Here is a 115,343-nt window from a genome sequence, read left to right on the forward strand (position 1 = left end):
ACAATTCAATCAACTTTTTATTAGCTATTCTTTTTTTATCTTTCGAAACAAAGGGTAACATCAATGCTAAAAATATTTTGGATACCTCTTTACGATGTTGACCAGTTTTAAAATTATATAGACAACTTTCCGAATTTAAAAACTCATTAGATGCGGCAGTATCACATAATATAAGGGAATCTAATACCTCGGGTTTACTGGTAGCATATGTTAATCCTAAAAATCCACCCGCAGAATGCCCAGCAAAAGACCATTTTGGGTATCCTAACTCAGTTCGTATGCTTTCGAGGTCCTTAACTGTCTCATTCATTGTCAGTTCATTTGAGTTTCGAGCTTTTGATGAATTTCCAGCCTGTTTTAAATTAACTAAAATAACCTTATAAAACGATGATAGGCAATCTGCAAAAATCGAACCTCTAATGGAGAATTCTTGGTATAGATGTGTTATACACAAAGGTTTTCCATTACCAGTAATAAAGATTTCAAAAGAACCTCTTTCTGTATTAATAACCTTCTGTTCATAATTTACCAATTCATTCACCTACTTTACACTATTTCCAATTCTGTATGTATTTCTAAATTTCTGATATTATTCCCCTTAACATCAACTTAAAACTCAAAACAAGCGTTCTTGTTTGAATCAAATATCAACAGTGTTCATTAACAAATCCTACTTTTAAAGAATATAGTAAATATGTAACCATATATTCGCACGCTTTCTCACAAGCTAACATCTTAAATACTTTTTGTTCTTCTATTGTTTTATCATTCGCTTGATCTGAAGCAGCTTTTAAACAAAGAAACAGTTTTTTATTCACATAACAAACATAAGAAAATGCAGCAATTTCTTGATCGACCGCAAGAGCTCCGTATACTGTCTGAAGTAATTCTCTCGTTTCTGAACTACGAATACGCTGGTCACCTGAAACAAATGTCCCGTAATGAGAGTTGTAAGCTGACTGCAACTTTTTCATTTCTTTAATCAACTGTTTAGAAGGTTGAATACTTGCTGCTCTGCCTGTATACAAATCAAACGGATCCATTCCCGTTCCTGCTCTGGTTACATCATGTTGCATAACTTTAGTAGCGACAACAATATCACCGTTTTTCACCTTGTTTGATAAACTGCCGCAAATTCCTGTCATAAATAGCTGCTCAGGTTGGAATTCACTAATAAGAAGTTGAACACAACTTGCACATTGTACTTTTCCGACTCCAGTTATGACAGAAATCAATTCAATGCCGTTCAGATTATGAAAATGAAACTCCCAAGCTGCTCGTTTTTCTTTCTGATAGCTTGGATAATATTTATGTAAATACGTAAGCTCTGGTTCCCATGCTGCTACGATAGCAATCCGCTTCATATATAAAATTCCTCTCTAAATATTTATTTTTATTAAATATAGTACATCCTCACGAATTAAAGTTAATGATAATCTAATTATGTATCCTTAAAACATAATACAAGTTTTTATTTTGTCATATATACCATCATTTACTTCGCTCTTTACAACCAATACCCTTCTTTCTCCTTTTGAACATAGTAGAGCTCATGAAAAAACGCTATTCTTTTCTTGTATTTCTACAAAAAGAATAGCGTTTTTAAATTTCTTGGGCATTCTGAAGGTAAGTACTTTATTTAATGTATCTTCAAAAGAAATCCCCATCTTTAAGCACAAAGTAAAAAGTGAAGTACACCCTAGAAGAGGTAATGTGGAGATCCATTTCAGTTAGGCACAGCTTAACTCACTTATACAAATACTCAATTGTTATTATAGTGAACATACTCTATATCCGATATTCTCACTTGTTTATAGGATTTAGACTGGATTAAAGAGCCAATTACTAAAAAATCGTCTTTAAAAATTGAACTTATGTAAATTGAGTTTACTGACAATATGGTACCATTCCAAAACACATTTTACTTATTTACTAAATATTATTGGCATATCATCAACGTATCTCTTCCAAATCATATGATCATATCCATTCCCCCAATAACCCTTCAACAAATAATCAGGATCTCCAAATTTCTTCTTCCATACCTTCTGTGCATTTGTATACCCACTATCTAAACAAAACTCTTTCATTCCCCTGCTTAACAAGGTAAGAAACATTGCATTTAAAAGTAAATTCCCTATACCACGCCTTTGGTAATTTGGATGTACAAATACCGTTCCTATTTCAAACTAACTCTTAATTCATCAAACCAGCGAGCACAAGCAATTGTCTCTTCAGGTACTCGATCATGACTTTCAAAGTACCACCATGATGAAAGGATACAGTGAGATAGCCCCCACGCTATCATTCTTTCTTTGTCTAGTTGAAGTTCCTCTGCCAATTGTTGTATGCGATTTGCTAATACCTTCTTTGGATTTGATTTATTAAATAAGTGATTTCTTAAATACGCAATTGTTTCATATTCTGCTTCGCCGATAACTCCCTTTGGATCAATCGCAAGCCATTGATCCGTCCCCATACATAAAGCGTTGTCGTGATGTAAATCACCATGAAGCAAAAGCGGTTTTGAAATTGTTTTGATTAATTGTGGAAATAAATCTTCTGCTTTATTGACAAGGTCTTTTGGTAATGGTCCTGTATCACCATCAAAATGTACTCGTAACCGCTGCAATCCTTTTGACCATTGTTCAATAGAAGGGAATGTATATAGAGTAGGAACTGGTTTCCAAAGTTTTTTCATCGTTTGTCCAATAATTGTCGTTGCTTTTTCTTCATTTTCTATATAGGCAAGTGACATACCTGGTTTGATATATTCTAATAGTAAATATCCATATTCAGAATCTGAATCAAGTAATGTCACTGTTCCTTCTCCTTGAAAATAACGAAGTGCTTCTATTTCATTCTTCAAATCATCACTAGGGACACCGAGTTTTAGCACAACATCTTGTCCATTTTCCTTTCGGGCTATACTAACATAGTTATAAGATAGATTGGAACACGGTTGAATGACTTGTAGTGATAATTTTTCTTCAATCTCTTGAATCGTACTCGGAAGCTTTTCAATCCACTGCTTTCCTTGTTCTCCGTGAACATCTTGTATGGTTGTTTTAAAAGATGAAGGTATGCATAACATTGTTTATTCCACTCCTAATTTCTCTTTTAAGTCAAAATAAGCATCCTGTAACCATAGATGAACTACTTTTAGATTCTGTTTTCGCTCCCATAAGTATGAAATGTAAGCAAAACAAGCGTGTTCTAATGACTGTTCTAACGCTTCTTGAATTTCTGTAATATATGGAGGTGTTCCACTTTGGTCCCATTTAATTTTATCTGCAACAAATAACACCATATCTAAAGGTGTCGCATTTTTTCTTAATGTTGTATGACAGCTAATTGCATTTAATATCGTTTCGTTTTCCACTTTAAAAATATCGTGTGCAATTCTTTTTGACAGTTTTTGATGAATAATCATCGGAAATATCCTTTCTTCCTGTAGCACTTCAATTTGCATCGTCTCTGCTACTTGAATACGCTGGTCATTTGGGATAATGGCACTAATATCATGGAGATAGCCAGCAATCGCTGCTGCTTCCTCATCTAATTCAAATCTCTTGGCAATTCTTTTTGCTTCATTCGCGACTCTAACAGAATGCTCGTATGTGTGAAGTTTATTATATTGTTCTAGCATTTGTTTAATATCTAGCTCCCAATCTCCTGTTAGAGAAATGGAATTTATCATTTGGTTCATTCTCTACTCCCCCTAAAAAGCTTCTAGTTTCTTAATTTTTATTCTAGAAATATACAAATAATCCTTTTTATTACGTTACATGAAATTTTAAAATGATGATTATATTAGGATACGGAACATGATTTAAACAATTATTATGTAAAAAAAACAGCAGAGTTCTTTACAATCTCTGCTGCTGTCTGTTATTTAACTGCTAGCTTAAAACAATTTTTTATTGAATACACCAACGTTACCAAACTTTCGATATGGTTAGTGAATTTTTTAAGCAAGATTTCTTTTTATATAATCTATTCTTATTTAATCGGTTTTTCTGTTTTTAAAACAAATGAACTTAATGCAGGAACCTTAACCTTATTATCATGGAAAACATAAAGCACTTTATTTCCTGCATGTTCACCATCTACTAGTACTTTCCAAGGACCTTTTGATGGAAGAGTAATTTCCACGGCTTCTCTATTCGCATTGTGAGCTACAACAAAATATTCGTTTTTATTACCATTTGCTTTTCCATCTATTGTATAAGCTACAACATTTTTTGGCGCATCAATGAACGCTAGATGTTTTTTTATTTGTTCAGCAGATGTCATGCGAAAAGCTGGATGGTTGTTACGCAACTCTATTAAGCCTTTCATATAATCTACTTCTTTACCAAATGCCGCGCGGCGCACCCAATCCATCTGGTTAATAGAATCAGGAGATTTGTAGCTATTATGATCCCCATATTTTGTACGCATGAACTCTTGACCTGCATGCAAGAATGGAATCCCTTGCGATGTTAATATGATGGAAGAAGACAACTTGTGCATTTGTTTACGTACTTCTTCACTGTCGCCAGGATTAGTCAACGCAAGCTTATCCCATAATGTATTGTTGTCGTGTGCTTCAACATATGTCAGAACTTGCTCAGGATCCTGATAAGTAGACACTTTTTTATCATAATCCATACCAGCCGTAATTCCTTTTTTCATGCGCTCTTCCATGTTTTGGTTTCCGTTCACAAAACCATTATCCTTCTCCTCAAATACACTGCCTTTCAATCCATCACGAATATCGTCATTAAAATGAGCGATTCCTTTCATTTTCTCCGCATTTTTTTGAGTTGCCTTCAACTCAGACGCAAGAGGGGTATTTAAATCCCACCCTTCTCCATGAATAATAATAGAAGGATCAATTTTATTAACGGCTTTACGTATCACATTCATTGTTTCGACGTCATGAATACCCATCAAATCAAAGCGGAATCCATCTAAATTATACTCTTTTGCCCAATACGTGACAGAATCAACCATGAATTTCCTCATCATCTTACGTTCAGAAGCCGTATCATTCCCTACGCCAGTTCCATTTGCGAGTGAACCATCCTCGTTGTAACGATAATAATAACCTGGAACTACCTTATGGAAATTGGATTCAGCCGCATTGTACATATGATTATATACCACGTCCATCACAACACGAAGATCATTGTCATGAAGTGTTTGAATCATCTGCTTTAATTCAGTAATTCGAGCAGTCGGCTCATAAGGATTAGTAGAATACGAGCCTTCTGGTACATTGTAATTTTTCGGATCATATCCCCAGTTATATTGTGGTTCATTTAACTTTTCTTCATTTACTGAAGCATAATCAAATATCGGTAAAAACTGGACATGAGTAACACCAAGATCCTTAATATGATCAAGACCTGTTTTTACGCCTTCGGGTCCTCTCGTTCCTTTTTCTGTTACACCAAGATATTTCCCTTTATGTTTAATACCACTTTCAGGTTGAATGGAAAGATCACGTACTTGCAACTCATAAATAATCGCATCTTCCGGATTTTTAAATTTTGGTTTTTTATTCCACTTCCAATTTTTCGGATTTGTTTCTTTTAAATCAACGACTGCCCCTTTATCACCATTCACAGAAGCAGCACGCACATATGGATCAACGGCCTCAGTCCATTTATCACCAATCTTCACCTTATATGTATAAAAAAGGCCTTTTTGATCACCTTTAAGCTTTGCCGTCCAAGTTCCTTTTTCACCTTGTCCCATATTTATTTCAGTACCTTTTTCATCATTCCATTTTTTGTAAGCGACCAACTTTACCTCACTCGCAGTAGGAGCCCACAAACGGAACTTTGTTTCCCATGGCGTATATACATTACCTAAATCATTACCATCATAATAAAATAAATGATCAAATTCCTCGCTACGAATTACTTTACCAATTTCAGTATTAGCCTCAATGGAATTTCCCATTTTGATTTTGTATGTTTTTTTTAAATCAAGATTCTTTTCTGTAATGATTTTGACCTTATTGGTCATATCTCCATTATTTGTATCATAAGGACTAACTTTCTCTATGTTAACGCCCTCAATTTCAATTTTTTGCTCCTTACTATTGAATGGAACATTGGTAGTTATAGTAATTTCATTGAAACTATCAATAGTGGCCTTCTGAATAGAAAGTTCAGAAGAAGGTTTAGAATTGTATACTTTATCATCGCCAGAAAGAACCCATACTTCAGCACGGCCATCCTTAATATTTTCAATCCAACGATCACCACCATCTTTTTCCCATTCATTCGTACGAACTATAAATCCTACACGATTATAGTCACCATCTATTTTCACCTTAGCATACTTACCAAACTCATCTTCCCCAGTAAATTCATAGGACCTGCCACTCGCATTTTCGGCCCACATCCAAAGATTCCAATCTTTTGTATTTCCAGACTTCTCCTTATAATGAATGATAATTTCAGTTGTTTTCGTATTTGAATCTGCTTTCGCAATCTGAAAAGAAAAACCAGATAATAGCATGACCATTACAGTAAGCAATAACATCGTCTTGTTTATTAATTTTTTTGTAATTTGCACTCCATTCACCCTTCCTTAAAATATTACGAACAATTGATTATGTTCATTTCAAAACTATGTGTTACTAACTAAGTAACACGGCTTAAGTTAATCTGAAAATCTCTTTATAACACCCCCATATTGAATGTATTCGTATTTATTTCAATAATCTTTTAATAAGAAAATCAAACATAAAAAGAAATAACAAAAATCTACGAAAACGTTTGCATTAAATCACAAAAAAAGATTTACTTATTCCTTGTTATATCGCTAAATATCAAAAGATCATAGAAAATCTTTTTAGGAAACCGTTTGTTATCGCTTTCAATTTTATAGTACTTTCTATAAAGGGGTCAATATATTATTAATTATCCGTTTTTATTTTGTGTACATATTTCAAATTCTGTTAACATTTAAAGTTGTAAATCCTTTAAGAGAAAAATCATGGATATATTTTGACTTTGAGACTTCATTTTAGCTTCAACACATAATAAAAACTCCCCTAAATACATTCACGTATTTAGGAGAGCTTGGGATTACTTTATTAAACGGTTCTACAAAAATGGAAACAACGACAGGGTTTAAGAATCTATTAAATTTGTAAAAGTGAAATATATTCATTTGTTTGTTCATCAGACTCATCACTAATGACTCTCCTTATTGGGTATGTTTTTTATCAGTACCCGAGGAACTCACAAAATGGTAATCTACATTAGCGTTCCTTAACCACTTTCTACTTAACATGCCCACTGTTTGCATTAGCTTTTTAGCTTGTACTTTTTAAATTTTCTTTCTTCATCCTCAGAATCTAGCAAAATAACATTTCAAAAGCCATTCATTTTTTAATTGATATGAATTCTATTGGAATAGAATCTGAAAGCCATACCTTTTCATTTCCTAGATAAAATTTAATTCCTTTTTTTTGAGCTTCTTCTGTATCAATTATTAAGATAACAGGAACAGAGCTTTTTCGTTTACCAACTAATTTAGCTATTTCTATATCTTCCGAAAGATGAACATATTGCCTAGACATTGGTAATAAACCAAATTCGTTAATGGACTCCATAAATTTTGGTGAAGTCCCATGATATAGTTTTCTTGGCGGTATAGCTTCCTTTTTAGTAATCTTCATTGGGACAGAATGACCATATAAAGCTCTAATTTTTCCATTTGATAATTCGTGCCGCTTTTTTTCTGATATTAAAATCATTTTTTCTATGTCTGCTTGCGTAATATTTTCCCATTCTTTTGATTGATGCAATGCAGTTAATAACTGATTAACTGGCACCCATCCTTCGTCATCTAGTTCTAATTCATACTTCCATGGGGCATGACGAAGCGCATAAGAAATTTCTTTGCTCATTTTCTGGTAATTCATACATTTTCCCTCCTACCAAAACCTCTACTTATTCAGCTATAAATACATACATTTTGCTATTTTCAAGGAAGGTTGCAAAATATATGCAAATCCCCAAAATCTAGTTCTTCTGAATCCAAATCTACAATCTTATCTAATCATTCATAATTTTCAATCCTTCAACTTAAAAACCTATAACAACAATAACCTTCCTAAGATAATGCACTTATCAATTATTCATATAAATTTTCAATCTCAGTAAACCAAAAACATCCCATTTTTCATTAAACTCCTCTGGTAAAATCATTTTTTGACCTTTCTGTTTTGTAAGTATTGTTGTTCTTTATGTAAAAAGTCATTAAAAAAACTGATTAATCTTACTATATTTTCTTCTTCAGAGTATAGCAATGGATTATAGCCGTCTCTAGGAGTTATATAATTAACAAACCTTTCCATATCTTCTGGATAATCAAAGTCAGTATATACTTCAACAATTTTATTTAATAATTCTTTAGGTTCATCTTGATACATTTCTTTTAAACATTTAAGAATACTAAACCTCCATTTTCTTTTTTCACATTTCCATATACCAGAATCCTTTAATAGGTCTTTAACATTTATCTCTTTCAATATGTTCTCTAGTATTCTCTCATATTCAATGTCATTTTTTCCCCAAGCAAGTTCTGCAATGAACTGATTATTACATTCTTGATGAGTAGATAAAAATTCCACAGCATAATTAGTTATGTCACTATTTTTAATTATACTAAGTTCTAGGCCTACATATATTGTTTGCCAGTCATATTTTATTTTGCTTTGTTTTAAAATATCTATAGAATAATCCATTATATTCACCTTTAACCTTTTGGATTTTGATTAGAAGAACCTGTAATCATGTTTAACCTGAGAACTAATAACTAGTGCTACTTTTCTTCTAATTTTCGCTTTAGATATTCAGCAATTTTTGTTTGTCCAAATTCTCTAGCATATTCATAGGCATCCATATTGTTAATCCTTTCACCAGTATATCTAATTGAAATATCTATACCCTTTTCAACTAGAAATTCGACTACTTCTTTATGTCCGCCATAAATTGCTCCAAATAATGGGTTTCTTTTTGCTAAGCTCACATCTAATTCTGTGCCAACCTCTATTAGATACTTTACTATTCCCAAATGCCCTGCTCCTGCTGCCAAATTTAATGCAGAGGCATCGAATGCACCACCTCTAGCGTCAATATCTATACCTTTTTCAATTAGATACTTAACTATTTCAAGGTGTCCTTTCTTTGCTGCTACATGCAACCACGTACCAAACGGAGTCATAGTATTCAATATTTCTGTATCATTTCCTATTAATTGTTTTACCTCATTAATATCACCAAGTTTGATTGCATTCCTTATTGCTTTGTTTATACTTTTTTTATCCAAAACAAATCCTCCTTAATTTTAATTTATCTTCTACTAGCTCATTCCCCTAATTCTTCAAGAACTTCAACAGCCTCTAATTGATTTACAACGTTTTCTAAAGAAGTAAAGCTACGTTCCTTTTTCACAGCATTGGGGTACAAGGTTTTCCTTACCAACTCTAAGAAATTATAATTCATCCCATATTATTTCAGAGCAACAACTTGATCGTTGCGTTGAGATATGGTGAGTTTGTTTCTTAGTTAATTTCTTTATTTTATATAATTCGCCAATCATATAAAATAAAGAAGACTAGCGATTTATGGATATAACCATAGTTAAAAGTAATAAAAATTAGAACCCCTTATTAAAATTTTCATAAAGAATAAGAAGAAAGGAGTAAGTTTATCAATGATTGTAGTAAAGAATGGAACATTGCAAGTGCCTGGAGCAAGCATCTACTATGAAGTACGTGGAAATGGCCCTGTACTTCTTTTGATTCATGGCGGTGGTGGTGATGCTGACAAATTCCTTAAAATTGCTGAGCATCTTGCTGATCGGTATACCGTTGTTACTTACGATCGCCGGGGCCACTCCCGCAGCAATCTCGCCAATCGAACTGAAGATTACTCCGTGGAAACACATAGTGACGATGCTCATCGCCTCATAGCCAAATTGACCGATGAACCGGCGTATGTATTCGGGAGCAGTTCCGGTGCTGTCATCGGACTTAATCTATGCATACACCATCCGGAACAAGTAAAGCTACTAATACCTCACGAACCAGTCTTATTGCAGCTTTTATTTGGTGAGGAGCAGGTCCAAGCCAGAAAATTTATGGAAGACCTTAAGAAGAATCATCGAAGTGAGGTCGTAAAGTTATTATCAAATTTGGGAGTGGACACTAACAATCCCGAGCATTCAAAGGATGTGCAAACAGAGCGTAGTTTCAGTAATTCAACGTATTTCGTTGAGTATGAAATCCCGGGAATTCTTAATCATTCGCTTGATATCGATGCTTTGAAGAATGCATTAAAATCTTCATCAATGCAGGCACTTCCAGCCGGCGGAAATGCCTCACGGGATTTTTTCGCTTACCGCTGCGCAGTCAAATTAACAGAACAACTTGGAACAGAGATCGTGGAGTTTCCCGGACATCATGGGGGATATAACACAAGTCATCATAAAGAGTTTGCTGAGAAGTTACACGAAATTTGTTCTTCACTTTTATAAGGATAAATAAAAACTAGCACATTTCATTTTGCTAGTTTTTATTTATTCCAGGACTACGATTCATCCAAATCATTCCCAAACATTAAATTATCGATTTCTTCTATGTCTTTTGCAATCCCTTCTATTGTCTCAATTAAATTTCTTACCATTGCAAGTGTAATCACTTCTTCATCTTCATAAATTTTTATACTCGCTCCAATTTCAGCAACCAATTCCTCTTTTGAATATTCTTCTGAGCCAAAATTGACTATCACTGAAGTGTTTCCGTCTCTCTTTAATCTACTGGAATGGCCTGTTGAATGAATAAATACATGAAATAAAGTGCTATAGTATCCTTCAACTTTCGGGAAATCCTTCATGGGAGGTACATTTACATGGTCCATAGCAGGCTGATAAAATGCCCCTTACTCAACCATATTACAATTACCTTCCAAACTTATACTTCTGTATAACTAAGTCTTTATCATCATATCTAGGGTCTAACTTAACTTCACCTTTATACTCAATGATTCGTACCTTGTCAGTCGGGTACACCATATCGTAAAGTTCCTGTTTCACCCATATCTTTTTCATTTTGTTATTGTCAAACAACTCTAAAGTAGGGTGTTTCAGTATGATATACTCTTCTTCAATGTGTTTCCCAAGAACCATAACCTCTTTTGCTTTGCCGTTTTTAACTAATTCATCGTTTTGATACCTCTCTATAACTGACAAGACCAAACAGAATAAGACGAAAATACCTACATACATCCAAGCTTTCTTCCTTCTCTTTTTCTTGTATGCTTCAAGTTCCATAATATACTCTTCAAGTTCATACTCTGTATACTCTTTCACAGATGAATCTAAGTAGTAGGTTTTTCCAAACTTTTTACTCGTAAACGCAATGTAGTCGTTTGAATACTCAGTGTCTTTCTCTAAGTTTATGAATTTCTTTTCACCCATAACATACCCCTTTATTTGTCTCCTATTATAACTACCCCAACTAGCAAGAAAACGATAATACTGATAATAACAAGGGTTGTTCTCTTACTTAATTGTTTATTAGAACCTTCTAATACAGCCCATATAATGATAGGAAAGAGAAGAATGCCAATGAGAATTTCCACTAACTTGTTATTCTTTTCCTCTTTTGAGTTCTCTTCTTCTATCACAGGTTCTACTTTATTTGGTACTTTCCTTAAGTTTATCGGTTTCTTCTTTTTCTTACGTCTGTGATTCATTTACCATACCCCTTACTTTGAATCGTAACTTTCAAATAGCATAGTCTTTCCTTTGTACTCAACAACCTCAATGCGAGAACCAATGTCTAAACGTTTGTATACTTTCTTACTTACGCTACCTGTGTGCGTTTCACCATCTACTTTGTACTTGATTTCATAAGTCTTAAACCCTCTAGGTGTGTACTCTTTCATGTCGACGACTTCCGCTATACTTGACTTACCATGTTGTCTGACTTGTATCTCATTGTACGTTCCTATCCCTATGAGTAGGAACGTACACACTAGAAACACTACAATACAACCAATTCTAAACCGTTTCTTTTTCAATATAATACCCCTTACTTTACATCGTAACTATCCTACATGATTGTCTTTCCTTTGTATTCTAGTACTTCTATTTTAGAGCCTTTGTCTAACTTCTTGTATAACTCTTTATCTATATTCCCTAAGTAAGTCTTATCTTTTATTTTGTACTTGATTTCATAGGAGTTACCTCGCATAGTTGAATATTCTTTCTTATCCACTACTTCTACTATTACTAGTTTACCATACTGTCTGACTTGAAACTCTTCATCCATCATAGCTTCTTTTATACATATATCTCACAGAAGGTAACATTGAACTTTCAAAAAACGAATCTTATTTTTTGAAAGTTTGGCTTTATTAAACAATGATGTTGATTTTATAAGTAAAAACAAAGATCTATTTTATAGTCCTTTTTAGATTTTATTCCCCGAAATATTCGATTGTTACATCTGAATATTCATCTTCACTTAGAACAAATCCAAAATTAAATTCCTCTAAAACAACAACCAAATCATTATGCATTTCTAACATTAATTTCATAATAATCTTTTTACATTTTATTAAGGGTATTGTTATAGCAATTGGATAATCAAGATAGAGTTGATTACTACCCCTAAAATAAAAGCCAAATGTAGAAGGGTAAAATAGAACTGTTTCTTCTTCGTATTTCTTAAAGTATTCAAAAATAAAGTCTATCTTCGATTTGAGTATTTCTTCGTTATATGGGAATTTAAAAAATTTGATTTCATCATTTTTAATACGCTCATAAACTTTTTTATGCACTTCCTCAGATATTTGATAATCAGTATATTCTTTATCCGAAATATCTATGTCGTAGTATTTCTTTAAGTCGTCTACAAGCTGTATCTTTGCTTGTTTTACTTTATTTTTCTTCAGTAACTTCTCTAACTTGCTTTTTCTATCATTAGTCATAAAATCACCCTACTACAAGAATCCATTACTTTATTTAATCGCATTATAAAGGATACGATGATAATCTGAGCTTATCATAAGTGGTATTTGTTGAGAACAAACTACTTACGGTAATATTACCATTGCGATGTTTGATAACACCCAGACATTGAAACAGTCTATTCAGCCTTTACCATCTGATTTGTTTCTATATTTTTAATACAAGTCTCAGCATATAACACATATTCTTTAAAACAATCAATAAATTTGGCGGCTAATGTGTCACAGTGATACCGAATTATGACACGACTCATATAAATTGATGCTTTTAGTAATCCTCCCATCCTTTACTCCATTTTGAAAAAAGATTGATTAAAATGAAGTCTTTTTTCAAAATGGGTATAAAAATGTTTGATTGTTTTGTTATCTGTTATTTCCCTAACGCTCCCGTTACCTTAAATACGTTTCTTCACAATCTTAGTAGTCGTAATAATTCAATCATATATTCCCCATTCAAACAAAAAGTAATGGCTATCAGATTGTCCGAATATGTAATCATAAATATACCCTTTTTGTACTTGTATTGTTTCAATATGATTTAATCTAATTAAAAGTTCTTTAACAACTGATTCTGGTGCATTCACATCAGCTAAATCCCTTTTAAATCTACTTATAAAATCGTCTTTGTTTACTAGCTCTATGCAAGCACATACTCTTGCATAATATGCATTAATCCAGATATCTTTTAGTGCCGTTATCCATTGTTCATCTGAAGGATCTGGCTCCTCACTAATATCCCATTCCTCTACATCGAACAATTCCTTTTTAAATAGTGCAGAAAATGCCTCTTGAATATTATTAAATTGACTTTTTCTAGCGAATATTAAGTCTACTTGCATTGCATATTTATTTTTAAATTCATATACATCAAATGATAAATTTAAAAATCTTACGTTTGCAATTTGTCTGGCAAATAAATTGCGATCGTCAAACAATTCTTGAATTTCTTCATTCATCATAATCCTCACCACTTCTTCCTAAAGTCTTGATATTTTGATTATTGATGTTTAACTAATCTGCGTTGTTGGTTCGATAAGAAAAACGAAGTATAAGTAATTCCAGTTAAATTTTTTTCAATACGTTTTTTCTCATATTGATGAGATTTCCGCCCATTCTTCTGTAGAGGGTGGAACAGGTGGATTAGAATCTTTGTCATTTCTTTGGTTTTTGTTGTATAACTTGATACAACAGATGTAAATGATCTTACGTCGAGAAATACATAAAAACGTTATTCTTTCTAATTCTAATTTATTTAGAAAGAATAACGTTTTTTTGTATTTAAAGGTATTAAAGGCGCTTCACACATTAGACATGAATAATATGTGAAGCGTCTTTATTTTTTGGCTCTGTTAAAGAATTATGTTCATAATCAAAAAATAAGAAAAGCGAAATTCAATCCTGTTACAGTAGTTATTATTAACTGAACACTCATTTCGCTAATAGAATATCCGTATTAAAAAATTCCGAGTAGTCTTGTAAATGATAATCAGCTACATCACATTGACTTTGAAACATGCACGTTGCAATTCCTAATTCTTTTGCAGGTAATAAATCTAATTCTCTGTCTCCAATAACTAGATCGATTCCGTGTTTTGTGTGCAAATGAATATATGCTAATGAATTAGGTTTACGAGGGAAACCATCGTCAATCGTAACCATATCCACAAAGTATTTATCCCATCCATAGTATTTTAAGATCGCTAAAACTCCGTCCCTATGCTTGTGTGTCATAATTACATTTTTATTTGCAAATTTTAAGATTTCTTCTACACCATCAAATGGTTTCATATCTTTTGGAGATAATGTTTTCTTTAATCTTTTTATCTCTTCTTCTTGATTGCTGGAAATGTTATAGTAATTAATTGCATGTGAATATGAAATTTTTAGCTTTTCATAGATTTCCAGTTTATCTACTGCTTCTCCCAACACCAAAGAGAGTATGTTTGTATATGCAGGATACGTATCAAACAATGTTCCATCAAAATCCCATAAAATGTTCAAGTAGATCACCCTTTTATAATTATATCAATATAAATTCGCTAAACTAACATAAACTCCTTCTTTTATAAAACTACCTAGGTTTACTCAAAATCAATATTTTTATTTCACAGATCCTATTTCTTAAATGGGGCCCCGCCAACCAAATGACATAAAACCCACTAACAGCAGTCACAGCAGATCATTTTTTAGTACAATTAAATTAATCAAGGTCTGTGTTAGTAGGATTGTATCCGAGGTGACGAGCCATTGATACGATTTGTCCTTTATGATGAAACTCATGTGTCTCGGTATGAGTTAAAAGCCATAGCGGAGTCGTACTCCATGGTTCTTTTTGCCATTTCACTTCATTTGCTATATTTTCGAACCAGCAACCATTGAATTCATCCAAAAAGCGTTGTACAATCTCATCTACCAACTCAAATCTGGCACGAACTTTCTCGATATCTAAATGCTCAACTTCATAATCAGTTGTAAACGAAAAATCTGCTCTTTTTTTGTTAAATGCGAATGATCCAAGCCAGTATCGATAGCAATCGGCTACATGAATATGGGTCCGTATAATACTTCCGCTTCCAAAATTCGGAACTTCACTGTGCAACTTTTGCAGTGGTATCCCTTCCAAAAACGCAAATAATATTTCTCTGGTAGAACTAATAAAGCTGTATTGTTGCTTTAAAACATCTAACATTCAATATCACTCCTCTTTTATTTCCCATAATCACTGCTACCAGTGGTAATTTAATTCATATTGCTTATCTGCTTTTTAATTTCATCTTTACCAATTTGATAGCCTGAAATTGCCCGAAATATCAATAAGAAAAAGGCATCCCAATCAGATTTACCTGTAAAAAGATTAAATACTAAAGAACATACAAATGCCCTAGGGTAAACAATATTTTTAATATAAAGGAGCCAATATGAAGTTCTCCTTCCTTTTTAATTAAATAATCTACTGATTTTGATGTAGTTTTAACTCTACTAGGCTGAGCAGAACGATTTAATTTCGAATTAGTGAGCCACTTCGCTTCTTTTTAATGTATATAAACAGGAATACTCCACTTGTTTCTAACTTCATCTACTGCCCCAATATGATCAAAGTGGACATGAGTTAAAAGAATAGCCTGGGGTTTTATATCTTGGTCTTTTATGTATTGATTGATTTTGTTTGCTTCGCCATCCGGTTCAAATTTCAAGCAGGTTTTATTTTCGTTAGAGATGATATTTCTCCTGCTAATTCAGGTCAATGCTGGTATAGTACTACCTCAAAATACGCCCTACTCATCTATTAAATATAATTGGCACATCATCAACACATCTCTTTTAAATCATATGATCAAACCCATCAACCCCAATAATTCTTCAGCAAATAATCAGGTTCTCCAAATTTCTTCTTCCATACCTTCTGTGCATTTGTATATCCACTGTCTAAACAGAATTCTTTAATGCCCTACTTAACAAGATAAGAAACATTGCATTTAAAAGTAAATTCCCTATACCGCGCCTTTGATAATTAGGATGTACAAACACAGTTCCTATCTCAGGTAAATCTTTTAATGCACTATTTGTGCAACCGTTAATCAGTTCACTAGCTGAGCCATATTCAATTGTTTCAATAACTTTGCTACAATTTGCATCTACAGCTACCAAAAAGTATCGATTTTCTCCATTGTTATCGAAATCACATTTCAAATACTCTTTTTTATTTTCAATTTCATTTTCGATATCATCAAGTAGTTCCGCTAAACCTTCTCTATATCTTCTAAGTAATCGAATCTAGGTGGTGAGTCAAAGCTGCTAAAAGCGCGGACATTTACACTTTATGAAACTCTGATTCTTTATAATGTTTTTCCACTCTATTTAAAACAACATCACGCTCTTTGTCCCATACCGAATGCCACTCAAATGTTCCCGATTCAAAAAATAGTGGAAACCTTTTTCTAAACCAATCTTGCATCGGTAAATTTAGCACATCTTTTATATCCACCCACACTAACTCTCCTTCAGGCGGCTCATCAAGTAGCTTGCCTTCAAAAGATGTGGCCAAATAATTAAATACCATATATCGTAACTTTGTATTTGGCTCACAAAACTCAGTGATTCCTTTAAAGATAATATCTTTTACGATTAAACCTGTTTCTTCACGTACTTCTCGAATCGCTCCGTCTACAATACTTTCCGGAAAGTCGACTTTTCCACCAGGAGCAATGTACCCCGGAAAACCTAAACGATCCGGACGATTCATAAGGAGAACTTTGTCTCCATCTTGCACCATACACATCGTTAACATTTTGCATTCAAAATTACTCATCAAACATTTCCTCCCTTATGTAGATTCGTTGCTGAAAACTGTATTGTAAGAAATCTCTTATCATTTTTTTCTCGCTAAATACAACGCAACAAATTGTGGTTTTTCAATTTTCCCGCCATGTTTTTCAATTACGTTATGAATGCTATGGAACAATTTTTCTTTTACCTCTTGTGAAAGCAAACGATGGGCAGATTGGGTATGTAATAATGCAATGTAATCATCACTTGTATATGTATCAGTCCATTTATAGATTTTAACAACTAAATTTTGAAACAAATTATACTGCATTGTTAGATTTGTTCGTTCTTCAATTAATTCTTCTGGAGTTGGTAACTGATTAGGATGTAAATGCAGAGCATACTTTTCATAACAAGCTCCAATCTCTTGAAAAACATCTGTATCAGGTTGTAAATGATATGTCCAAAAGAAGGCCATTGTCCCATGTTTGTGCAGTAAATTCACTACTTTCTGATAGCCAATTTCAGGATTTATAAAATGAAACGCTGTTGCTGAAACAGCAAGCGAATATAAATCACCCTGCCGTTCCCAGCTTTCAAAATCCCCTTGATACACGTGTATACCATTCTCATTTCGAAATTTAGAAGCGGTAAATTGTGCTAATTGTTCCCCTAGCTCAATACAATCAATCTGCTTATATCCTAACTGGGCGAGTCCTTCCGTTGCTTTACCTGTACCACAACCAATTTCAAGAATTCGATCTTCCTTTTCAATATTTGCATACGTGAACAAATCTTGAAAAAGTTCCTTTGGATATGTCGGTCTTATTTTCTCATATTCTTCGGCAATATCATCAAAAGTATATTTTCTTTCTTCAAAATTTACATCCATTCTTTTCTTTCACCTCTTCCTAAAAAACTGCTACTTCACTTATCATTTCATCCATAACAATTGAGATGTCTTTCTTTTCTTGTTTCGCTTGCACTAGCTTATTTGACTCATACCATTTTCGACCTATCGCAATACCAATCGGACAATCTTGCTCCCATGTTTGTAATAATCGGTCTACATCATGTCCTCTCCGCAATACAAAATCTGTCTTCAGAACAAATTGGACAATTTCAAGTTCTCTATGAGGACCTGAAACTTTCATATTCTTCCCTTGTAAATAAGCATTTCCGTCTTTCAAATTTGTTGCTCCGACCATCTTATCTCTTGCTGCATAATGTATGTTTCTAATCCCAGACATAACAATAGCACCAAAACATAAAGGGCATGGTTCCATCGTAGAATACAGTTCATATTCCTTACGCGTTTCATTTGTTTCTAAATTGTTTATTTTTAAAATCGCATTTATTTCTGCATGAGCAATTTTGTTATTACAAATTTCATTTGGCATCACTTCCGTCTCGTAAACTGTATTTCTGCCCTTTGAAATGATATTCCCACTTCCATCTACTATAACAGCACCAATGGGAAATGAACCGTTACAATACGATAACCAAGCTTGATTGAAACATTCTTTCCATGGTTCGGACAATGTTTGCCACATATTACATTCCATCCTCCCTCTATGAATTTTTAGTATATTTGTTTCAAATTCTAATAAAATCTATATTATTTCATCTCAAATAAAAAAAGCACTTGCTTATATAAATCATCTTTCTCACCTTCAGGTATTCCTCCTATTAATCTTGCCGCCATATTTCTCTTTCTTCTTACAAATAGACCTCTGCTGTATTTCCTTCTCCAATTTTTTCTTTCTTAGTTAGTCCTACTTTCATCAATCTTTTATACACCTTCTATAATTATTTCCTTTCCATAGGCTCCTTTCCCTTCTTTATTCGACAAAATTCAAGAGAGATATTGTTGTAGAAAATAGTTAATTCAAAATCAATGTATAGGATTTGAGACAATAAAAAACAGCTGTCGAAATTTTTCCGGTAGCTGTTTTTATCGAGAAAACATGTAAGCAATTAATACTCTATTAAGCGGGATAATGGAATCTCTTGTTCGTTATTTAGATCATTAAGAGGATAGATTCTCGTTGTTTCATTATTTTCATCTACATTTTGAATATAGATTTGAACCCCGTTATAATAACAGATGAAGCGACAGTCTTTTTTGCACGTTGTGTCTTCATGATTATAACCTCTTTTTCTAATTATAATGTGAACTTCACTCCCACAAATTATTCTGTAATGAATCGATGGGCTTTGGAATTACATCAAGACTTTTTTGTCGATGATTGAACTTTTATCCATGATGATTCGAAAACTTAAGGAAACAAAAAAGTAAAAAAACAACTAATTTATAGTGAGGTATGTAAAATTAAGCGTAAAGATTAAACACAAAAACCTGCCGAATTCGATTCACGACAGGTTTATATATACGTTTATTCTTGATCAGAAACAAATATTCTATGTGACGCAAAGAAATTTGCCAAATCTCTTCCGGTTGATTTCTCCATAATTTGAATAAAATCTTTTGTCGTACTCACACCAAACTTCTTTTCATTAAAGTAATCTTTCATCGCTTTGTAAAAGACTTCATCGCCAAGTTCAAGACGAAGATCATTAACTGTTCTTGAACCGTAACCATAAATCATTTTATAATATGCCTCAATCCCGCCTTCTGCAGCACGTTCAGCAAATGTTGAAACAGGATACGAAAGATGATAGTCTCCAACAGGTTCTGCCTTTAGTTGATCAAGCTCTTTACTGTAGAGCGCAGCTGCAAAACTAGCAAATGATTCGTCAAGCCACGCTTCATCGTGCTCATTATTTCCAATAATGCCGTAAAACCATTGATGTCCAATCTCATGCGCAGTAACATTTTTAACCCATTCTTGAGAAGGATTTTTAGCGATACTTATCATCGTTAATTGTGGATACTCCATTCCACCAAACCAGCCTTCCATGCCAACGATATCTAGTTCTGGCCATGGATATTCTCCAAAACGGTCACTGAACAGCTTGATGCTCTCAATCCCTGCCTCAAGCATAGAATCAGCATATTTTGCTTGTTCATCTGTATAATACACATTAACATTCACATTATTTACCTTCTTTTGTTTTACTTTGTAAGCTGGATCCATTTCTATTGCAAAATCACGAACTTGTTCGGCTTTATAATGATGCGTTGCTAAATTTCCTGAAATATGTGGTTGTCCCGTTTCCGTTCCTGTCGTTGCAATGACCTGGTCTTTCTCAGTCATAAGTGTTACATCAAAATCTCCAGTTAAAGAATAAAAAGATTCTCCATATGGAAAATAAGCATCTACATTCCAGCCCTCTTTATCGTATACTGCTAGAATTGGGAACCAGTTTCCAAGCGAAGCTGTGTTTTTGTTCCAACCAAAACGATCTTGTCGTTCCGGTACACGAACTACAAAATCCATCGATACAGTAGATTTTTGATTATTAGGAATTTGAACGGATGAAATATGCAGTGCAGTACTATCCACAGCAAATTTTGCTGTTTTCCCATTTACTTTTACATTAGAAACAGACATAATTCCGCCATTTTCTTTAGATGTTTCTTCGTTTCCCCACAAGTTAAAATAAAGTTCGTTCAGCTGCGTACGAGTATTGTTCGTAAAAGTGACTGTCATTTTTCCTTGAATAGTGTGATTGATAGAATCATAGTAAACGCTCATTTTATAGTTTGGATTTGCTGGACCAAATATATCTTGTCCTTGCTTGTTCATAAATTGCGACTGAAATGGTGTCTCCAGGTGAACAGGAGATGTAACTGCTGGATGGTATGCTCCTTTTACAGGGTAATCCTTTTCTGAAGCACTTATAGTAAGTCCAGAAGGAAATAATATACCAGCCATAAATGTCGAAGCTGTTACCCATTTTGCAGTCTGTTTTACAAACTTTTTCATAAAAACTCCCCCTTTTCCATTTTTCACCACATAAATTCGCCATAAACTGTAAAAATCCCTTGGAATTTTATTTGAAATTACTTGAGAAAGTTATAGAGGAAATCTTAAATATTTTACTTTAAATTCTAATAAAAAATTTTTTATTTCATCTCAACTAAAAGAAAGCACTTGTTTATATAAATCATCTTTTTCACTTTCAGGTATTCCTTCTATTAATCTAGCTGCCATAATAACTAGAAGTTACTTCACTTCCATTTCAACCATTTTAATAATTAACTCTATATGATCTAGTTCCATTATTGTACGTAACTCACGAGGAAAGCCCCCTTTCTTTCCAATTGACACTCTATATAGTTCATCATTCTTTATCTAAGAAGTATTTACTAAAAAAAGTAACCTCTCAATTTTTTTGAGAGGTTCTTTATAATTAACAGAGTCAGCCCTAATGACAGTAGAATCCTGTCAACATTCCACGTTGTTGACAGGATTCCACTTATCAGCCGCACGAAAAAAACAGTCTCTGACTCTCGTAAGAAATCTGCCTTCTTCTCATTCTATTACTTTACACTATTGCACTTTCTTTACCTTTTTCAACATAACTCATATCACCAACAGATTCGATTGTATACTCTCCATCTTTATAGAGAATTTTAGTTACACTTGCATTTTCTAACCCAAGTTTTATTTTACTATTATCAATCATATCTACTAATGCTGTGATGGTAATTCCATGAGATACGATTAAAACGTTACCTCCACCATTTTGGGTAGTCTCTTCACTAATTTTATCAAGTTCTCTTTTTATACGGGTGGAAAAGGTTTTCCAATCCTCAGCTTGCTTCGTATCGTCTGCCGCTGCAATGGAATTTACAATTTTTTCAAGCGACAACCCCATTAGTTCATCTGCTGATTTCACACCAGCAACAACCCCAATCATTTTTTGCATATTTTCATTCTTATCGCCTTCAAAAATTCCGAAATTTAATTCACGTATGTCTTTCCTTTGTACAAGTTTTAACTTTGATTGCTCACTATATTTTAATACTAAGTTAGCAGTTTCAATAGCACGACCACTATCACTACTGCATGCAGCAACAAAATGAATATCTTTTAAGCCATTTCCTAAATGTTTAGCTACTTCAACACCCGTTTCTACTAATGGAGAGTCCGCCCAACCTTGCACACGCCCACTAGCATTTAACATTGTTTTACCGTGTCTAGTAATATATAACGTTACGATATTATCTAATGTATTATTACTCTTTTCCATCTTATTCATTACTTTCTCTCCTTTTAGGCTATAATCTATCTGTGTAAATTACTGAGTAAAAAAATTGAAATTTAGCTTAATCCTCTATTTCTTGAGGAGTTTTATAATCAGTACTAGCTTGTTTTACAATTATAGCATCCATAGAGTTAGACTTTCCATTTTGTACGCTAACACGATATAAGTGTTAACATCCAGAGATTTTCTATTGCATTAACTCAGTTATCTTCTTATAACAATAAAAAGAGTGAAATCCCGCATTATTAATACAGAATTTCACTCTTTTTATAAAAAAATCAGATTTAATTCTACAGCTACGGCTACAAATTTTTTTATTTAATGCTCAATTAAGCTAGATACAGAAACCTCTTGTTCATTATTCGGTTCGCTTAGAGGATAAATTCTTGCCATTTCGTTCGTTTCATTTACATTTTGAATGTAGATTTGCTCCCCATTGTAGGTTACATTCGCCATAACTGGTGAAGCAGCAATCTCTTGGGCACGTTGTTTGTTTATCATTATAAACCTCCTTTTTCGTTTAACAATTATAATATTGACTTTCACTCCCTCAAATATTCCGGTGAATCCATATTAAATAAACAAAAAGTGAACTTAAAAAACGTAGTTTGATTTTTGTCATCGAACTACTTTCCAGAGATAATAAAGTTGTTTAAAAAATGCTGATCATGTTATTCAACAATTGGGCCATTTAATTGAATAAGACTACACCAAAAGTCGCTTTCCCTTATGTAAGGAAAGCGACTTTTTATCTTGATTTTCCCCTTGTTATCAAGCTATTTACTTTAAGTTCCTTTGACCAATTTTAAAAATTTCGTTGACTATTCAGTTGAACTGCATTAAGTTATTATTAAGTTGAACTATATAGTCGAACTGAGTAAAGGGTGAGGATATGAAACATAAATTATTACCGTTGTCTGAAACCATGCATTATATTTTATTAGCTATGCGTGAGCCACTCCATGGCTATGCCGTAATGCAGAAGATAGAAAAGATAAGTAACGGTACTGTTATTTTAGCAGCTGGTACATTATACGGTGCGATTGAAAACTTGAATAAGCATGGTTGGATTGAACCTGTTGGAGAGTCAGGGCGGAGAAAAGTTTATATGATAACTGCCGAAGGAAGCGCCATTTTGAAAATGGAACAAAACAGGTTATTGCATATTTTATCCCTGTACAAAGGAAGTGAATCGAATGAAGAAATTTAAGATGTTTTTTGATTTTGAAAAAGAGGAGCAATGGCTAAACGAGCAATTACAAAAAGGCTATCGTTGTACAAATATTAGTGGATTAGGAATATACACTTTCGAAAAAACCGACAAGAGATATGTGATGCGACTGGATTATCAAGATTATTTATCAAAGGAAAAGTTCAAAGATTACATAGGGATATATGAAGACTTCGGTTGGATTTATATAAATGACTCCTGGCTTGGTGGGGTTCGATATTGGCAAAAAGAAGATGATGATCAAAATGAAATCTTCTCGGATCGCCAATCAAAGAGTAATTATTATAAACGATTGATGGGTTATTCATTTGGTTTATGTATACTGTTATTGCCTTTTTCTTATATGTTTTACAAGGATTCGGGATTATATCATGAAGGTCTTTGGAGTATGAAAGGTGCATTATTTTGGAAAGCATTTTTATTTGAAACTCCATTTGCCCTTTTGAAGTCGCTTACCACTCTTATGGTTGTTTTCTTTGGTATCAGTTTCTATAAAACTTATCGAAAGTATTCTATGTTAAAAGAAAAATAAGCGTTTTTGAAATCTTCCAGAATCGGGCGCTATTGTTGAATAAACCTTAGATTTTCAAACGACTTTATTGTTATATTTTTGAGTACAGTGAGGTATCTTATATCGAAAATTAAACAACTATATTTTAACCCCGTCCTAAATTTTGAACGGGGTTATGCTTGTTTTAGGTTTTAAAATTTAGTAGCTTTATTGTCTTTTTACAACTACGTTTTTACATTCGTTATATACATCTATTTACTTTGCAATAGATGAATCGGTTTAGCTGATAACGATTGTTTTGCTGCGATCCAGACAACAATTGCTGTTGTTATAACAGATAACAGGATGCCAAAAATAGACCAAGTTACATCGATTTTCATTGGCATTTGGAATAAGAATCGTAAAACAACTCCTGAAAAAGCTAAAGCAACTCCAGCTCCGACTAATCCGGCTGATAAGGAAATGATGGTGTTTTCTAATAAAATAGACTTCATTAAATTACTAGAAGACATACCTACTGTCTTAATAATCGCTACATCCCGAGTTTGTTGAAGTAAGCGAATGACCACTTGATTTCCAATTGTCAAAACAGCCGTTAAAAATGCAAATAATGCTACGATAGAAAAGAAAGTACTTTGCATATGAATGATATATTGTAGACTATCGATTGCCGTAGCGGAAATTGAATAGGCCATTGCTGAATTAGGAAGTTTATTGTTTAACTCTGCTAGAATCGTATTCGTTTGTTTTGGATCACTATCTAATGAATAGGTAATGCGATTCGGTTTTCCATATGTAGCTAATGTTTTTGTTGGAATTCGAATACCTACTGTTTTTACAATACCTGATTGAAAGAAACCGACAATTTCACAATTCACCAATTCATTTCCTATTTGAACATCAACTGTATCACCTGTTTTTATCCCTAGCTTTTTATAACTATCCAACAGGATTGCTTTTTTTCCTCCTGCATCCGCCGATGTTAAATCACGCCCTTCAGATATGATATATGCTTTGGAAGCAAGAGCGGTATCTATACCTTCTACTGAAATTTTAGTTGAACTAAAAAATTTATCTTCTTTTACTTTTTGGGTGTATTTCGTTGTCGCTTCTTCACCGTTAATATTTTGAAGCCTTCCATCTAGTTGATAACCTTTTTTCCATGCTTTTATTTCCTTCATCGATTTAATTTGCTTTTCCACTTTTTCTTCATCGTTAGCTGAACTTGTAATAAGAAGATTTCCCATTGCTTCTTTTTCTAGTTGTCCTTGCACAGATTCAATTAAATTATCAGCAAATACGTGACTGGAAACTACAGAAACGACGCCTATCGTTAAGGTAACTGCTAATAATCCATTTCGTTTATTCGTAGCAGCTATATTGTGTAAGGCAAGAAAAAGACTTTGTGGCACCCTATTTTTCAAAGTGCCAATCATTCGGAATAATAAAGCGTATATAAACCCAATCAAACGAACGAAAGCAACAATACATAACACAACTCCAGTTGTAAGGAGAAAAGCAAGGAGCCACTTAAACATCACACTACCATTCTCATTTGCTGTAAATGCTATTTTGTGTACATAAGCAGAAAGAATACCACAAACTAAAATAAAAAGTTGAAGTTTTTTCCTAAAAGGTAACGAATAATTAACACTAGTATTCTCTGTATCTCGTAACATTTGAAGAGGTGACACACACATTCCACTTCTTACTGGTATCCATGATGCTAAAAAGGTTACGACAAATCCGACGATGATTGTAGTACCAACAACAGACCATGACATTCCCCACGTAAGAGGTAAGGAAAGTACACTTGATAAATATGAGGTGAGCCAAACACTAGCTAATAATCCAATTCCAATCCCACCAGCTGTTCCGAGAATTGCTAGCCAGAACGCTTCTAGCAAAAAATAGCGAATAATAGATCTCGTTTTCATTCCTACTGATTTCATGACAGCGATATCATGTGTACGCGAAGCAATGATTACTTTCATTGTATTTGAAGTTGTGATTGCTGCGATTCCAAGAGCTAATACGCTAAATAGTTGAAGAAATGGAAGTAACATATGCAAATCTTTTTGTTTTTCTAATTCTTTATCATGAATGTCAATTACACTGCTTTGAGGTAATTGTTCTTGTACTTTACTTTTGAAAGTAGAAACGTTAACTTTATCACCCAATCCAATTAAAGCTTCATTAACTGTATTTTCTGGTACATGTAAGAGCTTTTGAGCTTGATCTAAATGCAAATACGCTGTTCCGAAGATAGAAGCATCACCGTAAGATTCTTGCACACCTTCAACGAAACCACGAATTTTATAAGAAGACATTTCTCCAGTAGAACGATTCGGAATCTCCACTTTATCTCCGACTTTCACTTGTAAACGATCCGCAGTACTTTTTGATAGAAGAACTTCATTTTTTTGTAAATTGCGAACGTTAGGAAACTGTTTATCTCCATACAGCGGATATTGCTTTGGCTCTATCCCTTTTATGATTAGACTTGTTGTTTTCTTATCAGATTTCACCATACTTTGGCCTAATAAAGAGGTTGTAAGTGCTTTTTGCTCCTCTTTAGGAATAGAAGAGATCAATGTATCGCGATTAATAGGGTTTAAGTAGGATTGAATAGCTACGTCTCCTCCTAGAAGAATTTTGGAAGATTCGTGAATAGAACGAGGTACTAATTCGACTAACATTGACATTGAGAAAAAGCTAGCTACTCCAACTACAATACTAAACACAGTAAAGAGGGTTCTCAAACGATTTCGCACTAGACTACGTAATGCTGATTTTAGTAACATGACGTTGTTTCACCTTCTTTAATTAGCAGTCCATCTTCTATTTGTAAAATACGATCTGAAAGCTTTGCTACGTAAGAATCATGTGTAGCAATAATAAAAGTCATGTTGAATTGGTCACGTAGTTGAAAGATTAAATCCAAAATTGTTTGTCCTGTTTTCGTATCTAAATTACCGGTAGGTTCATCCGCAATAACAATAGCAGGATTATTTACTAATGCACGGGCAATAGCCACGCGCTGCTGCTGACCTCCTGACAGTTGACTTGGTAAATGGTGATAACGTTCTTTCATCCCAACAAGATCGAGCATCTCTCTTGCCTTTTGGATCATTTCCTTTCGACTCTTCATCCCAGCGCACATAAGCGCCATCATTACATTTTCCTCGGCTGTCATTGTTGTCACTAAATTATAGGATTGAAAAACAAAACCAATTTTTTTCGCACGAAAATCTGCTAAATTTTCTTCAGTCAGTGATGTAATATCCTCATTTTCGATTATAATATGCCCTTCACTAGGGAGATCTAAAGAACCTAGTAATCCTAGCAATGTAGACTTTCCACTTCCGCTAGGACCTATAATACTAACCACTTCTCCGCGATAAATTTGTATTTCAATTCCTTTTAAAATAGGAATGATTCCTGCTTCTGTTTCATAATTTTTCTTTAGCCCCTGTACTTGAAGAATAGACTGTTTGGTTACCATACTTTTTTCCTCCAAATTTTTATTAAAAGACAAGTATAGTTCTCATAAAAACCTCTTTTAACTCTCTATTATCATGCACGCTCTTCACTTCTTCCTACCTTCCACACAAGAAATAAAATCGATCCTGTCACTAAAATCGCTGTTAAAATACCCACAGTTTTCCCACTCTCTTAACTAGCTTCATATCCACCTCCCATTTTGTCATAAACAAACTAAATTTTCTATATTTAGGAAATAATATTTTCTGTAAATCTCTATTTCACAATTAATACTCATACACAAAAGAGGTTGCTAGATAAAACAGGGTAAATCTATATTATTTCTTCTTAAAGTTTCTTAAAGGACTCTTATCACTTAATTCGACGAAGAAAGGAAAAAGTAATAAAAAGAGGCAACGTAAAATTTCACTGGAAAAGCGAAAGGTTTCATCTGAAAAATATTGTCTTTTATTACAGTACGGACAGTCTTTCCCGTCATTTTTCATAAAAAGTGACCACACATCTTTTCCTTTCCACTTTGTTTTACAATTCGTACAGCGAGTCATAGTACTCCCCCTATTCTTATAATCCATTTTCTTGATTACGGTTTTTACATTTACAAAATAACCCATTTTTATTTTACGTAAAATAAATACTTTAGTAAATGCAACCGTGTAGTAGTCTACAAAGAAAAAAGTACACCACTTTCCAACAAGTGATGTACTAATAATTAAATAATGTGTAACATTGTATAATTATACTGTTTTTATAACTACTATGATTAAAATTACAATTGTTTCTGCGACTGTATTCCTTGAATATTTGCCACAACCTCAGGATTCACAAGTGAAGATAAATCTCCAAGTTCTCTTCCTAGAAACGCTGCCTTTATAACACGACGCATCACTTTTGAATTACGTGTTTTTGGTAAATCTTCGACAACATGAATATCTTTCGGGCACAATGCTTTCCCAATATGAGTGTTTACTAGACTTAGTAATTCTTTTTTTAGTTCTGGTGTAAACACAGTGCCTTCACGTAACACAACAAAGCAATGACATACTTCACCTTTCACTTCATCTGGAACTCCAATTGCTCCGGCTTCGACGACATCATGGTGTTTTACAAGAATGGACTCATACTCCGCAGGTCCAATGCGTTTTCCGGCAATATTTAACGTGTCATCAGAACGCCCTGTAATAATATATTGTTCTCCATCGTATAATACCCAGTCACCATGCACCCATTTGTTTTCAAAACGGGACCAGTATGTACTTACATAACGATCGTCTTCTTCCCAGAAGCTTTTCGTCATACCGACCCACGGCTTTTCAAGACATAATTCTCCGACTTCATTTTGAACTGGTACACCATTTTCATCTAATACAACAGCGGCCATTCCTGGCAGCGATGCGTTAAAACTAATTGGCGCAATTGGTTTTATGAGGACATTTCCAAAAATACCACCAGAAATTTCAGTGCCACCTGAGTAGTTACAAATTGGCACTCTTTTTTTGCAAACTGTTTCAAAGAGCCACATCCATGGATCTGGATTCCATGGCTCACCTGTTGAACCGATTACTTCTAAACTCTGCAAGGAATGTTTCTCCACCCATGAATCGCCTTTTGCCATTAATGAACGAATTAACGTTGGTGAAATACCAAGATGCGTTACTTCATAACGATCAACCATTTCCCATAAACGATCTGGTTCTGGATAATCAGGAACACCTTCATATATAACCATCGTTGCACCGTTAAGAAGAGAACCAAATAGTAAAAACGGCCCCATCATCCAACCCATATCAGTAATCCACAACACACGGTCACCTTGTTTCACATTCATACCAAAACCAGCATCAAATGCTGCTTTTAACGGAAATCCTGCGTGCGTATGTACTGTTCCTTTCGGCTTCCCAGTTGTACCAGATGTATAAATAAGCATAAGCGGGTCGTCACTTTCCATTTCTTCTGCGTGCGTAAATGGTTTGTCTTTTTCAAGAACACTCCATGAAATATCATAATCCTGCGGTGTAAATTCATTTCCGGCATGACGAACGATTACGACTTTTTCAACACTTGGGCAATGCTCACACGCTTTATCTACTTCCTCTTTTAAAGAAACTGTTTTACCGCGGCGAGCAAATCCATCTGCGGTAATAATCATTTTAGATCCCGCTGCTTGTACACGTGTCATCACTGCATCGGAAGCAAATCCTGAGAAAATAGGAGACATGATTGCACCAATTTTCATGACAGCTAACATGGCAACTACTGTTTCTGGAATCATCGGCATGTAAATGGTTACACGATCTCCTTTTTCAATTCCTAAATGCTTTAAACCATTTGCAACCCGGCTTACCCAATCATCTAACTCTTCATATGTAAATGATTTTGATGTACCGTTTTCACCTTCCCATATAAGAGCCTGCTTTGTTTTCGTATCATCTTCTGCAATCCAACGAGATAGTGCAGATTCAACAACATTGCAAGTTCCATCGACATACCACTTAGCAAATGGAATACCGTTTGCTAAATCTAACACTTCTGTATAAGACCGCATCCATTGATACCCTACAGCTCGCTCTGCTTCTTCCCAAAACCACGCTGGATCTTCAATAGACTTTTCATAAAATGTTTCATAATCACCATAACCAAGTGATTGCATCCATTGATATAAGCGTGTGTTTGCTTTATATTCCTCTGTTGGAAACCAAACTGCTTGCTTCACAATTTGTCCCTCCTTAATTTTTTTGAAAAAGAAAACCCTTTGGCAGGGCGTTCTCACTCATATATAAATTTATTTCGATGTTTCAACATCTGATCCACTGCTAAGTAAAGCAAAAGGGATCTACACTTGTTTTCTCTCTTTGTTTTTGCACCGCACGTAGCAAAAAAAGGATTTGACCGCTTCTATGCACGGTCAGACGTTCTCATCCATCTAAAAAGAAAAGGATTTTATGTTTTTTTCATTTTTATACTGGATAAACTGGATGTTTACGATCTGTAAATATTTGATATTTACTCATATACATTTCAAAACGTTGCTTCAATTCAGTGCGTAATTGATTTGGATGAACGATACCATCAATAACCATCTCTGATGCAAGACGATAAATATCAATGTCCTGCTTATACTCTTCACGCTTTTGCGCGATAAAGGCTGGGCGCTCTTCTTCTGGCAGTGCTGCAATTTTATTTGCATACACTGCGTTTACCGCTGCTTCTGGTCCCATTACCGCAATTGAAGCTGTTGGAAGAGCAAGGCAGCAATCAGGTTCAAATGCAGGGCCTGCCATCGCATATAAACCAGCACCATATGCTTTTCTTACAACGATAGAGATTTTCGGCACAGTTGCTTCACTCATAGCGGAAATCATTTTCGCACCGTGACGAATAATACCAGCTCGCTCTACCTTCGTACCAATCATAAAGCCTGGTACATCAGCTAAGAATAAAAGCGGAATGTGGTAAGCATCGCATAGTGTTATAAATTTCGCTGCTTTATCAGCAGAGTCATGGAATAATACGCCGCCTTTCATACGAGGCTGATTCGCAATAATCCCAATTGACATACCGTTAATACGCGCAAAGCCAGTAATAAGTTCTTGTGCAAATAGCTTTTTCACTTCAAAGAAAGAGTCCTCATCAATTACACGTTTAATTAGATCGTGCATATTAAAAGGTGCATTTTGATTTTCCGGGATAATTTGTTCTAATGTTTTTTCGAATTCTTTCGGTTCTTGAGGTTCTGTCATTGGAGCTTTCTCTAAGTAGTTGCTTGGAAAGTAAGAAATATATTGACGTGCTTTTGAAATGGCATCTTCTTCTGTTTTGCAAAGTACATCTCCACATCCAGATACAGAGCAATGCATACGTGCTCCACCCATTTCTTCTAATGTCACTTTTTCACCGATTACCATTTCAGCCATACGAGGTGAACCAAGGTACATAGATGCATTTCCTTCAACCATCATTACAACATCGCAGAAAGCAGGAATGTATGCACCACCTGCAGCAGATGGACCGAATAGCAAACAAATTTGTGGTACTTTTCCAGATAATTTCACTTGGTTATAAAAAATGCGCCCTGCCCCGCGTCTACCTGGAAACATTTCAACTTGATCTGTAATACGCGCACCAGCAGAATCAACAAGATAAAAAAGCGGTACACGTAATTTTTCAGCTGTTTCTTGAATACGTAAAATCTTTTCTACTGTACGAGACCCCCATGATCCTGCCTTTACAGTAGAATCATTTGCCATTACACAAACAGTGCGGCCATTTACTTTACCAGTTGCGGTAACAACTCCATCCGCAGGCAATCCTTCTCGTTCACAGTTTGCAAATAATGCATCTTCTACGTACTCACCGTTATCAAACAAAAGCGCAAGACGATCACGAACAAATAATTTACCTTTTGCCGCATTTTGTTCATGATATTTCGGTGCACCGCCTTGCTTTATCGTTTCTACACGCTCTTCTAATGTACGAGATTGTTGTTTTTGATCTAGCATATTCATTCCCCCTTATAAATCGGCTTCCGCTTTTCACGAAATGCTTGTAGTCCTTCTAAGCGGTCTTTCGTATGAATAACACCTTCATACGCTTGCCTTTCCATTTGTAACCCTGTCTGCAAGTCTACTTGCATCCCGTTTGTAATCGCTTCTTTTGCACGGCGAACTGCAATTGGACCATTCGCTGCAATTTTTTTAGCAATTTCAACTGCTTTTTCTTCCAATTCTTCAGCAGGTGTAACATATTCAACAAGTCCGTATTCCTTTGCATCTTCAGCCGAAATACGTCTAGCCGTATAAATTAATTCTTTTGCGCGTCCCATTCCAACTAAACGCGGAAGACGCTGCGTCCCACCAGCTCCTGGAATAATCGCAAGCGATGTTTCTGTTAAACCAAGACTTGCTGTTTCCGAAGCGATGCGAATATCACAAGCAAGACTTAATTCAGTCCCGCCACCAAGCGCAATTCCATTTATCACTGCAAGAACAGGTTGCGATAATTGTTCTACCATATCCATAGTAGAGCGAATTATTCCAACCGCATCACGCACTTGTTCTTCATTCATATTGGCACGTTCTTTTAAATCTGCACCTGCACAAAATGCTTTTGTACCTGCCCCTGTAATCATTACGACACGGACATCGTTTTCTTCGTTAATGCGACTTAATGTATCTTGTAGTTCTTCTAAAAGAGCAAGTGATAAAGCATTTGCTTGCCCTTCACGATTTAATGTGATTTTCACAATATGAGGCGTTACATAATCAACTGAAATATTTTGCAGCTGTAACATTAGATCACCTACTCACTGTTTTATGTTCCAAAGCGCGGTATACATGACTCGGGATCTGCGTACCTAGCTTGCTTTGGATAAATTTTGTTGCTTGTAATAGCTTTTCTTCGTTTATGTTAGTTTGTATACCCATTTTATGAAGCATATGAACTAAATCATTTGTTGCAACATTTCCAGATGCACCAGGTGCATACGGACATCCGCCAAGGCCACCACATGAACTATCAAAAGTTGTAACACCACACTCTAATGACTTTACTACATTCGCAAGTGCCATGCCGTACGTGTTATGGAAATGCATCGCAAACTTAGAAGAATCATATTTTGGAAGTAGGTGCTCTAGTACACGCTCTACTTGTACTGGATTTGCCACCCCGATTGTATCCCCAAGCGATACTTCATATATGCCGTATGAAAACAATTTGTTACAAAGTTCATCAACTGTATGAACGTTCACTTCGCCCTCATATGGGCAACCAAATACAGTCGACACGTAACCACGTACCTTTTTCCCAACAAATAATGATTGTTTCGTTACCTCTTCAATAACAGAAAGTGCTTCATCAATCGATTTATTAATATTTTTCTTATTATGTGTTTCACTAGCAGATAAAAAGACGTTCACCTCATCTACATCTTGCAACAGCGCCCGTTCCAAACCATTCTGATTTGGAACGAGAGCTGCATATGTAACATGCGGTTTCCGCTCAAGCGCAGCAAACACACCTTGTGCATCGCCTAAAGCAGGAATCCATTTAGGGTGAACGAAAGATGAAACTTCAATATAGGAAAGACCTGCGTCTGCTAGCATATAAATCCATTTCACTTTATCTTTTGTACTAACAATTTTCTTTTCATTTTGCAAACCATCACGCGGTCCAACTTCTTTAATAGAAGCAAAAGAAGGTAATTTCAATCGCTTGCACCCCGTTTCTCACTATTCGATTTCTAACAATACATCTCCCTCATTAACAAAATCGCCTTCTTGCACAAGAATCTTCATGACTGTGCCCGATTCTTCTGCAGCGATTGGAATTTCCATTTTCATAGATTCTAAAATGACGACATCTTGATCTTCCTCTACTATATCTCCTACACCAACTACAATTTTCCAAACATTTCCTGCCATCGATGCATATACTTTTGTCATCATTTATTTCCCCCTTTATATTTCGTAACTTTTATTTTTTCACAAGCTGCTTTGTTACAAAGCTTGTTGTGTAAATGCCACCTTGGAATACTTCATCTTCTAAAACTTGTAGAAGCATTGGCGTATTTGTTTTAATCCCCTCTACTTTAAGTTCTTCTAGAGCTGCTTGTAGCTTTTGGATTGCTTCTCCTCGCGTTTCCCCATGTGCAATTACTTTCGCAATCATCGGATCATAAAACGGTGTAATTGCTACACCATCCTCTAAGAAATGATCAATGCGCACTGATGTTGGAAGAGACAGGGAGGTAATTTTCCCTGGTGATGGGAAAAATGTTTTTGGATCTTCAGCATAAATGCGTGCTTCAATGGCATGACCACTACGTTTTACTTCATTCTGTGTAAACAAAAGGGTTTCGCCTGATGCAATTCGCAATTGCTGCTCAACTAAATCAAGACCAGTAATTTCTTCTGTTACCGGATGTTCTACTTGTAATCTCGTATTCATTTCTAAGAAATAGAAATTTTTCTCATCATCAACAAGAAATTCAATTGTTCCTGCATTCGTATAACCGAGCGCTTTCGCCGCTTTTACTGCAACCTCCCCCATTTCTTTGCGTGTTGCCTCATCTAAAAATGGAGACGGAGCCTCTTCAATTACTTTTTGATTACGGCGCTGCACCGAACATTCACGTTCCCACAAATACACCGTATTACCTTGTTTATCAGCAAGAACTTGAATCTCAATATGATGCGCATTTGTAATCAATCGTTCCATATACATTTCTCCATTGCCGAAGAAATTTTTAGCACGCGTTTGATTACTTTCAAAAGCTTGAGTGAGCGCTTGTTCAGTTTCAATCACTTGCATACCAATGCCCCCGCCGCCAGCGGATGCCTTTAACATAAGTGGATAGCCAATTTGGCTTGCAATTTCTTTTGCTTCTTCAACTGTCGGAATACTTGATGAAATACCAGGTACAATCGGAACTTCAGCCGCTAACATTGCTTTACGAGATTCAATTTTGCTTCCCATCTTTGCAATGACATCTTTTGAAGGACCGATAAAGACAATGCCTTCTTCTTCACAACGAGCTGCAAATGTTGTGTTTTCTGACAACAATCCATAACCTGGATGAATTGCCTCTGCTTTTGTTTCTTTTGCAATTTTAATAATTTTTTCAAGATTTAGATAACTTTCTTGAACGCGTGGTCCTCCGACAGGATACGCTTCGCTTGCCATCTTCACATGAAGGGCAGCCTCATCAGCTTCTGAATAAATTGCTACAGTTTGAATTCCAAGTTTTTCACACGTTTTTATAATACGAACAGCAATTTCACCGCGATTGGCAATTAATATTTTTCGAAACATAGTGAACCCTCCCCTTAGCGACATCCTAAATGTCTTGAAATAACGAGACGTTGAATTTCAGAAGTACCTTCACCAATTTCTAATAGCTTTGCATCACGAATATGACGCTCTACTTCATACTCACGCATATATCCATATCCGCCATGAATTTGCACCGCTTGGTTAGATACACGGCTTGCTGTTTCAGATGCAAAAAGTTTTGCCATCGCAGCTTCTTTTCCAAATGATTTATCATTATCTTTTAACCAAGCAGCCTTATGCACCATATTGCGTGCTAATTCAATTTCTGTTGCCATATCTGCTAATTTAAATTGAATTGCTTGGAAGTTTGATAGAGAACGACCAAATTGTTTGCGCTCTTTCGCATATTGCAGTGCACGCTCAAATGCAGATTGTGCGATCCCTACTGCTAATGCAGCAATGGAAATACGACCACCATCTAACGTATATAAAAATTGTTTAAATCCTTTATTTACATCCCCAAGAATATTTTCTTTCGGTACACGAACACCATCTAAAACTATTTCACATGTATTGGAAGCACGCACGCCCATTTTATCGTACGGACTAGAAATTGTTAGTCCTTCGCTATTTGTCGGAACTATAAAAGCAGAGATTCGTTTTTTTCCGCTTTCCTCCACGCCATTGATAGCGGTTACAATGATTGTATTTGCATACTCAGCGTTTGTAATCCAGCACTTCTCACCGCTAATGACATATTCATCTCCATCCAATACTGATTTCGTTTGTGTACCACCAGCATCAGACCCAGCATTTGGCTCCGTTAATCCGAATGCACCAAGTGTCTTTCCAGATGCCATTGGAACTAAATATTTTTGTTTTTGTTCTTCTGTACCAAAATAATAAATAGGAGAAGCACCCAATGAGATTGTTGCCGCATAACTTAATCCTGTACCACCGCATGCACGGCCAATCTCTTCAACTGCTAGTGCGTATGATAACGTGTCGCCGCCAGAACCACCGTATTCTTCAGGGAATGGGATTCCTAACAAACCAAGTTCGCCCATCTTTTGAAACGTTTCATATGGGAATTCTGCCGTTTTGTCGTAATACACAGCCTTCGGAGCGATTTCCTTTTCAGCAAAGTCGCGCACCATTTCTTTGATCATTTGTTTTTCTCTAGTAAGAGTAAATTCCATTTGTCACACCCCTTATCGAATTCGTTATTTCGACAGCGTGCGCGTATATTGTACAAACTTTACTCTAAAAAAAGAATGAATAGTAGTAAGATGATTGCTACAATTCTGTCACAATTTAATTGTAAAACAGAATCTGTACTAATGCACAAAAAAATTCCTACATTGTTCTACAACAACATAGGAATAAAAAAGTCGAATTATGCAGTTTTTTGTTTAATAATCCCGACCTTTTCCAGAATCTGTGATTTCCACTAACATTTCTGGATACGGTTCAAAATATGTTTGTCTCAGTAAATATGTTTCTTCAAATCGGATTGCCCATGATTTTAAAATAATCAGTAAACTGCTTAATGGTATTTTCTTTTCCGCATACTTACTGAGTAAAGAAAGAAAATGATCTTTTTCTTCTTTCTTCAATTTATTTTTAAAATACCCGAAAATATGCTGACATACGTTGATATTTGATGTATACCGCGGTGTACGATTTAACAATACGTACAATATCTCCTCATATTTTGCAAACACTTCATCAATCGAATACTTTTCCTTATTCGCGATGATACGCCCTAATTCTTTTTGCTTCGTTTGATTATATGCCATGAATAAATACTTTTGATCGGACTGAAATTCAATTAATGCTTTCATGTTTTTATTTTTCTTCAACGCTTTAAAATGCGCAATTGTAAATAGTTGCGTCAAAAAATGTTCGCGAATGATAAAATTCGACAATCTTCCTTCTTCCTCAATCGCTAAATGTGAAAACCTCGCTAAAACTGCACTACCAAATAACCCGACGCCCTTGCCTTTTGTGGGTGCCTTTCCTAATCCAGCATATATTTTCACATCACGCGTTCCGCAGCTTGGCGACCTATTTTTCAATATAAAACCATCCACATCCGGTATAGAAGATAAAAATACATTTGAAAATTGCTGCATTTTCTCCGTTAAATCAGCACCCGTTGATGGTTGCACTAATTTTTGTGTTCCATCATGTTCCACAATACGAATTGTTTCCCTTGGAATACCAAGTCCAATCTCCACTTCTGGACAAACTGGAATAAATTCTACAAAAGGCTGTAGATTACGTACTGTTGCATCGGACAGCTTATCACCGTTATAACGACATGCTTCAAATTCTAAACATTTACTTACGACAACTGCTGGTTTTACAAATTGTCTCATATGATTACCTCCGAGGTGTTAGCCCGTATAAAATGAATTGAACGGTAGACTCGATCTCAGCCTCATCATCCCACTTCTCTTCAGGTAGTAATAAAAAACGAGTTAAAATTAAGCCGATAACAGCTGATAAGGTGAATCGTAAAACTGTTGGTGTTGGGAGTGCAATAATTTGTCCTTGCTCCTGAAAGTGATTCACAATTTTTTCAAAACGAGCGTAAATTTCCTTTGCGAGTAACTGCTGGATTTCATCTCTCAATTCAGGTTGAAACGGTACTTCTTGTATTAAAATTTTCAGCATTGGAAAATGTTTTCTCGCAAATTCAAAGCGATTCCGGATCACCGTACGTAAAAAGTTTTCATACGAATCATACGTATTTTCAAATATTTCTTTCGCAAAAGTTTGCACAAAAAACGGAGCGGCAAACTTCGTTAACGTCGGCATCACAACCGCTAACAACAAATCTTTTTTCGTTTTATAGTAACGAAAAATTGTTCCCTCTGCTACACCAGCACGCTTCGCAATTTCACTTGTTGAAGTTGCCGAATATCCTTTTTCACTAAACATATCTACTGCCGCTTCTAAAATGCGCATTTGCCGTTCATTACGCTTATCTGTCCCTGTGGCGGCAATTAACTCTTCTAGCCAATCCTCTTTCATAACATACTGCTACTAAAAACATAGACAAATGTCTATTCTTAGAGTTTTCCTGCTTCTATGAACCCCATTTCGCCTACTGCTCGCTACTTTGGTTTGTATGACTCTCCACAGGCGTTAATTCCGATGTAGCCCACCGTACATATATACGTCCTATTTTAGGTTAGAATCGCATATTCTTTTGATCGTAAAAGGTTAATAGATGCATTTAAGTCCCTGTCCATTCTATTTCCACACTTGCACTCATACAAACGGTCAGATAGCTTTAAATCCACCTTTTTAAACCCACAACATGAACATAATTTAGAAGAAGGATAAAACCTATCTACTTGGCGTAATTGAATACCTTGTTCTTTACATTTAGCCAATAACCATGTGTGAAATGTATAAAAACATTGTTGTGCTATTGCTTTGGACAAATGCCTATTCTTTACCATACCTTTTACATTCAAATCCTCCACTGTAATAAACGTTGGCTTGATTTTCACCAGTTTACTCACAACAGATTTTACATACTCCACTCTTATATTAGCTAGTCTTGTATGTAGTTTTTGTACTCTAAGGATATTTTTATCTATATTCGCTCTTTTATTAGTAACAGACTTTTCACCTCTCTTTTTTAAGTTTTCATATTTACGTGATAAAGAGCGTTGCTCACGGGTTAATTTCTTTTCTAGTTTTCTCACTTTTACTGATTTATTAATGTTTTCGTAAACTTCCCCATCACTACAAGTAGCAAAGTCTTTAATCCCTAAATCAATCCCTAACCCCGCTTCTTTCAGTTTTGGATTTATTTTTGTTTCCTCTACTTCACACAGAATAGATACATAATATCTCCCCGCTTTTTGAGAAACTGCCCCACTTTTTACAATAGCGTTTTTAGGTATATACCCGTATTCCTTTAACTTTACCCAACCAAGTTTAGGGATTTTTACTCTATGTCTTTCCACTGTCCAGTCTGTTTTGTTATTCTTAGGAAAATAACACTTTACATCTTGCTTCTTCTTTTTTTATATCTTGGGAATTTAGCTAAACCCTTAAAGAACCCCTTAAAAGCCTTTTCTCCATTCATAATTGCTTGTTTAACGGCTTTACTTGATACTTCTTTTATCCACTTATCGTTCTCTTTTGTATGGACATTATTTAACCATTTAGAGAAATCATAACCACTTAGAAACTTTCCCTCTTTTTCATAGACTTCTTTATTTTTAGAGAGGTACAGGTTATATACATATCTACATACCCCGATAGTTTGGCGGATTTTACTGACTTGTTCAGTTGTAGGATTAATTTCTACTAAATATGCCCTTTTCATAAGTCTTTACCTCCACCTACGTTGTGTTTCTGTACCTCTACCATATTTCCCTATATTTGTCCATGTTATCAATTACTGTTTTCTTACTCCTTTTTTCTTTCCATTATATTCTTCTATGCTTCTTCAAAGCAAACACGTTACCTAATGTAAATACAATCGCAAATAATAATAAAACACCAAGATCACCAGCAATTTCGCTAAATCCTTGATTTCGAATCATAACTTGTCGCATCGCATCTGCACCGTATGTTAATGGAAATAACTTTCCTAATAGTTGTAACCACTTATTCATAGACTCAATCGGAAATAAACCAGAAAAGAAAATTTGCGGTACAATAACTAATGGGATAAACTGAATCATTTGAAATTCATTGTTTGCATACGCTGATAAAAATGTTCCAAGCGTTAATGCTGTTAATGAAAGCATACATGTAATCAGTAACGTCAGCCACGGTGAACCTGCAACATATAAATCAAGAACATACACAGAAAAACTAACAATGAGGACAGATTGGAAAAACGCAAAAATATCGAATCCAATAATATAACCCGCAACAATTTCCCAGCGCCGAATTGGAGTTGATAATAAACGTTCCAATGTACCGCTTAAACGCTCCCTGACAAATGAAACTCCTGATAAAATAAAGACAAAGAAAAATGTGAAGAAACCAATCAATACCGGACCTAATCCATCAAACATTGTAAAATCAGCTGATCCATGTAAAAAAGAAACATCTGGCTTCATAGTCATCGTTTCTTTTTTCTCCATACTTTTTTGCAAAATTTGCATAACCGCACGATTTTTTGATGAATCACTGCCTTCTAACGTTACTTTCATTTTTCCATGTTCTACAGTAACTACTGCATCAATTGCTTGATCTTCTAATTTACCTTGTGCCTTTTCTTTATCGTATTCATAAAATGAAGCATCTTGTTTTTTCATCGCGTCTACAATTGGTGCCGGTACATCAACTAAAGCAATATGAGGCTTGTAGTCTTTTTGTGTAAATACAAGTGCAAGCAGCCAAAGAAGAAGCATCGGTGCTCCAAACATAAGCGCAAGCGACCGTTTATCTCGGAAAAACTGACGAATAATACGAAGAACAACTCCAAATACTCTCATCGTTCCACTGCTCCTTCCAATAAAAAGATATCCTCAATACGTCCAGATGTTGTTCGCTCTTTTAATTCTATCGGAGAACCAGTTGCGATTAACTTCCCTTCACGAATTAAACCAAGACGTTCACAAAACTCTGCCTCATCCATAATGTGCGTTGTCACTATAATGGTTGTTCCTTGTCTTTTCAGCTCATAAAACTTACCCCAAATTGATTTTCGTAAAACAGGATCAATCCCCACAGTCGGTTCATCTAAAATCAGAAGCTTTGGTTCATGTAAAAGTGACATAGCAAGTGATAAGCGTTTCTTCATTCCACCTGAAAAATGTTGCACTTGCTTTTTGGCATCCTCAGATAATTGTACAAGCTCAAATACTTCAAATATACGTTCTCTCTTTTGTTTTCCCTTTAATCCATACATTGTCGCGATAAAATCAGCATTTTCATAAGCAGATAACTCCTCATACAATGCGTCAGCTTGCGCCATATATCCAATTTGCTTCATTCCATTCAAATCCGGCATAATTGTTTGCAGTGCCGTTACTTCTCCTGATGTCGATTCGCTAATACCAGCAATCATCTTAATAAGAGTCGTCTTTCCAGACCCCGAAGGGCCAACTAAACCAAAAATTTCAGCTTCGCGGACAGAAAATGAAATATCTTGAATCACTTGTTTCTTTCCAAAATACTTTGAAACACCTTTAAGCGATACTGCCTCATTTTTTAGAGACATAAATTTTCCTCCTCTTCATTTTAATGAGTGAGTACTCACTTTTATTTTAACTTAATTATCATCAATGTCAAAAGATTCTTTTATTGTTAGTTACAAACACCTTTTCTTTAATGCTTGTAATCTTCAACAAGAAAACTCAACAAAACAAAAAACGAGATGAATTTCCATTAGAATCCAAGAAATGCAGACTAAAGAACCGCTTTAAAATAAAAAAATTCCTCAACATAAATGCTGAAGAATTTTTTGTAATAATTTTACATAACGGCTTCTTTTTTTGTAACTAATATTTTTTTTGATATTGCAAATGTAAAAGGAATTGCAATTACAGATGATAGTAAAGGTGCAATATCTTTATTAAAATTCAATACATCAACTAAAACATAAATACTAATTGTCGTAATGATAAAGTTTACAATGTAAGTTAACGGAAACTGGAAAAACTTCTTTAATGTTACTTTTGTTCTATATGTAAAGTATGTATTCATAAAAAAAGAACCAATCATACTCACAATAAAAGCTATACTATGTGCCGTTAAAGTATGAAAATGAAAAGCATGAGTAAATAATAAATAAAGTAGCCAATAGTTTAATGTATTCATACATCCTACCAAAACAAATCTAGCTATTTGTTTGTAATTATTGTTCATTGTCCCCCTCCATACGCGCAAACTGAACCATATTATACCATATAAAGAGATTTCTAACATACGAAAGTTACAGTCGTACAGATTGCATGCTTAATACAAGGTTATCATAATCCAATATATATCGAGAGTGCACGGGAGAACTTTTTAATTTTAATAAGCCATTGGAATAAATAAGCATAATTCCAATGGCTTTTTTACTTTACTACGTTACATAGCAAACTCATGAAACAATAAGATTAATTACATTTTTGCTTCTTATTTGATAATTTCTAATTCTATATAAATCTAAATTAAAAAACTGACATAAAACTATTTTTTTTGATGGTCGAGAGCATCTGGTCATGCATAGAAGCGATCAGGGTCTTTTTCTGCCACATGCGCAGTGAAAACCAGAGATAGCAAGCGATTACAGTTTCCTTTTTCTCTGCATAGCAGCAACCTATATGTCGAAAAATTAAAGTGGATTTATATAAATTTTTCCCATACTATTTTTCTCCTCTTAAAATAGCTTTTTTAAAAATAAAATAAGTAATAGAAAATAGTAAACAAGTAGCTATTGTACCAAAAGTTGCAATCGAAATTTTACCCGCCATTGTTTCGTTTGGATCTAATGCATTTGGTAAAACTGTACCAAATACAGCAAGACAAGCCATTAGAATCATAATGTATTTTAATATTTTTATTTTTCGATTCATATTGATTCACTCCTTTATTCCTAAACAGCAATTTCTAAAGATTCTCCTAATGTCCAAAGAAATACCAATCTCTAATTCGTAATTTTTTACAAATAAATATATGAGACTTTTCTAGAATCTAAGCTGAGAAATCATTAATAATTTCTACCACTTCAATTGTTCCGTTAATCAAAAGCTCGGGAAGCTCATTTTTCACATTACCCTTCCAATATTCTCTAGCCTGTTCAATTTTTTGAGAAAAAGGAGTCCCATCTTCCTTTGGTAAAAGGTTTCCATCTCCCTCAAAAGAATTCCCAATAACTCGAAGTTTAACAATCTGCAAAACGTTCCGATTGTAAGAATCAAATAATTCTTTCCATTTCAAAGCGTCTTCATAGTTTTTCGCAGCGTATAAGCAAGACAGCCTTGAAGGATAGTCAGGATATTCTTGTAGTCTAACCATTTCTACTATCACTTCTCTAATCGCTCTGATTGTTTGGTCTACATATTTAATAGCTACTTCAGTATTTTCTTTATTCAAGTTCAAGCCTTTATCTGTATAATGATTTTGTAAAATCTGAATGAAGTCCTCACCTTTAGCATTCAATTGTTCCCTCTCAAAAAAGAAGTGATATAAGGTATTGTTTTGCTTCTTGTCAAAGTTAATAATCTGCCCAAGATTCATTTTTTTCCTAGTAACAATGTGATAAACATACTTCTCTTTCATGCCTGCCTCCTATTGATGTTCATTGTATTGGCTATATCATACAATACACCATATTATACCAACAAATAGAGGTGATAAGGGGAAAATTTCCCCTTAATAGGGTAGTTTTTGAATCCCCTCTACAAAAGACTACGCACCACAATTAATAAAATAAGTGGATACAAATCTATCTTAGCTGGATAGTGATGTGGCGGGACTCCTATTTGGAGTATCGTTTTTTATATACAATAATTGGTGAATAACTGATTGTTATACCTTCAAATTAAAAAATCCCGTTATATATAACGGGATTTTTTCAGACTATATTTACTTACCTAAATTTTGAATCTTATCTTTTAAGTCTTGAATTTGTTGAATTGTCTGCATAAGCTCTGAGTTTTTGAATTGTTCTACATCCATTTTTCCTTCTTCTACCTTCTTCATAGTTGTATTAATTAATTCATTTAACTTTTCATTATATCTAACAATTTGCTGATGCATATCCTTTGCTACATCAGGAGGTGTCAATTCATTAAAAGTTGGAATATCCTTTTGGATTTCTCTGAGTCTAGTTTCTAATTCTTTGCGGGCGGCACCATCGTTGATTGATTTTTCTACTAATCCCGGCGCTTCATTTGCAAACGCACTCATTTCATTAACATAGTCTATTGCCTTTTGAGCATAGTTAATTGAATTCTTACCTTCTTCAATCATAGAGCAGCCTGTTAAACCAATTACCAGCATAAACATGAATAACAAAGCTTTTTTTATCGACATCTCTTCATCTCCCCTAAATTCGTACAAATCCACCTATTTACTGTTAACATTTAGAAAGTAAACGTCAAGTAACTCCAAAAAGGATAAATGACAGTTTTAAAATCATCTTACAGTTACCTCGTTCTATTATATTTTTTCTAGGTGTGTATTTCTTATTCTTTCATTATTACATCCAAATAGTATATGAACTATCCAATAACCTTACATTAATATTACATTTTTGTAAGGTTTTGTAAGTGAAGGTATAATAAGAGCTTATATATAGAGGTAGTATCACATGCCCATCAAGCAAAGCGAAAATCATACCCTCAAAATGAAAAACGCTATGCTTATCGTAAGAAGTTTACGATAAGCATAGCGTTCTTTCCTACTTTTAGGGAGGATTTTGTTTTATTAGCTTAATAGCGTTGGATTGCCGCTGGAATTCCAAAAACCCCAAAATTTATCCGGTTTTCCTTTTTGCCTACTTGCTAAATTCAGCAAGTAAAATATTTTTAAAGTTAGCTTTGCCCATACTGTTCAAATTGACGGCCAACGTATGCTTTCCTCCAAGTGTACCCCCAACAAGAGTGATAAACCCTGGAATACTACCTGTGTGTCCCCATATCGAGACACCGTTTGGAAGCTTAGTTTCATAGATTCCAAGACCATATCCACTGATTTCAGCACTTCCTGTAGGAACTGTAGTAAGCATTTGTTTTAATTGCTGTTCCTTCAGTAATTTGCCACTGAGTAAGTATGAGAAGAATTTGTTTAAGTCGTCAGCAGTAGAAATCATATCTCCAGCCGAGCTAGCTATACTTGGGTTATAATAAGTAACGTCTTTTAGCTCACTTGCTCCGTCTGGTTGGACATATCCACGGGCATGCTTGGTGCCTGGAATAACGCTTGAATTGCCAGGTAGGAATGTATTCGACAGCTCAAGCGGTTCAATAATCCGATTTTCAATCTCTTCTGCATAGCTGTTCCCGGTTACTTTTTCAATAAGGATACCCAGTATCACGTATCCTGTGTTTGAATAGGACCAGGCCTTTCCTGGGGCGAAGTCTGGAGGTAGAGAAAGTCCAATTTTCACTATTTCTTCAGCGGTATATGATTTTTTTGTATTCATCAAATCAACGCTTGGTGACTTTAAGTATTCAGCGATACCACTTGTATGGTTCAATATCTGCCGGATAGTAACCTGGTTACCATCATATCCGTTTCCTTGAATAACACCAGGCAACCATTTTTCGATGGAGTCGTCTAGATTCAGGCGGTTCTCTCCAGCTAATTGAAGTACAACCGTTGCGATGAACGTCTTCGTCACGCTGCCAATGCGAAAGCGAAAATCTGTTTTCATTGGTTGCTTGGTGCTCAAATTCGCTACCCCAGCGGCATAACCCCACGTTTTTCCATCCTCAGAAGTTTTAGCAAGTATCCCTGGGATTCCAAGTTGCAATGTATCCCTCATTGCTTGCTTGACGGAATTACGATCTCTTTGAGTGCTTGTTTGTAACGAACTAGATACATTTTCTGCTTTTACAATTGAGGTTGGCGATGTGTATAGCAGGGAACTTCCAGCTATTAAAAGGGCCAGACTTGCAAATGTAATTTTACTACGTATTTTCATAAAGCATTCCTCTCCTCTATTCATATTGTATAACTAACCACACAGCTATCATCTCCACTAATATCAAAAGTTCAACATTGAATTCGTAATTATCTTCATACTAGTTATTTTTACAAACACCATTCTGTCCTAACAAACGGTAAATCCCCTCTTTTTCCACATGTATGCTAACCCTAGAAATTACTTCTTTTCCTTGAAACACTCTTATTAACTGGTTTACTTTTCATATATACGTCATATCTTTTCCGCCTTTCACGTTTCGTTATATTTTTATCATATACAATGAAACTTTCTTTTTCCTTACCCATTCCTTACAAATTACTTACGTTCAAAATAGCTTCTATAACAGGGTAGAAAGAGAATATTTTCCAATGAATATATAATTACAACTTGACTTTCCAACACACAAGTCGCCGCCATGCTGAACAAAAAATAACCTTTTACTTTCTTTCTCTCTTTGTTTGAACTTCGCACGTGGAGGAAAAAGGCCCTGACCGCTTCTACGCTTGGCCAGACACTCTCGACCATCTAAAAAGAAAAGGTGTTTATGTCAGGCTTTTAATTTGAATTTATATATTAATCAAAAAGAAAAACAGAGGTTTTTCGCTTCTATGTTTCTTTTTTTTCGTCCTTTAACTATTATAGGATCGGTTTATTCTTAACAAGGGGAATTCCGGCTCTTTTCTAATGTAATTTTTCTTCTTGCCATACAACACAAATGACATTGTGCTGTATGAAACATTCCTAACGTTGTTAAAATGACAGACAGTTTAATTGTATACGAGTAACCCGAAGATGTAGCTTTGAAATAAAGTTTGAACAAAAATACCTTGCAAACCCTTATTTTACGATAAATAAAAAGAACCCATTAAAAAAAGATTGATCAAAATGGATTCTTCCTTATCAGATTTATATTTGGATTTTTATAAAAGAATTTAATCATTCTCTACTTATGTTATTCAAGAATCGCGCCTTATTGTTGACAAAGTGACAATTACTATCGAGTATTTCTTAATGATATTTATTGTATTTTATCTTTGGAATGTGCAATATTATTAATTCCCATTCAAATGATAGATTAGTTGCACAACACCAGAGGAGAACGTTCTTGTATGAACCATTTTTAAATTCAACCTCTGTTTTATATCAATAAACAACGGTTTTCCTTCTCCCAAAATAACAGGGTGAACAGATAATCTAAATTCATCAACAAGCCCTAAATTGATAAAAGTTGTAATAAGACTCGCTCCGCCATAAAGCCAGATGTCTTTACCAGGCTTATTCTTTAGTTTATTTACTTCTTCAAAAATATTATTATTTATGAATATTGCTTTATTATCAGTTCCTTTTTGCGTTCTGGAAAACACATATTTTTTCTTATTATGAACCGACCGCCAAATTTCCTTTTCAGTACTAGTATCTTCAATTTCTGGAGTAAATTGTCCCCATAAATCGTAGCTTTTTCTTCCATATAAAATAGTATCAATTTGATTTAAAAAATGAATAAACCCCATCTCAGAGTCCATGATGCACCAATCAACTTCCCCATTTTCCCCTTCAATAAAACCATCTAAAGTAACTGCTAAATCTAAAATGATTCTTCTTGCTCTTGCGTTATTTGGCATAATTCTTCCTCCCTTTAATCATTTAGATATTGTTTCTCCCGCCAATTTTTTATATTTTCATTATTTACAGTATTTATTTCTGAATAAAGTTACTAATGTTATTACACTATCCTGCCCTTTAACGTAACAACTTATCGTCACTCAAAATCAGCTGTTCTTTTCCTTTTCACTATAAAAACATCCCTTTAGATTACCATCTCCAAAGGATAGAGCATCGCATCTTTTTGATAAACATCGTAACTTTATTTCAAATTCACATGTAATAAAGTTCTATTCGGTAAGAAAATAAAGAAAGCGCTGATATATCAAAATGGAAAGATAGCTACTCTTTCTTTATAAATGTATGACTAGGTTTTATAGCTAATCCCTTCCTTTACTTGCTTTACCTTGTATTGGAAGCTTTTCGTAGAGGAAACACCGTCTACAACAAGGTTACTACCTGTAACAAAATCATTTTCTTTAACTGTTAAATAAAGACATGCTTGTGCAATATCCTTTGGTTTTCCTACACACTTTGATAGATGCTGTTCATGTCATGATCAATTGCACTTAATTTTGCATAGTCCTCTGTTTCACCCAAGTAGTAACAGTGCTGCCTTTTTTATTCATATTTTATTTATTTGTTAATAAAATATGAAAGTCATTTCCCTTAAAAGAAATCATGAGAAAGGAATGATCAATTGATGAAGGCAGGCAATCAAAAGATCGACACAGTGCCGGGGATGAAGCTCTTTGATGGAGAAAATCTGCTCGTAATTATTAGCATGCTTGGCTTTGTGCTTGCAGTTGGTATTGCGGTATATATCAGACTATACGGGACAATCGTTTTTCCAGAAGGCGACTTGGAGCGAGCGTTTTCTTTCAATGCCGCGATCGCATTGTTTATTTTGTCCATAGCAGCCATTTTACCGATAGCAGGGCTGAGTTCCCGCAAACGGGCAGCTATTCGTTGGACTTTCACACTGACAACTCTATATGCCTATGCGGTCGAAACAATCCAGCATTTTCGCGGGATTAATCCACGGTTTACGCGTGCCGGCTCTGCTATCGATTCGATTGCCGGCACTTTGTTCGGACTTGATTCGCTATTGATCATCATCGTAACAGTACTGCTTGCCATCCCGTTTTATCGCAAAAGACAGACGAATGAACGTCCGCTGTTAGTATTGGGCATCCGCTATGCACTTTTCTCGGCCATTATTGCCTTTTCCTCAGGAATATGGATGATCGCGCTGCAAAGCCGATATGTGGGCGAGACAGGAAACTTAATTGTCCTTCATGGGCTCAGCTTTCATGCTTTGCAAGCACTAACGTTGCTAGGATGGGTATCGGAGCGGGCATATACATGTAGTAGGCATGCCCTGCGGCGAATTCATTTTGGAAGTTTCGCCTGGACACTTTCCATCGTACTGATTGGTTTACAAACCATCCTCGGACGTTCCGTTTTTGAACTGACAGTGCTGCCGGTTCTTTCTGGCGCCATGCTGCTCATTTGGCTTGCCATATTCGTTTCCGCTGTATTTAAACTGCTGAGACCGAAACCGATGTCTGCCAATCCATCATCACATAGAAATTAAAACAATATTTTCCTGGAGAGGGGAATTATAACGATGTATGAAAAGTTGTTTGCTCTTGCGGGCATAGCTATACTGCTCTGGCTTCTTTTGATACTGTTACCGACGTGGCGAGTCACAAGGTTTCTCGCGGGCATAGCCATTTTTCCTATGTATCTCGCTACACTTTATGCTATTGGGATCATCATGGTTATCGTAGAATCAGGCTTTGGATTCGTTCAAGATTTCGGGTCAGCGGAGGGTGTCATCCGACTGTTATCCAAATCGGACTTTGCCTTACTCGTCTGGCTTCATTTACTTTGTTTCGATCAGGCAATCGGCCATTACGTTTATAGGGATAACATGGAACATCGGTATGTATCTATACCGTTGCAGTCTATACTCTTATTCCTTATCCTAATGTTCGGCCCGCTTGGGTTGTTATGTTATCTTGTGCTACGGCAGGTAAGGAAACGGAACAAGATAACTTTATAAAACTAAGTAAGCTATCGAAAGTATAACGTTCTTTTTGAGCTTTTTATAAGTAGAGATATTATAAGAAGATATTTTTAACAAATATATATAAAACATCAAAAGAGATAGTCCCTAAAAAATTCACATAATGTAAGGAGAAATAAAAATGGACTCTAAACAGAAAGACTATAATGTTGAATATCAATGTCCTAAAGGAGTTGTATATTACAAAAAAGTACAAGCGAGTGATGTTAAAGAAGCAAAACAACAAATATTAACTCAACAACCTGACATGAAAATTAGGGCTGTTAACCTTATTGATTCTGAATAAACGAAAATAGCTAGAGTTGAAATATATAACTACTACGAGCTCTAGCTATTTTTTGCTTCATTCACATAACTAATGTTAGCGGAAGTTAATCATACTATTTTTCAACTTGCCTTATAAACGCAGATACGTTTCCTAGACAACAAGATCCTTGAGGATTATTTACTTCGCATCTTTAATATGCATTGATATCTCTTGTACAGCTTGGCTCTTACCAGTTTGCTTTATTTCTTCACGAATACGTGCTCGTGTCCAATTAAAGCAGTAATAAGCAGGCACATCTTCTTCTATATCTTTTTGAAAAAGAGGAACTTTAAGATCGTTTTTGATAAATACTTGCTGTTCTTCATTAAAGTACACTACACTACATTACATTCTTGCTCTGTACAAAAATAATATGTTTTATCATTTTGATGTAAATATAGTTGTTTCATCCCAGAAGAATCACGCAAATAAAAATAGACTCTGTTTACACACAGTCTATTATGGATAATTATTTTTTTGGAAAATCATCTTGAAAATACCTCTCTATTAACACGAAATAATAGTATACATACGCTCTTTATCTTACCAATCAATACTCTCTTCTTTTAGAGAATTTCATTCTTATCTTATTTTGTTACAGGTGGCAATGCTGAATATTCTTCATCTTTTACAGTCAATGTTTCTTGTTTTTTTAACATAAATAACTTATCACCAACTCCGTAGCATTTCCCTTCATCAGTTAACCAAATAAAACGAAGAGCTACTTTTGCAGTTTCTCCTTCAAAATCTGGCAAATTCACTACATGATCCAAATGTAATATAGGATCTTGATAGGGATGCTCGTTTTGATAAGGTTGTTTCCATGTATATGTATTCCCCTTGTCATCCTTCAATTTTCCTAAAGTAAATACTGGCCATGGGTTCTTTCTACTAAAAGAAGCATTCATTTTATATTTTCTAGGGAGTGGACTTACTTCTATTGTTTCGTTTGCAAAAGATTGGTCAATATCAATATCATTTGTTTGAAGTTGCCCTTTGTAAAATTCTCCTTTTTTCGATTGATTCCAAAATACCTCTTTAAATAAACTACGATGAGTTTCTGTTGGTAAGACAACGGTATGGCGCTCTTTCTTTGTTTTTTTCGAAATATCTGTGATACTAAGTCCAGGATCTGGTGCTTCTTCATCCATACTTATTTGTCTGTCGTTTTGATTTTCTCCAAATAACTTTTTAGCTTTTTGAGTAGGTTCTTCTGCATTCACTAATGAAATCGCTGATATGGAAATAACAGCAGTAATCCCCAATAGCGACCAACAATACGATTTTTTTGAAATTGTTTAATCATCACAATTCTCCTTTTTAGTGCCAGCTTGTTCCTTGTTAAATTTGCTAAGCTAGGAATCTGATAACGATCTGAATAGTCTTCTAATAGATTGATAATTGTATACCCATAATCAATTCTCTGTTTAAAATCGATATATGTAAGTGCAAGTGCATCGCATGCAATTTCTTGATCTTCGCGCATTCGGTAATATGCATACCAAAGAATTGGATTAAACCAATGCAAAATAAGTAAACTATTCATCAAGCAATTCATGCCAACGTCTTTTCGTTTCACATGTGCTAATTCATGATAGAAAATAAAACGCAGTTGATCATCATCTAGCGTTCTCATATGATTTTCAGATAACAAGATTCTCGGTTTTATAAACCCAAGAACTGTTGGACTTGAAATGTTACCAGATACAACTATAGGAATATTTCGTTTAATTGACATTGTACGTTTACATTGCTCAAAAAGATTCATAATTCTTTTATCAGTAATAAGGGGTTGTATTTTTATGTACTTATAAACACGTTTGTTTAATACGATCATAAAACCTCCAAAACCAACAACTCCAAACAACCACACATATAATCCAATTTTGTAAATTGAAATGTAATCTGTATGTTGCGATTTTGATTGGTTAAATGACCCTTTTCCCCCTTCAATAGTGACTGCTTCACCGGAAATATTTGTCTTTTCATAATTCACATTAGAAACATTGACAGTAGGAGTAATCTCACGATTAGGTACGAAGACGTTATATATACTATACGAACTTTAAGGTGCAGACGGTAAAAGTAACCGAAAAATAACGATAATCCATACTATATACTGCCATCTTGGCGTTAACTTGTTTTTAAGCACAAGTTTAATAAATAAAATGATTCCAACTAAAATACTAGCCATTAATGAAGATTCAAATATCCAATTGAAAACATGCATAAGTCGACTATTTAAAATTTCTATACTCATCGTTCTTTTCTTCGATCAGCTTCACTTTTATCATCAAGAATACGCTTAAGTTCATTAATTTCTTCTTGAGAAAGCTTTTCTTCCTTTAAGAAGTTTACAAGTAGTGGTTTTAATGCTGCACCATAAAAACGTTTAAGAAATGATTTTGTTTCTACTTGCAAATAATGATCTTGAGAAACTAAAGGAATATATGTATACATTTTTCCGATTTCTTGATGGGCCAATATCGCTTCTTTTTGCACCAACCTGTTAATTAACGTTCGGATTGTTTTTGGACTCCAGTCCATTTTCCCTTCAAGATCTTTAATAATTTCATTTGCTGTTTGAGGCGCTTTTGACCAAAGAACTTTCATTATTTCCAACTCAGCTTCAGATATTTTAGGAATTTCTTTCATATGTATGCTTTCTCCTTTCTGATATTACAAATGTAGTCTAATAAATATATTACGTTTGTAGTCTGATATTGTCAACCATATTTTGGGCATGAAAACAAGTGCAATTTTCATCTTAAAATTGCACTTGTTTAACATAAAAGCTTTTTCAACAACGAAAAAATAACTAATTATAATTAACTACGTTTTTGCCTCTTATTTGATGAAGGAACTTTAGCGGAACCTGTTTCGCTCGTAGTCGTTCCTTGACCTTCAACTTGAGAAGAGCCAAGACCTGCTCTTGAAGGATCCTGTTTAATTTTTCGACCCATTTTGCTCACCTCCAACGTTACTTTTTGCTTTGAGACGTGAAACTATACAGGGCAAAGGAAAAGATCCCCCTTTTCTCTTAATAAACCGCTTTTTCATAGTTTCTAACAGGAAAGTCATAAACGTTGGTTGTATATTTAAAGTAAGCTATTTCTTTATAATTTGAATTCAACTGAAACTGGAGGAATTTTTAATGAAGCATTCTGTCTTACAAACTTATAATTATCACGTTTGGGCTAACAAAAGGCTTTTTGAACACTTAAAGACATTACCAGGGGACGTTTGGTCTACAAAAATACAAAGTGTATTCCCTACTATTTCACAAACGTTTATACATATGTATATTGCTGATACAATCTGGCTAGGTACTTTATTAGGAAAACCTTTTGATGAGATGAAGACATCTGCCATACAGCTTACAGAAAAAATAAAAGATACAACTCTTCAAGAAATGGAACAATTATTTTTTACTTTATCCGAAGATTATCAAGGTTTTTTCGCCCGTGAAGAAAACTTTGAGAAAGTCATTTCACCTGAACATCCTCACTTTGGACGATTAGACACGAACGCCTTTGAATTGATTCAACATGTTGTGAATCATGGGACATATCATCGCGGGAATATAACGGCTATGTTAAGACAGCTAGGTTATACAGGAACTTCGACTGATTATATTTTTTATTTGTATGCAATGTATGGAGAAAATAAATAATTTTTATTTTTTATAAACAAAAATATATAATAAGCAATTGCAACTGAATATCTAAACATTTATATTTATTAGAGGAATTTGAATTCTAAATACAGACAAAATAAGGCAGATCATCATTCATCTATTTTGAATGATGATCTGCCTTATTCTGTTGAAGTAAAATTTTTTAGTACTCTAGTTAAATACAATCTTCCTAAAGAAGTTGTATATCTTCACTGAAAGTATATGTAAATCCTTCTAACAAGAACGTTCTATACTTGGTTGCTTTCCAACAGGTTCAGTCAATTTGTTTGTGTAGTATGAAATTAACCAATATAAGCTCACAATCACACAAAGCAAACCAAATAATAGCCCGACACATTGAGGACTAATGTAGCTTAGCAAAATACCAGTGAAAAAAGTAGACAGTTGCATAAAAGAGGAATACGTAACAGTATGAAAAGTAAAAACCCGCCCTAACATTTCATTAGGTGTATATTTTTGAAGCAGTGTACTATCTATAGGAGAGATTAATCCTCCAGCTGCTCGCATAATAAATAATAAAATTACACCTAACCATAATTGGCTCGAAATGATAAAAAATACGAAAAATAACCCTTGAATAAGATAGGCCCATCCAAACACTTTTTTCATTTTGTTTGTATTTGTACTATAATATTTAGCAACAATCCAACTCCCAAATAATGTACCTAACCCTTGAGTTGAATAAAGTATCCCAATACCAATATCTTCTGGATGAAAAATTTTAGTAGCATATATGATGATTAGTACTTGATAGGCCCCTGCTACAATTCCCCAAGACATACCAACAAACACTAAAGCTGATACAATCTTATTTTGTAAAATAAATCTAAATCCTTCTACTATACTTTGCATGTAAGTCGTCTGCTGTGATTGAGTGCTGTTTTTTATTAAAGGAATTGCAGTAAATGATACGATTAAAGCACAAAGAAAAAAGGATAAAGAATCAATTAAAAAAGCAAATTTATAAGAAATCAATGCCGTTAATGCCCCGCCTAATGAAGCACCCAAAATTCCCATCGCTCCATAAATCACATTAGAAAGAGAATTAGCTATAGCAAGATCATTCTCATGGACTATGGCAGGTATAATTGTTTGCCTTGCTGGGGTGAAAAATATACTTGTTACTGAGTTCAAAATAGTCAGTATAAACAAAGCTGGTAGATAATTTGAAAAAGGAATCGCCAATATAATTAAGCATCCCCTAAAAAGATCTGTTATTATCATTATTTTTTTCTTATTAAAGCGGTCTATAAAGACTCCTACAAAAGGGCTGAACAAAAGCCTCGGCAAGGCTCCTGCTAACAATATCATGCTAACTACTTGAGGTGAATTAGTAGTTTTATATATGAATCCCATAAGGGCTACAGAGTAAAACCAATCACCCAATGTACTGATAGATAATGCAAAAAATAAATTTCTAAATGGAATGTTATTTTTTAATAAATCTTTATATGTTAAAGGAGGATTTTTCGTCATTCTTTACACCTTCTTATTCATTAACACCAATCATTATTCAACCAGTGAATTTAGCAAACCCTAGGACAAGTAAGGGATTTTCCATTATCATTTGATGTAATGCTAAGCATATACGGAACAGCAACATGTGACCAAGCCTCGGCAGTTGGAGAACTCGATACATACTCTGGTGCACATGATTGTAGCATCGAAGTATAAATGCCTCCACCTGGATCTAGTGCAACTACTGCCAGTTCTTTCGGCAATTCTAGTGCCATTGATTGAGTTAAACCCTCTATAGCAAACTTGGAAGCGCAATATGGTGCAAGTTCTGCCTCACCGAAACGTCCCCAACTTGAACTAATATTGATTATGATCCCTCGTTTATTATGAATCATAGCTGGTACAAATGCCCGTATCACATTGACTACACCATTCACATTGATGTTCATAACATTTGCAAATTCTTTCGAAGAAATAGTCCAAAGCGTTGCATTTTTATTTACAATAGAGGCATTATTAATAAGTAAATCTGGTGCACCGTATCGCTGAAGAATATATTCTCCCCAAGCTTTAACAGCCTTATCGTCCGAAACATCAATGGATTGAAAATCATGTTTGTTGTCAAATTGTCTCTTGACTTGTTCTATCTTACTTTTGGAACGACCACATCCAACAATCAACCAACCTAGTACATAAAAACGGTCAATTAATGACCGACCTAATCCTTGCGTTATCCCAGTGATTACCACAAGTTTTTTATTATTTTCTCTATCCAATTGTTTTCTCTCTCTCCCTTCCAACATTTTGATTCTTAAATTTATTTTACATTTTTTCAATTAATAATACTTGCTACATATTGACTAGATTTTTTACAACTTTAGTAGTAGGTTACATATTTTTATAAATATGATAATTCTTTTAAAACTCGACACCTTTAAGATAACCAAAATAAGGTCTCTCAAAATTCCCTTTTAAAAAAGAACACCCACAAAGAAAATACATTTCTCTGTGGGTGTTCTTTTTTTTGTATATTTTTTTCTTGAAACAAGCGTTTTTTTTCCACTTGTTTCAAGAAGGTATAAGCGATAACTATCAGTTCGAGCTCAGTTTTTCGTTGAATGTGCATACAAATAATTTACTCCCATATGTCACATCCCTTTTTTGCTTAAAGTTATTAGTTCAAATAACTATTTTTAATAATTAGGCTGAATATACCCTAATTTTATTCCTTTTGATTGAACTAATACAGTCTACACACATTCTCGTATTATAGTGCTTACATATTTCTTTTAAATTCAGGAGATTGTTCAGCATACCTGTCGATGTCTCATGATGTACAAACCAAAGCCATTCATATTTTTTATTGGCGAGAATTTGCTCAACTTCTTCATATGAAAATGGTTCACCAAATTCTTTTTTGTATGTATGAAAAGACAAACTTGCTCTTTTCACATGCTGAATTAACCGATTTCCAAATTCCCGGTTTGTTAAGACCAGCCCTTTTCCCTTCAATGCTTGCAGCTGCATAGCAATTGCATCGTTCGCTAATGTACCGGTACCAAGCAAAATTTGCACTTGTTCAGCTTTTGTCATTTGCAGCAAGCACTTCTTTACATTTGTCATTGTGACAGCAAATTGATTTGAGCGATGTGAGATTGGTACAGAAGCAAAAGCTTTTTGCACATTGGTGGCAATTTCTACAGGGCCAGGCAAAAATGTATATTTTTTCACAATAAGGCTTGCAATTGGTGACTGCTGAAAGATTGCTGGAGTAATATACATCGGCTGAAATGCTGCTTCTCTCGTGCCAACCAACTTGTAAAAAGGACGAAAACCCATTTGCTTGTATATAGAAAGCTGCCGCGTCGTACCTGATATGATTGCCATATCATATCCATTTAAATGTAAATAACGATATAGAAACCGCACCAATCCTAGAAATGCCCGCCCAGTTCGATATTCTTTTTCCACAGCTAACAAACGGATTTCATATATTTTATTTACCTGTTCTGGTAAGTGATAATCTAAATCTTGAATTTTGTGATCGAGAGAAAATGGTCGATTGTCTCGTACTGCAACCATTCCAACCAACTTTTCATCATTTAAACAGATCAAATATGTATTTTCTTCATGAAACAGATCAACTCGCAGTTTACTTTCAATCTGTTCGTGCTGCGGAATTTCTTCTACAAATGTTTTATAATTCAGTTTATGTATTTGCTCAAATTCCTGTGGACTATCTGCAATTTTGTAAATTACCCCCATATTGCGCACTCCTTTATCTTTTTCTATGTGCATATAAAATTAATAAAATAAGAAAGATACTTAACCCAATTGCAGTAGTACTATAATGAAAAAAGAACATACACAGAGGTACACATGCAATGGTAATTAAACCCGCTTTTGTGAAACTTCTAATTAAGACATATAGAATAAGAAAAATGACAACAAGAGGAAGTACTAATAGCGGATTGAATACAAGAAACCCACTTATGAATGTTGAAACCCCTTTCCCGCCTTTAAATTGAAACCAAATTGGATATAAATGTCCAGTCACTACAGCAAGCAGGGAGAGTATAAGATAACTAGAGTCTGCTGATAAAAAACTTGCTGTAAAAACAACAATCGCACCTTTTACACTATCACCTATAAATGTAATAACGAAGTAGCTTTTTCCGTATAAACGTCCCATATTTCTTGCACCTGGATTGCAACTTCCTTGCTCGCGAATATCTACATCATATTTGAATTTAATAATAAAATATGCCGTTAATATACTTCCTAACATATAAGCGAATAACAAATAACACAGCTTATATATGACCATGGTTTTATCAACGCCCTCTATCTATAACAGATTTCTTATTTTCAACTACGCTTTGTGACTTTCTGTATGTTAACACATTTTAATTATACCAAATATTAGTACTTTCCCCTTTTAATTATTTTAAAATCGAACAAAAAATAGAGATGTAATCGGCACCTCTATTCCTAATTTTTAATTCATTGCAAGTTAATATAGACGTTTTGCATAGATCTCTTACAGCTGTAAATCCTCTTTTTTCATATTTTTTATATTATTTTTTAAATACGGTATGTGAAATTATAAAAGAAGTCTTGTTATTACCGCAGCAAACAAAAGAGATGCTTTCAATGAATAAGCATCTCTTTCCTCTCTTAAATACGTTTAAACTAATGACTTTGCTTCTCGCAATACTTCAATAAAATACTCCCAGTTATTCACTACAGATGGAATACTTACATGCTCATCTGGTGTATGAACATGAAACATATCTGGTCCAAGTGAAATCGCATCTAGTCCTGGAATTTTCTCCATAAATACACCGCACTCAATTCCGGCATGAACTGCAAAAACCTCTACATCTGTGCCATATTTTTCTTTATGCACCTTTTCAAACAAGCTGCGAATTGAAGAATTTGGATTATATGGCCATTCTGGATACTCAGATTCTTTTTCAAACTGCGCTCCCACTACTTCTGCGATATGCTTAATTTCATTTACAATATGTTGCTTTAAGCTTTTCACAGAACTTCTTACTTCGTTTCTTAATTTAATTTCATTATGTAACGTTTCAACAACACCTAAGTTTGTAGAACTTTCCACTAGTCCTTTTATCTCCATGCTCATGCTTTGAATACCATTAGGGATTAAGAATAATGAAGAGATAAGCTGTTTTTGTGTTTCTTTTGCAAATACACTTCCAATTGTTTCTTCTAACTTCGTAAATGAAACATGCACATCAGGGTCTACAGCGCGTAGTTCTTCTTGTAAAATGCTTGTCCACTCTTTCACTTTCTCTTCTACTTTTTGCACATCACTTTCAGAAAGTAAAATCGTTGCTACACTTTCACGCGGGATCGCATTTGTTTTTAATCCACCATGAACGTCACTCATAGAAAATACAATTTCATTGAATAAATCATAAAGGACTCTACCTAAAATTTTATTGGCATTTCCTCTTTCTTTATCAATTTCCATGCCAGAATGTCCACCTTTTAATCCGCCAACAAAAAGACGATACGGTAATACGTTAGCTGGTGTTTCTTCCCAAACAATAGAAATTGTTTCAACCGCTTTCGCGCCGCCCGCACTACTTACTAACAATTTATGATCTTCTTCTGAATCAAGATTAATAAAGATTTTACCGCTAAAATAGCTAGGGTCAACAGCAAAAGCGCCGCCCATCGTTGTCTCTTCTTCTGTCGTAATCACGACTTCAAGAGCAGGATGTGGAATATCAGTTGCGTCTAATAAGGATAATGCATATGCAACCGCAATCCCATTATCCGCACCTAACGTCGTATGATTTGCATACAGCATTTCCCCCACAATTCGTAATTGAATTGGGTCTTTCTCAAAGTCATGAACAGTTGCTTGATTCTTTTCACATACCATATCCATATGCCCCTGCATAATAATCGTTGGCACATTCTCATATCCAGCTGTTGCTGGCTTCTTAATAATGACATTTAGTGCATGATCTTGTACAACTTCTAAATTTCTCTCTTGCGCAAATTTGACTAAATAATCACTAATTTCTTTCTCATTTCCCGATCCTCTTGGAATCTTTGAAATTTCTGCAAAATGATGAAATACAGGATGTTGTACTAGTTCTTCTATATTGTTATACATCTGCTTCTCCTCTTTTCAGTTATAATAAAATAACAACTTTATATAAGTATTGTACCATTTCCAATCGATATATAAGCTATTTTCTCATCGTTTTATACTTATTAAAAAAATACTGAGAAAAATTCGAAAAAGATATATCGTATTGTTCCATTAAAAAATCCACTAGATTGAACTTTATTGATACAATTATATTCTTTCTTCTATCTTCACCTTATCTTATAAAATAAAAATTTAATTTGTATGTGTTTTCTTTGTTTATTTTGGATTTGTAGTATAGTATTCGCCTAGTTTCTAAAATTTAATCATATGTAATTATCATCTTAAGAAAACTAATAATTGTTTGGTTAAAATTGTATATATAGTTACATAATGGTATATTAAAAGAAAAAGGAGATAGAAAAATGAAACGATTACTCTACTATTCATTTGCAATTATGCTAATTTTCAATCTAATCGGTTGTTCTTCGAATACTTCAAAAACATCTGAAACAAATGACTCAACAGAATTGATGATATTGAAAGATGCCGAAATAGAGAATATAAAATTATTAAAATCACAAACTGCTAAAGAAGATTTCATAATTACCAAACATCAAACTTCAGATGATTCCTTAATCAAAGATATTGTCCGAACAATAAAAGATGGTTCACCAATTACATCTCATTTAAATGAAAAGGCCAAAAAATCTTTAAACAGAGAAATGGAAGTTAACTTTAAAAACGGTTCAACAGAAACTCTTTTCATCTTAATTAATGATAAAAAAGAGATTTCTGTAATAAAAGAATCCGGTGATGGTTATAAACTTAAAAATGATGCTCCTAAGTTAGTAGTTGATTTCTTCTTTAAAAAAGAAGTAAATTTATAATAATTAAAAATACATATAAAAAAGGTACAGATTTTGTGAAAGCACTGAAAAAGTCCTTTTTAAAAAAGAAGATAACTCCCTACTACATATAGGAATTTGTCTTCTTTTTGATTTCCGTTTATTCATAAGAATTCTGTCGTTTACTCAAAATAGACACTTTTTCAGCATTAGAGTTGTACATGCTTCGGAATTTCCCCTTCTGGTACTTCTCCATCCTTACTCAAATAATAGTGCCGAATTGGTTTTAAATTATCATCTAATTCATAAACAAGCGGAATGCTCGTAGGAATATTTAATGTAACAACGCCATCATCAGATAAGTGATCTAAATATTTTACAAGCGAACGAATTGTATTACCGTGCGATGAAATAATAACTTTCTCACCCTTTTGTAATACTGGCACAATTTCTTCATGCCAATACGTCAGAACACGTTTTTCTGTATCTTCTAGACATTCGGTAAGCGGAAACTCCCCTTCTTTTAAATATTTATATCTAGGGTCTGAAACTTCATAGCGCAAATCGTCTTTCGTAAGTGCTGGCGGTCTGACATTTGTACTTCTGCGCCATATATGTACTTGTTCTTCTCCGTACTTCTTCGTCGTTTCATCTTTATTTAATCCTTGTAGTGCACCGTAATGCCGTTCATTTAAATGCCACGATTTATAGACAGGCACCCAAGAAAGATTCATTTCATGAAGAATAATCCATAGCGTTCGAATGGCTCTTTTTAATACAGAAGTGTATGCAACGTCAAACGTATAACCATTCGCCTTTAATATCTGGCCCGCTTCTCTCGCTTCCTGCAATCCATTTGTCGACATATCAACATCGGTCCATCCAGTAAACCTATTTTCCACATTCCATACACTTTGACCATGACGAAGAAGCACAAGCTTAATCATAACAATATCTCCTCCAAGTAAAAAAATGTTTTACATCTATAATGTACTACTCTTATATTGTTCTTAGTTTCAATTTAGATAATTCAGTGTCAGAAAGGTCGCGATGTTTGTAATCCATTAGTTGAACTTTACCTCCACCTTTTACTCGAAACCGCATCGTATCTTCTCCATACGGTGGATTATGGGCCCCTTTAAACGTAATAACTTGAACAATAACATAAAATTCAAATTCCGCTTTATCTTTTTCAATACTTACTATCTTTTCGTCTCCTCTGTACCATAGCCTACCTTCACCATAATAATCTTTTACAGCACCACCGATATACTCTACAAGTCGTTCAATAAGAACTTCCTTTAACAGTTCTTTTGGTACAGGTATTCTATTTATAACCTTTTTCTCTTCCCGTAAAACCGTCCAATTCTTATGTATCTTTTTTATATGATAAAGAACATTCTCACCATTTTGTTTTACTATATGAACATATCCCAAACTCCCTTTTACATACACTCTCGGCTCTAGAACCCATTGTTGTTCTCTCCGTAAAATTTCAAAAAACATTTTTGTTAGGGAAGTAATTTTCCCCTCATTTATAAGTTCAGTAAAATCGTCTAGAACGTACAAACGAGCTCCACTTATATTCACATCAAAATAATCTTGTATGTTTTTCTTTTCTTCACCATGTACGAAGCTAGTTAAAGAAAACATAAATAGAGTGAAAACGACGATTGTAACAAGTTTCTTCACCAAATCACCTCGCCAGTTAGTATGTCCTAAAGTTTTTACGCATAAAAAAACATGAGTCCTCTTTTCAAAAGGTACTCATGTTCAATCATTACTATATTTTTATCGTCCACGCTTTTTCTGTCCAGGCTTTGCACTACGCTTTTTTTTGCTTGGTTGACCAAAACGAGATTTCTCTGTATTTGGTCCTTCTTTTCTATCACGACGTCCAGACTGACCAAATTGTTTCTTCTCTTTAAATGGTTTCTTTTCTCTTGGTTTTTGCGACCTTTGTTCTTTTTTCTCAGGCTCTTGTTTGTTAGGTTGCTCTACTACTTGGCGTTGTAATGATGTGTTAATCCCTTTTTCAATTTGCTGTAAATACATTTTATCTTTTGGCGCAACTAATGTAATTGCCAGCCCACTTCCACCAGCACGGCCTGTCCGTCCGATGCGGTGAATGTAACTTTCGACATCTTCTGGGATATCGTAATTAAATACATGCGTAACACCTTCTACATCAAGTCCTCTTGCTGCTACATCTGTTGCAATTAAATATTGAATTTCAGCATCCCGAAAACGCTTCATAACACGCTCGCGTTTTCCTTGTGATAAATCACCGTGAAGTTCATCACAATTAAAACCGTATCCTTTCAGCGCCTCATACAATTTTGTAACTCTGCGCTTCGTACGGCAGAAGATAACAGCTAAAAACGGTTGATCTCGTTCCATCAGTTGACGAAGCGTATCTTGTTTTGCTCGGTCAGTCGTTTCCACGACGCGTTGTGTAATATTATTTACTGTAACCTCTGCACTTTGAATTTTTATAATTTCAGGTTTGTTCATATAACGCTTTGCAAGCGATTGAATTTGCTTAGCCATCGTAGCAGAGAACAACATCGTTTGTCTCTCAACAGGTGTTTGTTCAATAATTTCTTCTACCTCTGGTAAAAAACCAAAATGCAGCATTTGATCTGCTTCATCTAAAACGAGCATAGATACATGTGATAATTCAATTGTCCCGCGGCGTAAATGGTCTAATAATCGGCCAGGTGTCGCGACAACAATATGTGTATTTCCTTGTAATTTCTTCATTTGTTGTGAGACATCTTGTCCGCCATATACCGCAAGTACATGAATATCATTTACATGCACAGTCATTTTTTCAATTTCGTTTGTGATTTGCAATGCTAATTCTCGCGTTGGTGCTACAATTAACGCCTGTACATGACTAGACTGCGGATTTATTTTTTCTAATATCGGCAAAATAAATGCTAATGTTTTTCCTGTTCCTGTTTTTGCTTGTCCAATAATATCTTTTCCAGCTAGTACTACTGGTATTGCTTTTTCTTGAATCGGCGTCGATTCGGCAATTCCATTTTCTCTTAATGTATCATTTAACGTAGTGCTAATTCCTAATTCTAAAAAACTTTTCAAATCGATCACTTCTTTTCACTATTTTTCATATCAAATATTGATTGTACCATTTATTTTGCTAAATATGAAAAAGAAGATTACATTTATTCTATTTTTCAAATATAAAATAACCCCTCACTTCAAAACGTACTACTGTTTAAATGAAGGGTTACTAGCAATTGAATTATTTTTTTCTTATTTCTTTTTGTATTTTTCTTAATGCTTTTTTAGAACCTCGTTCTATATCATGTTGCAGCTTTCTCTCTTTATAACTTACAAACAAAGTATTTAAATCATAGCCTTTTGGATACAACTCTGCTGCTTTCAGTTCCAAAATAACGCGCTTACAATTTACTTCCATAAACTCTTCTTTGTATAGTACTACAATATTATTGAAACTATCTTTTGTCTTGTATACAATACCAGAATCATTGTAATCCAATAATGTTACTTTGTCTCCAATCTCATACTCATAAGATTCTTTCGTTTTCACCGCATTCACTTCAGGCTTCTTTATTTTATTTTCTTTTACAAGCTCTAAGTTATACTCTTTATTTTCCATATAACACTGTGCTCGCTCCAAAACACGTTCCCGTAAATTCATCTTTCTAGAGATCCAAAGTGCGTTACTATCCCCAGATTCCCCAATCATTAACTGATACATCGGCTCTAATGTTTCATTATGAAATTGCATAGCTGCATTCATAAAGTCACTGTGAATTTCTGAGAATCGTTTAATTTCACCATAATGAGTCGTCGCAACTGTAATACATCCTATATGATAAAATTCTTCTAAAATGGCAATCGCAAGTGCAGCACCTTCATTTGGTTCTGTGCCACTACCAATTTCATCGAATAACAACAACGTATTATTGTTAGATATTCTCATAATTTCTGAAATGTTTTTCATATGTGAAGAAAAAGTACTTAAAGCATTTTCAATACTTTGATTGTCACCTATATCTACAAAAATAGAATCAAAAAGGGCAATTTCAGTCTCTTCATCACCATGAATATGAAACCCTGACATTGTTGCTAAAGTTAATAATCCAATTGTTTTCAAAACAATAGTCTTTCCTCCAGCATTTGGTCCCGTAATGACTAAACTGCGATATTCTTTTCCAATCTCAAAATTTAATGGAATAATCTCACCTTGTAAAAGAGGATGTTTACATTCAACTAGTTTTATATATCCATGACTATTTAATTTCGGTGCGATCCCACCTATACTCTTACTAAACTTAGCTTTCGCGAAAATCATATCGTATTGACTTATAAGCTCAATATTAATTTTGATATCACTAACGTTCTCAAAAATCATTCCTGATAAAGTGGCTAATATTTGATACTCTTCTATCGCCTCTTCCGCTTTTAAACTCGCTAACTCACCGCTTAATTTTGAAATAACAGCTGGTTCCATAAAGACTGTTGAACCTTTAGAAGACATCTCTACAATTGTTCCTGCAACTTGATTTTTATAAGAAGCCTTAATAGGAACAGTAAATCGATCATCTTTTTTGCTAATAAAGAATTCTTGAATATACTCCTTATTTGCACTACTTTTTAAAAATTTATTTAAGCGATCTCCAATCTTTCCTTCTGCTGTTTCGATATGATTTCGAATTCGCTTTAATTCCTTACTCGCAGCAGAATCAACTCGATTCCCTTTAATCGAAAAATGAATCTCTTCCTCGATATTTTTGAACTCTGACATCGAGTATGCGTAAGAACTTAAAACAGGTGCAAAAAATGCTTTACTTAACATAAATCCCTTAATTTTTCTACATCCTCTTAAAAAATCTGATACACTCACTAAATCAGCTGCTTCTAAAATCAGCCCTTTTTCAAGCTTTCCAATTATATTTTCTATATTAGAGATCCCAACTAATGGAACGTGACTTTCTGTATTTAATATCGCTTTTGCTTCAGTTGTTTCATGTAAACGATTTTTGACTACTTTTATATTCGAACTTGGTTGCAGTTTATCTAATAATTGTTTTCCTAATCCGCTTACACAATATGATTTGACTATTTCCTTCAATTCGTTATACTGTAACTTTTCAAAAGTCATTGTATTCATTTTTGTTCTCCTCACTATGATTTAATAATTGAATCATGTATGAAGATACCTAATAATAAGATTTCAATAAGCTTATATAAGGAAAAACTTCTCTCAGTGAGGATCGGTCCCCATCCATATGGAAGAACTCTTCCTATCCAAAAGTCGTAAAAAAATAAAAAAACTGTGGGGATACCACAGCTTTACATACATTTACAAGACATGTGTAGAAACAAATATTTATTATTAAACAAACCTTCTTGAAATAAAGGTTTAACTCTTTAATAATAAATACCACTACATGCTTTATAAAGTGTTGTAGGTATCTTCATAGGTAACTTAAATAAATCCATGACCAAATACAGGGTACATATTGATAGAAAAATACCCTTCGTCATCAGATTTATTTCATTAAATTTTTGCCTATTTAGATACTACTCCGCTCACAAAAAGCACCTCGTCTAATTTATTTTTTATTCTCATTGAAATCTAAATTATGGAATTATTATACTATATGTACAAATTCAAGTAAAGGTACATAAAATTGTTCTTTGCATCATAATTACTATTTCTTTCTAAACAACGCTGTCCAAAGAAATGCTTCCCCAAACACTTCATTCGGTTGCTTAATTTCCTCCATTTTACGCAGTTCAATAACCTCAAACTCTTGAAAAACATCACGTAGTTTCTCTTCTGAATACGCAATTCCTCCCTGTAAACTCCAGCTTCGATATACATCCCAATCTGATATTTCCGAACCATTTTTTTCATCTAATTCTCCCGCAGCAAAGCACGTTAAACCGAAATACCCGTTTGGCTTTAATGCTTGTTTGACTAACTCCACATAATGAATTCTTCTGTGAGGAGGGATATGATGTAAACAACCTGAATCATATACGAAATCATATTGGTTATAGGCTTGTAAATCGAAAATAGACTTACAAATAAAATGAACAGACACATTTTGCTTAGCCGCTCTTTCTTCCGCCCATTTTATCCCTTCTTCTGATAAGTCCACTGCATCAACTTCACAGCCTGTTTTTGCTAAATACAAAGCATTTCGACCAGGACCACATCCTAGCTCCAATACTTTTCCTTTCTGAATCATACATCTATCAAAATAAGAAACTAAATTTTCATCCGGTACATTAGCAAAGAAAGGGACTTCTTTATCGCGATTAGAATAGAACTGATTCCAAAATGGTTCAGGAGATCTTAATAGAGAGTCTAACATTGTAATCACATCATCCATACTATGTAAAGTTTCATTTTTCATAAGTGAATTTCCCCTCCAATAAATTATAGCTACCATAACATTATACCAAATATTAACTGTATTCTACTTAAGCATTTTAAATCATTCGAATATCTAAAATGACCTTAAGTTCCATAAAAATAAGAATATATACAAACAAAGTGTTTAGAAATATAAATCACCCTTCATTTTTATCCCTCTGTTTCATTGATCCAACTAATCCTCTTTGTTTTAGAAAATAGTACAAGCCCCTTCTAATCTCTTACATAATCTATCATAGGAATCAATTTTCATAACCTTTTATCTTTATTAGCTAAATATATAAATACATCAAAAGGAGGGTGAAACTATTAGTGATTCGTTTTTTGATTAGTGCTGAATTTTGGGTAACAACAGCTATAATTATTATTTTTTCTTTTGTCTTAGGTAAAGGTGATTTTATAGATGGATTTAACGAGTTAGCAAATATAAAACAAAATTTAGACTGGTATGTTTGGGCATATGTAATTTATAGATTACATCATCATCACGATCTCTTAGAAGTAATAAAGAAAGGCAGTGATAAAAAAGATACAAGTTAAACCATTTCTGCATACTGTTTACGAAGATGATACATTCGCCATCAGTGTGGATTTCTCATCAGCGCCTATTTCTCTTGCATGTATATAAAAGAGCCTCTCTCTAAAAGAGTGGCTCTTTTATATTAAATGTCGTTCTTCGGAATGAAGTAGTATGTTACAAGTTAACCATTTCATAACCATTTACAAAGTACGCTATTGTTTCTAACTCAACTTCGTTTAATTCTCTATCAAGTTCTTGTTTATATGCTGTTTTTATTTTTTCTGCATCGCCTTTATATGTTTCCGTGTATGTACCTACTGTTTTTAACAAATGAATCTCTTGTAAAAACTCATTTCGATCAATTGCTTTCCCGTGTGAAAGAATATAGGTCTCAGCATCAAATTTCTCTAATTCTTGTATTAATTCAAACGTCCGTTTCGTTGTATAGTTCCACTTCGAAGAAAAAATATCTGCATAGATACAATCCCCTAAAAACAATATCTTTTCTTCTTTAATATAAATGACAACGGAGTCATGTGAATGGTCACCTCCCACATGCTTTAACACACATGTCACATCACCAAGATCTAATTCAAGTTGTTTCTGAAACGTTAATGACGGTAAGACAATTTGAATATTTCTTGGTCGTTCACTGAATTCTTTTTTTATACAACTAGCACAAAATTCAATTTCTTTACCTTCTATTACTCGAGTGTCCAAGGCCTCATCTGTCCATTCATAAGAAACGAGTGTATGCATCTCTTTTTTTGTTTCACTATGTGCGATAGACAAAGCATTTTTTAATACAGGTAATCCGAAAATATGATCCCAATGCCAGTGTGTTAATGCAACGAAATCTGGATTTGAGATGTTCTGTTCGTTTAGCATTTCTAAAAACAAATGTGCATGTGCTTCTGAATTACCTGCATCTATCATCAAAGTCTTTTCTTTTCCAACTACCATTCCTAAGATAGGTCTATCTGTTTCAGAAATAGGTGTCATATACCAAAATGAATGTCCTATTTTTTTTATTTGCTGCATAACTATTGCCTCCATTTTTGACTATAAAAAATTTCCACCCAAGAAATTTCTTAGCTTTATATTTTAATTACTAGAATCGAATATTTTAATCTTTTTTGGGATACGAACTCACCTTTCAATTATATTGATTATATGAAAATTAAAAATTACTTTACAATGATGAAAAACTCTCCTATCATTTCTTTCTGTGCATTTTGAAAAGTTTCTAAAATCAGTTCTGCATAAGAACTAAGAAATTTCTTACTCTCTTCAAAACATGCCCATTCAATTGTTAAAGGAAGAGTTATCCATCCAGTTAAACATTACCATAAAGCATCAGCATTTTCTCCATAATAATCAGCTAACTCGAACCTTTCCTTTAATATTTTATGTAAAGCCTCTTTGCTTATAAATTCATGTCCATTCAATATTTTTTTCATAGGGGTATCGCTACATGCCCATCAACTTAAGAAATGAATTGTTCCCCAAAACAAAAAGTGAGCCGAATTCTCATAAATAATTGTGAAAAGGTGAATTTTTCGTTTTGGGAGGTTTCTCAAATATTAGCTTGATGGTGATGTGGAGGTATCCCATATTAATATTTTCTTAGTTATTTTAATCCTAACTTTGCACATAATCGATATAAAAAGTATAGTCCATGTAACTGTTCTTGATTACGTTTATTTAAATGTTGTTGGCACTCCTCGACAATGCTTTTTGCCCCTTCAATATTGTATTCCTCCAAATTTCTAATAGATTTTTTTAATTGAACAATTTCGTGTGAATACACAGCTTTTTGTGTAAGCTTCATTAACAAAATTTTAATAAACTGATATGAATTAAAATAGCGATAATTATTTTCACCTCTCTTTGAATTAACATATCTCTCTTTTTCCCAATATCGTATAGTAGAAGTAGAAATTTTCGCTTTATTTGCTACCTCTCCAATCGTCATTAGGTTATTTCCTAATGAAGTTATAAAATTAGGACCGTACATATTAGACATATCTAAAATGTACGGTCCTTTTGTTTACTAGTGGTTCACTTATCTAACCTAAAGATAAGTATGTAGTCCTTTTACAATTTGAATTTCTTTTTAAGCTTCTTATATTTTCTATATGAACGTCTAACAATGTTTAACATGAAATACGGTATTTTAACAGGGAAAGGCAATTTATAAATGAAAGGCAAGTAAACTGTAAAATATGCCTTTTCTAGGTCTCTCCACTTACTATCTTCTTTTGTTTTTAAAAAATCAGATACATCGACTACATATCCCCTTCCGTTTTCCATCATCACATTTTTCCCGTGAACATCACAAGGAGTTAATCCTTGTTCCCTTGCATACGCTAAAGCTTCATTGATATCAAGGATTACCTGCTTAGGAATTTTAATCCCCTTATGAATAGCATCGTATAAGGTAATTTCTTTTAAACGTTTCAATACTATGAAATTTTCTCCTTTATATATAAGCTTCGAATAAGAAGGATGATTTCCGATTCTTCGGTATACTTCTGACTCTTTTTCAATTCCTTCTCCTTCTCGCGCGTAAACTTTCACTACCCAATCTTTGTATTCTTTGTGCATAAATACTGCGGCATAATTACCTGCCCCTAAACACTTCCAAAGTCTAGGAATATCTTTAACTACTACAGGCTCGAATTCATCCTCACTTCTTATGCTCACCTCTTTTAATAATTCGTCCTTTATCAATCCCACAAAACTATTTATACTCATTATTTCCACTCCGATTTTGTTAAAAGGGGTCCCATCCACATTTTAAAATGAATATGTCAAAACATATACAATTTAATTTTCCTCATGTTAGTTTGGAATAAAGATTGATTAAAAATCACTCTAAACCCTTGATTATACTGCATATAAAAAGCCATTGTTTTGAACAAAGATTGATCGAAACGATGGCTCTTTTCTATTTTTCAGAACCCCCTTTTTATAAAAAAGTTTGATAAATTAATGCACCTTATTGAACAAACGTACCCAATAATTTAAGTGAATAAATTCACATTTATAATGTCTCTCAAATATAATATCAGTTTATATATTCACAATTCTTCTCTAGCAGGTCCTTCATTAAATCTTTAGATAAATTGTAATTTGTTAATCGATATGCTTGTGTAACCACTGCTCAAATACCTTCAACTGTTCTTCAGTATGAAAGTAATGTTCACCTGCTTCCATGACCTCTAATTCACAACGGTGTTTTTTTGTAAAGTTGTTAATAGTTTCAAATTCACACAATTCATCCTTGGCTCCATACATAATATATGTATCTGTATTCCATGTATTAATAGGATGTTCTTTTACATAGCATAAATAATCCCAATATAACTTTTGACCACTAGGTGTTTCTATAGTCATTTCTTTTTGTAAAAGCTCTGGTGTTACATTAAACCATCTCATCATATTTTCGATAATTCGTTCCATATTAACTACTGGTGATAAAAATAACGCCTTTTTTAACACATCATTTTGATATGCTAAAAGGCTAAAATAAGCTCCCATGCTACATGCAAACAAGCTTACTTCTTTCCAATGTTCTTTTGCGTAATTCATAATTATAGATAATTCATTAACACAAAACTGTACTTTGCAAGGAGTATTATCATTTTTTCTTTCTCCATGCTCAGGTAAATCAAAGCTTAATACTTGATAACCTTTTTGATTGGCTTCTTCGGCTAATATTTGAATAACTGCATCTTCCTTATTTGACATGTTTCCATGTACTGCAATAAAAATTTCCCCACTCTTTTCTCCCCACAAAACCGCGGGAATATTACTAATTTTCAAATTAGATTTAAGCATATTTCCTCCATAGAATAAGACATATGAGATTGAGCAAAAAATCACATACATTTTATATTCTTCTACTTAGTTTTAAAGAAATCAAACTATTCCTAATATATCATGAATGAATTATAATATCTCTCTACATCTGTATAACATCGAGACTGTGAATTAAGTTTGTCGATTTTGATTCCCTTATTGAGCTGATCTGCTCCGTTAGTGAAATAAGAAATCCTAGCTCACAGGATTTCTTATCAAACTTTTTTATAAATGATCAAACTTTACTTTAGAGGTACAACAACGCTCTAAACAAGAAAAGATGTCTAAATTAAGGGCACTGAAAAAGTGATTGTTTTGAAAAAACCATACGCATTTCATCAGTATGTTGAAAACAGAAAGGTCTCTATCAACCTATATACAGTAGGTGGTAGAGGCCTTCTTTTTATGATGTGGACTTTTTCAGTGGACTCGTCTAAATTAGGCATCTTTTTATTTAGATACTAGATTATCAAGTTTCCAATAGGTATCTAATGGGTCAATCTTACTGTCCATATATAAATACATATTATTCAAATCTTTTGGTGGATTTTTCATCATAAATGAGATTTCAAAAGTTAAAGCGTAGCCAACTGGAACATTTTTAAGTTTATCTTCGTATATAGGCATAGGTTGACCTTCATATTTTTGTCCTGTCTTTTCATCTTTAACGAAATATTTTATTTCTGAAAGATCAATTGCTTTTTCATCGTTTCGAACATTATTGATCGTAACATGAGTTGTAATGTTCCCCATGTTATCTACTGTTTCATATTTTGCGTTTTCAACTGTCGCCCTGTAAAATCCGCCTTTTATAAATTCTCCATATAGTAGTGCATCCTTTTCCATATTTTCAGATATTTCTTTTGATTTCTTTGGTTGAGTAGTTTCTTCACTACAAGCTGCCATTAAACTTGTAAGTATAAATGCTGTACATGTTATTTTTATTAAAGATTTCATAGGGCTCCCTTCCTATATCCAACAAATTAAAACATAAGGATAATTTTACATTAAAAGGTAATAAAAGTGTGTTTTTCAGAAAATTCATTTTTATTCCTAGGATGATGCGTTATGTTAAGGTATTCATTGTCTCTATTTAGCTAACAGGCAGTTTAGTTTAATAAGTCCAACTGATAAGATAAAAGAAATAATGGTGAATATAGGAGCGATTTAAAATGGATAACTGGAGAAATAACACGATTTGGTTTGAACAAATACCAGATAATCTTCAGGCTTACTTAAACTTAAAAGAAGATAAATTTAATGAGATACAACTTGAAAACATTGAGTATTTAACTCTTTGGCATCATAAAAAGAATAGGCCGGGCAACTTTGTTAGTATTTCAGAAAAGCTCCTCTATCTGGAATTAAACTGGTCTAATATACAAGATTTCCTTGGGATAGAAAAAATGAATAAATTAAAGCGTTTAGAATTACATTATTGTACTAAATTACAAAATGATTTTGGTTTGTCTGGATTAGTCGATACGCTAGAACATTTACATATTAATCAATCAAAGAAATTTGTACCAAATGAAGAATTATTCACTTTGAAAAATCTTCGAGTTCTGTGCCTTAATTCTTGCGGTAATCTTGAGAATTTGAATTTTTTAAATCAATTTCCTAATCTAATTGACTTTAGATTTGTCGATACTAATGTCTTAGATGGCGACTTATCACCAATTTTAGACCATCCAACACTCCGAAGTGTAGGCTTTCTGAATAAGAAGCATTACAATATTAAAAATGATAAGATGGATGCTTTGTTAAAGGATAAAAATGGTGGAGAAGAATTTAAAACTATTATCAAGTATGAAAAATATGAGACTTTTAGATATATTTATTAACTCAATGGTTCTTGAAATAACGAAGTGCTAATGTTAAATAAGTAGCATTTTTCACTTCCGCTCTCGAGAATTTTGTAAATGGGCTATCCATATGGGCAGCTCATTATATTTTTGCTTAGCGTGTTTTTTTTCAAAATGCTGGCGGTACCCCATGCCCATCAACTTAAGAGATTTTAATACCCCCAAAACGGAAATTTTGTATGTTTTTCTCTTTTTTATTGTTTTGGGATAACTAGCTCTTTTAGCTTGATAGGCATGGGGTGGGACCCATAATAGAAATAATTTTAGGGAGTGAAATATTTTTTTAGTAGGTTATTAGTAAAACTTATTAAATTAATAAGAAAAACAAAATTTAATTATCGCTAAATGTCTTATAGGATTAATAAAAAGGAGTGTCTGGAGGGGTTTATATGGAAATTACAATTAAACCAGTTGCATATGTTCATAATTCTCGTGAAGAAATGAGAGATGATAATTGGGGTTGTGTTTTTTCAGTAATTGAACTAACTGATGAATTAAATGAATCTGCATTACAAGGAATAGAAGATTTTTCGCACTTAGAAGTGATTTTTTACTTTGATAAAGTATCTGATGATAAAGTCCAGTATGAAGCAAGGCACCCAAGAAATAACCCTAATTTCCCGAAAGTTGGCATTTTTTCGCAAAGGGGGAAAAATAGACCGAATAAATTGGGTGTAACTACAGTTGAATTGATAGAGCATACTGGAAATAAGTTAGTGGTAAAAGGATTAGATGCAATAGATGGAACGCCTATTATTGATATTAAACCTGTAATGAAGGAATTTCTTCCTAAGAAGGAAATTAAACAAGCAAATTGGTCTACTGTTTTAATGAAAGATTATTGGAAGTGATGTGATAGAGAAAAGGGGGTATATATGTGAGCACAGTTCAAAAAAATATTTTAGCTTGTTATAACGGGATACATATTCGTGTTTTCGATAATAAGAAAGATGATATTGAACAGTTAACCCAAGTATTAAATAAGTCATATAAAAAACTGGCTGATTTAGGTTTTAATTATCTGGCAAGTCATCAGGATTCTAGTATTACTCTTGAACGAATTAATAAGGCATTATGCCTTGTTGCCATTCGAAATAATAAAATTATTGGTTCAATTTCTTATTACTCACCAGAGAAAAACAAAGGATGTAATTGGTATAACAAAGATAATGTAGCAACAATAGGCCAGTTTGGCATCCATCCTTCTTATCAATCAATGGGAATCGGAAGAAAGTTGATTGAATTAGTTGAAGAGTTAGCAATAAAAGAAGGGATAGAGGAGCTCGCATTAGATACAGCTGAGGGAGCCGGTCATCTTATTAAATATTATGGTGATAAGGGATATCGTTTTATTGAATATATCAATTGGGAAATTACAAATTACAGAAGTGTTGTTTTAAGTAAAAAATTAATTAAAGTAACTACTGATAACAAGGATTATGTGAATAGGATGTCTCTTTCTTAGAATACGGAAGGGGTTTTTGGTAATGAAACTTAGTAGTTTATAAGCGATACTTTGCGGTCTATGACAGCAACCCTGTCACTACCTCTTTATCATGTTTTGAATCTATACTTTTCTTGCTGATTTTGAGGATATAAGGAGAATATGGACAAAGTCAATGATTGCAGGGAAATGAAAGCTAACTATACATATTTGCCTACATTAAAATTCACTTGATCTTTGCGCCCGCAAAAGGAAGGGACAGTGCCTATCAAATTGTAATCATTGATGATGTTCCAAATAAGGCTAAATTAGAAAACATCTCATATTTTTAATTTCCATAATTTGTTAACTGTTGAGAGATAAAAAAATTATTTTGAAACACCCCCAAAACGAAAATTCTATATCTCTGTATATGGAAAATGGTTAAAAGTTCAATTTTAATGCTAAATAACAATATAAATAGCATTAAAAAACCGCTCAGATTTTATTCTGAGCGGTTTTTGCATACTTTTTAATGTTTATTCTTCATTATTAATCCAATCAACTAACTTTGAAATTGTCTCTGCATAATCCTTAATTTCCTTTATTGTTCCTATTACTTGTGTTGTACCCATCTTTTGTTCTTCTTCATCTGCACATTCAATCCACAAGGAACGCTTTAAATTATATTCAAGCCAACCTAATTTTCCTAAAAAGCCACTTTCTAATACAGTAGACCAATCTGCCTGAGTTTCTCCGTGTCTCTTTTTATATCCATTTATAAAAGCAAAAAATCTTTCTTTATCTACGTTTCCCGCCTCATCTTCAGACCAGTATAATGCAGTTTCAATTAAATCGTGCATTGGATTGACATAACCAGCCGACTCCCAATCTATTAAAACGGGATTATCTTTATTCCATAAAACATTTTTGGGATCCAAATCCCTATGACTAATAACTAAATTTGCTGAAAGTAATCTATTTGCTTTGTTTGCTAACTCACTCCACTCATAAAGTTTATCAACAATTTCAAGCAGTAATTCAACCCATTCAGTATTACTTTTTTGTCCTTTTTGAATGTAATATTTCCATTCTATGGATTGTTCATTGTTTCCTAAATCTTCTTTTATGTGAAGCTCAGAAAAATCTGTCCTATGGATATCAGCGAGTATAGAACCTATTTTTTCGCTATGACTACAATTAATTGTATTTGGTTTTAGTGTTTTACCCTCTATCCAATCGAAAACAATATAGAATTGGTTATCTATTGTTTTAATAACATCACCATTAATTATTTTAGCTGGAACAGCAGGTACTTTCTCCGATACTAAATTAGCAATTCTCTCTGAATTAATATAATTCATCATTGCATCGGATCTTATCATAATTTGAGGATTTAAGATTTTTATGGCATATTTTCCTTTATGTGTTTCAATAGCATACATCTTATGTAAAAGACCACCTGATATTGATACTGGAACCCCAGCTATTTCACCAAGTTGTGACTCAACACATAACTTTTTAAATAATTGAATATCAACCATTCCACTAATCTCCTTAAATTTTTTATTCAACTAACGCATGCTTAGTTGAATAAGACATAAACTATATAAACACTTTAACATAAAATTCCGAAAAATCTTGAAATATTTTATTTAAGACACCCGAGCATACTTGCTTAGCTATCTTAAATAAATAATGTCATTTAAAGCATCTTTATATTACAAACGTTATAAAACAAGTGTTTTATTTATTTCTTCATATCCCTTAAAATGAAAAAATACGCTATTCTTTCTCTAGAATCATAGGAAAGGATGGCGTTTTTTTATGGACCTCTCGCTTTCTGAAGAATTACATCTATTCTCACAAGAATTACAACGCTTTCTATCTCCAGCAGTCCTACAAGACATCGCCAGACAAGTTGGCTTTGTAAAGCGATCTAGTAAATATCAAGCAAACGAACTCATTGCCCTTTGCGTATGGCTCAGTCAGGAAATCGCTAGCACATCACTTACACAATTGTGCAGTCGGTTAGAAGCTTCCACTGGGGTACTAATGAGCCCGGAAGGATTGAATCAACGCTTTAATCCAGCAGCTGTCGCATTTCTAAGAGAAGTCTTTACTTCTCTTCTCACACAAAAGCTTTGTTCCAATCAATCGCTTTCTGCACACATGATGTCTATTTTCAAGCGTATTCGTATTTTAGATTCCACTGCTTTTTAACTCCCAGATCCCTTTTCATTCGTTTATCCAGGTGCAGGAGGATGCAGCCATACAGCGGGAGTAAAGATTCAGCTTGAGTATGATTTATTAAGTGGACAGTTCCTTCATATTCATACAGGTCCAGGTAAACAACATGATCGAACCTACGGTTCTCTGTGTGTCCCAACTATAACAGTGAATGATTTATGTATCCGAGATTTAGGTTATTTTCATTTGAAAGATCTTCAACATATACAAGATAAAAAGGCTTACTATCTCTCTCGTATCAAGTCGAATACACGTATTTATCAAAAAAACCCCAAACCTGATTACTTTCAAGATGGAAGAATCAAGAAAGGTACAGAGTATATCCAGATAGATATGGAGGTTTTAATGAAGTCTCTTCAACCAGGACAAACATGTGAAATATCCAACGCTTATGTAGGAATGACTGATAAAGTCCCAACTCGTGTGATTGTTCATCGACTAACAAAAGAACAACAACAAAAACGATTACAAGATCAAACTGTAAGAGAAAAAAAGAAAGGAATGAAGTATTCGGCTCGTAGTAAACGACTTAGTGGTATCAATGTATATATGACAAACACCCCTACAGATATTGTCCCGATGGGACAAGTACATGATTGGTATTCTTTACGTTGGCAAATCGAAATTTTATTTAAAACATGGAAATCATTCTTTCACATTCATCATTGTAAAAAGATAAAACGAGAACGATTGGAATGCCATTTGTATGGGCAATTGATTGCCATTCTACTCTGTTCCTCTATTATGTTTCAAATGCGGAAGTTACTTCTCATGAAAAAGAAACAAGAGCTGAGTGAATATAAAGCCATATATATGATTAAGGACTATTTTTTTCTTCTGTTTCGAGCAATACAAAGAGACACCCAAGGATTATCAAAGATTCTTCTTCGTCTGTTTAACCTCCTACAGCGAACCGGACGAAAATCTCATCGATACAAGAAGAAAACAGTCTTTGATATATTAGGTGTCATATACAACTTTACTATGTCTCGCAATCATGTAGCGTAATCAAAAAAATTGAGACCCTATAGGGTTTATTTGATATGCAAAATTTCCAATGATCTACACTGATTTTTAGAAAAAGAAAAAAATTTCTTCTGAAACTGATCTTTCCTAACCTTAGCTTGATAGCGATGTGGCTGTACCCCAATTCTAAGTAATATATTTTTTTATGTAATGTAAACCTTAATTTATTTAAGCTCTTGATGTTTCCCACCCATACTGCCTGGAGCATTACTATTTTGACGAACAAATAATTTATTTGTTTTAAGATCTTTTAAAACTATATAAGTATATGATTCATTAGGTTCATCTTTGAATTGTACATTCATACCATAAGAATCTCTTTTACTATAAAGCTGGTTTTATTGATAAAATATCACTTTCTTTATATCCTTTGTCTTGCAAATGCCACATTATAGCAATAATGGTTTCTTCTCGTTTTTCACGTTCTCCTACATATATGTATTTATCTACAACAAAAAGTTTAATGTTTAAAATTAAACTTATCATTAGTATAAAAATAAAAATGATCTTTTTCATATAACCTCCCATAAAACAAAAAATGAGATTAATATCAACAATTACCAAAACTTAAATTGTTTTTTAATCTCATTCAATAATACAATAAATATAAATTTTTATCCATAAAGCGAAATATTACACCAAAAATTATATTTTAGTGTGGTTTTGAAACAAAGTTTGATAATTTATAATAAAGAATGATCATTTGAAATAAAGTTCGATAATTCATAAAAAAGTTTGATACAATATGTTGACAAGTTGGATTGCAAGAATACAACAAACGATCCATTTTATGGGATAAAATATTAAAGTCAACTATGAGGGAGGGATTGTTTATGTTATTTGAGCATAACACATAACTTTTTTCAATTTTTATAAGAGGTCCTCCATATTACAATACGTTTAGGTAACATATCCCTTAGGTTACAAATAATATGGGAGGTCCAAAAGTGGATATAACTATTAAAAAATTTACAAAGGAAGATCTGAATTATTCTTTTACCATCGATGATCAGTTCGAAGTGGATTCGATTCTTCTCTTAATGGCAACTGAGCATTCCATCCAGTATAGTGTGAGGGAAGTCTTTCCTTATGAGAAAAAGTATTCAGAGAATCAAGATGATCTACTTGACTTGCAAAAATATATCAATCATCCAGATCAAGCGATTTTTTTAGCGATTGATGGAGGTGATATTGTCGGCATGGTCTTAGTTAGACGAAACTGGAATAAGTTTGCTTACGTCGAAGACATCAAAGTAGATCGAAAAAATCGGCGTCATGGAATCGGTCGCCTTCTCATGGATGAGGTCAAAAATTGGTCTCAAGATAACGATTTGGCTGGTATTATGTTAGAGACGCAAAATAATAATGTAAGTGCATGTAAGTTTTATGAACGGTATGGTTTCATTATTGGTGGCTTTGACAAATTTGTCTACAAAGGCATCAATCACCTAACTGAAGAAGTGGCGATATATTGGTATTTAATATTTGAATAGCCCTTAGCAATAGCGTCGTTACATTTATAATAGTCAATGGGTACGATTGTAGAAAGAGTGTAGCTGGAAAATGATTAAATTTTTTTATAAAAGTTCAACTTAAATCTGCCTAAAGGGAATCCATTTTAATCAATCTTTTTTTAAAATGGATTCTTTCTATTTGGAGCCATATATGTGTTTAAAAGATATTTTTAATCAAACTTTATTTTAAACTTACATTTAGAACTAAATCTTTAACTAGTTATTTTAAAAGTAAACTTTTGAATATTAGTTTACTTTCAAATTGCCTAAATCATTGGGTTCAAACCAAACTATCTAATATCATCAAAATTAACAACAAAAGTATACATTCAAAATACGAATCTGCTTCGGGATATATAATAAATTTAGATAAATACTTACCTAACGAATCAAAGTATAAAGGATGGAGTTTATGGTACATAATCCTTCCTAATAAATTAGACGATGGCCCAGAATCATTAGATTTTATTAAGACTGCTTTAAAGTTTAAAGATATAAACGGAACTATTATAAAATATGGCTCAGTTAACGTTTAATGTTGATTTTCATGTTAAGATTGAAGTATGTAACAACGTGTCGTTACAAAAAGAACGGAGGAGATACGGTGAAAATGCATCTTCAAGAAAGTTTATATGTTCAGTTGAAAAATGCAATTCGTTGTCATTATAATGAACTTACATCTAGGTGTGGTAATGACACAATATATGGATACTCCCTAATGACGGATGACTGTTTCAGTAGCATTGGACCAGTGGCTAATAAAGAAAGACTGATTAAGGTGAATAAATCAGACCCTTTATACAACTATTATAGATATGGGGCTGTTGAGTGGAGTGAGTGGGACGATTTCGGAATGTTTGATGAAGTGAATAAAACTATTAAAAGATACCATGAAACCGTCGAAGAAGACTTTGATTCGCTAATAGATACATTGCTGAATGAATTATTAAAAGTGTTAATGGAACTTGAGTCAGAAGGATTGTTTGGTGACAGAAACGATAACCGATTTATTGACATTTGTGTAACTGATTCATCAAACGAAATCATGCTTAAATCAGCTAGACTGCTTAATACATTAAAGGTATATGAAGAATACGCTTCAGAATTTGAATAAGAATGAATATAAGTAAAACTGCTCTTTATAAGAAGCGGTTTTTTTTTTGAAGGTCAACAATTAATATTAACAGAGCCTGAAATATAAAAACTGCTCATCTAAAAACAACTTCTGATAACGAATTTTATGTAGAGGAGCTGTCCATATAGGACTGAGCTATTTGAAAGAAGAAGATTATTATAAAAATTTATTAAAAAGATTGAGGTATGTTCGGAAGCTATTAGTTTTATGTACTATAATCCTTAACAAAATGAATTATTTTTACAGTTTTTCATACTTCTATTTCATAAATGCAAACCTATTCTAGCTTTTTAGCTCTTATTCAACATAGTAGTCCAATACATAAAAAACGGGCACAATTCTTGCTACAGAATTGTGCCCGATAGTTGAAAAATAAAATTAAAACTTTTCCCTACTGATCCATCCTCAAATTCAAATGTAGCTGTCTTTGCAAAATTTAAACCCTTAGCGAGCCACGAAACCCCCTGGCGGCATAATAGGACTCTGCTCCATTGTGATACACGAAGACGTGCCCAAAGCGACAATCGCAAAAAAGGGCACCGCCGAGTTCTCTAATATCAGTCGGTGTTTGCACCCAACTCGACGTTTTCTTATCGAAACTTTCAAGATTCTGCAAAGCTCGGTATTGTTCTTCCGTTAATAGTTCAATGTTCATAGCACTTGCCATATCAATAGCATTATTTTCTGGTCTATGTTTTTTTCTTGACTCTAGCCCTTCACGGTCGTAACAAACACTTCTGCGACCTTTAGGGCTTTCCGCTGAACAATCATAAAAAATGTATTCACCCTTCTTTTTATCATACTCAACAACATCCGGTTCACCGCCAGTTCTTTCCATTTCATTGAGCGACCATAGTTTTTTAGTATTAGCATCCAGCTTAGCTTGAACTTTAGCCCATTCAAGACCTTTATGGCGGTTCATGTTTTTCTCAAAACGAGCTTTCAATACTCTGAGTAATTCTTCACGTTGTTCTAATGACAACTCTTTTTCATTGTTAATTTTATTTTCTTTTGTCATGTTAGTTTCTCCCTTATTATTTATGGACATAATATTTTTTTGTGAGGATTAGTTATTTTCTTATTTTAATCTTGTCTTTTTATTTATTGCAAATTGAGAAAAGCGATAACCGTTTTAGGGGTAATCACAGGGTTGTTGCTCTGAAGTGCACCCCAATTGTTTAACTGGAGGACTTTCGTGTCCACATAATTCTCGTTATTGGAAGTTAAACACAATAACGAATTTTTATTTGTACAGTGAAGAACAGTTATATATTTAGTTTTTCAATCCATGAAGAAGTAGGAAATTGTTCTTTTAAAGCTGAAGACAACCATAGTTTTTGCTCTTTATCCATAAACGGTAAGTATGACTTAAAATCTTCTTCGTCCTTTATTCGGCCTTCTTTTGCTTTAAATAATAATTGCCATTCTGGTGCTACAAATTTCCTACCTAAAATATCTTCTCGAACAAATTGGTTACAGTTCATCCATATACTTGGGTTTTTGCGAAACAAAATCTTATCTTCGTTTCGATCGGTTAATAGAATCTCAATAAAATCTTGACCTTTATGTAAGTGTAATCCATATCTTGGAAGAATTAAATCATTTATAGTTAAACATGGTTCCAACTTTCCTTCTCCAGGAATGGCAACGTAAATATCCCAATCATTGAAATAGTTAAGAACTTCTTGGGCATGTTCTCTAAAAATACAAATATCTATGTCTTCGTGTTCTCTTGTAATTTTCCCCATTCCTAAATCAATGGACCATCCACCAGCAATAAACCAAGGATATTTAAAACTGCTCATTGTTTGAACAATGAAATCTAATTGAACGGATTGAATAGCCTTCATTAAAATTCCTCTCCCTATGTAAGACATCTTATTGCTCTATCATACCAAAATATTATGCATGCTATATTCGTGTAAGGTTAACATAACGTCTCATTATCAGTAGCAAGGAAAAATTCGGCCCCTTACTCTCACAAGGAATCCACCTTTTTTTCTTGCTATCAATCTATGCAATTTTTTATACATTTCTATTGTGTCGCGCCTTCCAGCCTCCCCATGGTTCCCAATGTCTCCCAATTTTTCGCATAAAATCTTACATGTTTTTAACGTTATTAAAAATACTTACTTTTATTTCAAAACTGCTTAGCGTGTTTTTTTCTAAAATGCTGGCGATAACCCTTCCACTCGCAAGATTCTGGAATAAATATAATTCTAACAAAACCATGTTCATAACTTAAAAGTTATGATTCCATTTTTAAGGTGTTGTATTATCAATAGATAAGTAGGTGTCATAACTTAGTATCTAAAGTTAGTCCAAATAAGGAGGAATTTTTATTAAATATGGTTGTGTATGAGTCAGTACATTACATCAAGTTCTTAAATTTTAATCAGAGTGTTTTTGCCCACCCCTTGGGGAAAGCAAGACTAAAATGAAAAATGAATAGAAAAACTAAGGCTCTTACTTCGTGGATATGATCACAAAGTAAGAGCCTTAGTTCCTTATTGTTAAGTGACAAAAAAGTTGTTTAGGATACAGAAATAGATATACAAAAACGTCATCCTTTCGTGTATGTGGTTAACAAAAGAATACCGCTTATTTACATATAAGGAATAGCCTAAATTGCTACCTGAATAATAAAGACAAAACATTTTTAAATTCTTGTACATTTTTTATTTAGTTCCAAAATCTTTTGTAAATTAACCACAATAAAATTTTCACTTCACATAGTTCATATTAGATGGTTTAAGAAATTTTTTAGCTTGCAGTTTCTGTAGTAATTTCCATCCCATAAACCCAACTAGGAGACCAACCAAATGAAAAATAATACTAGTAGTGCCAAAAGTACCTACTAACATGACAATATACAACAACTCAATGCCTAAAGTTAATTTAACAAAGAGCATAAAAGCGGTCTTAGAGGAACGGAACCTATGAAATAGAATAGGAATTAAAAATCCCAATGGAATCAATAAGATAACAGGTTTAACTGCATGAGCTATCCAAAAGCCAGGGATGTTATACAGAAAAAGAGTATAGAAAGGTGTAATATCAATAAAAGTGCGAAGCAACCACATCACATCATGATTTCTTGAAAAGTGCTCAATAATCCCAAGAAACCACTCACGCCCAGCGCTATTTCCTAAGTACTCATACCAAATGAAAAATAATAGGTAAGGAACAAATAAAGACCATGCAAAACGCTTTATGAACTTTTCACATGGAAAAATAGATTTTTGAAGTTCCCCACCAATAGAATTTGGTTCTCCAAAATGTTGTATAGCTAATTGTTTTGCTTGTTTTACAGGCATCCCTTTTTTAACATATTCCTCTTTTAAACTATTGAGGTGATCGAGCAATTCTAAAGTTAATTCTTCACGGGCCGACTTATCTAGATTAGTCTTTTTTACAATACATTCTATGTAATTTTCAAAATCTTTCATGCGAATTCTCCTTTCCTGCAAGCTTGAATAAGTGCAGTGATTTGCTCCCAATAATTCAGTTTCTTCTCTAGTTCTTTCTTTCCAGTTATAGTAATACGGTAAAACTTTCTTTTTTGTCCTGTCTCTGATTCTCCCCAGTAAGATTCAATCAACTTCTTTTGTTCCATTCGTTTGAGTGCTGGATATAGTGTACCCTGACTCATATGATAAACGTCGTTACTTTGTTCTTTAAGTTTTTGAATAATTTCATAACCGTAAGTATCATGGTGAGAAATTATAGAGAGCACAAGTATATCAATACTCCCTTTCATCATCTCTTTATCCATTTTTCCACCTCCCTTCACACATCGTAACACGACATATGTCGTGAAACAACATAAACATTTAAAAAGCATCTTTCCGTATGAAAGATGCTTTAGTAACTTAATTTCATAAAAGCTTTATTTTAATCGTTTTGGCTATATATATCCATCAAGCTAAAAAGAACGAGTTACCCCAAAACAATAAAAACGAGTAAAATGCACAAAATTTCCGTTCTGAGGGTATTTTGTTTTGTTAGCTTGATAGCGATGTGGCGGTACCCCGTGTTTATAAAAAAATTGTTCACTTCTATGGTCCTTATACCATTAAAGCACCCCTATGTTGAAGTTCCATGCCTAAAATCCCATAAGATCCTTTACATGTTTAGCGTTCGTTTTAGATGTTAGTTTTTCAAGTAATAAAAATGCAACATCAAAAGCTGTACCTGGATTTGAAGATGTAATAATATTTCCATCCTGAACAATTAAATCGTTTTGTACTATTGCACCGAAATTTTTCAACTGCTCTTTTCGTTTACTCGTTGGATGACTGTATGTGGTGGCTTTTTTATCTGTAAGAATTCCGCTTTTACCAAGCGCTAATGATGCAACACAGATACTGGCAATAGGCTTCTGCTTAGCATAAAAATGTTGAATAACATTTAAGAATTCTCTACTGTATGCATCTCGATAAAAACCAGCTTCTTCAAACCCTCCTGGAATAGCTAGTGCATCAAACTCATCTAATTGAATATCATCAACCGTTTTTTCGGGTATGACAGTGAAATTCCAAGTACAGGTTAATTTATTCCGAAGACCAACTGTTACGACCTCGGTTGATCCATCTCCCTCCCATCTATTCCAACCTAGTACATCTGTAAATACACTAGCTTCTACTGCTTCAAATCCGTCAGCTAATAATAATAAAATCTTTTTCATATCGCAAATCGCCTCCCCATATCTTCATTTTATACAAATATAGAAGTCTAACAAATGACTTTAATAAGGAAATTTGATTATTTAGCTTTATTATATTAAGAATTTGGGGTATTCTATTTTATAAAAAAAGGTTGGATGATTTATGGATCAAATTGATGAAAAAATCGTGGGATTATTACAGTCAAATGCAAAAATTTCAATGAAGGATTTAGCAGAAGCCGTTCACTTATCTTCTCCGTCAGTAACTGAGCGAGTACGGAAGTTAGAGGAGCAACAAATTATTAAAGGTTACCATGCACATGTTTCTCTAAAAAAAATGAACCGTCCAATTTCTGCACTTATATTGTTTAAATCAAAGGATTGTAAATCATTAGCTAACTTTTGTTATAATCATCCAGATGTACTTGAGTGTTACAGAGTAGCAGGGGAAATTAGCTATATTGTCAAATTAGCAACGTATTCTGTAGAAAGTTTAGAACAATTTATTGATGATTCAATGCAATATGGTACGCCATCAACGAATATCGTGTTATCTTCTTATGAAAAAAGAATAATTGCTCCCTTTATTAGTGAAGAATAAAAATACTGGCATAATTAATTAACTATTGCTTACTCAATCTTTAAAAATAGCCCTGATTTTTCTGACTTGTATAAAAAAATCAGAGTCTCTAATCGTTTTTATCGTTTTGGAGTAACCCATCTTTATTAGCTTGATGGCAATGGTGTGCTATCCCTTTACCTATAAATATTCTAATTTGGTATAATGTTTCTATCAACTATGATAAGAGGTGCAACCATGGATAAAAAAGAGATTGCAAAAGATTTAACTATTGCTTATTTACAAAACAAACCTAATTTAGTTAAATCTGTTGATGATGCAATACTTATATATGAAAAGATGTATGACGCTATAAATAGATCATCATCAGTTGTAAACTACACACAAATAACACCTGAAGATTTCATTAGAAATAACAAGTAATAGGGTCCTATATTAGGACTCTATTTCAATGATTGGATTCGGTTTTAACTATCAAGCATATCCCACAATTTTCGGTATTCTGTATCATTAACTAAACTTTCTTTATGTTTTTTGTTCCGTTCATTTCTTTTGACAAATTCCCATATAGTTCAGATAAAACCCTCTCCTTTTTCACCCTCTTTCTTTTATTAAAGAACTTTATATCCCACTACGTTCATATAAACCCCCTTACACAAAACAAAACCAAAACCGCATTATATCAACAAAAGCATCATACCAAATTTTTAGCCTTTTGCATTGAACCACCAGTCTTGTTTCATACCAATTTTCAAAAATGGGCAGAACTCTTACGGCACAAGGGCTTACTGGATTTTGTGCTCAAGAGTGATTCACTGCAAAAATTATTTTATTTATTCCTCTAATTTTTCTCAGTTAATTTGTTATATCATAGATAGTACATTAAAGGAATAAGTCCTCAAAGCTTTTCTCTATACCGATTACTTTCTTCTTAATATTTCGCGGATTGCTTATTTCATACAGATAAATGGAGTTTTCTACATAGACAATAATGTTGTCCAATTCAGCAAGACATTTCAAAAGCTGCTTTTTTGACAGCTCTCTTTCAAACACAGGGTTCTACGTCCATGTTAAATATCCCTTTAGCTTTTTTGCATACTTTCCTACATATTGTTTAGCAAGCTTATAAGGAGCACCGCCAGCATTTCGGAAAAACCTCAAGCTAAGAGCATGCAGGGTTTTATACAGTTTTTCAGCTAATCCAATAACAAACGGGAATCCGAAAAACAGCACCATTACGGTAATGTATAAAATTCTGCATGTTTTATAATATCTGATAGTAGGGTAATTCCTTGTTATAAAAGAATTCTAGATGATATCCAACTTTTTATAATGTTACGTTATGTTAACTATGAGTGTATCAAATATACAATCTATAACCAAGATAATTAAGAAATTATCTATTCTATGTACATAAACAAGGAATTGCATTTATAATTAATTTTGAATACACAAAAAAATCTGTTTTTAGGAGTCTATTATGGGATATATTATGGATTTAAGAAAGGTAGTAGGTAGTCGCCCGTTAATTATGACGGGAGCATGCATCATTTTATTAGATAAAAATCATAATTTATTATTACAGCTAAGACAGGATAATAATTGTTGGGGATTACCGGGAGGTTCGTTAGAATGTGGAGAGACCTTAGAAGAAGTAGCCAAGAGAGAATTGTATGAGGAAACAGGCTTAATAGCCAATAATTTAAGATTATTTAATATCTTCTCTGGCAAAGAATTTTACTACAAATATCCTCACGGTGATGAAGTATATAATGTAGTTGCTGCTTACATATGCAATGATTATAAAGGTGAATTAAAAATGGATAAAAGAGAAGTTAAAAATCTACACTTTTTCGACATTCGTGAACTTCCAAGTAATATCAGTCCTCCTGACTTTCCAATAGTAAAAGAATTTATAAAAATGATTAAACGTACTAATGAATATTAAATAATGTTTAAATGAACTACATTTCCTTACTTCCGAGAACGAGAATTATGTAAATGAGCCGTCCATATGACGGCTCATTGTTTTTTTGCTTAGCGTGGGGTTTTTCTAAAATGCTGGCGGTACTCCAAGTAGAGCCTTAGGCCATCGGCGTTAATCCTAAGACGATTAAAAGGAGCGCAACGGAAAATAAAATCCAGCTAGGATGAGGGCGGCGCATTACCCAAAAAGAGATGACAGCACCATATAGAAAAGAGCTACCTGCAAATAGGCCAGTCACAAACCTTGCGTCCTGCTTGAACCAGATTGCGACGGCAATCAAGGTGAGCCCGCTGATTAACCAGTTAAATGTGGTAAAATGCAAAAGCAATCGTACGATCTTTTGTATCGGTGCAGATATCTGCCCATTCGCCACAAAAACTGCCTCAATCGGCCTGATTATCAGCCGTTTCATCAGTATGCCGTGAACTATCGCGGTGCTACCGCCGATGACCCCGGCTGCCATCAATGCAATACTATACCAGTCCATATCCATACACCTCCAGTAAATGTTATTCATGGAGATATCACTACATGCGTATTAAATTAAGATATGTAGCTTTTTGTTTGGAGTGCTGGCTTGTCGTGTGGGGACAAAACCCCACGGTTTGAAACGTATCCACATAATGTTACGTTATATTGATCTTGTATGTATAGGATATACAATCAAAAAAACACCGCACATACTTTTGGTAAATGGTACAATAAGGAAAAATATAGGGGTGAAAAACTAATGGAAGACTCTATGTTTGCGTTTCGAGTTATTTTTAATGTACTAACATCATTCTTTTCCAACGGAGTCTGGGTCGTTTTGTTCTTCTTCTTGTTAAATAAAACGTATGAAAACAAAACTTTCAGAACAACATTGAATATTATTACTGTTGTTGTCTTAGTATTTTATTTGTTTTATTGCATTCGGAATAGCATGTAATACCATTCTTTGAATAAAAAAGGTTTACTTTACATCCAATAACAAGAATTATATGAACACAAAAGTCCTCCAGATTGTTTAACTGGAGGACTTTTAAAGGACAGTCATTAATCTCGAAAACGTAGGTATTTGAGACAAATAAGATTCACCTTAAAATGCCTTAAAAATAGCCTTAAAACCGTATCAAAACTTATCTCTAACTCAAAATTTCAACTGGAATTATTATTATTAGCAATGAGTTTTGAGAATCCCTTAGCGTATAGAAACGTTAAAATGTGCGTGCTATCCCTATTGGGGGTAGTTAATGTTCTTAAGTTGATGGGTATGTATAGTGACCCCCATTAGTTGATTTTTTGTTCATCTTGACTATAAATTTCAACAGCATAGGAATCATTTTCAATCCATTTTTTTACTTTACTTGTTTTTAGTAAATCATCAACTTCTTTTTCTATTTTCTTTCCAAAGTCTTTGGCTCCTGAATCTGAATTATTTATTGTGGTATGTATAGCAAGGGTAAATGGTTGGTTCGATTCAAAATTAACTTCCTTAATTCCAAAACCTTTGTATCCACTTTTGGTAAACACTTCATCAAAAATAGAATTGTAAACTTCGCTCCATCTACGCTCTTTCTTTACAATATCCATATTTTTCTGACTCACATTAATTGTGTATGGTCTAATATCTTGATTCTTCAATTGAGTATTAATCGTTTTTTTAACTTACTTGTATTTACAGTATCGGCTATTTCTAGGTCTACTGTTCTTGGTGTATCGCTCATGGAAGCACTAAGGAAGTCCTTTTTATCTACAGTTTTCATAATAGTGTCCATAACTCTTGCTTCTTCACTTTTTGCTTCTTCTTTATCGTTTTGACAGGAGCATAATAAAGTGAGTGAAAATAGAATTGCAAACAACTCTTTTCCCTTTTTCATCTCAATCCCCTCTCTATTGCTTCTTTTGACTTATAGTAACAAATTTAGTATCCAAGTACGTCCCGATTAATTTTTCCATATTGGATTAATCATTCTCTAATACAAATGAAAACCCTTTTTCTATATTGAAAGATTTCATTCGCGCTATTCCAAAAGGTACACCTTTAGATATGTTTTTAGCTTTCATGTATTTAGTGTTACGTTTCCCCTTTGAACAATCTTTAAAAGTATACCTTTACAGATAATAAAGTGTATTATCCTAGAGCTAAGGTTAAATAAAAACAGTGAGATATGAACTCACTGTTTTTATTTAATCTGCAAGACTTTAGTAAAATATGAAATTTATTCAAACTTTTAGGTATATTACCTATGAAAAATCTAATTTGTATTGTATCCTCTTTACTAGTGTTGTTTTTTGTATATGTGTTTTTAAGACAAGGCTGTCATTATCAGTCTTGTTTTTATTTGAATACTTTTTCAATCGGTAAAATAGGTATAAAGGAGATTATAGATGGAATTAACAAAGCTACATAGTACGATAGAGGATAAAAAGAACGAATTAATTCAACTCGTTATCAAATATGGTATCAACCATAAAAAGGTACTTACATTAAGTCGAGAATTAGATTTTTTAATTTTTAAGTTCATGAAAAGACAATGAAGAATTTTTTCATGAGATTTATACTTATTATATTTTGGAGTGGTGTACACATTTTAACCTTTTTATACGCTAAAAATTCTCAAGACTCGATATTAACTATTCCAATTGAGACTTTGATTTAGAGATGAGTTTTGAGACATATTTTCAGCTATTTACAGCCTATTTTAGATTTAATTTCATTTGTCTCAAATACCATCATTTTTGGGACACTGAAAACAGTGTAATAGTAATAAAATTGTAAATTCTAACTTGTTATTCGTTACCAAATGAGGATCTCTTATGAAAAAAGACCCCCTCCGGAAATAAGGGCACTGAAAAAGTCCATTAAAAGAGAAAAAGAAAATAATTACCTACTCTTATATAGGGGGGACGGCAACGATTCTTTCTTTTTTGAACCCCTGAAGAAAAATACGCTTTATAATCACAATTTAGTATAATAATAATTTGTGGTAAATAATATGTTGAAATTAAGGAGAGATTATGGAAGCAAAGTTACGGAAATTCATCATTGCAGGAACCATTTTATATACAATTTTAATTTTATATTTTATGTTCTTTGCTTTTAATAGATTAGATGATGCAACCAGCGATTATGGATACACATTTTTGCTTGTTCTGAACAGTGTTCCGCTTCAATTTCCAGAACCAACTTTTTCATGGTTATTTGACTTTGGAAACATTGCTGCTTTTATCCCTTTTGGAATAGTAATTCCTCTGTTGTATCGTTCTGGTTTTGGGAAGTTCATATCCTTGTTTGTTTTAACGATTCTCGTTCTGGAATCGTTGCAGGCTTTAACTCATCTTGGCGGCTTTGATGTAGCTGATGTTTTATCTAATACATTAGGTGCAGCGATAGGATTTATCGCCTATAGGGTGGGGTTTTCTTCAAAAATGTCTTATAAAAAGCTTATTACTTCGGCCCTATCTATTGTTGTTCTTCTAGTTGGAGTAATCGTGATCTCAGAAACCATCAATTATGTTGTGGCGAAAAGAGAAGGCCCGATTCAAGCATTACACAATGTGAAAGAAATGAATGGAACCATGCCCATAACTGAAAATCTTCCAAGCTTCACCGTAGCAGGCAAGAAAATAGAACCCAAAATGAACGTGTATAACAGTGAAGGTGATAAAAGCAAATCATATACCTACATCTTGGAGAACAAGAAAGAGGTGATGTTCTACTCTTATTTTAGCATTCCAGACAAGGGTGAAATCACTATACTGCTAGATGGAAAAGAAAAAGCTCATATTGAACAATATCCTAACGTAGAACCTTTAAACTTAGCATCTGATGACAAAATAAGCGAAATTACGATTATCGTTTCCGGAAATGCTAAACTATGGGACGTTAGATTCAGTGAAATGAAGCATTGGTGGGAGTAAAGAACCAACATTCTAAGGGGCTTTCTTTGCAATGTTTTCAATAAATATGGGGTACAGCCGCATCTTCATGAACTTAAAAAATTGGTTGTTCTCAAAAACGAAAAAATGAACTTAATTCTCATAAATATATCTAGTGAAGAAATTTTCATTTTGGAGTATTTGTATTTCTTAGCTTGATAGCGATGTGGCGGGACCCGTTATAGATGAGGTAATGAACAAGTATGGACAAGAAATCTTACAGCTTTATTATTCATATGTGAATAATAAAGAGGTAGCTGAGGACTTAACGCAAGATATATTTGGTAAATGTTATAAGTCCCTTCATACATACAAAGGAAAATCAAATTTAAAAACATGGTTGTGGAGAATTGCCATTAATCATTGTAAGGACTATATGGGGTAACGTCCCGAAAATACGGATCTACAACATTAAGCTGTTTAGAGTATTAAAAATGAAGAGTTTAACAACGATAAGGATTTCGAGACAAGTCATATGAGACATTTGCAAGCCTTATTTGATGCAAAAGGGATTAAGCCCCAATAGAGTAACCCTATTGATACAAGGGTTTCTACCTTAACGTTGTAAATTCGCAAAATCCTGATGCTATCCCTAGTAGACATTCCTTTTTACCTAAAGAATGTCTACTGGTTTTTATTTTTTTCTAATTCTTCAATTCTTTTTTCTAATTTTTTTATTTTAGATTGAGTATTAGAACTAAAAGTCATTCCAATTATTCCGAAGGTAAATCCAGATATTCCAAAAATAAATCCGAATAGACCAAAAATCTCCATGTATATACCACTCCTTTTGTATTAACTTCTTGATTTGTAAATCTTGTCCGCTCTATTTACGCTAAGGAACGTCAGAATGGTTGTAAGCACAACAAAGACTGCCCAATTCATTCCCTCTCCCTTTTTCCTAATTATACCATTGAAGAAAAATGATGTACTGTATACTTTTGGATGTATATCCTATACAGGGTTAGTCGACATAACGCCATATTATTGGGATTCAATGTATTTAGAAGACTATTAAAAGTCCTCCAGATTTGTTTAACTGGAGGACTTTAGTGTTCACATAGTTTTTGTTATTAGAAGTAAATGTGTTCAGCTTATTCAATTAAAAAGTCCTTTTGTCCATTCTAAGAAAATAATCCCTTATTTCCTTCCAGTTATTCACTCTAAAGTAGTTAGTTTCAAGAGTATTATAGGGACTATTAAATAAAATTCCCTGCCCATTAAACTGTTTAAAGTGTTTGGGATTATCATCAATTAGATAATCTGCATTAATAATACCTTTATCACCACAAAAGACAAAATTTCTTTCATTTAAAAAACTAAAATGGTCTTTTAACCATTTATATTTTGCTGTAAATGACGTTGGAAATTCCATTGCAGCTGTAACGATATAAATTTCGTAATGCCCGCTCAATTCTTTTATCACTTCTTGACTATCTTCTATTACGTCTAGATCAAGAAAAAAATTAGGTTCAGCTAACATGCTTATGATTTCTTCTTTTAACTCAGGACGTATTTCTGTTAAATATTTTCCTTGTAGGTCTTGTATTGAAATATTCTCATTGTACCTTTTGTTAAAAAGTGCCAAATGTTTAGACAAGGGGGCCGCTATTACGTCATCCATATCTATTGCAATTCTTTTCACAATAATCCCTCCCCATCTATATTGTACCAACGTAGATGGTTGTTGGATACAAGTGTCTTCCCTGTATATTGTATACATGAACGGTTAACATAACGCATCATAATAAAAAGTTGGATATCGTCTAGAATCCTTTTATAACAAGGGATTCGCTCACTCTCCGATATTATAAAACATGCGGAATTTTATACATTACCGCAATAGTGCCGTTTTTCAAGTTCACGATTGTTACTGGATTAGCCAAAAAACTGTATAAAATCCTGCATGTTCTTAGCGTGGGAGTTTTCCAAAATGCTGGCTATACTCCATAACAAATCTTCTCCTTACTTTATTTCAGTAAAAGTTTTAAAGTGATTTGTAGTTTTATAAATTTAACCATCATTACAGTATATGAAATTTTACATTTTTTGCTTCTAAACTAAAGAATCGAGCATTGAAATATCAATGCTCGATTCTTTAGTTCTTAAATTTTTCTTTAGCCGCACGCATCTTCACTTGTAAATCGTGATCGACAGCGTTACGAATGTTTCGTTCTACTGCTTCCATCTCTTTTTGAAATCCTTTTAGATAGATCGTGAGTTCTTCTTCTTTCTCTGAACGCTGTGCTGGTGGAATTTGCGCGATCAGTGACAACATATCTACTAAATCTTTCATTAAGAAAGTCTCAAGTTTATGCTGCTGTTCAAACATACGATTTTCTTGATAGTACGGAATAGCTTGCAGCACAGAGATTGTCACATCATCAATACTTCTTTGCAATGATTGATTTACGGAACGTTTATACATTTCAATATGTTTTAATGCATCTGGATAACGGTCATAAAAGTATAACTTGTAAAACGAGAAGTCTTGTGGTTTGGACGGTTGTTGTATTTCTCGTTTCAAGAATTCTTTTACTTTCATCGTTGTCATTTCCATATCTTCACTTGTAACTTGCTTTGTTGTTTTTACAGTATGATGGAGTTTTTTCTGTTTTTCCTTCGGCAACATTGAAAAAATTTGTTCTTTTGTACGCTCGTTAGCTGTGCAAAAAAGAACGGTAAATGCTGTTTGACTACTGCTTCCTTCCGTACGAACCCAGCGGTAAAACAACGGATGCTGTGTGAATTCTTGTAAGTATGGTACTGTGCTATGTGATAATCGCTCCATTGAGTCTGACGCTCGTTTATACGGCTTTGTCCACGATAAATAAAATTTTCGGCCAAAATAAGCAAGTAAAATTACTGCTGTAAGTCCTAACAAAAGGACTATGCCGATAAGCAGCAAAATAAATTCAAAGAAACCCATGTTTTCACCTCCTCTATTGCAGTCTATTTAGTTGGACGCTGAATGAGCTTCTTTTTCATTTCATCGTTAAACGAGTCTAGTTCTTTTACAAACATTTTACTTGATTCAATAATACGTTCTGTTGATTTTTCAGACGCTTCAATCGCCGCAAATACATTTTGGAATGATTCACGAAGTTTCTCCATGCCAATTGCTGGATTTTCTAACAACTTAGTCGTTTCTTCTGTATTTTGTTTTAACGCCTGTGAATTACTTAATATCATCGATTCGATTGCTTCGTTTGTTGCATTTACTGCATCAATCGTTTTCCTTTGATTCGTTAACGCTAATTGAATAGCTGCTGATACTGTAACAACGTTTTGCGTCATTGTAATTGCATTGCGAATCGCTTCTGTTAACTTTTCATTATTTTTCTTAATAATATCAACAGAGGCAATAGATTGTAGTAACACACTCTTTGCTTGCTGCATGTTACGCGTACGTACAAGAATCTTTTCTAGCGCATCGTTAATTAATGGAACATCTTTTTGCCGCTCTGGGTTTTGTTTTTCTACTTCTAACATTTCAGCAAGCTTTTTTCCTAAATACACTTGTTTATCAAGCGCATGAATCTTTTGCTCGGATTGTTCCTTTAACATCTCTAAACCGATGCTGTCTTCTCGTAAATTATCACGACCTACTAATAGTGCTTTTATAATCTCTTCAATTTGTTTATCAATGGATTGATATTTATGAACATACGTTTCCATCGGGTTTTTCTTAAATACTTTGAACATAATTCGTTTCATACCAGTTACATGTAATGAATTCGGATCTAATTCTGAAACAACTTTACGTAAATCAAGCAACGTTTTAGGAATATCTTCATTTTCCCCATTCATCATCGCCGTTACTGGACGTTTTAGTGCAGTTAATGTCTGTCCTGCATCACGTTGTTCTTTATCTCCTAAATCAGCTAGTTGCGCCAGCACTTTCGAAAGGTCTGTATTATGCTCACTATTTAACTTTTGCACATACAAATTCGCTTCTTTATTTAGTTCAACTAATTCCTCGTCTTTAATGATTGAATCTACGACTACTTCTATATTGTCCTCTACTGATAAGGTTTCTTTCTTTTGCAATTCCGTCAACAAAATCGCTCCTTTATATACATACACTTATAATTATAGTTAGGTGATCATATCTTTAAACAGTCTATATTGCATTCATTCCCCGTTTTATATTATAAGTATACCTTTTGTATTTTTAATTGTCCTCAGACTTAAGGCTGAGAAACATCCATTCTTAAGACGGATTCTTTTGTTTACATATTAACAATTCTTCTTGTATATTCTATTTAACTATTTTTCCGCATGACATAAGCGCCCATCTTAAAAGGCAATAACACTGTTTCAAACTGCTTCTCTTCTTCGACTAAATCAAAAAAATTCTGTAATTCTTCCGCATGTGAAGTTGCATTATCAACTACGATAATTCCTTTTGGCATTAAAATGCGTTTTAAGTCTTCCCACCACCATAAATATTGCGTTCGTTCTGCATCTAAAAAAATAAAATCATACGACTTGTCTAGCTGTTCTGATAAAAAAGCCCCAGCTTCTTGATTATGGATATGAATATAGTTTGTGAGGTTTGCTTTTTGGAAGTTTTCATTTGCTTCTGCCACTCGTTTCGATGAAAGTTCAACTGTTGTAACAGTTCCTTTCATTTCCACAACAGCATTAGCAAGCCATAATGTAGAGTATCCATTTGATGTGCCAATTTCTAATATGTGTTTCGCTTCACACATTTTCACCATAATAGATAAAAACTGTCCCATTTCTTTAGAAACATTACGCAATCTCTCTTCTCTCGTTTCTTTTGTGTAATCATGTTCTAATCCGAATACTTCAAGATCTTGCAGTAATTTTTCTACTTCTATTCTCATACATATTCCCCTTTCATCTCTAAACATGAAAAATAGTCTATGGATGATGTCAAAAATATAATGTAGGTCTACCTACAATTATATGCTATTAGAAAGGCTTTTTCCTGTGTGAAGGCGAACTATTATTCCTTAATTGAAAAAATAAAAAAATGAGGGTGAATTCGTGAAAGAACAACTGATTCATAAAGCTACCTATTTAACTAAAAATGAATTTGAGAAGTTTCAAGTTGCTATTTCGTTTGCCGAACAAGCACATGAAGGACAATTTCGCATATCCGAAGAACCATATATTCTACACCCTTTTTCTGTTGCAGACATATTGCTAGATTGCAAGGCTGACTGTGTAACATTAATTGCGGCATTATTACATGATGTCGTAGAAGATACCAATTATACATTGGAAGATATACAAAAACACTTTGGAAAAGAAGTTTCTTATATAGTCGATGGACTTACGAAAGTGGATAAAAAATCTGTACAAAATAAAGAAGAATATGAAGCTATGAATTTCAGAAAGTTACTTATAGTAGCACAAAAAGACATTCGAGTGATCATTATAAAAGTAACAGACCGCCTTCATAATATGAGAACACTGCAAGTAAAAAATAAACATAAACAAGTTCCTTATGCAAACGAAACACTAAAGATATTTGCTCCACTTTGCCATAAGCTACATTTAAAAACGATACAATATGAATTAGAAGATCTTGCATTTTTTTATCTCCATAATCAAAAGTACAAAGGCATGAAACAACTTTTACAAAATTATAATCAAATATTACGCAATCTAACAGATACGATTTCTACAGACATGCAAAGCTTTCATGCCGAACTATTAACATGGCACCTGGATTATGAAATAGGTCCTATTAGTACCGCTTATTCCCGTCTACAAGTCATTCAAGATGTAGCTATGATTTCAAAAATTCATATTACAACTTCATCCATTTTAGATTGTTATAAAATTCTTGGCATGGTACATCGATTATATGAACCAATTCCAAATCAATTTGAAGATACCATTTCCATCAATAGCAATTTATTTAATAAATGTTTGCAAACAAAGGTCAAAATCGAAAATCACGAGATGACTATCTGGATTCAAACTGAAGATAGTAAACAAAGATATGATGGAGGTATTTTTTCTATACTTTCAAGCGATATGCCGCATTCTCGAATACAACAGCTTTCTGCGCAGTTTATGGATGATACAATTATGAACAACTTAGAATTAACAAAAGACCCGCTTGCTTTTTATGATTTAGTTTCCTACGAACTCTTTCAAGATACAATCGTTGTTTTCACACCACAATTACAGCCTATTCATTTACCTCAAGGAGCAACGATTATCGATTTTGCATTCGCAGTAAACACAGAACTAGCAATGTATATGTCTTCAGCAAAAAGAAATGGCGAGAAAACTTCAATTATAACAACTCTTTCACACCTAGATATTGTTGAAATGATAATTGATTCTCATACCATTCATCTTGAAGTAAAATGGTTGAATTTTGCTAATACTTCTAAAGCACAATTGGCAATTCATAAAGCATTGCAGAAGGAACGACCTTTTTTCATATAGTTAAACCTGCATAAAATCATAGATTTTGAGTAACTAAAAGCACGAATCGAGCAAAAAAGAAAAAGCAAAACGACAAGAAGAACTCAAAAAACAAGAAGAGGCTAAAAAGCAACAAGGACAAGCTTCACAACAAACACAAACTCAATCCGAACAAAACACTCAAACTAACTACAACTTCAAAAGTTGTAAAGAAGTCAAAGCAACTGGTTTCTCAAATATAAAAAAGGGCGACCCAGCGTACTCACCTGAACTTGATCGAGACGGTGATGGAATTGCTTGTGATAAATAATTAACTAAAAATGCCGGCTCCTTCACGGATTCGGCATTTTTATTACTTTTTGTAGCTGTATTAATTCGCTTATTAAATTAGCAAATATGTCAATGCTTGTCAGATAGTATAATGTATCTATTTTCTGTTTTCTCTTCTCCTTTATCCAATATTAGTCTCTTATTCGTTTCCTAATATCCGCTGCGACCTTAGTAGGATTATCAATTTCAAAAACAACATACTTATATTTTTCATGACTTTCTAATTCAATCATTACGAGAGGTACTCTATTTTCATAGGATAGAAAATACCATTCATCAGCATATTTAAAACTTCCCTCAAAAATATTAAGGGCAGGAATTGATGTTCCAGGCATCCGAAGCATCCACTGCGGAGCATCAAAATAGTCTACAAACACACTTTTAATTGTATGAAATGGCATTTTTATAGATAATTTCACTGCAAAAAAACCAGTTACTCCATTTAATTTTAAAATTACCCCTTCGTCATCAAAGCGTACTTCTCTCCCCATGTTCTTCCCCCCTAGCTTTTTCTACGTTCATCATCTAAATTGTAACATAGGAAGAAAAATCAAAAAATGTAGTCTTACTCAAAATACATAGCAACTGGTGAAACAATATAATTATTCGCTGTTATCACGCCAAATCCCCCGAGCAAATTTGTAGGGAATCCGAGAAATTCATTTAGAATTTCGTTTGGCTGCTTATCTACCAAATTCGAATAGTCGAGGGCATGTATTTCTTTTTTATTTATTTTTTTCGTTATTTTTCCAATAAGGGTAATTTCGACCGTTGTATCTTCTGATCCGTATTTAAAAGCGAGTTCTCCTATGCTCTCTCTTAAATAGCTTTCCTTAACTGGTATTAAACAATTACCCATCTTTATAAACGAGCTAAACGGAATAGCCTCTTTAATATATACCAACATATCTTTAACTGAATGAATCTTATTCTTTTGAACACTCACCATATTCTCGTATGTTTTTTCAAGTTCATTCAGAAAAACAGTCCTTTGTTCAAGTGTTAATGTTTGTTCAAGGATACTTTGTACCTCAACATTTTTTGCTTCTTCTAATTTATTAAAAAGAAATTTAATAAATTTATCATTTATCATTTTTTGAACAACATCAAAGTTTATTGGTTGAAACGTTGAAGTAAACTTAATATATGAACCTGAAGTTACTTCATCACTGTCTTTCTGTTCATTAAAATTGACTAAAGAAGAACGTTTAAGAAGATAATCTTCAAATTGATTTAGTGCACTATACTGCTGTACTACCGTATTTTCCTTTGCCTCTATTCTTTGTTCATGAGCTTCTATACTTTTAGTACCTACTAATTCAATATTTACTTGCATCATAAAAGAATGTATAAAGTCCTTATCTAAATATACCAACTCTTTCAAAAATAGTTCCTCCTAAAATAACATTTATTTATTAAGTTATTATAATATTTTTTCGTACACATAGATATAGAATTATAAACGAATATTACTGTGTTTTAACAAATAACTTACGGATATATTCTTTTATGCATTAACAGTTAATAATTTTAAGGTGATTAAGCATATCCATCACCAAAAGTACCATCATAAAATTTATATTCTCATTTAAATCGAAATATAGTGCAAAAAAATAAAAGGTACATTAGCTCTAACTAATATACCTTGAAATTTACCTAACATCTATTTTTCCCTACTAATTAGTAAGCGCAATAAATCTTCTTCTTCATCAAATTCGCCTGCTTCCAAAAAACCGAGACTTTTATATAATTGACGAGCAGCATCGTTTTCTTTATGAACGGTTAAGCGGATTTCTTCGCACTTTGGATATTGATTTATAATCCAGTTTATCATCTCGCATAGCGCCGATCGACCGTATCCTTTACCTTGATGCTTTTCATCAATGATAAAGCCATTGATCCAATACATATCATTCGTATTTTCAACAAAAGCATGCATCACAAAACCAATCATGCCCTGTGCTTCTTCATAAATAGCAAAGGGCAGATAATTCACATTATCACCATCTGGTTTAACATGCACTTTAGCGAGCGATACTGCTACAGTAGGAACGAAATAATTTTGGACATCTTTTACTTTTAATCTTAGAGCCTCTTGCCAATTCTCTCTGGTCACCGCTTTTAATTTCACTTCCATCTGATTCTCCCCTACTTGTTCAAGATTGCATTACCTCTTCTTTACTAAATTCTAAAAGTTCAATTACATGCACTAAAATGACCTGGAGGACCTCCTCATCTTTGATTTTATTCTATATTTCTTTATTTCCCAAAGTTCTCCTTCTTTTCTAAGTACTTCTCATCATTCAATAATCTATAGTAAATTATTCATCCTATATCTTACATGTATTACTAAATAAACCACATACTAAGTTTGAACTTATATACAATAAAGTGAGGCTTATTACATGATGAAAACTCCTAAAGCTATTATTGTTATTTTTGGCGCGACAGGTGATTTAGCAAAACGCAAATTGTTCCCTTCCATTTATAGACTGTATCAAAGTGGAAAAATCTCTGAAGATTTCGCTGTTGTTGGCGTCGCAAGAAGACCTTGGTCTAATGAAATATTTCGTGAAAATGTTAAACAATCTGTGCATCACTTTCCAGATGATAATGGCAGTCAGGATACATTTGCTTCCCACTTCTACTATCATCCTTTTGATGTAACAAATACTTCTTCTTTTCAAGAGCTTAAAAGTCTGTTAAGCACACTTGACGACAGGTATCATACGACTGGAAACCGTATTTTTTATTTGGCAATGGCACCTAATTTTTTTGGAACAATTGCTACAAATTTAAAATCAGAAGGATTAACTTCTACAGAAGGATGGATTCGATTAATTATAGAAAAGCCGTTTGGACATGACTATGACTCAGCCCAAGAACTAAACAATCAGCTGTGTCAAGCGTTTACAGAAGAACAAATTTACCGGATTGACCATTACTTAGGAAAAGAAATGGTCCAAAACATTAAAGTCATTCGCTTTGCTAACGCTATTTTTGAGCCTCTTTGGAACAATCAATATATCGCCAACGTGCAAATTACTTCAAGTGAAATATTAGGAGTTGAAGATCGAGGACGCTATTATGAGTCTTCCGGCGCACTTCGCGATATGGTACAAAATCATATCCTACAAATGGTTGCTCTTCTTGCGATGGATCCGCCTATTAAGTTAACTGCAGATGAGATTCGCAGTGAAAAAAGAAAAATTTTCCGTGCTTTAAAACCACTTTCGAATAATGACATCGATCAATACTTCGTTCGCGGACAGTATGGTCCTGGCATCACAAACGAAAAAAAGGTAGTTGGCTACAAAGAAGAAAACGATGTAGATCCAGCATCGAATACAGAAACATTTGTTGCAGGTAAGCTAATGATTGAAAATTTCAGATGGACGGGAGTTCCTTTTTATATACGAACAGGCAAACGTATGCAAGAAAAATCTACTGAAATTGTTATACAGTTTAAAGATTTGCCAATGAATTTATATTTAAATAAAGAAAGAATGACTCATCCTAACTTACTCATTATTCATATTCAACCAGATGAGGGAATTACACTACACTTAAATGCACAAAAAACAAATAGCAGTGTAACATCAACCCCTATTCGATTAAGCTATTGTAATAACTGTGCAGATAAAATGAATACACCCGAAGCCTATGAAATACTCCTATATGATTGCATGCGCGGTGACTCAACCAATTTTGCGCATTGGGAAGAAGTAGCCCTTTCTTGGAAATTTGTTGATGTTATCTCCAATGTTTGGGCAAATAATAAAGCTATAGACTTCCCTAACTATGAATCTGGATCAATGGGTCCTACAAAATCTGATGCCTTATTAGAAAAAGATGATTTTCATTGGTGGCCAACTATAACAACTCGTTTCAAAGGAGAAAACGACAATGAAAATATATGATATAACAGCAGCCATTTTTGAAGGAATGACTGTTTACAAAAATAAACCTGAAAAACAGCCGAAATTTTCTAAAGTCACAAACGCTCACGTTACCGAGTCACGAATTGAATTAGATGCTCATACCGGTACACATATTGATGCACCTCTTCATATGATCAATGAAGGAAAAACATTTGAAACCATACCATTAGAAACATTAATAGGAACTGCTAAAGTTTTTGACTTAACAGCAGTACAAGATGGAATTACAAAAGCTGATTTAGAAAACCTTGATATTCAAGAAAATGATTTTGTGCTATTTAAAACACGCAATTCATTTGAAAACGAATTTAACTTTGACTTTATTTTTTTAAAAGAGGACGGGGCGAATTATTTAGCAGCACGAAAGATTAGAGGGATCGGGATTGATGCACTTGGTGTTGAACGTAATCAACCAGGGCATCCTACTCATAAAATATTATTTGGTGCTAATATCATCGTTATTGAAGGATTATGCTTAAAAGAAATCTTACCTGACAGCTACTTTATGGTAGCAGCACCATTAAAGTTAATTGGAACAGATGCCTCTCCAGCACGTGTTCTTCTTATAAAAAACATACAGACTTGAATCATTATCCCAATCAACAAATAGCCCTATTCTCATTGGAATAGGGCTACCTAAATTACTTAGATTGATGCATTTATTACATCTTCAATAACAGCAACTATTCTTTTTTCTCATTTTTCTCTACAGCGTGCCCACCAAATTCATTACGTAATGCTGCTACCACTTTCCCAGTAAATGTATCGTTTTCTAACGAACGATACCGCATTAGTAATGACAAAGCGATAACAGGCGTTGCCGCTTGCAGATCAAGAGCCGTTTCAACTGTCCATTTCCCTTCACCTGAAGAATGCATAATTCCTTTGATTTCATTTAATTTTGCATCTTTAGAAAATGCACGTTCTGTCAACTCCATTAGCCATGAACGAATAACTGAACCATGATTCCACACTTTTGCTACTTTTTCATAATCATAATCGAATTCACTTTTCTCTAATACTTCAAATCCTTCACCAATGGCAGCCATCATTCCATATTCAATCCCATTATGAACCATCTTTAAAAAGTGTCCGCTCCCCGCTTTCCCTGCATATATATAACCATTTTCTACCGCTGTATCCCGGAAAACAGGTTCTACAATCGTCCAAGCTTCCGGATCTCCGCCAATCATATAGCAAGCCCCGTGACGCGCACCTTCTGTTCCGCCAGATGTTCCTGCATCCATAAAATGCACGCCAACTTTTTTGAACTCATTATAACGTCGAATAGATTCCTTAAAGTGAGAATTACCCGCTTCAATTACAATATCTCCTGGATTTAAAAATGGCGTAATTTCACTCATCACGGAATCAACAACCGCATGCGGAACCATAATCCAAATTACTCTCGGTTTTTCTAATGATTGAATAAGTTCCGCTAATGTATCTGTACCAATAGCCCCGAATCCCTCTATTTCCTTCACCGCATTTGCATTTAAATCAAAAGCAACTACTTCATGCTTTTTATCAATTAAATTTTGTCCTAAGTTAAGTCCCATTTTCCCTAAACCAATTAAACCAATCTTCATGTTTATTCCCTCCTAAAAGTAGCAGTTTTCCTATATATTTATCTTTCTCCATATTGACAGCATATAGTTACTCGAAAAATCTCATTTTCAGTAAGGCTTTCGATTTATATTTCTCTATATCCAAGAACTCTCTCTAAAATTGTTCCATCACAAATCAAATTAAAAATACTTTCCAATTCTATTTTGCACAAATTCGTTTTAGCAGATACACTGTAATTAATTCTTAAAATTAAAATTTTCAAATAATTAAAGAGGTGTGAACATGTATAAGAAACAACTCATGAATTCCAATAACATCAATTATTTATTATTTGAACCTGTTCATTATAATAAACATGTTACAGTTATTATTTATCATGGTTGGGGTTCAAGTATATACAATCAAACTTTTTTCGCAAATATTTTAGCAAATTTCGGCTACACTGTTATAATTCCTGAAATTATATACCATGATTCTAGACAACCTTTGTTGAATTATTTTTCTAAAACTATTATGGAACAATATTTTTGGAAAACGATTTTGCAATCTGTTGAAGAGGTACCAATGTTTATTCACGGCCTTTCCCTTTCTGACCATAAACTGATTGTCTTCGGAAGTTCTATGGGGGGGTTTATTGCTTCTGGTACTTTTGTTCAAGAACACCAAATAGAAGCTCTAATTAATGTAAATGGTTCAGGTGCTTGGTTAACTTCTGAAGAAATGTTTCAAAAACAAGGTTCCGATGCATACAGTGATATCGATGCTATCAAGCGATTAGACCCTATTAACTTTTTACATAATTTTAAAAATAGACCTATCCTGTTACTTCACGGCCTGGAAGATCAAATTATTTCTCCAATTGGGCAGCAAACTTTTTATGAACAAGCTCTAGCATATGGAGAAATTGAAAATACTAATCTCTCACTTACTCTCTATCCTCACATAAACCACTCTATTAGCTTACCAATGCTAGAAAATGTCGTGAATTGGATAGAAGAAAAATTCGTTATATCAAAAAACACTCATCAATCATAAAAAGATGAGTGTTTCTTTCTTTATGCAAAGTACTGTTCTAGAAAAACCAAATTTTATATCCAATCTATGCATCTCCAAAAAATTCAACATATCAATTGTAAAAATTGAAAATAACAGCGCATACAATATCCATTATTCTAGAACTAACGTTATGTTCTGTATATTTTAACAATTCTAGCGAAAATCAAAATTCAGCTAGGATTGGAAACTTACTCTCATTAAATTCAACAGGAATTTCTCCTCTTACCATTAAATGTTTATTTGATTCATATAGTTTTAAATCCGCATTCTCCACCCCTAATTGATCAGGAGAGAAATAAAACTCAATTGTGTGGAATGCTTCTGGAATTACCGCACATAATTCATCTAAAATAGGCATCAGCTCACTTATTACTCCATATAACTTCAACACACCCTCTTCAATTTCATATACAAGTATAGCGTTGAGTTCTTCTGAAAAATAAAGTTTCTTGTTCCATTTTTCATCATACATATTTAAGTAGAAAGATGACTGATAGTGTAACGGTGCAAAAACTCGTGAAAGGCATTCTTTATTTTCAAATACATCTTTCATAATCTGCACATCTTTTTCATCAAAAAAGTCTAATTTTCGAATAGATGATAACCTTTGCTCATTCTTTTCATACTTCATAATTGAAATATATTCTTTAACTACTTTAAAACCAAATGGTGTATATAGCTCTGGTGTTTCTGTAAATAAAAATGAATAGTTATATTGCTCATCAATCTTTTTCAACACTTCATCAAACAACTGCTTCATAAAACCTTTATTTCGATAATTAGGGTGTGTCATTACAGATTGAATACCAGCTGCTTTTATACGTTCTCCGCCCGCCATCATTGGCATTGAAAACATAGATACATTTGCAATTGCTACATCTTCTTCAAATAAAGTTAACGGTGAGTATGTTTCATTCCAAAATCCTTTTTTATAAAAATCTTGTAATGTATGTGTTGGAATGTGAAATACTCTTTCAAACAAATCGTACAATCGCTCTCTTCGCTCATTTTCAAACGTGTAATTAGCACAAACCATAATTTTATCCATGTTGTTCCTCCGCTTGCAAATTACTACTTATTCCCCTTACTTTTTGGCTATAAATATTATGAAGTGATGTAAAGAATAAGTGCTATATTTCAACATATTATCACAAATTTTTTAAAAAAGTTCTATATTAATAAAAATATTTTTCGTTACACTAAAGTTGAATATAAGAATATTATTATATATTAATATAATAATTATAAATAAAACACTGTGAACACTTGGTTTTAATGGATATTTCAAACTAAAAATAATTGATCAGATTTGAATTTTATTTTTATTTTTTCATTTCTATTTTCGTTTTTTTATTTCCTTCATTGTCTTTTACCTAATTCTTTTTATCCTATTTTTTTATTTTTTTTAAATTTTTCATTTTAATTCTCCATGTAATAAATCTTTATAATTCATAACGTCATTCGAAAACCATATAAAATTCTAATTTTCTTAATTTTCATTCGTTTCTCAATAATACTAGTTTAAAATAATTCATACCGTATTTTATTTAGAAAGGAAATTTACATATGTATCACTATGTAACAGACATATAGTAACTGTAATGCGTGTCGTGGACCTCCTTTTATATTCAAACTATAAGATGTAAATTAGGAGGGCTAACCATGAAGGATACTTTTTATCATTTTGTTAAACAACCTAATACACCATTTCAAGGATGGAATTTCTCGTTTTTAACAGGTACCGGAAGACTAAGTACAGAGCCACTTCCGTGGAGCTATTCATCCATAGCATTACAATATATCCATAATGTAGATAACATGCTTAACATGGGAACTGGTGGTGGTGAATTTTTATCTTTACTAACCCTGCTTCCTGCTAAAACTGCAGTAACAGAAGGATACGCTCCCAATATCGCTTTGGCAAAAGCTAAGATCGAACCTTTAGGTATATCTGCTCATGCAATCGAGGATGATACACATTGGCCATTTGCTAACGAACAATTTGATTTGATTATTAACAAACATGAATCATATTGTGAAACAGAAGTAAAAAGAATTTTAAAACCGAACTGTATTTTTATTACTCAACAAGTCGGTGGATTAGATAATTTGGAATTAAACCACCTACTTCATGCATATACTGAAAGTGAGTACAATTATTGAGATATGCAATATGCCTCCTCAAAACTGAAACAATTTGGATTTCAAATCCTTAAACAGCAGGAATGTTTCCCCTATCAACGATTTTACAACATCAGAAGCATTATATATTATTTAAAAGCAATTCCATGGCAAATCCCTGATTTTTCGGTATCAAAATATGAAGAACAATTGCTTCATGTCCATAACCACATTCAACAAAATAGATTTATTGAAGTAAAAGCACATCGCTTTTACTTCATTGCTTCTTTTTAATTCATCGCCTCTCCAAGCTAATTCATTACATATGGAGAAGCAGTATACTAGTAAAACCAAAAATGTTACCATCACTTGCAATATTTCTCATTTCATTGTAAAATGAAACCATAGTATACGATATGCAGGCAAATCCACTTCACATATTATCAAGCATCAATAGGGATGATATGCGTTCCTTATGGGTTTTTGATAATATGTGAATTTTTATTTTGCTTAGAAATAAGACGGATCATATTACACTTATTTTCTTTATTTTTAGGAGGCATTTACCATGACATTAACAGGTAAAGTAAAATGGTTTAACAGCGAAAAAGGTTTCGGATTCATCGAAGTTGCAGACGGAAACGACGTATTCGTTCACTTCTCAGCTATTACTGGCGACGGTTTCAAATCTCTTGATGAAGGTCAAGAAGTAAGCTTCGAAGTTGAAGAAGGCAACCGCGGACCTCAAGCTAAAAACGTTGTAAAGCTATAATTTAGACAATAAAAGGGTTGTTAACACGAACGGTTAACAACCTTTTTAATTATATAAACACTTATTTCACATAAAAGGAGTGGTCTCGTGTATCGTAACAAAAAGAATGACGTTGCAGAAGTAGCACCGGAAGAAATCCCAGTTTGGGAATGTGAGTCAGAGGAATGCTTAGGGTGGATGCGAAAAAACTTCGCATTTGAAGAGCACCCAAAATGCCCTTTATGTGGAAGTGAAATGAAAAGCGGAGAACGTTTATTGCCTCGATTGGGATAAAATATTTGTAAAACCCTTGCAGAATATTCTCTGCAAGGGTTTTTTATGCTTTCAAGTTTGACTCCAAATCTATATGAATAACTCCCCTTCTTCAATTTTGGGACTAACCTCTTCTTGACCATAATAAGTTGTTATAAAGTAAACTTATAATAATTGAACTTTTCCTCCCATGTCTACTTATAAATTGAACCAGTCAAGCATTATGTTAGCAGCTAGCTCCTCACTATTTTCTTTTTTGAAAACATTGAGATAAGAGCGTTACTACTTAAAAATTGAGAGATAAAAAAATGGAGTGTGATTTTATGGAGCGAATTTTATTTCCGATAATTGTTACGTTTTTTTCATTTGGAGGGTTGTTATTTGGCGGAATTGTTGGTCTTACAACTAAACGGATAATTGAAAAACAAACATATCACTTATATGCTCTTTGCGGAGGGATTCTACTTGGATTATTACTAATAGAAATCATTCCAGAAACATTCTCGAGTTATGAAATAATCGGCCCTATCCTCGGTAGTACTATTGGAATTTTAATGATGCGTTTAATTGATCACTACTGTCATCATTTTATGATACATAATTATGATAAACAAACATGGCAACCGTTTTCATTTCTTTCCTTTGCAATTTTTATCCACAATCTGCCTAGCGGTTTTGCGTTAGGAACTGCTTTTACAACGAATCATGAATCTACTATTTCTTTCTTACTAGCCATTATTATTCATCACGTTCCTGAAGGTCTTGCTTTAATTATCTCTTTCCTATTTACAGAGCATAAATATATATCTTTCATCTTAATCATCCTCTTTTTATCAATCATTCTTGGTTTAAGCACAGCGTTTGGTATGATTATTAACAGCAAAACGATTCATTTACCAGGCTTAATAATGGGAAGCGCCATCGGTTCTTTAGGATATGTAACACTCCATGAAATGCTTTGGAAAGCAAAAAAACACTTATCATTATCCTCTTTCCTTTCTTGGACTTTTGTTGGATGTTTATTTATTATCGTTTTTTTGCCTTTTATAAGTCATCATTAAAAGAGAACTTCCATAACTGTTTGTATATTTTACCTTTTTCTCCAAAACATAATAGTATCTCAGTATGTAAGGAGGAAGTTCCATGTTTCAAAAAACTGCTGGTGAAGTACTGATTGATTTATTAATCGAATGGGGCGTCGATCACATATATGGAATGCCCGGTGATTCCATTAATTCTATTGTCGAGCCACTTCGTAAAACGCAAGATAAAATTAAATTTATTCAAGTTCGTCACGAAGAAGCTGGCGCTTTAGCAGCTGCTTCTTATGCAAAATTAACTGGTAAACTCGGCGTATGTATGGCAATCGCTGGGCCAGGTGCTATACATTTACTCAATGGATTGTACGATGCTAAATTAGACCAAGCGCCTGTCCTTGCTATTACTGGTCAAATTGAGTCAGATTTAATTGGAACTGGCTTTTTTCAAGAAGTAAATTTAGAAAGAATGTTTGATGATGTCGCCGTTTATAACCAGCGCATCATGTCAGCGGAACAACTTCCCGCTGTAGTAAACCAAGCCATTCGCATGGCTTATACTAAAAAAGGGGTATCTGTTCTTACCATTCCAGATGATATTCAAAAATTTGAGGTAGATGCAAAAGCGCGGATTACCACACCTGCTTTTACGATGCCAGAATTATTCCCAAAGCAGCACGATTTAGAAACAGCTATTACTGCATTAAATGAAGCAAAAAAACCTGTAATACTAGCAGGAAAAGGCGCAAGAGATTCAAAGGAACCGTTACTTGCTTTTGCCGAGAAAATTGGAGCGCCTATTGTATTAACACTTCCAGCCAAAGGAGTAATTCCAGATGAACATTCACTTTGCATTGGAGGATTAGGTTTAATTGGGACAAAACCTGCATATGAAGCTATGCAACATGCAGATACACTCATTATGGTCGGCACCTCTTACCCATTCACAGGTTTCTTACCAGAAAAGGCCAAAACGCTTCATATCGACACAGATCCAGCACAAATTGGTAAACGTTATCCAACAGATATTGGGCTTGCTGGTGATGCTGCTAAAACTTTAAAGTGGCTCACGCAAAATATTGAAAAACATACTGACCACTCATTTTTAGAACACCATCAGGAACTAATGAAGAAATGGGAAGAGAAATTGCACAATCAAGAAAACGAAACCTCTGTTCCAATTAAACCTCAAAGAGTAATGCACGCACTACAGCAAGTTGCAGATGATGATGCTATTTTATCAGTAGATGTTGGGAATGTAACGGTTTGGACGGCACGTCATTTCCGTATAACAAATCAACGTTTTATTTTATCAAGTTGGTTAGCAACACTTGGTTGCGGTCTCCCTGGAGCGATTGCTGGACAGATTGCTTACCCAAATAAACAAGTTTTCGCAATTTGTGGCGATGGTGGATTCGGGATGACGATGACCGACTTTGTAACAGCTGTAAAATATAGACTTCCCATTGTTGTAGTCGTATTAAATAACCATAAAATCGCTATGATTAAATTTGAACAAGAAGTAATGGGGAATATTGAATTTGGGACAGAACTTACCAATCCAAATTTCGCGAAATACGCTGAAATTTGCGGTGGAGTCGGTTACCGCGTTGAAAAGCCCGAAGAATTGATGCCTGCTTTTGAACAAGCTGTAAAACAAAACAGACCATGTATTATCGACGTACTCGTTGATGTCAACGAAGCTCCAATGCCTGCAAAAATTACGTTTGCCCAAGCAGCCGGCTATACTAAGCACATGCTGAAAGAATTATTTGAAGAAGGAAAAATTGATTTACCCCCTTTATAAAGTGAAATTTCCATCAGTGGGGTTTTCTTCATCCCCCTACTGATGGTTAGTTGAACCAATCAGGCTTTTACGGGCCGTTATCCCCCACCTATCTTCTTCGTTTCTCTCTCAATCTTGAGGTGGGAGGTCTTACTGCCCGTTAATGCGGGATAAAAAAACACAAGGATAAGACAGTAAGTATACTTTAATAGCTACTGTCTTATCTCAAAATAGAATATCTCGATTATCTTAAAAAGTCACGATGAACGGCTGATTCTCTTCATCTAAACAATGTAAAATGCGCTCTTTGAAATTTTTCCATGTTACCATTTGCAGCGCTTCTTCAATTGAAAAATATCCAACTTCTAAACTTTCACTACTTGTTGTAAATTGCCCTCCAATTGGCTTACCAACGAACAAATGATTGCAAATACACTGTGAAACATTTTGATACACTCCGCAGTATTTCACAATTTTAATATCAATGCCAGTCTCTTCTTTCGCTTCCCGAATAGCACCTGCTGGAATCGCTTCTCCTTCTTCCACTTGACCGCCAGGAAGTTCCCACCCTCGCTTTGGACCTTTTAATAGTAAAATTTCGTTTTTATCATTTAACACGACCGTTGCAGCACTTACAATATGTTTCGGATAAGGCATACCTACTCCCCCTTTAGACAAATTGCTAACATTCTACATACAATGAACAGGTAATACAGACCAAGAGCTAACAAGCGTTGTCTGCTTCCCTTCCAAATGTAGCACTTGTTGAGATGGATTTGCTGTATGTAGTAAATGCGGAAATATTTCTTTCACATAATGTCGATGTGCTGCTTCGTCTTTCCATAAAGATAAAACAATGTAACGATTAGAAGAAAGAGATCTTCCAACAATGCCGCCCATCAGTCCTTCTGCTCTCGCTATCCCTGGATTCCAAACTGTTTCTTGCATATGTAAAAATTGCTTTTCACTCTCTTGTTTTACATCACAAATTGCTACTCGTAAAAAGGAACTGTGTGCTAATGCTTCAACAAATGGAGTCTCCGTCATATCAAATAAAGATTGATATAATTCTGTTTCACATGATGTATACGTACTCTCTTGGTTGTTATCATTAAAAATCTTATCGTGTGATTCATTCATAAAACTTTGATACATTTTCATATTTTCCCATAAACTAAATATGCAAGCCTCTGATTCATCCCATCCCCCGATTTGTCCGTAAAAGCCATCTAATGACTTCAACTCGTCCCATTGTTCTTGGGCAGCTGAAAATAATTCCTTTTTTTCGTCGCTAACTTTACAAATAATAGATTTAATTAACATCCAAATTTCCCCCTTAACTCCCGTGAAAGCTTGATTAAAACTCAATACTTTTATTTTAAAGGGGTTTGATAGAAATATCAAAATTTTATAAATAATAGAACTACTAAAAGAAATACACTTTTTATTTACTAACTAAATTTTCTTTTTTAAAGCTTATACTAAACATGAAAGCATTACTTATAATACTTACTACACCTATCCAAAATAGCCAATTTGTTGCGGTCAACGAAGAAACAGCCATAATAAGTAGTGCAATAATAATTGATACACAATTGCCTACCCTGTTCCGTTTCTTGTTACGGTGAAACTTGTCTTTCGCTTGAGAAATTGATTCCTGGACTTTTTTCTTTACATAATAGACTTTTTCTTTCAACTTATTTTCAGTCTCTTTTGCTTTCTCATAAAAGACATTACTCAAATAAACTTTACTCATCATTCCGCCCCCCCATATCGTCGTCTTGAAAACTCAGCCAACACTTTTTCTTGATCATTTAACTGCACTTGTTCATCAACTTCGAGTTTGGCATTTTCTTCAAAACCATCTTGTTCTTCACCATCGAATCTATAGAGTTTTTGTAATAATCTCCAAAACGTTTCAATTTCATCAGTTGTGAAATCATGAAACATATCCGCTAAAAAATAAGTAGACTTTTCGGAACAAGTAATTAACGCTTTTTTTCCTTCAGGAGTAATCTCAATATTAATCGAACGTTTATCCATTTTACTCGGCACAGTTTTAACATATCCTTTTTTCACAAGGCCTGTAATTAACTTATTAGCGGTCTGCTTTGTTGTACCTAACTTTTTCGCAATATTAATAAGGGTCGTGCTTTCAATTGCCAAATGCGCAATAGCAATAAGAGCCATGTGTTGCCGAGAAGTTAATACCTCTAAATACTCATCCCCACGGGTTTGCACCTTATTGACAACCGAAAATAAAGTAGCGTAACTTTGTTGCATAAAATGTAGTTCTTTCATTAAACGATTGATATCCATATGTAACTCCCTTCCATTTTTCGTCACCATGCTGACAAATATAGAATACCACTTCTCCTGAGTAATCGTCAACATGGTTACTAATATAAACGATTTTACATATTATTCAAAAAAAAGCAGCAAAGGTATCTTACCCCTTGCTACTTAATCAAATGTAAGCTCTATTTCAATAATCTCTGATCGGCTGCCAAGTCTTAACGGTGGCCCCCAAAAACCAAATCCAGAAGAAACAATCGCATGAAATGTGTGTCTCTGTACATATCCCCAATCTAATTCATACATTCTTCTTGTAATGATATGATTCGGTGCCATTTGTCCTCTATGTGTATGTCCAGACAGTAATACATCAACACCTGCTGCTTCAGCTTGTTTTAACTCAAATGGCTGATGATCCATTGCGATGACGGGAAGACTTTTATCTACAGTGCTCATTAATTCCTCGAAACTTTTCCGATCTCGGTCCGTCTTATCTCTTCTGCCTACAATATAAAACCAATCTTCTATTTTCACAACTTCATCTAATAAAATATTTACATCAATCTTATTCATTTCTTGCAAAAATTCAGGAATCGCTCCGCCGTAATATTCATGATTACCTAACACCCCATATACGCCAAGTGGGGCATGCATTTGCTTCATCACTTGTCCCATATTCTTTTTTATAAAATATTCTGGGTGATCGTCAATAATATCTCCAGGTAACAGTATAATATCTGGTTTCATATGATTTACATGATGAACCAATCTTTTCAAATGAGACAAGCCAGACAACTTACCAAAATGCATATCTGAAGCCATTGCAATTCGAAGTGTTTTACGGTTACTATCTTTTTCAGGTACATGAATCTCGTATTTTCGAACGATCGGACTATACGCATTAAATGTTCCATAAACAAAAATAAAAACAAAAGTAATGAGAACGATGATTCCAGTCCAAAAAATAGATTGTTCTTTCGGAAACGATAACCAATTTAAAATAAACACGGCTACATCCGCTATTGGCAAAAGAATGACCGCATATTGGATAACCGCAAACCAATAAGAACCAATTGTTCTAAGCGGTGAAGCAAACTTAATCAATCGATCTAAAATATAAGCGTATGATAATAGTCCAACTACAATCGCATAATATCCCCAAGATTGAATATGAAAAGTCGTATGAATCCAAATCCAGCCGTTCCAGCCAATGTAAATCATTAACAGCGTATATAAAGTAAATAAAATAAAAATATTTACTACATTTCTCGTTTTCAAAATATGCCCCCTCTTTTACAAGTTTTCATTACAAACATTTATATACTACACTAAATATAACAAATCACCCTCCGAATCATTGAGAATTTTATTTTGACACAAAAATTTTTATAATGCCACTAATACGACGTAAAACAAAAAGAGACTAATTCATCATTTTTACGAATCAATCTCTTTTTGTTATTTCATATTTCAACTGGATGGATAATATACTCCATTTATTAGGAGCGTATCGAAAATGTCCTTCACTATCGGAAATATCCTTCAATAAGAGGTTCGTCTCTTTCATTTAATCTTCTAAAATATGTACGATATCTCCCTCTGGTAATAAATTTATGTATGTTGCATAATACGGGTTATATTCATTCGCTTCCGGTCTCTTTTTCATTTTCCCCATCCTTTTATTTTAACTTTATTATAAAATATTATCATACTAATCCCAAAAATTAAAATTCTAAAACAACGACATTAAAACTCTTTTTTAGACGGGCGAGAGCATCTGGCTATGCATAGAAACGATTAGGGCCTTTTCCTGCCGGATGCAAAG

112 protein-coding genes and 16 pseudogenes (1 of these 128 only partly in view) are annotated in these 115,343 nt (G+C 33.8%); 32 read left to right on the top strand and 96 right to left on the bottom strand.

What is annotated here, in order from left to right:
• The 9 genes and pseudogenes from AB1280_RS06820 to AB1280_RS06860 all read right to left on the bottom strand — a co-directional run.
• On the bottom strand, window positions 1-532 hold the 5' portion of the coding sequence (locus tag AB1280_RS06820) for an alpha/beta fold hydrolase (RefSeq protein ID WP_429755326.1). The gene continues 314 nt to the left of window position 1, outside the view; the window shows 532 of its 846 coding nt (coding positions 1-532); it begins with the start codon at window positions 530-532; its stop codon lies beyond the left edge, outside the window.
• Window positions 533-647: 115 nt separating this feature from the next.
• The gene (gene mtnN, locus AB1280_RS06825; RefSeq protein WP_429755327.1) at window positions 648-1,364 is read right to left on the bottom strand and encodes a 5'-methylthioadenosine/S-adenosylhomocysteine nucleosidase; all 717 of its coding nucleotides are present in this window, start codon (window positions 1,362-1,364) and stop codon (window positions 648-650) included.
• Window positions 1,365-1,925: 561 nt separating this feature from the next.
• Window positions 1,926-2,189 (bottom strand): annotated as a pseudogene (locus AB1280_RS06830) (GNAT family N-acetyltransferase); the annotation flags it as partial.
• Window positions 2,180-3,094 carry an aminoglycoside phosphotransferase family protein gene (locus AB1280_RS06835; protein WP_429755328.1) on the bottom strand — a complete coding sequence of 305 codons (915 nt, stop codon included), beginning with the start codon at window positions 3,092-3,094 and terminating at the stop codon, window positions 2,180-2,182. The pseudogene AB1280_RS06830 and the gene AB1280_RS06835, both read right to left, overlap by 10 nt.
• A gap of 3 nt (window positions 3,095-3,097) precedes the next feature.
• Complete coding sequence (gene yqeK / locus AB1280_RS06840; protein WP_429755329.1) at window positions 3,098-3,709, bottom strand: bis(5'-nucleosyl)-tetraphosphatase (symmetrical) YqeK; 612 nt, start codon at window positions 3,707-3,709, stop codon at window positions 3,098-3,100.
• Window positions 3,710-4,002: 293 nt separating this feature from the next.
• Entirely contained in the window at window positions 4,003-6,573 is a 2,571-nt protein-coding gene (pulA, locus tag AB1280_RS06845) for a type I pullulanase (protein WP_429755330.1), read from the bottom strand.
• A gap of 814 nt (window positions 6,574-7,387) precedes the next feature.
• Window positions 7,388-7,930 (bottom strand): RNA 2'-phosphotransferase, encoded by a 543-nt coding sequence (locus AB1280_RS06850; protein WP_429755331.1) that lies wholly within the window; start codon window positions 7,928-7,930, stop codon window positions 7,388-7,390.
• 282 nt (window positions 7,931-8,212) lie between these two features.
• Window positions 8,213-8,755 carry a DUF2247 family protein gene (locus AB1280_RS06855; RefSeq protein WP_429755332.1) on the bottom strand — a complete coding sequence of 181 codons (543 nt, stop codon included), beginning with the start codon at window positions 8,753-8,755 and terminating at the stop codon, window positions 8,213-8,215.
• A gap of 77 nt (window positions 8,756-8,832) precedes the next feature.
• Window positions 8,833-9,339 carry an ankyrin repeat domain-containing protein gene (locus AB1280_RS06860; protein ID WP_429755333.1) on the bottom strand — a complete coding sequence of 169 codons (507 nt, stop codon included), beginning with the start codon at window positions 9,337-9,339 and terminating at the stop codon, window positions 8,833-8,835.
• 387 nt (window positions 9,340-9,726) lie between these two features.
• Between AB1280_RS06860 and AB1280_RS06865 the strand changes: the two genes are divergently transcribed.
• Window positions 9,727-10,548: an alpha/beta fold hydrolase gene (locus tag AB1280_RS06865; RefSeq protein WP_429755334.1), complete on the top strand. Its 822-nt coding sequence runs from the start codon at window positions 9,727-9,729 to the stop codon at window positions 10,546-10,548.
• Window positions 10,549-10,601: 53 nt separating this feature from the next.
• On the opposite strand, the pseudogene AB1280_RS06870 reads toward AB1280_RS06865, so the two are convergent.
• The 19 genes and pseudogenes from AB1280_RS06870 to AB1280_RS06960 all read right to left on the bottom strand — a co-directional run.
• Window positions 10,602-10,937, bottom strand: a pseudogene (locus tag AB1280_RS06870) (zincin-like metallopeptidase domain-containing protein); the annotation flags it as partial.
• Window positions 10,938-10,971: 34 nt separating this feature from the next.
• Entirely contained in the window at window positions 10,972-11,490 is a 519-nt protein-coding gene (locus AB1280_RS06875; protein ID WP_429755335.1) for a hypothetical protein, read from the bottom strand.
• Window positions 11,491-11,501: 11 nt separating this feature from the next.
• The gene (locus AB1280_RS06880) at window positions 11,502-11,768 is read right to left on the bottom strand and encodes a hypothetical protein (protein WP_429755336.1); all 267 of its coding nucleotides are present in this window, start codon (window positions 11,766-11,768) and stop codon (window positions 11,502-11,504) included.
• Between the two features lie 12 nt (window positions 11,769-11,780).
• Window positions 11,781-12,095 (bottom strand): hypothetical protein, encoded by a 315-nt coding sequence (locus AB1280_RS06885; RefSeq protein WP_429755337.1) that lies wholly within the window; start codon window positions 12,093-12,095, stop codon window positions 11,781-11,783.
• Window positions 12,096-12,127: 32 nt separating this feature from the next.
• Window positions 12,128-12,346, bottom strand: a complete 219-nt coding sequence (locus AB1280_RS06890) for a hypothetical protein (protein WP_429755338.1) — start codon at window positions 12,344-12,346, stop codon at window positions 12,128-12,130.
• A gap of 148 nt (window positions 12,347-12,494) precedes the next feature.
• Window positions 12,495-13,007: a hypothetical protein gene (locus AB1280_RS06895; protein WP_429755339.1), complete on the bottom strand. Its 513-nt coding sequence runs from the start codon at window positions 13,005-13,007 to the stop codon at window positions 12,495-12,497.
• A gap of 473 nt (window positions 13,008-13,480) precedes the next feature.
• Entirely contained in the window at window positions 13,481-14,005 is a 525-nt protein-coding gene (locus tag AB1280_RS06900) for a hypothetical protein (RefSeq protein ID WP_429755340.1), read from the bottom strand.
• 38 nt (window positions 14,006-14,043) lie between these two features.
• Window positions 14,044-14,249 (bottom strand): annotated as a pseudogene (locus AB1280_RS06905) (IS4 family transposase); the annotation flags it as partial.
• Between the two features lie 225 nt (window positions 14,250-14,474).
• The gene (locus AB1280_RS06910) at window positions 14,475-15,047 is read right to left on the bottom strand and encodes an HAD-IA family hydrolase (RefSeq protein WP_429755341.1); all 573 of its coding nucleotides are present in this window, start codon (window positions 15,045-15,047) and stop codon (window positions 14,475-14,477) included.
• 199 nt (window positions 15,048-15,246) lie between these two features.
• A complete protein-coding gene (locus AB1280_RS06915) occupies window positions 15,247-15,735 on the bottom strand; it encodes a DinB family protein (RefSeq protein WP_429755342.1) in 489 nt (162 codons plus the stop codon).
• 343 nt (window positions 15,736-16,078) lie between these two features.
• Complete coding sequence (locus AB1280_RS06920) at window positions 16,079-16,240, bottom strand: MBL fold metallo-hydrolase (protein WP_429755343.1); 162 nt, start codon at window positions 16,238-16,240, stop codon at window positions 16,079-16,081.
• Window positions 16,241-16,367: 127 nt separating this feature from the next.
• Window positions 16,368-16,820, bottom strand: a pseudogene (locus AB1280_RS06925) (GNAT family N-acetyltransferase).
• A gap of 37 nt (window positions 16,821-16,857) precedes the next feature.
• Window positions 16,858-17,355: an 8-oxo-dGTP diphosphatase gene (locus AB1280_RS06930; RefSeq protein ID WP_429755344.1), complete on the bottom strand. Its 498-nt coding sequence runs from the start codon at window positions 17,353-17,355 to the stop codon at window positions 16,858-16,860.
• 60 nt (window positions 17,356-17,415) lie between these two features.
• Window positions 17,416-18,204: a class I SAM-dependent DNA methyltransferase gene (locus tag AB1280_RS06935; protein WP_429755345.1), complete on the bottom strand. Its 789-nt coding sequence runs from the start codon at window positions 18,202-18,204 to the stop codon at window positions 17,416-17,418.
• A 19-nt stretch (window positions 18,205-18,223) separates the two neighbouring features.
• Window positions 18,224-18,865 carry a nucleoside deaminase gene (locus AB1280_RS06940; RefSeq protein WP_429755346.1) on the bottom strand — a complete coding sequence of 214 codons (642 nt, stop codon included), beginning with the start codon at window positions 18,863-18,865 and terminating at the stop codon, window positions 18,224-18,226.
• A gap of 424 nt (window positions 18,866-19,289) precedes the next feature.
• A complete protein-coding gene (locus tag AB1280_RS06945; RefSeq protein WP_429757299.1) occupies window positions 19,290-19,520 on the bottom strand; it encodes a small, acid-soluble spore protein, H family in 231 nt (76 codons plus the stop codon).
• 188 nt (window positions 19,521-19,708) lie between these two features.
• Window positions 19,709-21,202, bottom strand: coding sequence for a M1 family metallopeptidase (locus AB1280_RS06950; protein ID WP_429755347.1), 1,494 nt, complete (start codon window positions 21,200-21,202; stop codon window positions 19,709-19,711).
• Between the two features lie 562 nt (window positions 21,203-21,764).
• Entirely contained in the window at window positions 21,765-22,481 is a 717-nt protein-coding gene (locus AB1280_RS06955; RefSeq protein WP_429755348.1) for a histidine phosphatase family protein, read from the bottom strand.
• Between the two features lie 324 nt (window positions 22,482-22,805).
• Window positions 22,806-22,985, bottom strand: a complete 180-nt coding sequence (locus AB1280_RS06960) for a small acid-soluble spore protein H (RefSeq protein WP_429757300.1) — start codon at window positions 22,983-22,985, stop codon at window positions 22,806-22,808.
• Window positions 22,986-23,379: 394 nt separating this feature from the next.
• Between AB1280_RS06960 and AB1280_RS06965 the strand changes: the two genes are divergently transcribed.
• Entirely contained in the window at window positions 23,380-23,697 is a 318-nt protein-coding gene (locus AB1280_RS06965; RefSeq protein ID WP_272187895.1) for a PadR family transcriptional regulator, read from the top strand.
• Window positions 23,684-24,250, top strand: coding sequence for a DUF2812 domain-containing protein (locus tag AB1280_RS06970; RefSeq protein ID WP_429755349.1), 567 nt, complete (start codon window positions 23,684-23,686; stop codon window positions 24,248-24,250). Before AB1280_RS06965 ends, AB1280_RS06970 begins: the two co-directional genes overlap by 14 nt.
• A 230-nt stretch (window positions 24,251-24,480) precedes the next feature.
• Here AB1280_RS06970 and AB1280_RS06975 read toward each other — a convergent pair whose 3' ends face one another.
• The 22 genes and pseudogenes from AB1280_RS06975 to AB1280_RS07080 form a co-directional block, all read right to left on the bottom strand.
• Complete coding sequence (locus AB1280_RS06975) at window positions 24,481-27,033, bottom strand: ABC transporter permease (RefSeq protein ID WP_429755350.1); 2,553 nt, start codon at window positions 27,031-27,033, stop codon at window positions 24,481-24,483.
• A complete protein-coding gene (locus AB1280_RS06980) occupies window positions 27,024-27,734 on the bottom strand; it encodes an ABC transporter ATP-binding protein (protein WP_429755351.1) in 711 nt (236 codons plus the stop codon). Before AB1280_RS06980 ends, AB1280_RS06975 begins: the two co-directional genes overlap by 10 nt.
• Window positions 27,735-28,050: 316 nt before the next feature.
• Window positions 28,051-28,278, bottom strand: coding sequence for a hypothetical protein (locus AB1280_RS06985; RefSeq protein ID WP_429755352.1), 228 nt, complete (start codon window positions 28,276-28,278; stop codon window positions 28,051-28,053).
• 221 nt (window positions 28,279-28,499) lie between these two features.
• Complete coding sequence (locus AB1280_RS06990; RefSeq protein ID WP_429755353.1) at window positions 28,500-30,443, bottom strand: AMP-binding protein; 1,944 nt, start codon at window positions 30,441-30,443, stop codon at window positions 28,500-28,502.
• 244 nt (window positions 30,444-30,687) lie between these two features.
• Entirely contained in the window at window positions 30,688-32,229 is a 1,542-nt protein-coding gene (locus tag AB1280_RS06995; protein WP_429755354.1) for an acyl-CoA carboxylase subunit beta, read from the bottom strand.
• 2 nt (window positions 32,230-32,231) lie between these two features.
• A complete protein-coding gene (locus AB1280_RS07000; protein WP_272187901.1) occupies window positions 32,232-33,020 on the bottom strand; it encodes an enoyl-CoA hydratase in 789 nt (262 codons plus the stop codon).
• Between the two features lie 4 nt (window positions 33,021-33,024).
• Complete coding sequence (locus AB1280_RS07005; RefSeq protein ID WP_429755355.1) at window positions 33,025-33,936, bottom strand: hydroxymethylglutaryl-CoA lyase; 912 nt, start codon at window positions 33,934-33,936, stop codon at window positions 33,025-33,027.
• A 21-nt stretch (window positions 33,937-33,957) separates the two neighbouring features.
• Complete coding sequence (locus AB1280_RS07010; protein ID WP_429755356.1) at window positions 33,958-34,173, bottom strand: acetyl-CoA carboxylase biotin carboxyl carrier protein subunit; 216 nt, start codon at window positions 34,171-34,173, stop codon at window positions 33,958-33,960.
• 28 nt (window positions 34,174-34,201) lie between these two features.
• On the bottom strand, window positions 34,202-35,539 hold the full coding sequence (locus AB1280_RS07015; RefSeq protein WP_429755357.1) for an acetyl-CoA carboxylase biotin carboxylase subunit: 1,338 nt from the start codon (window positions 35,537-35,539) through the stop codon (window positions 34,202-34,204).
• Window positions 35,540-35,553: 14 nt separating this feature from the next.
• A complete protein-coding gene (locus tag AB1280_RS07020; protein ID WP_272187905.1) occupies window positions 35,554-36,699 on the bottom strand; it encodes an acyl-CoA dehydrogenase in 1,146 nt (381 codons plus the stop codon).
• A gap of 213 nt (window positions 36,700-36,912) precedes the next feature.
• The gene (locus AB1280_RS07025; protein ID WP_272187906.1) at window positions 36,913-37,881 is read right to left on the bottom strand and encodes a YbgA family protein; all 969 of its coding nucleotides are present in this window, start codon (window positions 37,879-37,881) and stop codon (window positions 36,913-36,915) included.
• Window positions 37,882-37,885: 4 nt separating this feature from the next.
• Entirely contained in the window at window positions 37,886-38,539 is a 654-nt protein-coding gene (locus AB1280_RS07030) for a TetR/AcrR family transcriptional regulator (RefSeq protein ID WP_429755358.1), read from the bottom strand.
• A 155-nt stretch (window positions 38,540-38,694) separates the two neighbouring features.
• Window positions 38,695-39,851, bottom strand: a pseudogene (locus AB1280_RS07035) (RNA-guided endonuclease InsQ/TnpB family protein).
• 103 nt (window positions 39,852-39,954) lie between these two features.
• Complete coding sequence (locus tag AB1280_RS07040; protein WP_429755359.1) at window positions 39,955-40,974, bottom strand: ABC transporter permease; 1,020 nt, start codon at window positions 40,972-40,974, stop codon at window positions 39,955-39,957.
• Window positions 40,971-41,702 carry an ABC transporter ATP-binding protein gene (locus AB1280_RS07045; protein WP_429755360.1) on the bottom strand — a complete coding sequence of 244 codons (732 nt, stop codon included), beginning with the start codon at window positions 41,700-41,702 and terminating at the stop codon, window positions 40,971-40,973. Before AB1280_RS07045 ends, AB1280_RS07040 begins: the two co-directional genes overlap by 4 nt.
• Before the next feature lie 254 nt (window positions 41,703-41,956).
• Window positions 41,957-42,349, bottom strand: a complete 393-nt coding sequence (locus tag AB1280_RS07050; RefSeq protein ID WP_429755361.1) for a GtrA family protein — start codon at window positions 42,347-42,349, stop codon at window positions 41,957-41,959.
• Window positions 42,350-42,834: 485 nt separating this feature from the next.
• Entirely contained in the window at window positions 42,835-43,044 is a 210-nt protein-coding gene (locus tag AB1280_RS07055) for a hypothetical protein (protein WP_429755362.1), read from the bottom strand.
• Between the two features lie 118 nt (window positions 43,045-43,162).
• Window positions 43,163-43,750: a DUF2441 domain-containing protein gene (locus tag AB1280_RS07060; protein ID WP_429755363.1), complete on the bottom strand. Its 588-nt coding sequence runs from the start codon at window positions 43,748-43,750 to the stop codon at window positions 43,163-43,165.
• Between the two features lie 306 nt (window positions 43,751-44,056).
• Complete coding sequence (locus AB1280_RS07065; RefSeq protein WP_429755364.1) at window positions 44,057-44,506, bottom strand: DUF6376 family protein; 450 nt, start codon at window positions 44,504-44,506, stop codon at window positions 44,057-44,059.
• A gap of 463 nt (window positions 44,507-44,969) precedes the next feature.
• A complete protein-coding gene (locus AB1280_RS07070) occupies window positions 44,970-46,118 on the bottom strand; it encodes a serine hydrolase domain-containing protein (RefSeq protein ID WP_429755365.1) in 1,149 nt (382 codons plus the stop codon).
• Between the two features lie 1,055 nt (window positions 46,119-47,173).
• Entirely contained in the window at window positions 47,174-47,743 is a 570-nt protein-coding gene (locus tag AB1280_RS07075; protein WP_429755366.1) for a dihydrofolate reductase family protein, read from the bottom strand.
• Between the two features lie 347 nt (window positions 47,744-48,090).
• A pseudogene (locus AB1280_RS07080) lies at window positions 48,091-48,317 on the bottom strand (SDR family oxidoreductase); the annotation flags it as partial.
• A gap of 109 nt (window positions 48,318-48,426) precedes the next feature.
• Here AB1280_RS07080 and AB1280_RS07085 point away from each other — a divergent pair.
• The 3 genes from AB1280_RS07085 to AB1280_RS07095 all read left to right on the top strand — a co-directional run bounded on the left by AB1280_RS07085 (window position 48,427) and on the right by AB1280_RS07095 (window position 50,101).
• Window positions 48,427-49,320: a hypothetical protein gene (locus AB1280_RS07085; protein WP_429755367.1), complete on the top strand. Its 894-nt coding sequence runs from the start codon at window positions 48,427-48,429 to the stop codon at window positions 49,318-49,320.
• A 33-nt stretch (window positions 49,321-49,353) separates the two neighbouring features.
• Window positions 49,354-49,791, top strand: a complete 438-nt coding sequence (locus AB1280_RS07090) for an ABA4-like family protein (RefSeq protein ID WP_429755368.1) — start codon at window positions 49,354-49,356, stop codon at window positions 49,789-49,791.
• 145 nt (window positions 49,792-49,936) lie between these two features.
• Window positions 49,937-50,101 (top strand): hypothetical protein, encoded by a 165-nt coding sequence (locus AB1280_RS07095; protein WP_272189935.1) that lies wholly within the window; start codon window positions 49,937-49,939, stop codon window positions 50,099-50,101.
• Window positions 50,102-50,260: 159 nt separating this feature from the next.
• Here AB1280_RS07095 and AB1280_RS07100 read toward each other — a convergent pair whose 3' ends face one another.
• From AB1280_RS07100 to AB1280_RS07120, 5 genes and pseudogenes are all read right to left on the bottom strand, one after another.
• The gene (locus AB1280_RS07100) at window positions 50,261-50,458 is read right to left on the bottom strand and encodes a hypothetical protein (protein WP_429755369.1); all 198 of its coding nucleotides are present in this window, start codon (window positions 50,456-50,458) and stop codon (window positions 50,261-50,263) included.
• Between the two features lie 251 nt (window positions 50,459-50,709).
• Window positions 50,710-51,387: a hypothetical protein gene (locus tag AB1280_RS07105; RefSeq protein WP_429755370.1), complete on the bottom strand. Its 678-nt coding sequence runs from the start codon at window positions 51,385-51,387 to the stop codon at window positions 50,710-50,712.
• Window positions 51,345-52,382 (bottom strand): annotated as a pseudogene (locus AB1280_RS07110) (M56 family metallopeptidase). The gene AB1280_RS07105 and the pseudogene AB1280_RS07110 overlap by 43 nt, the downstream one beginning before the upstream one ends.
• Entirely contained in the window at window positions 52,379-52,777 is a 399-nt protein-coding gene (locus AB1280_RS07115; protein WP_429755371.1) for a BlaI/MecI/CopY family transcriptional regulator, read from the bottom strand. The pseudogene AB1280_RS07110 and the gene AB1280_RS07115 overlap by 4 nt, the downstream one beginning before the upstream one ends.
• Before the next feature lie 173 nt (window positions 52,778-52,950).
• Window positions 52,951-53,085 carry a YuzL family protein gene (locus AB1280_RS07120; RefSeq protein ID WP_090911455.1) on the bottom strand — a complete coding sequence of 45 codons (135 nt, stop codon included), beginning with the start codon at window positions 53,083-53,085 and terminating at the stop codon, window positions 52,951-52,953.
• Window positions 53,086-53,276: 191 nt separating this feature from the next.
• On the opposite strand from AB1280_RS07120, the gene AB1280_RS07125 reads away from it, so the two are divergent.
• Complete coding sequence (locus tag AB1280_RS07125) at window positions 53,277-53,795, top strand: DinB family protein (RefSeq protein ID WP_429755372.1); 519 nt, start codon at window positions 53,277-53,279, stop codon at window positions 53,793-53,795.
• 237 nt (window positions 53,796-54,032) lie between these two features.
• Here AB1280_RS07125 and AB1280_RS07130 read toward each other — a convergent pair whose 3' ends face one another.
• The 5 genes and pseudogenes from AB1280_RS07130 to AB1280_RS07150 form a co-directional block, all read right to left on the bottom strand.
• Window positions 54,033-55,295: an MFS transporter gene (locus tag AB1280_RS07130; protein WP_429755373.1), complete on the bottom strand. Its 1,263-nt coding sequence runs from the start codon at window positions 55,293-55,295 to the stop codon at window positions 54,033-54,035.
• 50 nt (window positions 55,296-55,345) lie between these two features.
• On the bottom strand, window positions 55,346-56,080 hold the full coding sequence (locus tag AB1280_RS07135) for an SDR family oxidoreductase (RefSeq protein ID WP_429755374.1): 735 nt from the start codon (window positions 56,078-56,080) through the stop codon (window positions 55,346-55,348).
• A 409-nt stretch (window positions 56,081-56,489) separates the two neighbouring features.
• A pseudogene (locus AB1280_RS07140) lies at window positions 56,490-57,542 on the bottom strand (aminotransferase class V-fold PLP-dependent enzyme); the annotation flags it as partial.
• 13 nt (window positions 57,543-57,555) lie between these two features.
• Window positions 57,556-58,104, bottom strand: a complete 549-nt coding sequence (plsY, locus tag AB1280_RS07145; RefSeq protein WP_429755375.1) for a glycerol-3-phosphate 1-O-acyltransferase PlsY — start codon at window positions 58,102-58,104, stop codon at window positions 57,556-57,558.
• Between the two features lie 360 nt (window positions 58,105-58,464).
• Window positions 58,465-59,931 (bottom strand): aminoacyl-histidine dipeptidase, encoded by a 1,467-nt coding sequence (locus AB1280_RS07150; protein WP_429755376.1) that lies wholly within the window; start codon window positions 59,929-59,931, stop codon window positions 58,465-58,467.
• Between the two features lie 401 nt (window positions 59,932-60,332).
• Here AB1280_RS07150 and AB1280_RS07155 point away from each other — a divergent pair, with 401 nt between their 5' ends.
• Window positions 60,333-60,797, top strand: coding sequence for a hypothetical protein (locus tag AB1280_RS07155; RefSeq protein WP_429755377.1), 465 nt, complete (start codon window positions 60,333-60,335; stop codon window positions 60,795-60,797).
• 167 nt (window positions 60,798-60,964) lie between these two features.
• Here the strand turns inward: AB1280_RS07155 and gpmA are convergent, their stop codons facing one another.
• From gpmA to AB1280_RS07180, 5 genes are all read right to left on the bottom strand, one after another.
• Window positions 60,965-61,702: a 2,3-diphosphoglycerate-dependent phosphoglycerate mutase gene (gene gpmA / locus AB1280_RS07160; protein WP_429755378.1), complete on the bottom strand. Its 738-nt coding sequence runs from the start codon at window positions 61,700-61,702 to the stop codon at window positions 60,965-60,967.
• 52 nt (window positions 61,703-61,754) lie between these two features.
• Window positions 61,755-62,447, bottom strand: a complete 693-nt coding sequence (locus AB1280_RS07165; RefSeq protein WP_429755379.1) for a DUF3888 domain-containing protein — start codon at window positions 62,445-62,447, stop codon at window positions 61,755-61,757.
• Window positions 62,448-62,546: 99 nt separating this feature from the next.
• Window positions 62,547-63,869, bottom strand: a complete 1,323-nt coding sequence (locus AB1280_RS07170; RefSeq protein WP_429755380.1) for a DEAD/DEAH box helicase — start codon at window positions 63,867-63,869, stop codon at window positions 62,547-62,549.
• A gap of 154 nt (window positions 63,870-64,023) precedes the next feature.
• Complete coding sequence (locus tag AB1280_RS07175; RefSeq protein ID WP_429755381.1) at window positions 64,024-65,919, bottom strand: endonuclease MutS2; 1,896 nt, start codon at window positions 65,917-65,919, stop codon at window positions 64,024-64,026.
• 544 nt (window positions 65,920-66,463) lie between these two features.
• On the bottom strand, window positions 66,464-67,174 hold the full coding sequence (locus tag AB1280_RS07180; RefSeq protein WP_429755382.1) for a class I SAM-dependent methyltransferase: 711 nt from the start codon (window positions 67,172-67,174) through the stop codon (window positions 66,464-66,466).
• Between the two features lie 332 nt (window positions 67,175-67,506).
• Here AB1280_RS07180 and AB1280_RS07185 point away from each other — a divergent pair, with 332 nt between their 5' ends.
• Entirely contained in the window at window positions 67,507-67,734 is a 228-nt protein-coding gene (locus AB1280_RS07185; RefSeq protein ID WP_429755383.1) for a hypothetical protein, read from the top strand.
• A gap of 154 nt (window positions 67,735-67,888) precedes the next feature.
• On the opposite strand, the gene AB1280_RS07190 is transcribed toward AB1280_RS07185, so the two are convergent.
• The 6 genes and pseudogenes from AB1280_RS07190 to AB1280_RS07215 form a co-directional block, all read right to left on the bottom strand.
• Window positions 67,889-68,755, bottom strand: a complete 867-nt coding sequence (locus AB1280_RS07190; RefSeq protein ID WP_429755384.1) for an MBL fold metallo-hydrolase — start codon at window positions 68,753-68,755, stop codon at window positions 67,889-67,891.
• 146 nt (window positions 68,756-68,901) lie between these two features.
• A pseudogene (locus tag AB1280_RS07195) lies at window positions 68,902-69,174 on the bottom strand (barstar family protein).
• 170 nt (window positions 69,175-69,344) lie between these two features.
• On the bottom strand, window positions 69,345-69,689 hold the full coding sequence (locus AB1280_RS07200; protein ID WP_429755385.1) for a MerR family transcriptional regulator: 345 nt from the start codon (window positions 69,687-69,689) through the stop codon (window positions 69,345-69,347).
• 122 nt (window positions 69,690-69,811) lie between these two features.
• Entirely contained in the window at window positions 69,812-70,471 is a 660-nt protein-coding gene (locus AB1280_RS07205) for a serine/threonine protein kinase (protein ID WP_429755386.1), read from the bottom strand.
• 381 nt (window positions 70,472-70,852) lie between these two features.
• On the bottom strand, window positions 70,853-71,557 hold the full coding sequence (locus tag AB1280_RS07210) for an alpha/beta hydrolase (RefSeq protein ID WP_429755387.1): 705 nt from the start codon (window positions 71,555-71,557) through the stop codon (window positions 70,853-70,855).
• A 471-nt stretch (window positions 71,558-72,028) separates the two neighbouring features.
• Entirely contained in the window at window positions 72,029-72,535 is a 507-nt protein-coding gene (locus AB1280_RS07215; RefSeq protein ID WP_429755388.1) for a hypothetical protein, read from the bottom strand.
• Window positions 72,536-72,750: 215 nt separating this feature from the next.
• Between AB1280_RS07215 and AB1280_RS07220 the strand changes: the two genes are divergently transcribed.
• The 3 genes from AB1280_RS07220 to AB1280_RS07230 all read left to right on the top strand — a co-directional run bounded on the left by AB1280_RS07220 (window position 72,751) and on the right by AB1280_RS07230 (window position 74,908).
• Window positions 72,751-73,422 (top strand): hypothetical protein, encoded by a 672-nt coding sequence (locus AB1280_RS07220; protein ID WP_429755389.1) that lies wholly within the window; start codon window positions 72,751-72,753, stop codon window positions 73,420-73,422.
• 410 nt (window positions 73,423-73,832) lie between these two features.
• The gene (tsaA, locus tag AB1280_RS07225) at window positions 73,833-74,294 is read left to right on the top strand and encodes a tRNA (N6-threonylcarbamoyladenosine(37)-N6)-methyltransferase TrmO (protein ID WP_429755390.1); all 462 of its coding nucleotides are present in this window, start codon (window positions 73,833-73,835) and stop codon (window positions 74,292-74,294) included.
• Between the two features lie 26 nt (window positions 74,295-74,320).
• Window positions 74,321-74,908, top strand: coding sequence for a GNAT family N-acetyltransferase (locus AB1280_RS07230; RefSeq protein ID WP_429755391.1), 588 nt, complete (start codon window positions 74,321-74,323; stop codon window positions 74,906-74,908).
• A 497-nt stretch (window positions 74,909-75,405) separates the two neighbouring features.
• Here the strand turns inward: AB1280_RS07230 and AB1280_RS07235 are convergent, their stop codons facing one another.
• Window positions 75,406-76,410, bottom strand: coding sequence for a phosphotransferase (locus AB1280_RS07235; protein ID WP_429755392.1), 1,005 nt, complete (start codon window positions 76,408-76,410; stop codon window positions 75,406-75,408).
• Between the two features lie 283 nt (window positions 76,411-76,693).
• On the opposite strand from AB1280_RS07235, the pseudogene AB1280_RS07240 reads away from it, so the two are divergent.
• Window positions 76,694-78,124, top strand: a pseudogene (locus tag AB1280_RS07240) (IS4 family transposase).
• 182 nt (window positions 78,125-78,306) lie between these two features.
• Here AB1280_RS07240 and AB1280_RS07245 read toward each other — a convergent pair.
• Window positions 78,307-78,658 (bottom strand): annotated as a pseudogene (locus AB1280_RS07245) (DUF3139 domain-containing protein).
• Between the two features lie 431 nt (window positions 78,659-79,089).
• On the opposite strand from AB1280_RS07245, the gene AB1280_RS07250 reads away from it, so the two are divergent.
• On the top strand, window positions 79,090-79,635 hold the full coding sequence (locus tag AB1280_RS07250) for a GNAT family N-acetyltransferase (RefSeq protein WP_272189962.1): 546 nt from the start codon (window positions 79,090-79,092) through the stop codon (window positions 79,633-79,635).
• 631 nt (window positions 79,636-80,266) lie between these two features.
• Complete coding sequence (locus AB1280_RS07255; protein ID WP_272190085.1) at window positions 80,267-80,770, top strand: DUF4303 domain-containing protein; 504 nt, start codon at window positions 80,267-80,269, stop codon at window positions 80,768-80,770.
• Between the two features lie 457 nt (window positions 80,771-81,227).
• Here AB1280_RS07255 and AB1280_RS07260 read toward each other — a convergent pair whose 3' ends face one another.
• From AB1280_RS07260 to AB1280_RS07280, 5 genes are all read right to left on the bottom strand, one after another.
• Window positions 81,228-81,809 carry a DUF4256 domain-containing protein gene (locus AB1280_RS07260; RefSeq protein WP_272189963.1) on the bottom strand — a complete coding sequence of 194 codons (582 nt, stop codon included), beginning with the start codon at window positions 81,807-81,809 and terminating at the stop codon, window positions 81,228-81,230.
• Window positions 81,810-82,056: 247 nt separating this feature from the next.
• Window positions 82,057-82,641 (bottom strand): nucleotidyltransferase domain-containing protein, encoded by a 585-nt coding sequence (locus tag AB1280_RS07265; RefSeq protein WP_429755393.1) that lies wholly within the window; start codon window positions 82,639-82,641, stop codon window positions 82,057-82,059.
• Between the two features lie 873 nt (window positions 82,642-83,514).
• Window positions 83,515-84,240 carry a permease prefix domain 1-containing protein gene (locus tag AB1280_RS07270; RefSeq protein WP_429755394.1) on the bottom strand — a complete coding sequence of 242 codons (726 nt, stop codon included), beginning with the start codon at window positions 84,238-84,240 and terminating at the stop codon, window positions 83,515-83,517.
• Window positions 84,237-84,566 carry a PadR family transcriptional regulator gene (locus AB1280_RS07275; protein WP_429755395.1) on the bottom strand — a complete coding sequence of 110 codons (330 nt, stop codon included), beginning with the start codon at window positions 84,564-84,566 and terminating at the stop codon, window positions 84,237-84,239. The genes AB1280_RS07270 and AB1280_RS07275 overlap by 4 nt, the downstream gene beginning before the upstream one ends.
• A 330-nt stretch (window positions 84,567-84,896) precedes the next feature.
• Window positions 84,897-85,478: a DJ-1/PfpI family protein gene (locus tag AB1280_RS07280; RefSeq protein ID WP_272189967.1), complete on the bottom strand. Its 582-nt coding sequence runs from the start codon at window positions 85,476-85,478 to the stop codon at window positions 84,897-84,899.
• Between the two features lie 142 nt (window positions 85,479-85,620).
• On the opposite strand from AB1280_RS07280, the gene AB1280_RS07285 reads away from it, so the two are divergent.
• The 3 genes from AB1280_RS07285 to AB1280_RS07295 all read left to right on the top strand — a co-directional run bounded on the left by AB1280_RS07285 (window position 85,621) and on the right by AB1280_RS07295 (window position 87,985).
• On the top strand, window positions 85,621-86,058 hold the full coding sequence (locus AB1280_RS07285) for an Lrp/AsnC family transcriptional regulator (RefSeq protein WP_272189968.1): 438 nt from the start codon (window positions 85,621-85,623) through the stop codon (window positions 86,056-86,058).
• A gap of 216 nt (window positions 86,059-86,274) precedes the next feature.
• Window positions 86,275-86,460 (top strand): hypothetical protein, encoded by a 186-nt coding sequence (locus tag AB1280_RS07290; protein WP_272189969.1) that lies wholly within the window; start codon window positions 86,275-86,277, stop codon window positions 86,458-86,460.
• A gap of 1,057 nt (window positions 86,461-87,517) precedes the next feature.
• Complete coding sequence (locus tag AB1280_RS07295; RefSeq protein ID WP_429755396.1) at window positions 87,518-87,985, top strand: NUDIX hydrolase; 468 nt, start codon at window positions 87,518-87,520, stop codon at window positions 87,983-87,985.
• A gap of 136 nt (window positions 87,986-88,121) precedes the next feature.
• Here the strand turns inward: AB1280_RS07295 and AB1280_RS07300 are convergent, their stop codons facing one another.
• Complete coding sequence (locus tag AB1280_RS07300; RefSeq protein WP_429755397.1) at window positions 88,122-88,511, bottom strand: hypothetical protein; 390 nt, start codon at window positions 88,509-88,511, stop codon at window positions 88,122-88,124.
• A 243-nt stretch (window positions 88,512-88,754) separates the two neighbouring features.
• Between AB1280_RS07300 and AB1280_RS07305 the strand changes: the two genes are divergently transcribed.
• Window positions 88,755-88,952 (top strand): hypothetical protein, encoded by a 198-nt coding sequence (locus AB1280_RS07305; RefSeq protein WP_429755398.1) that lies wholly within the window; start codon window positions 88,755-88,757, stop codon window positions 88,950-88,952.
• 341 nt (window positions 88,953-89,293) lie between these two features.
• On the opposite strand, the pseudogene AB1280_RS07310 reads toward AB1280_RS07305, so the two are convergent.
• Window positions 89,294-89,883: pseudogene (locus AB1280_RS07310) on the bottom strand (DUF4030 domain-containing protein).
• Between the two features lie 511 nt (window positions 89,884-90,394).
• On the opposite strand from AB1280_RS07310, the gene AB1280_RS07315 reads away from it, so the two are divergent.
• From AB1280_RS07315 to AB1280_RS07325, 3 genes and pseudogenes are all read left to right on the top strand, one after another.
• Window positions 90,395-90,544, top strand: a complete 150-nt coding sequence (locus tag AB1280_RS07315) for an aspartyl-phosphate phosphatase Spo0E family protein (protein ID WP_272189975.1) — start codon at window positions 90,395-90,397, stop codon at window positions 90,542-90,544.
• 480 nt (window positions 90,545-91,024) lie between these two features.
• On the top strand, window positions 91,025-91,927 hold the full coding sequence (locus AB1280_RS07320; protein ID WP_272189976.1) for a VanZ family protein: 903 nt from the start codon (window positions 91,025-91,027) through the stop codon (window positions 91,925-91,927).
• Window positions 91,928-92,111: 184 nt separating this feature from the next.
• Window positions 92,112-92,324, top strand: a pseudogene (locus AB1280_RS07325) (sigma factor); the annotation flags it as partial.
• Window positions 92,325-92,569: 245 nt separating this feature from the next.
• Here AB1280_RS07325 and AB1280_RS07330 read toward each other — a convergent pair.
• The 5 genes from AB1280_RS07330 to AB1280_RS07350 form a co-directional block, all read right to left on the bottom strand.
• Entirely contained in the window at window positions 92,570-92,719 is a 150-nt protein-coding gene (locus AB1280_RS07330; RefSeq protein WP_429755399.1) for a hypothetical protein, read from the bottom strand.
• Window positions 92,720-93,047: 328 nt separating this feature from the next.
• A complete protein-coding gene (locus AB1280_RS07335) occupies window positions 93,048-93,590 on the bottom strand; it encodes a 5' nucleotidase, NT5C type (RefSeq protein WP_429755400.1) in 543 nt (180 codons plus the stop codon).
• Window positions 93,591-94,043: 453 nt separating this feature from the next.
• Window positions 94,044-94,874, bottom strand: coding sequence for a DUF3974 domain-containing protein (locus tag AB1280_RS07340; protein ID WP_429755401.1), 831 nt, complete (start codon window positions 94,872-94,874; stop codon window positions 94,044-94,046).
• Between the two features lie 23 nt (window positions 94,875-94,897).
• The gene (locus AB1280_RS07345) at window positions 94,898-96,004 is read right to left on the bottom strand and encodes a toxic anion resistance protein (RefSeq protein WP_429755402.1); all 1,107 of its coding nucleotides are present in this window, start codon (window positions 96,002-96,004) and stop codon (window positions 94,898-94,900) included.
• A 206-nt stretch (window positions 96,005-96,210) separates the two neighbouring features.
• Window positions 96,211-96,798, bottom strand: a complete 588-nt coding sequence (locus tag AB1280_RS07350) for an O-methyltransferase (protein WP_429755403.1) — start codon at window positions 96,796-96,798, stop codon at window positions 96,211-96,213.
• Window positions 96,799-96,961: 163 nt separating this feature from the next.
• Here AB1280_RS07350 and AB1280_RS07355 point away from each other — a divergent pair, with 163 nt between their 5' ends.
• Both AB1280_RS07355 and AB1280_RS07360 read left to right on the top strand, forming a co-directional pair.
• The gene (locus AB1280_RS07355; protein WP_429755404.1) at window positions 96,962-98,380 is read left to right on the top strand and encodes an HD domain-containing protein; all 1,419 of its coding nucleotides are present in this window, start codon (window positions 96,962-96,964) and stop codon (window positions 98,378-98,380) included.
• A gap of 187 nt (window positions 98,381-98,567) precedes the next feature.
• Window positions 98,568-98,669: pseudogene (locus tag AB1280_RS07360) on the top strand (excalibur calcium-binding domain-containing protein); the annotation flags it as partial.
• Window positions 98,670-98,820: 151 nt separating this feature from the next.
• Here the strand turns inward: AB1280_RS07360 and AB1280_RS07365 are convergent.
• The 3 genes from AB1280_RS07365 to AB1280_RS07375 form a co-directional block, all read right to left on the bottom strand.
• Entirely contained in the window at window positions 98,821-99,180 is a 360-nt protein-coding gene (locus tag AB1280_RS07365) for a hypothetical protein (RefSeq protein WP_272189982.1), read from the bottom strand.
• 74 nt (window positions 99,181-99,254) lie between these two features.
• Window positions 99,255-100,073, bottom strand: a complete 819-nt coding sequence (locus AB1280_RS07370) for a hypothetical protein (protein ID WP_429755405.1) — start codon at window positions 100,071-100,073, stop codon at window positions 99,255-99,257.
• A gap of 279 nt (window positions 100,074-100,352) precedes the next feature.
• Window positions 100,353-100,826, bottom strand: coding sequence for a GNAT family N-acetyltransferase (locus tag AB1280_RS07375; protein WP_272189984.1), 474 nt, complete (start codon window positions 100,824-100,826; stop codon window positions 100,353-100,355).
• Between the two features lie 268 nt (window positions 100,827-101,094).
• Here AB1280_RS07375 and zwf point away from each other — a divergent pair, with 268 nt between their 5' ends.
• Window positions 101,095-102,609, top strand: a complete 1,515-nt coding sequence (gene zwf / locus AB1280_RS07380) for a glucose-6-phosphate dehydrogenase (RefSeq protein WP_429755406.1) — start codon at window positions 101,095-101,097, stop codon at window positions 102,607-102,609.
• Entirely contained in the window at window positions 102,596-103,216 is a 621-nt protein-coding gene (locus AB1280_RS07385) for a cyclase family protein (RefSeq protein ID WP_429755407.1), read from the top strand. The genes zwf and AB1280_RS07385 overlap by 14 nt, the downstream gene beginning before the upstream one ends.
• Window positions 103,217-103,313: 97 nt before the next feature.
• On the opposite strand, the gene gnd is transcribed toward AB1280_RS07385, so the two are convergent.
• Window positions 103,314-104,219: a phosphogluconate dehydrogenase (NAD(+)-dependent, decarboxylating) gene (gene gnd, locus AB1280_RS07390; RefSeq protein ID WP_429755408.1), complete on the bottom strand. Its 906-nt coding sequence runs from the start codon at window positions 104,217-104,219 to the stop codon at window positions 103,314-103,316.
• A 262-nt stretch (window positions 104,220-104,481) separates the two neighbouring features.
• Between gnd and AB1280_RS07395 the strand changes: the two genes are divergently transcribed.
• A complete protein-coding gene (locus AB1280_RS07395) occupies window positions 104,482-105,234 on the top strand; it encodes a dienelactone hydrolase family protein (RefSeq protein WP_429755409.1) in 753 nt (250 codons plus the stop codon).
• A gap of 184 nt (window positions 105,235-105,418) precedes the next feature.
• On the opposite strand, the gene AB1280_RS07400 is transcribed toward AB1280_RS07395, so the two are convergent.
• Window positions 105,419-106,303, bottom strand: a complete 885-nt coding sequence (locus AB1280_RS07400) for a GNAT family N-acetyltransferase (RefSeq protein WP_429755410.1) — start codon at window positions 106,301-106,303, stop codon at window positions 105,419-105,421.
• Window positions 106,304-106,917: 614 nt separating this feature from the next.
• Between AB1280_RS07400 and AB1280_RS07405 the strand changes: the two are divergent.
• From AB1280_RS07405 to AB1280_RS07425, 5 genes and pseudogenes are all read left to right on the top strand, one after another.
• Window positions 106,918-107,670 (top strand): annotated as a pseudogene (locus AB1280_RS07405) (class I SAM-dependent methyltransferase).
• A gap of 274 nt (window positions 107,671-107,944) precedes the next feature.
• Window positions 107,945-108,148: a cold-shock protein CspD gene (cspD, locus tag AB1280_RS07410; protein WP_000176366.1), complete on the top strand. Its 204-nt coding sequence runs from the start codon at window positions 107,945-107,947 to the stop codon at window positions 108,146-108,148.
• 87 nt (window positions 108,149-108,235) lie between these two features.
• The gene (locus AB1280_RS07415; protein ID WP_020061359.1) at window positions 108,236-108,421 is read left to right on the top strand and encodes a cold-shock protein; all 186 of its coding nucleotides are present in this window, start codon (window positions 108,236-108,238) and stop codon (window positions 108,419-108,421) included.
• Window positions 108,422-108,723: 302 nt separating this feature from the next.
• Entirely contained in the window at window positions 108,724-109,461 is a 738-nt protein-coding gene (locus tag AB1280_RS07420; RefSeq protein ID WP_429755411.1) for a ZIP family metal transporter, read from the top strand.
• An 82-nt stretch (window positions 109,462-109,543) separates the two neighbouring features.
• Complete coding sequence (locus AB1280_RS07425; protein ID WP_429755412.1) at window positions 109,544-111,244, top strand: pyruvate oxidase; 1,701 nt, start codon at window positions 109,544-109,546, stop codon at window positions 111,242-111,244.
• Window positions 111,245-111,472: 228 nt separating this feature from the next.
• Here AB1280_RS07425 and AB1280_RS07430 read toward each other — a convergent pair whose 3' ends face one another.
• The 6 genes and pseudogenes from AB1280_RS07430 to AB1280_RS07455 form a co-directional block, all read right to left on the bottom strand.
• A complete protein-coding gene (locus AB1280_RS07430; RefSeq protein WP_429755413.1) occupies window positions 111,473-111,880 on the bottom strand; it encodes an NUDIX hydrolase in 408 nt (135 codons plus the stop codon).
• A 33-nt stretch (window positions 111,881-111,913) separates the two neighbouring features.
• A complete protein-coding gene (locus tag AB1280_RS07435) occupies window positions 111,914-112,546 on the bottom strand; it encodes a DUF4937 domain-containing protein (protein WP_429755414.1) in 633 nt (210 codons plus the stop codon).
• 121 nt (window positions 112,547-112,667) lie between these two features.
• Complete coding sequence (locus tag AB1280_RS07440) at window positions 112,668-112,979, bottom strand: hypothetical protein (RefSeq protein ID WP_429755415.1); 312 nt, start codon at window positions 112,977-112,979, stop codon at window positions 112,668-112,670.
• The gene (locus AB1280_RS07445; protein ID WP_429755416.1) at window positions 112,979-113,542 is read right to left on the bottom strand and encodes a MarR family winged helix-turn-helix transcriptional regulator; all 564 of its coding nucleotides are present in this window, start codon (window positions 113,540-113,542) and stop codon (window positions 112,979-112,981) included. Before AB1280_RS07445 ends, AB1280_RS07440 begins: the two co-directional genes overlap by 1 nt.
• A 144-nt stretch (window positions 113,543-113,686) precedes the next feature.
• Window positions 113,687-114,739, bottom strand: coding sequence for a metallophosphoesterase (locus AB1280_RS07450; protein ID WP_429757301.1), 1,053 nt, complete (start codon window positions 114,737-114,739; stop codon window positions 113,687-113,689).
• Window positions 114,740-114,995: 256 nt separating this feature from the next.
• Window positions 114,996-115,184: pseudogene (locus tag AB1280_RS07455) on the bottom strand (DinB family protein); the annotation flags it as partial.
• Window positions 115,185-115,343 lie beyond the last annotated feature (159 nt).

Source organism: Bacillus sp. S10(2024), assembly GCF_050473865.1.
Taxonomy (GTDB): domain Bacteria; phylum Bacillota; class Bacilli; order Bacillales; family Bacillaceae_G; genus Bacillus_A.

Coding starts and splice junctions, on each gene's coding strand:
- AB1280_RS07095 (WP_272189935.1), top strand. CDS start 49,937: ATGGACTCTAAACAGAAAGACTATAATGTTGAATATCAATGTCCTAAA.
- AB1280_RS07155 (WP_429755377.1), top strand. CDS start 60,333: ATGAAACGATTACTCTACTATTCATTTGCAATTATGCTAATTTTCAAT.
- AB1280_RS07125 (WP_429755372.1), top strand. CDS start 53,277: ATGAAGCATTCTGTCTTACAAACTTATAATTATCACGTTTGGGCTAAC.
- AB1280_RS07000 (WP_272187901.1), bottom strand. CDS start 33,020: ATGTTACAGCTGCAAAATATTTCAGTTGATTATGTAACGCCTCATATT.
- AB1280_RS07020 (WP_272187905.1), bottom strand. CDS start 36,699: ATGGAATTTACTCTTACTAGAGAAAAACAAATGATCAAAGAAATGGTG.
- gpmA (WP_429755378.1), bottom strand. CDS start 61,702: ATGATTAAGCTTGTGCTTCTTCGTCATGGTCAAAGTGTATGGAATGTG.
- AB1280_RS07365 (WP_272189982.1), bottom strand. CDS start 99,180: ATGGGGAGAGAAGTACGCTTTGATGACGAAGGGGTAATTTTAAAATTA.
- AB1280_RS07265 (WP_429755393.1), bottom strand. CDS start 82,641: ATGAAGGCTATTCAATCCGTTCAATTAGATTTCATTGTTCAAACAATG.
- AB1280_RS07400 (WP_429755410.1), bottom strand. CDS start 106,303: ATGGATAAAATTATGGTTTGTGCTAATTACACGTTTGAAAATGAGCGA.
- AB1280_RS07025 (WP_272187906.1), bottom strand. CDS start 37,881: ATGAGACAATTTGTAAAACCAGCAGTTGTCGTAAGTAAATGTTTAGAA.
- zwf (WP_429755406.1), top strand. CDS start 101,095: ATGATGAAAACTCCTAAAGCTATTATTGTTATTTTTGGCGCGACAGGT.
- AB1280_RS07320 (WP_272189976.1), top strand. CDS start 91,025: ATGGAAGCAAAGTTACGGAAATTCATCATTGCAGGAACCATTTTATAT.
- AB1280_RS06935 (WP_429755345.1), bottom strand. CDS start 18,204: ATGGATGTAAATTTTGAAGAAAGAAAATATACTTTTGATGATATTGCC.
- AB1280_RS06895 (WP_429755339.1), bottom strand. CDS start 13,007: ATGACTAATGATAGAAAAAGCAAGTTAGAGAAGTTACTGAAGAAAAAT.
- tsaA (WP_429755390.1), top strand. CDS start 73,833: ATGGAAATTACAATTAAACCAGTTGCATATGTTCATAATTCTCGTGAA.
- AB1280_RS06950 (WP_429755347.1), bottom strand. CDS start 21,202: ATGAAAAAGTTTGTAAAACAGACTGCAAAATGGGTAACAGCTTCGACA.
- AB1280_RS06850 (WP_429755331.1), bottom strand. CDS start 7,930: ATGAATTACCAGAAAATGAGCAAAGAAATTTCTTATGCGCTTCGTCAT.
- AB1280_RS06855 (WP_429755332.1), bottom strand. CDS start 8,755: ATGGATTATTCTATAGATATTTTAAAACAAAGCAAAATAAAATATGAC.
- AB1280_RS06995 (WP_429755354.1), bottom strand. CDS start 32,229: ATGCTAGATCAAAAACAACAATCTCGTACATTAGAAGAGCGTGTAGAA.
- AB1280_RS07385 (WP_429755407.1), top strand. CDS start 102,596: ATGAAAATATATGATATAACAGCAGCCATTTTTGAAGGAATGACTGTT.
- AB1280_RS07135 (WP_429755374.1), bottom strand. CDS start 56,080: ATGTTGGAAGGGAGAGAGAGAAAACAATTGGATAGAGAAAATAATAAA.
- AB1280_RS07190 (WP_429755384.1), bottom strand. CDS start 68,755: ATGCAGCAAATAAAAAAAATAGGACATTCATTTTGGTATATGACACCT.
- gnd (WP_429755408.1), bottom strand. CDS start 104,219: ATGAAGATTGGTTTAATTGGTTTAGGGAAAATGGGACTTAACTTAGGA.
- AB1280_RS07260 (WP_272189963.1), bottom strand. CDS start 81,809: ATGACAAAAGAAAATAAAATTAACAATGAAAAAGAGTTGTCATTAGAA.
- AB1280_RS07070 (WP_429755365.1), bottom strand. CDS start 46,118: ATGAAAATACGTAGTAAAATTACATTTGCAAGTCTGGCCCTTTTAATA.
- AB1280_RS07120 (WP_090911455.1), bottom strand. CDS start 53,085: ATGGGTCGAAAAATTAAACAGGATCCTTCAAGAGCAGGTCTTGGCTCT.
- AB1280_RS07180 (WP_429755382.1), bottom strand. CDS start 67,174: ATGAAAAATGAAACTTTACATAGTATGGATGATGTGATTACAATGTTA.
- mtnN (WP_429755327.1), bottom strand. CDS start 1,364: ATGAAGCGGATTGCTATCGTAGCAGCATGGGAACCAGAGCTTACGTAT.
- AB1280_RS06930 (WP_429755344.1), bottom strand. CDS start 17,355: ATGAGTAATTTTGAATGCAAAATGTTAACGATGTGTATGGTGCAAGAT.
- AB1280_RS06940 (WP_429755346.1), bottom strand. CDS start 18,865: ATGTGGCAAACATTGTCCGAACCATGGAAAGAATGTTTCAATCAAGCT.
- AB1280_RS07210 (WP_429755387.1), bottom strand. CDS start 71,557: ATGCTTAAATCTAATTTGAAAATTAGTAATATTCCCGCGGTTTTGTGG.
- AB1280_RS06875 (WP_429755335.1), bottom strand. CDS start 11,490: ATGGGTGAAAAGAAATTCATAAACTTAGAGAAAGACACTGAGTATTCA.
- AB1280_RS06890 (WP_429755338.1), bottom strand. CDS start 12,346: ATGGATGAAGAGTTTCAAGTCAGACAGTATGGTAAACTAGTAATAGTA.
- AB1280_RS07295 (WP_429755396.1), top strand. CDS start 87,518: ATGGGATATATTATGGATTTAAGAAAGGTAGTAGGTAGTCGCCCGTTA.
- AB1280_RS07200 (WP_429755385.1), bottom strand. CDS start 69,689: ATGACGATTGGAGAGGTAGCAAATAAAGCGAAAATTTCTACTTCTACT.
- cspD (WP_000176366.1), top strand. CDS start 107,945: ATGACATTAACAGGTAAAGTAAAATGGTTTAACAGCGAAAAAGGTTTC.
- AB1280_RS07075 (WP_429755366.1), bottom strand. CDS start 47,743: ATGCCAAATAACGCAAGAGCAAGAAGAATCATTTTAGATTTAGCAGTT.
- AB1280_RS07285 (WP_272189968.1), top strand. CDS start 85,621: ATGGATCAAATTGATGAAAAAATCGTGGGATTATTACAGTCAAATGCA.
- AB1280_RS07300 (WP_429755397.1), bottom strand. CDS start 88,511: ATGGACTGGTATAGTATTGCATTGATGGCAGCCGGGGTCATCGGCGGT.
- AB1280_RS07010 (WP_429755356.1), bottom strand. CDS start 34,173: ATGATGACAAAAGTATATGCATCGATGGCAGGAAATGTTTGGAAAATT.
- AB1280_RS07015 (WP_429755357.1), bottom strand. CDS start 35,539: ATGTTTCGAAAAATATTAATTGCCAATCGCGGTGAAATTGCTGTTCGT.
- AB1280_RS07330 (WP_429755399.1), bottom strand. CDS start 92,719: ATGGAGATTTTTGGTCTATTCGGATTTATTTTTGGAATATCTGGATTT.
- AB1280_RS07065 (WP_429755364.1), bottom strand. CDS start 44,506: ATGTCGATAAAAAAAGCTTTGTTATTCATGTTTATGCTGGTAATTGGT.
- AB1280_RS07425 (WP_429755412.1), top strand. CDS start 109,544: ATGTTTCAAAAAACTGCTGGTGAAGTACTGATTGATTTATTAATCGAA.
- AB1280_RS06975 (WP_429755350.1), bottom strand. CDS start 27,033: ATGTTACTAAAATCAGCATTACGTAGTCTAGTGCGAAATCGTTTGAGA.
- AB1280_RS07290 (WP_272189969.1), top strand. CDS start 86,275: ATGGATAAAAAAGAGATTGCAAAAGATTTAACTATTGCTTATTTACAA.
- AB1280_RS06970 (WP_429755349.1), top strand. CDS start 23,684: ATGAAGAAATTTAAGATGTTTTTTGATTTTGAAAAAGAGGAGCAATGG.
- AB1280_RS07275 (WP_429755395.1), bottom strand. CDS start 84,566: ATGGATAAAGAGATGATGAAAGGGAGTATTGATATACTTGTGCTCTCT.
- AB1280_RS06915 (WP_429755342.1), bottom strand. CDS start 15,735: ATGTTAGATGTTTTAAAGCAACAATACAGCTTTATTAGTTCTACCAGA.
- AB1280_RS07235 (WP_429755392.1), bottom strand. CDS start 76,410: ATGGTTGATATTCAATTATTTAAAAAGTTATGTGTTGAGTCACAACTT.
- AB1280_RS06980 (WP_429755351.1), bottom strand. CDS start 27,734: ATGGTAACCAAACAGTCTATTCTTCAAGTACAGGGGCTAAAGAAAAAT.
- AB1280_RS07050 (WP_429755361.1), bottom strand. CDS start 42,349: ATGAACAATAATTACAAACAAATAGCTAGATTTGTTTTGGTAGGATGT.
- AB1280_RS07395 (WP_429755409.1), top strand. CDS start 104,482: ATGTATAAGAAACAACTCATGAATTCCAATAACATCAATTATTTATTA.
- AB1280_RS07340 (WP_429755401.1), bottom strand. CDS start 94,874: ATGGGTTTCTTTGAATTTATTTTGCTGCTTATCGGCATAGTCCTTTTG.
- AB1280_RS06865 (WP_429755334.1), top strand. CDS start 9,727: ATGATTGTAGTAAAGAATGGAACATTGCAAGTGCCTGGAGCAAGCATC.
- AB1280_RS07305 (WP_429755398.1), top strand. CDS start 88,755: ATGGAAGACTCTATGTTTGCGTTTCGAGTTATTTTTAATGTACTAACA.
- AB1280_RS07375 (WP_272189984.1), bottom strand. CDS start 100,826: ATGGAAGTGAAATTAAAAGCGGTGACCAGAGAGAATTGGCAAGAGGCT.
- AB1280_RS07280 (WP_272189967.1), bottom strand. CDS start 85,478: ATGAAAAAGATTTTATTATTATTAGCTGACGGATTTGAAGCAGTAGAA.
- AB1280_RS07440 (WP_429755415.1), bottom strand. CDS start 112,979: ATGAGTAAAGTTTATTTGAGTAATGTCTTTTATGAGAAAGCAAAAGAG.
- plsY (WP_429755375.1), bottom strand. CDS start 58,104: ATGGTCATATATAAGCTGTGTTATTTGTTATTCGCTTATATGTTAGGA.
- AB1280_RS07220 (WP_429755389.1), top strand. CDS start 72,751: ATGGATAACTGGAGAAATAACACGATTTGGTTTGAACAAATACCAGAT.
- AB1280_RS06955 (WP_429755348.1), bottom strand. CDS start 22,481: ATGAATAAGATGGAAAAGAGTAATAATACATTAGATAATATCGTAACG.
- AB1280_RS07045 (WP_429755360.1), bottom strand. CDS start 41,702: ATGTCTCTAAAAAATGAGGCAGTATCGCTTAAAGGTGTTTCAAAGTAT.
- yqeK (WP_429755329.1), bottom strand. CDS start 3,709: ATGAACCAAATGATAAATTCCATTTCTCTAACAGGAGATTGGGAGCTA.
- AB1280_RS07130 (WP_429755373.1), bottom strand. CDS start 55,295: ATGACGAAAAATCCTCCTTTAACATATAAAGATTTATTAAAAAATAAC.
- AB1280_RS07420 (WP_429755411.1), top strand. CDS start 108,724: ATGGAGCGAATTTTATTTCCGATAATTGTTACGTTTTTTTCATTTGGA.
- AB1280_RS07150 (WP_429755376.1), bottom strand. CDS start 59,931: ATGTATAACAATATAGAAGAACTAGTACAACATCCTGTATTTCATCAT.
- AB1280_RS07445 (WP_429755416.1), bottom strand. CDS start 113,542: ATGGATATCAATCGTTTAATGAAAGAACTACATTTTATGCAACAAAGT.
- AB1280_RS07055 (WP_429755362.1), bottom strand. CDS start 43,044: ATGAATCGAAAAATAAAAATATTAAAATACATTATGATTCTAATGGCT.
- AB1280_RS07085 (WP_429755367.1), top strand. CDS start 48,427: ATGAAGGCAGGCAATCAAAAGATCGACACAGTGCCGGGGATGAAGCTC.
- AB1280_RS07030 (WP_429755358.1), bottom strand. CDS start 38,539: ATGAAAGAGGATTGGCTAGAAGAGTTAATTGCCGCCACAGGGACAGAT.
- AB1280_RS07090 (WP_429755368.1), top strand. CDS start 49,354: ATGTATGAAAAGTTGTTTGCTCTTGCGGGCATAGCTATACTGCTCTGG.
- AB1280_RS07215 (WP_429755388.1), bottom strand. CDS start 72,535: ATGAAATCTTTAATAAAAATAACATGTACAGCATTTATACTTACAAGT.
- AB1280_RS07115 (WP_429755371.1), bottom strand. CDS start 52,777: ATGAAAGAAATTCCTAAAATATCTGAAGCTGAGTTGGAAATAATGAAA.
- AB1280_RS07315 (WP_272189975.1), top strand. CDS start 90,395: ATGGAATTAACAAAGCTACATAGTACGATAGAGGATAAAAAGAACGAA.
- AB1280_RS07060 (WP_429755363.1), bottom strand. CDS start 43,750: ATGAAAGAGAAGTATGTTTATCACATTGTTACTAGGAAAAAAATGAAT.
- AB1280_RS06985 (WP_429755352.1), bottom strand. CDS start 28,278: ATGACTCGCTGTACGAATTGTAAAACAAAGTGGAAAGGAAAAGATGTG.
- AB1280_RS07450 (WP_429757301.1), bottom strand. CDS start 114,739: ATGATTTACATTGGCTGGAACGGCTGGATTTGGATTCATACGACTTTT.
- AB1280_RS07435 (WP_429755414.1), bottom strand. CDS start 112,546: ATGTTAATTAAATCTATTATTTGTAAAGTTAGCGACGAAAAAAAGGAA.
- AB1280_RS07430 (WP_429755413.1), bottom strand. CDS start 111,880: ATGCCTTATCCGAAACATATTGTAAGTGCTGCAACGGTCGTGTTAAAT.
- AB1280_RS06965 (WP_272187895.1), top strand. CDS start 23,380: ATGAAACATAAATTATTACCGTTGTCTGAAACCATGCATTATATTTTA.
- AB1280_RS07255 (WP_272190085.1), top strand. CDS start 80,267: ATGCATCTTCAAGAAAGTTTATATGTTCAGTTGAAAAATGCAATTCGT.
- AB1280_RS07040 (WP_429755359.1), bottom strand. CDS start 40,974: ATGAGAGTATTTGGAGTTGTTCTTCGTATTATTCGTCAGTTTTTCCGA.
- AB1280_RS07205 (WP_429755386.1), bottom strand. CDS start 70,471: ATGAGTATAAATAGTTTTGTGGGATTGATAAAGGACGAATTATTAAAA.
- AB1280_RS07270 (WP_429755394.1), bottom strand. CDS start 84,240: ATGAAAGATTTTGAAAATTACATAGAATGTATTGTAAAAAAGACTAAT.
- AB1280_RS07175 (WP_429755381.1), bottom strand. CDS start 65,919: ATGAATACAATGACTTTTGAAAAGTTACAGTATAACGAATTGAAGGAA.
- AB1280_RS06880 (WP_429755336.1), bottom strand. CDS start 11,768: ATGAATCACAGACGTAAGAAAAAGAAGAAACCGATAAACTTAAGGAAA.
- AB1280_RS06835 (WP_429755328.1), bottom strand. CDS start 3,094: ATGTTATGCATACCTTCATCTTTTAAAACAACCATACAAGATGTTCAC.
- AB1280_RS06900 (WP_429755340.1), bottom strand. CDS start 14,005: ATGATGAATGAAGAAATTCAAGAATTGTTTGACGATCGCAATTTATTT.
- AB1280_RS07350 (WP_429755403.1), bottom strand. CDS start 96,798: ATGAGAATAGAAGTAGAAAAATTACTGCAAGATCTTGAAGTATTCGGA.